Origin of the sequence: Halodesulfurarchaeum formicicum (genome assembly GCF_001886955.1) — an archaeon.
GTDB lineage: Archaea > Halobacteriota > Halobacteria > Halobacteriales > Halobacteriaceae > Halodesulfurarchaeum > Halodesulfurarchaeum formicicum.
The window spans coordinates 1604545-1718375 of the sequence record NZ_CP016804.1 but is presented as its reverse complement, the minus strand read 5'-3'; the positions used below and the strand labels follow the sequence as shown (position 1 = coordinate 1718375).

At 63.7% G+C, this 113831-nt stretch carries 110 protein-coding genes, 2 tRNA genes and 1 other RNA gene (2 of these 113 only partly in view); 67 read left to right on the top strand and 46 right to left on the bottom strand.

The window, feature by feature from the left end:
- From HSR6_RS08850 to nrfD, 5 genes are all read left to right on the top strand, one after another.
- On the top strand, nt 1–21 hold the 3' end of the coding sequence (locus HSR6_RS08850; RefSeq protein ID WP_070365532.1) for an IclR family transcriptional regulator. Its footprint begins 843 nt before the window's first position; 21 of the gene's 864 nt are visible here — the last part of the coding sequence; the start codon falls outside the window, past its left edge; it ends in the stop codon at nt 19–21.
- Nucleotides 22–223: 202 nt separating this feature from the next.
- The gene (locus HSR6_RS08845) at nt 224–445 is read left to right on the top strand and encodes a 4Fe-4S ferredoxin N-terminal domain-containing protein (protein WP_070365531.1); all 222 of its coding nucleotides are present in this window, start codon (nt 224–226) and stop codon (nt 443–445) included.
- Nucleotides 446–447: 2 nt separating this feature from the next.
- A complete protein-coding gene (locus HSR6_RS08840) occupies nt 448–2799 on the top strand; it encodes a molybdopterin-containing oxidoreductase family protein (RefSeq protein WP_083258905.1) in 2352 nt (783 codons plus the stop codon).
- Nucleotides 2799–3422, top strand: a complete 624-nt coding sequence (locus tag HSR6_RS08835; RefSeq protein WP_070365530.1) for a 4Fe-4S dicluster domain-containing protein — start codon at nt 2799–2801, stop codon at nt 3420–3422. The genes HSR6_RS08840 and HSR6_RS08835 overlap by 1 nt, the downstream gene beginning before the upstream one ends.
- Before the next feature lie 4 nt (nt 3423–3426).
- The gene (gene nrfD, locus HSR6_RS08830) at nt 3427–4509 is read left to right on the top strand and encodes an NrfD/PsrC family molybdoenzyme membrane anchor subunit (RefSeq protein WP_071933391.1); all 1083 of its coding nucleotides are present in this window, start codon (nt 3427–3429) and stop codon (nt 4507–4509) included.
- Nucleotides 4510–4542: 33 nt separating this feature from the next.
- Here the strand turns inward: nrfD and HSR6_RS08825 are convergent, their stop codons facing one another.
- Entirely contained in the window at nt 4543–4965 is a 423-nt protein-coding gene (locus HSR6_RS08825) for an HTH domain-containing protein (RefSeq protein WP_070365528.1), read from the bottom strand.
- 223 nt (nt 4966–5188) lie between these two features.
- Between HSR6_RS08825 and HSR6_RS08820 the strand changes: the two genes are divergently transcribed.
- Both HSR6_RS08820 and HSR6_RS08815 read left to right on the top strand, forming a co-directional pair.
- Nucleotides 5189–5536 (top strand): hypothetical protein, encoded by a 348-nt coding sequence (locus HSR6_RS08820; protein WP_071933390.1) that lies wholly within the window; start codon nt 5189–5191, stop codon nt 5534–5536.
- 4 nt (nt 5537–5540) lie between these two features.
- Nucleotides 5541–6041 carry a metal-dependent transcriptional regulator gene (locus HSR6_RS08815; RefSeq protein ID WP_071933389.1) on the top strand — a complete coding sequence of 167 codons (501 nt, stop codon included), beginning with the start codon at nt 5541–5543 and terminating at the stop codon, nt 6039–6041.
- A 735-nt stretch (nt 6042–6776) separates the two neighbouring features.
- Here HSR6_RS08815 and HSR6_RS08810 read toward each other — a convergent pair.
- Both HSR6_RS08810 and HSR6_RS08805 read right to left on the bottom strand, forming a co-directional pair.
- On the bottom strand, nt 6777–7538 hold the full coding sequence (locus tag HSR6_RS08810) for a hypothetical protein (protein ID WP_071933388.1): 762 nt from the start codon (nt 7536–7538) through the stop codon (nt 6777–6779).
- Nucleotides 7539–7616: 78 nt separating this feature from the next.
- A complete protein-coding gene (locus HSR6_RS08805) occupies nt 7617–8405 on the bottom strand; it encodes a Rossmann-like domain-containing protein (RefSeq protein WP_071933387.1) in 789 nt (262 codons plus the stop codon).
- 251 nt (nt 8406–8656) lie between these two features.
- Between HSR6_RS08805 and HSR6_RS08800 the strand changes: the two genes are divergently transcribed.
- Nucleotides 8657–13660: a surface glycoprotein gene (locus tag HSR6_RS08800; RefSeq protein WP_148661822.1), complete on the top strand. Its 5004-nt coding sequence runs from the start codon at nt 8657–8659 to the stop codon at nt 13658–13660.
- A gap of 90 nt (nt 13661–13750) precedes the next feature.
- Here HSR6_RS08800 and HSR6_RS11435 read toward each other — a convergent pair whose 3' ends face one another.
- On the bottom strand, nt 13751–13981 hold the full coding sequence (locus HSR6_RS11435) for an integrase (protein ID WP_083426124.1): 231 nt from the start codon (nt 13979–13981) through the stop codon (nt 13751–13753).
- 728 nt (nt 13982–14709) lie between these two features.
- On the opposite strand from HSR6_RS11435, the gene HSR6_RS11430 reads away from it, so the two are divergent.
- The 5 genes from HSR6_RS11430 to HSR6_RS08770 all read left to right on the top strand — a co-directional run bounded on the left by HSR6_RS11430 (nt 14710) and on the right by HSR6_RS08770 (nt 26083).
- Nucleotides 14710–14901, top strand: coding sequence for a surface glycoprotein (locus HSR6_RS11430; protein WP_071933384.1), 192 nt, complete (start codon nt 14710–14712; stop codon nt 14899–14901).
- On the top strand, nt 14898–23087 hold the full coding sequence (locus HSR6_RS08785; RefSeq protein WP_071933383.1) for a beta strand repeat-containing protein: 8190 nt from the start codon (nt 14898–14900) through the stop codon (nt 23085–23087). The genes HSR6_RS11430 and HSR6_RS08785 overlap by 4 nt, the downstream gene beginning before the upstream one ends.
- Nucleotides 23088–23131: 44 nt before the next feature.
- Nucleotides 23132–24238 (top strand): carboxypeptidase-like regulatory domain-containing protein, encoded by a 1107-nt coding sequence (locus HSR6_RS08780; RefSeq protein ID WP_071933382.1) that lies wholly within the window; start codon nt 23132–23134, stop codon nt 24236–24238.
- A 121-nt stretch (nt 24239–24359) separates the two neighbouring features.
- On the top strand, nt 24360–24641 hold the full coding sequence (locus tag HSR6_RS08775; RefSeq protein ID WP_071933381.1) for a nickel-binding protein: 282 nt from the start codon (nt 24360–24362) through the stop codon (nt 24639–24641).
- 149 nt (nt 24642–24790) lie between these two features.
- Nucleotides 24791–26083: an O-acetylhomoserine aminocarboxypropyltransferase/cysteine synthase family protein gene (locus HSR6_RS08770; protein ID WP_071933380.1), complete on the top strand. Its 1293-nt coding sequence runs from the start codon at nt 24791–24793 to the stop codon at nt 26081–26083.
- A gap of 14 nt (nt 26084–26097) precedes the next feature.
- On the opposite strand, the gene HSR6_RS08765 is transcribed toward HSR6_RS08770, so the two are convergent.
- Both HSR6_RS08765 and HSR6_RS08760 read right to left on the bottom strand, forming a co-directional pair.
- Complete coding sequence (locus HSR6_RS08765) at nt 26098–26571, bottom strand: hypothetical protein (protein ID WP_071933379.1); 474 nt, start codon at nt 26569–26571, stop codon at nt 26098–26100.
- 85 nt (nt 26572–26656) lie between these two features.
- Nucleotides 26657–30541 carry a PAS domain S-box protein gene (locus tag HSR6_RS08760; RefSeq protein WP_071933378.1) on the bottom strand — a complete coding sequence of 1295 codons (3885 nt, stop codon included), beginning with the start codon at nt 30539–30541 and terminating at the stop codon, nt 26657–26659.
- Nucleotides 30542–30635: 94 nt separating this feature from the next.
- On the opposite strand from HSR6_RS08760, the gene HSR6_RS08755 reads away from it, so the two are divergent.
- Nucleotides 30636–31421 carry an SDR family oxidoreductase gene (locus tag HSR6_RS08755; RefSeq protein WP_070365516.1) on the top strand — a complete coding sequence of 262 codons (786 nt, stop codon included), beginning with the start codon at nt 30636–30638 and terminating at the stop codon, nt 31419–31421.
- Nucleotides 31422–31468: 47 nt separating this feature from the next.
- Nucleotides 31469–31795, top strand: coding sequence for a DsrE family protein (locus HSR6_RS08750; protein ID WP_070365515.1), 327 nt, complete (start codon nt 31469–31471; stop codon nt 31793–31795).
- Here the strand turns inward: HSR6_RS08750 and HSR6_RS08745 are convergent, their stop codons facing one another.
- Nucleotides 31796–32035, bottom strand: coding sequence for a DUF7120 family protein (locus HSR6_RS08745; protein WP_070365514.1), 240 nt, complete (start codon nt 32033–32035; stop codon nt 31796–31798).
- 95 nt (nt 32036–32130) lie between these two features.
- Here HSR6_RS08745 and HSR6_RS08740 point away from each other — a divergent pair, with 95 nt between their 5' ends.
- The 6 genes from HSR6_RS08740 (at nt 32131) to HSR6_RS08715 (ending at nt 37935) form a co-directional block, all read left to right on the top strand.
- On the top strand, nt 32131–32400 hold the full coding sequence (locus HSR6_RS08740) for a hypothetical protein (RefSeq protein WP_070365954.1): 270 nt from the start codon (nt 32131–32133) through the stop codon (nt 32398–32400).
- Nucleotides 32397–33143, top strand: coding sequence for a lipoate--protein ligase family protein (locus tag HSR6_RS08735; protein WP_071933377.1), 747 nt, complete (start codon nt 32397–32399; stop codon nt 33141–33143). The genes HSR6_RS08740 and HSR6_RS08735 overlap by 4 nt, the downstream gene beginning before the upstream one ends.
- A gap of 117 nt (nt 33144–33260) precedes the next feature.
- The gene (locus HSR6_RS08730; protein WP_071933376.1) at nt 33261–34265 is read left to right on the top strand and encodes an AAA family ATPase; all 1005 of its coding nucleotides are present in this window, start codon (nt 33261–33263) and stop codon (nt 34263–34265) included.
- A gap of 1 nt (nt 34266) precedes the next feature.
- The gene (locus HSR6_RS08725) at nt 34267–36171 is read left to right on the top strand and encodes a VWA domain-containing protein (protein ID WP_071933375.1); all 1905 of its coding nucleotides are present in this window, start codon (nt 34267–34269) and stop codon (nt 36169–36171) included.
- Nucleotides 36168–36476: a hypothetical protein gene (locus tag HSR6_RS11025; protein ID WP_071933374.1), complete on the top strand. Its 309-nt coding sequence runs from the start codon at nt 36168–36170 to the stop codon at nt 36474–36476. Before HSR6_RS08725 ends, HSR6_RS11025 begins: the two co-directional genes overlap by 4 nt.
- Nucleotides 36477–36513: 37 nt before the next feature.
- Nucleotides 36514–37935, top strand: coding sequence for a trimethylamine methyltransferase family protein (locus HSR6_RS08715; protein ID WP_071933373.1), 1422 nt, complete (start codon nt 36514–36516; stop codon nt 37933–37935).
- Here HSR6_RS08715 and HSR6_RS08710 read toward each other — a convergent pair.
- Genes HSR6_RS08710 through acnA form a run of 4 tightly spaced genes read right to left on the bottom strand, consistent with a single transcriptional unit; the run spans nt 37932 to nt 43983 of the window.
- Entirely contained in the window at nt 37932–39215 is a 1284-nt protein-coding gene (locus tag HSR6_RS08710; RefSeq protein WP_449271676.1) for a heme ABC transporter ATP-binding protein, read from the bottom strand. The genes HSR6_RS08715 and HSR6_RS08710 overlap by 4 nt on opposite strands.
- 29 nt (nt 39216–39244) lie before the next feature.
- The gene (gene btuC / locus HSR6_RS08705) at nt 39245–40333 is read right to left on the bottom strand and encodes a vitamin B12 ABC transporter permease BtuC (protein ID WP_070365508.1); all 1089 of its coding nucleotides are present in this window, start codon (nt 40331–40333) and stop codon (nt 39245–39247) included.
- A gap of 40 nt (nt 40334–40373) precedes the next feature.
- Nucleotides 40374–41183 carry an aminoglycoside N(3)-acetyltransferase gene (locus HSR6_RS08700; RefSeq protein ID WP_071933372.1) on the bottom strand — a complete coding sequence of 270 codons (810 nt, stop codon included), beginning with the start codon at nt 41181–41183 and terminating at the stop codon, nt 40374–40376.
- A 37-nt stretch (nt 41184–41220) separates the two neighbouring features.
- Nucleotides 41221–43983: an aconitate hydratase AcnA gene (acnA, locus tag HSR6_RS08695; RefSeq protein WP_071933371.1), complete on the bottom strand. Its 2763-nt coding sequence runs from the start codon at nt 43981–43983 to the stop codon at nt 41221–41223.
- A gap of 127 nt (nt 43984–44110) precedes the next feature.
- On the opposite strand from acnA, the gene HSR6_RS08690 reads away from it, so the two are divergent.
- Nucleotides 44111–45046, top strand: a complete 936-nt coding sequence (locus tag HSR6_RS08690; RefSeq protein WP_071933370.1) for an NAD-dependent epimerase/dehydratase family protein — start codon at nt 44111–44113, stop codon at nt 45044–45046.
- A gap of 51 nt (nt 45047–45097) precedes the next feature.
- Here HSR6_RS08690 and HSR6_RS08685 read toward each other — a convergent pair whose 3' ends face one another.
- The 4 genes from HSR6_RS08685 to HSR6_RS08670 form a co-directional block, all read right to left on the bottom strand.
- Entirely contained in the window at nt 45098–45484 is a 387-nt protein-coding gene (locus tag HSR6_RS08685) for a hypothetical protein (protein WP_071933369.1), read from the bottom strand.
- Entirely contained in the window at nt 45477–45698 is a 222-nt protein-coding gene (locus tag HSR6_RS08680; protein ID WP_071933649.1) for a hypothetical protein, read from the bottom strand. Before HSR6_RS08680 ends, HSR6_RS08685 begins: the two co-directional genes overlap by 8 nt.
- Nucleotides 45699–45920: 222 nt before the next feature.
- Nucleotides 45921–47102, bottom strand: a complete 1182-nt coding sequence (locus HSR6_RS08675) for an aminotransferase class I/II-fold pyridoxal phosphate-dependent enzyme (RefSeq protein WP_071933368.1) — start codon at nt 47100–47102, stop codon at nt 45921–45923.
- A 61-nt stretch (nt 47103–47163) separates the two neighbouring features.
- The gene (locus HSR6_RS08670) at nt 47164–47688 is read right to left on the bottom strand and encodes a hypothetical protein (RefSeq protein ID WP_070365501.1); all 525 of its coding nucleotides are present in this window, start codon (nt 47686–47688) and stop codon (nt 47164–47166) included.
- Between the two features lie 137 nt (nt 47689–47825).
- On the opposite strand from HSR6_RS08670, the gene HSR6_RS08665 reads away from it, so the two are divergent.
- Nucleotides 47826–48197: a metal-sulfur cluster assembly factor gene (locus HSR6_RS08665; protein ID WP_070365500.1), complete on the top strand. Its 372-nt coding sequence runs from the start codon at nt 47826–47828 to the stop codon at nt 48195–48197.
- 34 nt (nt 48198–48231) lie between these two features.
- On the opposite strand, the gene HSR6_RS08660 is transcribed toward HSR6_RS08665, so the two are convergent.
- Nucleotides 48232–48789: a NifB/NifX family molybdenum-iron cluster-binding protein gene (locus HSR6_RS08660; RefSeq protein WP_071933367.1), complete on the bottom strand. Its 558-nt coding sequence runs from the start codon at nt 48787–48789 to the stop codon at nt 48232–48234.
- 88 nt (nt 48790–48877) lie between these two features.
- On the opposite strand from HSR6_RS08660, the gene mobA reads away from it, so the two are divergent.
- The 12 genes from mobA to HSR6_RS08605 all read left to right on the top strand — a co-directional run bounded on the left by mobA (nt 48878) and on the right by HSR6_RS08605 (nt 58788).
- Nucleotides 48878–49504 carry a molybdenum cofactor guanylyltransferase gene (gene mobA / locus HSR6_RS08655; RefSeq protein WP_070365498.1) on the top strand — a complete coding sequence of 209 codons (627 nt, stop codon included), beginning with the start codon at nt 48878–48880 and terminating at the stop codon, nt 49502–49504.
- 142 nt (nt 49505–49646) lie between these two features.
- A complete protein-coding gene (locus tag HSR6_RS08650; protein ID WP_070365497.1) occupies nt 49647–50258 on the top strand; it encodes a helix-turn-helix domain-containing protein in 612 nt (203 codons plus the stop codon).
- Between the two features lie 164 nt (nt 50259–50422).
- Nucleotides 50423–50650 (top strand): 4Fe-4S ferredoxin N-terminal domain-containing protein, encoded by a 228-nt coding sequence (locus HSR6_RS08645; protein ID WP_083426147.1) that lies wholly within the window; start codon nt 50423–50425, stop codon nt 50648–50650.
- 6 nt (nt 50651–50656) lie between these two features.
- Complete coding sequence (locus tag HSR6_RS08640) at nt 50657–52963, top strand: molybdopterin-containing oxidoreductase family protein (RefSeq protein ID WP_071933365.1); 2307 nt, start codon at nt 50657–50659, stop codon at nt 52961–52963.
- Nucleotides 52963–53565: a 4Fe-4S dicluster domain-containing protein gene (locus HSR6_RS08635; RefSeq protein ID WP_071933364.1), complete on the top strand. Its 603-nt coding sequence runs from the start codon at nt 52963–52965 to the stop codon at nt 53563–53565. Before HSR6_RS08640 ends, HSR6_RS08635 begins: the two co-directional genes overlap by 1 nt.
- 10 nt (nt 53566–53575) lie before the next feature.
- Nucleotides 53576–53893: a hypothetical protein gene (locus tag HSR6_RS08630; protein WP_071933363.1), complete on the top strand. Its 318-nt coding sequence runs from the start codon at nt 53576–53578 to the stop codon at nt 53891–53893.
- Nucleotides 53893–54843: a cytochrome b/b6 domain-containing protein gene (locus tag HSR6_RS08625; protein WP_070365492.1), complete on the top strand. Its 951-nt coding sequence runs from the start codon at nt 53893–53895 to the stop codon at nt 54841–54843. Before HSR6_RS08630 ends, HSR6_RS08625 begins: the two co-directional genes overlap by 1 nt.
- Before the next feature lie 114 nt (nt 54844–54957).
- The gene (locus tag HSR6_RS08620; RefSeq protein ID WP_070365491.1) at nt 54958–55647 is read left to right on the top strand and encodes a TorD/DmsD family molecular chaperone; all 690 of its coding nucleotides are present in this window, start codon (nt 54958–54960) and stop codon (nt 55645–55647) included.
- Between the two features lie 243 nt (nt 55648–55890).
- Nucleotides 55891–56061 (top strand): hypothetical protein, encoded by a 171-nt coding sequence (locus HSR6_RS11020; protein WP_157754400.1) that lies wholly within the window; start codon nt 55891–55893, stop codon nt 56059–56061.
- A gap of 48 nt (nt 56062–56109) precedes the next feature.
- Nucleotides 56110–56313 carry a hypothetical protein gene (locus tag HSR6_RS08615; protein WP_070365490.1) on the top strand — a complete coding sequence of 68 codons (204 nt, stop codon included), beginning with the start codon at nt 56110–56112 and terminating at the stop codon, nt 56311–56313.
- Between the two features lie 51 nt (nt 56314–56364).
- A complete protein-coding gene (locus HSR6_RS08610; protein WP_071933362.1) occupies nt 56365–57441 on the top strand; it encodes a sensor histidine kinase in 1077 nt (358 codons plus the stop codon).
- A 171-nt stretch (nt 57442–57612) separates the two neighbouring features.
- Entirely contained in the window at nt 57613–58788 is a 1176-nt protein-coding gene (locus HSR6_RS08605) for a Fic family protein (protein WP_070365488.1), read from the top strand.
- A gap of 384 nt (nt 58789–59172) precedes the next feature.
- Here HSR6_RS08605 and HSR6_RS08600 read toward each other — a convergent pair.
- Nucleotides 59173–59246: transfer RNA gene (locus tag HSR6_RS08600), tRNA-Lys, on the bottom strand.
- Nucleotides 59247–59299: 53 nt separating this feature from the next.
- Nucleotides 59300–60583, bottom strand: a complete 1284-nt coding sequence (locus HSR6_RS08595) for an MBL fold metallo-hydrolase (protein WP_071933361.1) — start codon at nt 60581–60583, stop codon at nt 59300–59302.
- 99 nt (nt 60584–60682) lie between these two features.
- Here HSR6_RS08595 and msrA point away from each other — a divergent pair, with 99 nt between their 5' ends.
- The 5 genes from msrA (at nt 60683) to HSR6_RS08570 (ending at nt 64121) form a co-directional block, all read left to right on the top strand.
- A complete protein-coding gene (msrA, locus tag HSR6_RS08590; protein ID WP_071933360.1) occupies nt 60683–61216 on the top strand; it encodes a peptide-methionine (S)-S-oxide reductase MsrA in 534 nt (177 codons plus the stop codon).
- 56 nt (nt 61217–61272) lie between these two features.
- Nucleotides 61273–61707, top strand: coding sequence for a 30S ribosomal protein S6e (locus HSR6_RS08585; RefSeq protein ID WP_070365486.1), 435 nt, complete (start codon nt 61273–61275; stop codon nt 61705–61707).
- Between the two features lie 64 nt (nt 61708–61771).
- Nucleotides 61772–62206 carry a DUF5807 family protein gene (locus HSR6_RS08580; protein WP_070365485.1) on the top strand — a complete coding sequence of 145 codons (435 nt, stop codon included), beginning with the start codon at nt 61772–61774 and terminating at the stop codon, nt 62204–62206.
- A 299-nt stretch (nt 62207–62505) separates the two neighbouring features.
- Nucleotides 62506–63651 (top strand): NAD(P)/FAD-dependent oxidoreductase, encoded by a 1146-nt coding sequence (locus HSR6_RS08575; protein WP_070365484.1) that lies wholly within the window; start codon nt 62506–62508, stop codon nt 63649–63651.
- A gap of 2 nt (nt 63652–63653) precedes the next feature.
- Nucleotides 63654–64121 (top strand): DUF1641 domain-containing protein, encoded by a 468-nt coding sequence (locus HSR6_RS08570; protein WP_071933359.1) that lies wholly within the window; start codon nt 63654–63656, stop codon nt 64119–64121.
- Here the strand turns inward: HSR6_RS08570 and HSR6_RS08565 are convergent, their stop codons facing one another.
- Genes HSR6_RS08565 through HSR6_RS08555 form a run of 3 tightly spaced genes read right to left on the bottom strand, consistent with a single transcriptional unit; the run spans nt 64122 to nt 66141 of the window.
- Nucleotides 64122–65201, bottom strand: a complete 1080-nt coding sequence (locus HSR6_RS08565) for a DHH family phosphoesterase (protein ID WP_071933358.1) — start codon at nt 65199–65201, stop codon at nt 64122–64124.
- Nucleotides 65202–65242: 41 nt separating this feature from the next.
- Nucleotides 65243–65776: a GNAT family N-acetyltransferase gene (locus HSR6_RS08560; protein ID WP_071933357.1), complete on the bottom strand. Its 534-nt coding sequence runs from the start codon at nt 65774–65776 to the stop codon at nt 65243–65245.
- Nucleotides 65773–66141: a universal stress protein gene (locus HSR6_RS08555; protein WP_070365480.1), complete on the bottom strand. Its 369-nt coding sequence runs from the start codon at nt 66139–66141 to the stop codon at nt 65773–65775. Before HSR6_RS08555 ends, HSR6_RS08560 begins: the two co-directional genes overlap by 4 nt.
- Before the next feature lie 77 nt (nt 66142–66218).
- On the opposite strand from HSR6_RS08555, the gene HSR6_RS08550 reads away from it, so the two are divergent.
- Nucleotides 66219–66851, top strand: coding sequence for a DUF5806 family protein (locus tag HSR6_RS08550; RefSeq protein ID WP_071933356.1), 633 nt, complete (start codon nt 66219–66221; stop codon nt 66849–66851).
- Here HSR6_RS08550 and HSR6_RS08545 read toward each other — a convergent pair.
- On the bottom strand, nt 66848–68134 hold the full coding sequence (locus tag HSR6_RS08545) for a dihydroorotase (RefSeq protein ID WP_071933355.1): 1287 nt from the start codon (nt 68132–68134) through the stop codon (nt 66848–66850). The genes HSR6_RS08550 and HSR6_RS08545 overlap by 4 nt on opposite strands.
- 92 nt (nt 68135–68226) lie before the next feature.
- On the opposite strand from HSR6_RS08545, the gene HSR6_RS08540 reads away from it, so the two are divergent.
- On the top strand, nt 68227–69048 hold the full coding sequence (locus HSR6_RS08540; protein ID WP_071933354.1) for a hypothetical protein: 822 nt from the start codon (nt 68227–68229) through the stop codon (nt 69046–69048).
- Nucleotides 69049–69096: 48 nt separating this feature from the next.
- Nucleotides 69097–70566, top strand: coding sequence for an Hvo_1808 family surface protein (locus tag HSR6_RS08535; RefSeq protein ID WP_071933353.1), 1470 nt, complete (start codon nt 69097–69099; stop codon nt 70564–70566).
- Here the strand turns inward: HSR6_RS08535 and HSR6_RS08530 are convergent.
- Both HSR6_RS08530 and HSR6_RS08525 read right to left on the bottom strand, forming a co-directional pair.
- Nucleotides 70563–71231, bottom strand: a complete 669-nt coding sequence (locus tag HSR6_RS08530; RefSeq protein ID WP_070365475.1) for a DUF7537 family lipoprotein — start codon at nt 71229–71231, stop codon at nt 70563–70565. The two genes, HSR6_RS08535 and HSR6_RS08530, sit on opposite strands and share 4 nt — an antisense overlap.
- Before the next feature lie 63 nt (nt 71232–71294).
- Entirely contained in the window at nt 71295–72506 is a 1212-nt protein-coding gene (locus HSR6_RS08525; RefSeq protein ID WP_070365474.1) for an MFS transporter, read from the bottom strand.
- 125 nt (nt 72507–72631) lie between these two features.
- Here HSR6_RS08525 and HSR6_RS08520 point away from each other — a divergent pair, with 125 nt between their 5' ends.
- Entirely contained in the window at nt 72632–73792 is a 1161-nt protein-coding gene (locus HSR6_RS08520; RefSeq protein ID WP_071933352.1) for a nicotinate phosphoribosyltransferase, read from the top strand.
- Here the strand turns inward: HSR6_RS08520 and HSR6_RS08515 are convergent.
- Genes HSR6_RS08515 through HSR6_RS08505 form a run of 3 tightly spaced genes read right to left on the bottom strand, consistent with a single transcriptional unit; the run spans nt 73773 to nt 76611 of the window.
- On the bottom strand, nt 73773–74810 hold the full coding sequence (locus HSR6_RS08515; RefSeq protein WP_071933351.1) for an ABC transporter ATP-binding protein: 1038 nt from the start codon (nt 74808–74810) through the stop codon (nt 73773–73775). The genes HSR6_RS08520 and HSR6_RS08515 overlap by 20 nt on opposite strands.
- Complete coding sequence (locus HSR6_RS08510) at nt 74807–75640, bottom strand: ABC transporter permease (protein ID WP_071933350.1); 834 nt, start codon at nt 75638–75640, stop codon at nt 74807–74809. Before HSR6_RS08510 ends, HSR6_RS08515 begins: the two co-directional genes overlap by 4 nt.
- Entirely contained in the window at nt 75637–76611 is a 975-nt protein-coding gene (locus tag HSR6_RS08505; protein ID WP_071933349.1) for an extracellular solute-binding protein, read from the bottom strand. The genes HSR6_RS08510 and HSR6_RS08505 overlap by 4 nt, the downstream gene beginning before the upstream one ends.
- A gap of 147 nt (nt 76612–76758) precedes the next feature.
- On the opposite strand from HSR6_RS08505, the gene rnpB reads away from it, so the two are divergent.
- Both rnpB and HSR6_RS08495 read left to right on the top strand, forming a co-directional pair.
- Nucleotides 76759–77092, top strand: an RNA gene (rnpB, locus tag HSR6_RS08500) — RNase P RNA component.
- Between the two features lie 76 nt (nt 77093–77168).
- Nucleotides 77169–78065: a DMT family transporter gene (locus tag HSR6_RS08495; RefSeq protein WP_070365470.1), complete on the top strand. Its 897-nt coding sequence runs from the start codon at nt 77169–77171 to the stop codon at nt 78063–78065.
- Here HSR6_RS08495 and HSR6_RS08490 read toward each other — a convergent pair whose 3' ends face one another.
- Complete coding sequence (locus HSR6_RS08490; protein WP_071933348.1) at nt 78066–80690, bottom strand: valine--tRNA ligase; 2625 nt, start codon at nt 80688–80690, stop codon at nt 78066–78068. It abuts the gene before it with no gap.
- A 191-nt stretch (nt 80691–80881) separates the two neighbouring features.
- On the opposite strand from HSR6_RS08490, the gene gnd reads away from it, so the two are divergent.
- Together gnd and HSR6_RS08480 are read left to right on the top strand one after the other, a co-directional pair.
- Nucleotides 80882–81775, top strand: coding sequence for a phosphogluconate dehydrogenase (NAD(+)-dependent, decarboxylating) (gnd, locus tag HSR6_RS08485; protein WP_071933347.1), 894 nt, complete (start codon nt 80882–80884; stop codon nt 81773–81775).
- Nucleotides 81776–81823: 48 nt separating this feature from the next.
- Entirely contained in the window at nt 81824–82477 is a 654-nt protein-coding gene (locus tag HSR6_RS08480) for a cob(I)yrinic acid a,c-diamide adenosyltransferase (RefSeq protein WP_070365467.1), read from the top strand.
- Here the strand turns inward: HSR6_RS08480 and HSR6_RS08475 are convergent, their stop codons facing one another.
- Together HSR6_RS08475 and HSR6_RS08470 are read right to left on the bottom strand one after the other, a co-directional pair.
- Nucleotides 82478–82837: a DUF5518 domain-containing protein gene (locus HSR6_RS08475; protein ID WP_070365466.1), complete on the bottom strand. Its 360-nt coding sequence runs from the start codon at nt 82835–82837 to the stop codon at nt 82478–82480.
- 45 nt (nt 82838–82882) lie between these two features.
- Nucleotides 82883–83626, bottom strand: coding sequence for an SIMPL domain-containing protein (locus HSR6_RS08470; protein ID WP_071933346.1), 744 nt, complete (start codon nt 83624–83626; stop codon nt 82883–82885).
- Nucleotides 83627–83734: 108 nt separating this feature from the next.
- On the opposite strand from HSR6_RS08470, the gene HSR6_RS08465 reads away from it, so the two are divergent.
- The 6 genes from HSR6_RS08465 (at nt 83735) to HSR6_RS08440 (ending at nt 87058) form a co-directional block, all read left to right on the top strand.
- Nucleotides 83735–83809, top strand: a tRNA-Arg gene (locus tag HSR6_RS08465).
- Nucleotides 83810–84452: 643 nt separating this feature from the next.
- A complete protein-coding gene (locus HSR6_RS08460; protein ID WP_071933345.1) occupies nt 84453–84722 on the top strand; it encodes a type II toxin-antitoxin system HicB family antitoxin in 270 nt (89 codons plus the stop codon).
- 1 nt (nt 84723) lies between these two features.
- Nucleotides 84724–84975, top strand: coding sequence for a type II toxin-antitoxin system HicA family toxin (locus HSR6_RS08455; protein ID WP_071933344.1), 252 nt, complete (start codon nt 84724–84726; stop codon nt 84973–84975).
- A gap of 389 nt (nt 84976–85364) precedes the next feature.
- Complete coding sequence (gene cysK / locus HSR6_RS08450; RefSeq protein ID WP_071933343.1) at nt 85365–86300, top strand: cysteine synthase A; 936 nt, start codon at nt 85365–85367, stop codon at nt 86298–86300.
- 133 nt (nt 86301–86433) lie between these two features.
- Complete coding sequence (locus tag HSR6_RS08445) at nt 86434–86673, top strand: thioredoxin family protein (protein WP_071933342.1); 240 nt, start codon at nt 86434–86436, stop codon at nt 86671–86673.
- Nucleotides 86674–86713: 40 nt separating this feature from the next.
- Complete coding sequence (locus tag HSR6_RS08440; protein WP_071933341.1) at nt 86714–87058, top strand: ArsR/SmtB family transcription factor; 345 nt, start codon at nt 86714–86716, stop codon at nt 87056–87058.
- A gap of 12 nt (nt 87059–87070) precedes the next feature.
- On the opposite strand, the gene yciH is transcribed toward HSR6_RS08440, so the two are convergent.
- Together yciH and HSR6_RS08430 are read right to left on the bottom strand one after the other, a co-directional pair.
- Nucleotides 87071–87364, bottom strand: a complete 294-nt coding sequence (gene yciH, locus HSR6_RS08435; RefSeq protein ID WP_070365461.1) for a stress response translation initiation inhibitor YciH — start codon at nt 87362–87364, stop codon at nt 87071–87073.
- A gap of 218 nt (nt 87365–87582) precedes the next feature.
- Complete coding sequence (locus HSR6_RS08430) at nt 87583–88434, bottom strand: coenzyme F420-0:L-glutamate ligase (RefSeq protein ID WP_071933340.1); 852 nt, start codon at nt 88432–88434, stop codon at nt 87583–87585.
- Here HSR6_RS08430 and HSR6_RS08425 point away from each other — a divergent pair.
- Complete coding sequence (locus tag HSR6_RS08425; protein ID WP_335589181.1) at nt 88433–89812, top strand: NUDIX domain-containing protein; 1380 nt, start codon at nt 88433–88435, stop codon at nt 89810–89812. The two genes, HSR6_RS08430 and HSR6_RS08425, sit on opposite strands and share 2 nt — an antisense overlap.
- Nucleotides 89813–89873: 61 nt before the next feature.
- Here HSR6_RS08425 and engB read toward each other — a convergent pair whose 3' ends face one another.
- Complete coding sequence (gene engB, locus HSR6_RS08420) at nt 89874–90494, bottom strand: GTP-binding protein EngB (RefSeq protein ID WP_071933339.1); 621 nt, start codon at nt 90492–90494, stop codon at nt 89874–89876.
- Nucleotides 90495–90580: 86 nt separating this feature from the next.
- On the opposite strand from engB, the gene HSR6_RS08415 reads away from it, so the two are divergent.
- The gene (locus tag HSR6_RS08415) at nt 90581–91876 is read left to right on the top strand and encodes a TIGR00341 family protein (RefSeq protein ID WP_071933338.1); all 1296 of its coding nucleotides are present in this window, start codon (nt 90581–90583) and stop codon (nt 91874–91876) included.
- Here the strand turns inward: HSR6_RS08415 and HSR6_RS08410 are convergent, their stop codons facing one another.
- Genes HSR6_RS08410 through HSR6_RS08395 form a run of 4 tightly spaced genes read right to left on the bottom strand, consistent with a single transcriptional unit; the run spans nt 91877 to nt 93842 of the window.
- A complete protein-coding gene (locus HSR6_RS08410; RefSeq protein ID WP_071933337.1) occupies nt 91877–92857 on the bottom strand; it encodes an NOG1 family protein in 981 nt (326 codons plus the stop codon). It lies immediately after the preceding gene.
- Nucleotides 92858–92903: 46 nt separating this feature from the next.
- Nucleotides 92904–93194 (bottom strand): phosphoribosyl-ATP diphosphatase, encoded by a 291-nt coding sequence (gene hisE / locus HSR6_RS08405; protein ID WP_070365455.1) that lies wholly within the window; start codon nt 93192–93194, stop codon nt 92904–92906.
- Entirely contained in the window at nt 93191–93637 is a 447-nt protein-coding gene (locus HSR6_RS08400; protein ID WP_070365454.1) for a bifunctional nuclease family protein, read from the bottom strand. The genes hisE and HSR6_RS08400 overlap by 4 nt, the downstream gene beginning before the upstream one ends.
- 40 nt (nt 93638–93677) lie before the next feature.
- A complete protein-coding gene (locus HSR6_RS08395; RefSeq protein ID WP_070365453.1) occupies nt 93678–93842 on the bottom strand; it encodes a preprotein translocase subunit Sec61beta in 165 nt (54 codons plus the stop codon).
- Between the two features lie 88 nt (nt 93843–93930).
- Here HSR6_RS08395 and HSR6_RS08390 point away from each other — a divergent pair, with 88 nt between their 5' ends.
- On the top strand, nt 93931–94203 hold the full coding sequence (locus HSR6_RS08390) for a thioredoxin family protein (protein WP_070365452.1): 273 nt from the start codon (nt 93931–93933) through the stop codon (nt 94201–94203).
- Here the strand turns inward: HSR6_RS08390 and npdG are convergent, their stop codons facing one another.
- Genes npdG through HSR6_RS08375 form a run of 3 tightly spaced genes read right to left on the bottom strand, consistent with a single transcriptional unit; the run spans nt 94204 to nt 96240 of the window.
- Nucleotides 94204–94860: an NADPH-dependent F420 reductase gene (npdG, locus tag HSR6_RS08385; protein ID WP_071933336.1), complete on the bottom strand. Its 657-nt coding sequence runs from the start codon at nt 94858–94860 to the stop codon at nt 94204–94206.
- Nucleotides 94861–94902: 42 nt separating this feature from the next.
- The gene (locus HSR6_RS08380) at nt 94903–95799 is read right to left on the bottom strand and encodes a TIGR01548 family HAD-type hydrolase (RefSeq protein ID WP_071933335.1); all 897 of its coding nucleotides are present in this window, start codon (nt 95797–95799) and stop codon (nt 94903–94905) included.
- A gap of 27 nt (nt 95800–95826) precedes the next feature.
- Nucleotides 95827–96240, bottom strand: a complete 414-nt coding sequence (locus HSR6_RS08375; protein ID WP_199399060.1) for a UPF0146 family protein — start codon at nt 96238–96240, stop codon at nt 95827–95829.
- Between the two features lie 39 nt (nt 96241–96279).
- Here HSR6_RS08375 and HSR6_RS08370 point away from each other — a divergent pair, with 39 nt between their 5' ends.
- Entirely contained in the window at nt 96280–96801 is a 522-nt protein-coding gene (locus HSR6_RS08370) for an archaemetzincin family Zn-dependent metalloprotease (RefSeq protein WP_071933333.1), read from the top strand.
- A 74-nt stretch (nt 96802–96875) separates the two neighbouring features.
- Nucleotides 96876–98873, top strand: coding sequence for an acetate--CoA ligase (gene acs / locus HSR6_RS08365; RefSeq protein WP_071933332.1), 1998 nt, complete (start codon nt 96876–96878; stop codon nt 98871–98873).
- A gap of 1 nt (nt 98874) precedes the next feature.
- Here acs and HSR6_RS08360 read toward each other — a convergent pair whose 3' ends face one another.
- Nucleotides 98875–100704: a ribosome biogenesis/translation initiation ATPase RLI gene (locus tag HSR6_RS08360; protein ID WP_070365446.1), complete on the bottom strand. Its 1830-nt coding sequence runs from the start codon at nt 100702–100704 to the stop codon at nt 98875–98877.
- 1 nt (nt 100705) lies between these two features.
- On the bottom strand, nt 100706–101005 hold the full coding sequence (locus tag HSR6_RS08355; RefSeq protein ID WP_070365445.1) for an EMC6-like membrane protein: 300 nt from the start codon (nt 101003–101005) through the stop codon (nt 100706–100708).
- A 101-nt stretch (nt 101006–101106) separates the two neighbouring features.
- Between HSR6_RS08355 and HSR6_RS08350 the strand changes: the two genes are divergently transcribed.
- Complete coding sequence (locus HSR6_RS08350) at nt 101107–101376, top strand: ArsR family transcriptional regulator (RefSeq protein ID WP_070365444.1); 270 nt, start codon at nt 101107–101109, stop codon at nt 101374–101376.
- On the opposite strand, the gene HSR6_RS08345 is transcribed toward HSR6_RS08350, so the two are convergent.
- The gene (locus HSR6_RS08345; RefSeq protein WP_071933331.1) at nt 101377–103200 is read right to left on the bottom strand and encodes a PINc/VapC family ATPase; all 1824 of its coding nucleotides are present in this window, start codon (nt 103198–103200) and stop codon (nt 101377–101379) included.
- 119 nt (nt 103201–103319) lie between these two features.
- On the opposite strand from HSR6_RS08345, the gene HSR6_RS11360 reads away from it, so the two are divergent.
- The 4 genes from HSR6_RS11360 (at nt 103320) to HSR6_RS08335 (ending at nt 106300) form a co-directional block, all read left to right on the top strand.
- On the top strand, nt 103320–103490 hold the full coding sequence (locus HSR6_RS11360; RefSeq protein WP_335589180.1) for an HVO_0416 family zinc finger protein: 171 nt from the start codon (nt 103320–103322) through the stop codon (nt 103488–103490).
- Nucleotides 103491–103610: 120 nt separating this feature from the next.
- Complete coding sequence (locus HSR6_RS11460) at nt 103611–103769, top strand: DUF7563 family protein (protein ID WP_449271672.1); 159 nt, start codon at nt 103611–103613, stop codon at nt 103767–103769.
- Nucleotides 103770–103819: 50 nt separating this feature from the next.
- Nucleotides 103820–105652 carry a UvrD-helicase domain-containing protein gene (locus tag HSR6_RS08340; RefSeq protein WP_071933330.1) on the top strand — a complete coding sequence of 611 codons (1833 nt, stop codon included), beginning with the start codon at nt 103820–103822 and terminating at the stop codon, nt 105650–105652.
- Between the two features lie 45 nt (nt 105653–105697).
- A complete protein-coding gene (locus HSR6_RS08335) occupies nt 105698–106300 on the top strand; it encodes a riboflavin synthase (protein WP_071933329.1) in 603 nt (200 codons plus the stop codon).
- Here the strand turns inward: HSR6_RS08335 and HSR6_RS08330 are convergent.
- Nucleotides 106282–107286 carry a PrsW family intramembrane metalloprotease gene (locus HSR6_RS08330; protein ID WP_071933328.1) on the bottom strand — a complete coding sequence of 335 codons (1005 nt, stop codon included), beginning with the start codon at nt 107284–107286 and terminating at the stop codon, nt 106282–106284. The genes HSR6_RS08335 and HSR6_RS08330 overlap by 19 nt on opposite strands.
- Before the next feature lie 78 nt (nt 107287–107364).
- Between HSR6_RS08330 and HSR6_RS08325 the strand changes: the two genes are divergently transcribed.
- On the top strand, nt 107365–108783 hold the full coding sequence (locus tag HSR6_RS08325; RefSeq protein ID WP_071933327.1) for a DUF402 domain-containing protein: 1419 nt from the start codon (nt 107365–107367) through the stop codon (nt 108781–108783).
- Here the strand turns inward: HSR6_RS08325 and HSR6_RS08320 are convergent, their stop codons facing one another.
- The gene (locus HSR6_RS08320) at nt 108784–109137 is read right to left on the bottom strand and encodes a NifU family protein (protein WP_070365439.1); all 354 of its coding nucleotides are present in this window, start codon (nt 109135–109137) and stop codon (nt 108784–108786) included.
- Between the two features lie 114 nt (nt 109138–109251).
- Here HSR6_RS08320 and HSR6_RS08315 point away from each other — a divergent pair, with 114 nt between their 5' ends.
- Entirely contained in the window at nt 109252–110148 is an 897-nt protein-coding gene (locus HSR6_RS08315) for a DMT family transporter (RefSeq protein ID WP_071933326.1), read from the top strand.
- Between the two features lie 23 nt (nt 110149–110171).
- On the opposite strand, the gene HSR6_RS08310 is transcribed toward HSR6_RS08315, so the two are convergent.
- Nucleotides 110172–111566: an aminomethyltransferase family protein gene (locus HSR6_RS08310; protein ID WP_071933325.1), complete on the bottom strand. Its 1395-nt coding sequence runs from the start codon at nt 111564–111566 to the stop codon at nt 110172–110174.
- Nucleotides 111567–111692: 126 nt separating this feature from the next.
- Here HSR6_RS08310 and uvrA point away from each other — a divergent pair, with 126 nt between their 5' ends.
- Nucleotides 111693–113831: the 5' portion of an excinuclease ABC subunit UvrA gene (gene uvrA, locus HSR6_RS08305; protein ID WP_071933324.1), read on the top strand. Its footprint extends 810 nt past the window's final position; only the first 2139 of its 2949 coding nucleotides appear in the window; it begins with the start codon at nt 111693–111695; the stop codon falls past the right edge of the window.

Here is a 113831-nt window from a genome sequence, read left to right as displayed (position 1 = left end):
ATCGGGATCAATATAGTGTAACTACTACACAAACGAACCGGGACTTCACCGCCGTTTCGAAGAACCAAACGCGGAAAACAGCCGTTTCAGGGCTGGAGAGTTGTGTTAACGAGTACCAACCGTTGGCGCGGTGTTGGGTGGATACTGAAAATGCTTACAAGATTCTTGGAACTCATCGTGGGTCTATGTGCCCGTAGGGGTAAGGCCATAGTGTAGACTCACAATGCCGGACGACGACCCAGGAGATCCCGATGGGGCTCCGCTCGCTGATATCGCCGACTCGGAGCAGGAGTTCGATCAGGAACTCGGGAAAGCAATGGGTGAAGCCGCGAAGAAACTGCGCACCGGTGAGATGACTGAAGCGGAGTTCTACGAGCAATTTCACGACCAGGTCGTCGAGGAGTTCGGATTCGACGATCGGCCGGTCGATCCAGACGAAGACTAATCATGTCGAAATCAACATCCGAAACCGAAAACACGCAGGGCGGGCTGACCCGACGGACCTTGCTCAAGACGTCGGCAGCCGGTGCCCTCGCAGCTGGTATCGGTGGCACAGCCGTACAGACGAGTGGCGCAGCGACCGACGAGCAGTCCGAGAACACGGCCTACGGGAACTGCTGGCAGTGTCACAAGCTGTGTGGCATGGAGGTCACCCTCGAGGAGAACAGCGAGGGGACGGAAGTCGCGACTGAAGTTCACGGTATCGATGGCCACCCGCGCGGGAGCGCGGGCGAGGGTACCAAGGGCACACTCTGTCCCAAGGGGCTCTCCCAGGTCGAGAAGGCGTACTCGCCCAAACGCATCAAGGAACCATATGTCCGCAAGGATGGCGAACTTACGGCCGTGAGCTGGGACGAGGCCTTCGAGTACGCCGCGGACAAACTCGAGACGTTCAAGGAGGAACACGGGGCCGAGAGCCTGGTCGAGTTCCACGGCTGGGGCACGGCCGGGACCTTCAGTACGCTCTTCGGGAACCTCTATGGCTGTCCGAACTCCGTCCCACACCCCACTCCGACCTGCTTCGGGTCGATGGCGGTCACGGGCACCCTGATGGGCCTGGGCGGTGGCAACATCCGCTGGGTCGACTACGAGAACACCGAGTACGTTCTGGTCTGGGGGCGTGACGTCCTGGAGACCTTCGCCGGCCAGTGGGAGGCCAAACAGCTCCTGAAGGCCCGCGAGCGCGGGGCGACGATCGTCACGATCGACCCCGTGTACACCGAGACCGCGAAGAAGTCCGACAAGTGGCTCCCGATCAAGCCCCGGACCGACGGCGCGCTGGCCCTGGCGATAGCCAACGTCATCATCGAGGAGGAGCTCTACGACGCGGAGTTCGTCGAGAACTACACCCACGGCTTCGACGCGTACAAGGAGGCCGTCGAGGGCAAGACCCCCGAATGGGCCGCAGAGAAGACCGGCCTCGACGCCGAGGTCATCCGCGAGGTCGCCCTGGGCTTCGGCCGCGCCGCCCCGAATGCGGGAATCACCTCCTGGACGGGGCTCGGACAGAGCGCCGATCACCAGAAGGGTGCCCAGAACCTCGTCGCGCTCACCGGGCTGGTGGGCAACATCGACCGGCCCGGCGGCCAGCGCTGGTTCGGGAGCGCCGGGCTCTCGAACCCGTTCGAGGTCGGCTGTGAGGCCGAACTGCCGAACAACGCCGAGGGCAACCAGTGTTACCTGACCGATCCGGAGGCTGGCTACGCGTCCCTGACGAAGAAGCCGGTCCAGAACAACGTCCCCGAGATGGTCGACAACGGGGACGTCAACGGGATGGTCTACTACTACCGGAACCCCGTCACGGACGGTGCGACCCAGGAGTGGCTCGGCACCGACGAGACGGATGGGGCCCTCGACAAGATGGACCTCGTCATCGGTATCGACGCCTTCTGGAGTGAAACGACCAAGAAAGCCGACGTCGTCTTCCCCGAGTCCTCCCAGCTGGAGAAGCCGATGCTCGGCTCCGGCGGGTACGGTGCCTACAACACCGAAGCGTGGGTCACCGGCTCGAAGGCGGCGATCGATCCCCAGTGGAACACCAAGCCTGGCTTCGACATCATCCAGGGGCTCGGTCGCGCGATGGGGTATGACGATTACTTCGTCTGGGACTCCAAGGAGGAGTACATCAACGATCAGCTCTCCGGGCTCGATCTCACCCTCGATGATCTCGAGGACGAGGACACCTACGTCCTCACCGGGGAGTACGGCTACGAGAAGTGGAAGAAAGGCGGCTTCGCCCAGGGCGCGGACACCTTCTGGTTCGACCTGGACAAGAAGCTCACCGGCGCGTACGAGAAGCTCAGCGAGCAGGCCGGCGCCGAGATCGGCACGGGCCCGCAGTGGGTGCCGCCGGGAACGATCGGCGACGAACTCAGCGAGGAGTACCCCCTGGAGATGCTCGACGCTCGCACAGTCGAGTTCTCCCACGGCGGGGACCAGGCCCTCACCAAGCCGCTCGAACAGCTGGCTGAATCCTACGACCACGAACACGCCGACTACCGCGGGAACTACCTCGTGATGCACACCGAGGACGCCGCCGCGCGAGATATCGAGGACGGTGACATGGTCACGATCAGCTCCGATCACGGCGAGGCGGAACTGATGGCCTTCGTCACCGAGGGTATTCGGCCGGGAGCCGTCAGCGTCGAGCCCTACGGGTTCGGCCGCGGCTCGATCCAGCCGGACGAGGACGGAGCCAACAACATGTTACTGAACAGTCCAGACCAGATCGATCCGATCTCCGGCGAAATCGACAGGCACATCGCTATCTCGGTCACCAAATCCGGAGGTGAGAACTGATGGGTGAGCAGTGGGGCTTTTACTTCGATCCCAACTCCTGTATGGGCTGTAACGCCTGTGCGATCGCCTGCAAGAACCGGCACGGAACCGAGGCCGGTCACGTCGACTGGCGACGGGTCGAGACCGTCTCGACCGGCGAGTTCCCCGACTACCAGGAGACCAACGTCTCGCTCTCCTGCATGCACTGTGAGGACCCGCCGTGTGTCGATGTCTGTCCGACCAACGCCATCGAGAAGCGCGAGAGTGACGGCATCGTCACCATCGATCGGGACGAGTGTATCGGCTGTCGGTACTGTGGCTGGGCCTGTCCGTACGGCGCGCCCCAGTACGGCGAGGAGGGCCTGATGCAGAAGTGCAACCTCTGTCTCGACAAAGGTCCGGGTGCCGGTGCGGACGCCGAGTCCAAGAACACACAGGACGACCCGCTCGAACCCGCCTGTGTCGATGAGTGTGTGGGCGAGGCGCTTCACGCCGGCCCGATCGGCGAACTGATGGATCTGGCCTCGGATGCGGCCGCCCGGAAGTTCGAACAGAACCCGACATCGGTCATCGTCGAACCGCAGACTGGCGAGGAGGGCCAGGCCGCGGCAAACGTCGAGACGCCGATTCCGTACCAGGGGTAAAACGATGCTCGCAGCTGAAAGTGGCGTCATCTGGGTGCCCCGCGTTCACTGGGGGTTGTTCATCGCCACCTACCTCTTCCTCGGGGGTGTGAGCGGTGGCTCCTACGTGACCTCGGTCTCGGCACAGTTGATCCGGGGCCGGGCGAGTAGTGACGTCGAATGGCAGTCTCGTGACGAGACCTCTCGCTGGGGGAGCCTGCTGTCCGTCGTGGCTATCGGTGTGGGGACCGGCGCGCTGCTCTATCACCTCGGTGCGCCGTTGCGGGCGTTGACCTTCGCCTGGAACTTCACGAACTACGGTTCCTGGCTCGTGATCGGGACCTGGCTCATCGTCATCTTCTCGACGCTGGCCACCCTGGACCTCGTCTGGAACTTCTTCGGGAGCGAGAAGCAGGGCCGGACCTCGGGAAGCTTCTTCGTCCGACGGATCCTCGGCTGGATCGCCATCGGCGGCGAACCGGTGGTTCTGAACCTCTTGGATCGGTTCTCGGACATCACGAAGCCGCCCCAGAAACTTCACACCGCGATCCGGGTGTTCGGGGCGTTCCTCGGAATGGGGGTCATCGTCTACACGTCGATGCTGCTCTCCGATCTCTGGACCTGCCCGCTCTGGAACCGGACCTACCTGCCGCCACTCTTCCTGATGAGTGGGATCTCGACCGGGCTCGCGGCCACGGTGGCCATGCCCGCGATCTTCGACGGCCTGACCGAGACCGTTCACCAGTACAGTCTGGCGGACGACGCACTGATCGTCGTCGAACTGGGGATCCTGCTGGCCTTCTACAACTTCCTGCAGGGCCGGACGGGCTGTATGGCGAGCCAGGCGACGGTGGACTCGTTGAACTCGGTGTTCTCCATGCCCTTCTGGGTCGGTGTCGTGGGCCTGGGACTGCTCACGCCCCTGGCGATGTCACTGGTGATGACGGGCGCGTCGGCGCTCTTCGATCTCGACGAGCGGAGCCACACCTGGCATCAGATCTTCCGGGCGGGGTATGTCCTCAAGTATAGCCTGGTGCTCGTCGGCGGCTTTTTCCTCCGCTATGTCATCATCTTCGCGGCGGTGAAACTCCCGCTGACGGTCGCCTGAGCAAAACCTCGCGTTCGCGGTTCGTTTTTTCCGCTACTCCGAAAGGAAGGTGCCGGCTCGATCCCACTCGGTCTCCTCACAGTCGGTCTCCAGGTCGGTGCCGGTCACCGCCTCGATGTTCTTGCGACACTTCTCGACTTTGAAGTCCACGTAATCGAACATGTGTTCGGCGATCACGGCTGGATCTTCGGCGGTGTACCCGGATTTGAGGTACTCGCCGTCGTACAGGCCCGTCTCGTGGACGAGGTTGTGAGTTTCCAGTGTGTCAATGTACCGATAGGCCGTCGAGAGCGAGCAGTCCATCCGCTCGGCGATCGTCTCGACGGAGAGGGGCTCCTCGGCGGTCAGGAGTGTCTCGTAGGTCTTGCGCTCCCGATGATTGAGGCCGTAGAAGGATTCGAAGACCTCCTCGGGGGAAACACTCGAGTAGACCATCTCCTTGATCGTTTGTGCCATGGATGTGTCGGGGGGGGGGAGTGGGCGCCTGTGTGCCGAACAGGGGCCACTACATTCGAATAGAAGTTGGAACTGAACCCGCAAAAGGGTTCCTGACTCTCGCTATTTGGCCGGTATCTTCGGATCGATCGCCGAATCCCGGCGCCGGCCCGTGGATCCCACTTGGTCCAGGCCACTTGGGAGGTCCAAAACGGTTAAGCCGACTCGTCCACTACGAATAGGTATGTCCAGGAAACAGAAGCATGGTGGCTCGACGACCGAACGGCCCGTTGACACGGGCGGTCGGGGCCGCGGCCGTGGTGGGGATCGACGCGGACGGGGAGACCGGTCGCGGCGACGGAACGACCGTGGCCAGTACGTCGAACAGATGACCGAGTCAGAAATCCTCGCCCTGCTCGACCGGATCCCGGGACCGGTGATCGCGACGACGGACGTGGCCGAGCACTTCGACAGCACCACCGAGGGGGCCCGCCGCAAACTCAACGATCTGTGTGATGCGGGTGTCCTCGACCGTCGCAAAGTCGGCGGCACCCGCGTGTACTGGCGCGCCGGGCCGGAGGATAAGCCCTAGACCGATGGCCCGAACTGACCAGCCGGACCCAGTTGCGGATCTGCCCAACCGGAACGCCGGCCGATACCTCCGGACCATCCTGGCCGCCGTTTCGGGCCCGGACGAGGAGGTCCGTCCCTCCCACATCGCCGATCGACTCGGTGTGACGCCGGCGAGCGTAACCGAGATGACCCGTCGACTGGCCGCAGACGGCTACGTCGACCACGAACCCTACGGCGGGATCTCGCTCACACGAAAAGGGGCGTTGATGGCCCGACACCTCCAGTGGCGACAGTGTGTGTTCACCCAGTTCTTCGAGGAGTCCCTCGACGTTTCGATCCCCGAGACGGCCAGTTACGAGGCGAGTTTCGCCCTCCCGGCCGCAGTGATCGACGAGGCCCGGGCCTACGTGGGCATCGACTGTGAGGACCGCTGTGACGAACGCATCTGGGAGACGCCCTGTGAGAACGTTCCCGGGCAGGCCATCGAGGGCTCCGGCCCGGCCGAGACGGCCGGCCAGTCCTGATCGGGTCGCCGGTCCCGTCGATCGAGTTCGTTATTCGTCGAAGTCCGTTCGTGGTCGTGAAACTGCCGCCAGGACCCCGACGTACCAGACGAGTGACTACAGTGACTCCCACTCGCTCGCTCGTCGTTCTGGCAGTTCGCTCGCTCAGTGTGTCGGGCACACGAACCGGCTTCGGTGACTGGACTGAGTCACACGATCCGCAGGTTCCGGTGTGTGCTGGCGCGTTTTGCTCGGTTCGGACGCCAGTTCGGCCCGGGCAGACGAGGCCGCGTTCGGTCCGACAGTCCACCCCGCGTTTCGGTCACTGTGTCCGCACAAACTGCGCGTTCATGTCATAATGTAACGATGCGGATTGGCGAAAATTCGTGTGAGTGCTCCCGAGACAATTTTGATTTCTTCGGCCCTCGTCTCAATAGTTCGAGCATTCGAATTCGGACCTCTGAATTTCTCGTTCACCAGTGATTCTGTTTTCCTTCGATCTACCTTTTGTATTCTGGCAGGTTAATCGGGTCGATCCGGATTCGATCGGAGGTGCTGTGTGAAACGCTATCGCTGGTTACTGGGAGCAGCCGTCTCCAGGCGTCTCGACGGCATCAGTGGCGGTATTGGGAAAATAGCCGCTCTCGAAACGTTCTCGACGATCGTCGAATCAGCGGATCATAATCCTGCCTGCTGTTCGACCCGGTCCCCGACTGTTGCCTGGCGGTGCGGTGTCTGCGAGCGAGTCGGTACCGTTCAGAGTGACTTGATCGTCGGAATCAGGTCGTCGCGGGAGGATTCGGCGACCTCACGGACGTGATCGAGTTCGTCCGCCGTGAACGGCACGTCTACGAACTCGGTTTCGAGGGGCACGCTCTCGGAGCGCTCCCCGCGAAGCCGCAGGGTGCCCTCGTCCATGTCCGTGAGCAAGACGGTGTCCGCGGCGTCCTCGACGCGACCGATCTGGTCCTCGTAGGCCGAGGAACTGACGGTGAACAGGGTGGTCACGTCCTCGCGGCCGGCGGTCTCGACGAACGCGTCGAGGATCGACTCGCGGTAGGTATCCGAGAAGAGCAGCAGGTTGAGCGCCGTCCCGAAGAGGAGCGTTCCGGGCCCCGAATCCGTGGTCTGCTCGAGGGCCAACTCGATCGTCTCTTTCCACACGTCGGCTGCGAGCAGGTTCCCCCGGATCACGCCGTCAGCGGTGGTCTCGATAGCCTCGACGGACGGCTCCATTTCGGGGTCGAACGAGACGAAGGAGACTCCCTCGTCGATGGTCTCCCGGTCGGTGTCATAGAGCAGCTCCATCGTCTCGTAGACGAACTCGGCGTCGGAGTTCGTCAGGAGGAAGACGACCTCGCCGCCGGCCGCGAGCCAGGCGTCGACGATCGCGAAGCCGATCAGCGGTTTGCCGGAGCCCCCGGGCCCCGAAATGACCGTGGAGGTCCGGGTCGGGATCCCTTCGGGAGCCACCGCGCTGAACCACTCGGCGTCGGGCGCGAACGTGTCGGTCGGCATCGTCTCTAATACAGCGATCTCCGGCTTTCAGTGTTTCTGCAGGCCGTTCGCGTTCCCACGCCTGTCACCAGTCCGTAATTACTCGAGTTGGAGTCCCGGCAGGTCGGTGGCCTGGGGATCGAGGACGGCCCACTTGTGCAGCCCGACGTCGTGCAGCTGAGCTTCCGAGCGCCCGGCCTCGATTTCGGTGTGGAGCCGGTCGATGTCGGCCACGCTGGCCCCGCCGACCAGATCGACCCCGGCCTCGAAGAGCGGGGCCGGCGTGAACGACGCGCTCGCGCCCACGATCACCACGGTCTGGTCGGGCCGCGCGGCGTCCAGATAGTTCTCGAGTCCGCCGTAGACCAGCGTCGAGCCGGTGACGAAGAGCACCTGCGATTCGGGGACGATTTCGCTCGCGCTCTCGGGCGCGTGCATCGCGACCTCGATGTCCGCCGGGAGGTCCTCGGGCAGGTCCATCGCGTCGGGATCGCGCTCGAAGACGTCCACGTGGCCCGCATCGAGGTGGTAGAGTACGGGGGCGAACAGCCCGACCATCGCCACCCGTTCAGTCGCGGGGTCGAGGCTGCGGAATGGGTCCAGTCCGGGGCGAACGTCCGCCGGGGCGTCGAGGGCGTTGAGCGCGGCGACCCCGAGCGCGCGCTCGCGTGGGTCCGTACTCTCGATGCCCCGTTTTGCGACGGCGCGTGCCGACTCGCCGGCGACCTCGGGGATGGTGCCCTCGGGGAGCATCGCGACGCCGGCCCGGTCGTCTTCGAGGACGACCATGGTGAGTTCGTCGCCGGTCGCGACGCCCGTGATGGGTGGGGCGTCCTGGATGGTGTCGAGGCGCGCGCGGAGGATGGCGTGAGGAGATGCGGAAGGCATGGGACGAAATATCGGGTGGAAAGTGAAGTATGGCTCGCTTGGCGGGGTGGAATGTGGCTCGTTCGTGAGTTCGATTGGGTGCTGGAAATGTTGGCAGGGCTACAAATATGTGGCCGGCTGGTGGTGCTGGATCCGCGGTTGTGGCGGTTAATACCGCATTAACAGCGGATTAAGCGGCTATTGAATTCCTGGACGGCGACCGTTACGCGAGCAATTAGCTTTAAGTTCGATCGCATATACCACTGGCATATGTGGACGCCGACAGACAACAGTACCTATCATCGACGGGTGGCGGTGGTGCTGTTTCGGCGTCTGCATTCAAACACAAACCAACCATGAACGAAGGCTATACAGACAAAGCCCGCGCAATCTTCCTCGCGGCGCTGATGGTCCTCTCGATCGCGGGAGGGTCAATCGCGTTTGCGGGAAGTGCGGCGGCGAACACAGCATCGATGTCCTTGAGCGATGACCTCGTTCAGGATGGCGATGATATCTACGTAAATGGCACAGTAAATGCAAATGGAACCGTTCACGCCTTCATCGACGAAGACGATGCAGGTAACTACAGTTCTGCTGAAGACACATCCGGGTTAGAGCACATAGATAATTATGAGGATGACAATTCCTACTCAATAACGCTCACAGCCCCGAGCGAAAGTGGCACGTATGATGTCTATGTGTTCCAAGACGAGAGTGACACGGAAACCGAAATAGACGAGGATGATGAAGGTGAGCGGTCAGCTTCACTGCAGGTTGATGCTGATAAGCCAACCATATCCGATAGTGAAGCCACTCCAACTGGTGAAGTCAATGACCCTAATCAAGAAATCGCCGTCCCTGTGAGTGATGAGACGACCGATGTCGAAACCATTCAGGTCGAACTCTACCACAATGGCGACCAGATGGGCGCTTACGACCTCACTCCGGACAATGAGCCGGATGGGCTCGCATATGCGGACGAGAACCTGACAATTAATCCTGGCAGTGGCAATATTCCTGCCCTCCAGGACGGCACGACGACCGTCTATGTGACGGCCACTGACACAGCGGGTAATAGCAAGGACGCCTCGTTCTCGTTTGAGGTAGAAACCGACTCGCTCGAAACTGAATTCGTCGCAGATAACGAGGATGGTTCGAATGCCGCTGAAGAAACATTCTCCCAGGGTGAGGATCGAAACCCATTCGATAGCTCAAACGAGCTCAATGTCTACGACGAAAACGAATACGCTGTCGACTTTGATGTGTCCTTGGAGGCGCCGGCCGCGAGTTTGATCAACGACGGCACCGCCGAACTGGTCATTGACGGACCTGGTGCAGACGGCGAAGTGACATTCGACAACGAAGCCGACGACGTTTACACTTCGGGTGGCACATTCAGCGTCAACACGGACGGTGACGACTACAACTTCAGTGCAGACGGCACGTACTCGGTGACGATCTCCGGTGAAGACACGGCTGGCAATTCGATCGAAGAGACTTACGATGTCAAGGTCGACACCACCTCGCCGACCGCAGAGAGCATCGAGCTCTCGGACACGACAATCACAGAAGCCGACTACGACGAACAGGATACGGTCACGGTGACGTTTGACGAGCCGGTCGATCCTGCAACCGTAGAAGTCGAATTGAGAGTCGATGGCGAAGTCAACACGACGGTTAGCAAAGGAATTGCGTCATTAGATTACACCGATGAAGTCGATATCGGGTTCACTCCTTCGGACACATCAGATCCGACAGTTCTCAATGACATTGAGAATGGGTCTGCTATAGCCAACGTCACCGCCGCTGAGGACGTTGCTAACAATGCACTGCAGACCGAAGGCCAGAACGAGACAACTTTCGAGGTCTACACCCAGACACCGAAGATTACAGTCGAGGCACCCAGCCCAACCCTAGATGACGACTTCAGTGGCGCGGTAAACTTCTCCACGTTCGTGACCGAGATGGATGATGACGTGGAGGCCACGTACCGAATTGAAGACACTGAGAATTCGAATTACATCGAGATCTCGGATTCCGTCGAGAATTACGACACGAACAACCTCCCCGACGGTACTTACAATTTCGTCGTCGACGTTGAGGATGAGTACGGCAATACTGCTTCGGACTCTGCGGAATTCACAATTGACAACGTTGTTGGAACGGTCGAAAAAGTAGACACTCCTAACACCCTATCCGATTGGGTGCACCTGACCGAAAGCACCGATGATAGCTCCGATGAACTGTTCGATTACGACGGGGACGGAGACACAAATGCTCTCGAGTCGGGTGAATCTTTCACCATTTCGGTGGCCGAGTACAACGAAACCACGGCTGAGTTCGGAAACTACCAAGAACTCAACGGTGAATGGATCGACACGACCAATTACGAAGACGGACTGATCAAGCTGAAGGCGACCGTCCACGGTGCTGAAGGCGGTAGTGACTCGGTCACGCAGGTGGTCGATGTCGATAATATCGATTCGGTGCAGTACGAATCCGGTCCTACCCCGGACCTTGGTACTGTCGCGTTGGAGAACGCCAACGCTGACAAAGAAGTCCTGCCCGTCATCGTATCGGATCACGAACTCGAGACGCTCGGCGCCACGGTGGCGAACCTCCACTACGATCAGGACAGCACGACGACCCTCTCCATCGACGACTTCACGGAAGTGAAGCAGTCGAACGGTGAGTACCGGTACACGGCACCTGTTCAGGTGGATTACGACGGTCAGTACGAACTGACTGTCACCGATGCCACGTATCTGGACGAACAGGGCGATTCTGAAGTGTGGAACGGTGAGGATCCGACAAGCACGACCCTCGTCGATACCGAGCAGCCCAAGCCAATCGAGGCAACGGTGGCCAATGGTTATGAAGACCAACTAACTATTGAAGTGCTGTTCAGCGAACCCCTGGACAAAAAACCCGAGACCGACGAGATCGGCGTTGAAGGGGTTTCCACTGATGTTCGAAGGGTCGACGCTCTGAACGACGAATCAAAATCTGGTGTTATCTTCGTCACCTTTGACGAGGAGTTCCAGACTGCCGACGCGCCGGATATCACTTTCGACGCTGGGAGTCTTTCCGACGCGTTCGGGAGCGAATACGAATCTAACAGCGACGAAGTGAAGACGCCGATTCGAACGGAAAGGTTCGATCTCTCCAGTGAGGGACTGAACGTCATCTCCGTGCCGGCCGAAACTGGCCGCCTCGACATCACTGAGACGGACTTCAACAGTGATGAGGTTGAGGCCGTGTGGGCGTACGCACCTGACGACCCCGATGCTGGCGAGAACGGATGGCTGGAATTCGCACCTGGTGCTGAGGAGAACTCCCTGGACTACCTGAAAGGTGGCGAGGGGTACATCGTCAGCACGGTAAGTGACACTCAGATTTCGGTTAACGCGCAGAACGCACCAGTCTCGGGCGACCGGACGCAGAAATCGCTCAACGCTGGCTGGAACCTGATCGGTCACTACCAGGAGGGTTACCAGAAGGTTGGCCAGGCACTGACGCCGCTCGGTGACCAGGTCTACCAGATCGAGAACGGCTACACTGGCGAGCAACTCACGACCGACCGTAACCTCAAGCCCGGCCAGGGCTACTGGCTGTTCACCAGCGAAGGTGGCCTACACGTGCCGGTGAATTACGGCGGCCCGACTAGCGAAAAGCCGGACGTGTATGCTGCATCTGGCGTCAATTTCATTGACTCCACCATCGAGAACGGCGAAGAGGTCACAATTAAGGTGGCCGTCGATAGTGACGCCGCACTGCGGAGTGTCACTGCTGACAACCACGATCTCGGTATCGACAATGGCGAGCTGAAAGCCGTCGATAGCAACCTGCAGGAAGCGACCCTCTACGAGGGAACCTTCGACGTTGATTACCAATCAGATTACGACGGAATTGAATCTGAATACATCAATATTCGGGCTGTCACCACCGACGGGAACGTTGGTGAATACGGTGAGAAAGTCGATCCGGCCGACCGTAGTGGTTCGGTTTCGGTGAATAGCAACGACCTCACACCTGACAGTACGGTCACGTTCGATGTGGAATACAACGACGGAGTCGTGGATCCGGCCCTCGTCATCGAGAAGCAGAACGGTGACAACCTCAAGACCGTCGACCTTTCCTCTGCTGGAGAAAAGACGGTCACGTTCAATCCCCAGAACCTTCCCGAGGACGACGCGGATCTGAATGCGAAGCTTGTCGACAACAGTGAGAGCGGCGAGTACGTGGTCTCTGACACCGACGCCGGCATGGCCTCGACCACTGTCTCCACCCCGGTCATGAAGGACATGGCCTACTACAGCACGGAGGGCGACTGGACGGTTGAGACCGGTGCGAGCGCTATCGCGAACGCAGAAGATTCCGCTAGTGCTGGAACAACCATCTACGTCGAAGAGAACTCTGAGGGCACGACTTATGATGGCTTCAGTGTCTCGAAGACTGACCTGACGCTCGAAGGCCCGAACGCTGGCGTCGCTGGTGATAGCGACCAGCGTGGCTCTGAAGCGACGATTACCAGCGGTGTATTCGTTGACGGAAACCCGAGTGACGTTGTTATTGACGGGTTCGCAATTGAACGGACCATCGGAGAAGCCGAAGGTGTCGTCCAAATCGGCTCGACGTCCAACCCCGGAGCGAACAACCTGACCATCAGGAACAACGTCATTACAGCGACTTCGGATGGACCAAGTAATCTTGGGACCATCCTCATCGAACATATTGATGGAGAGATTCAGATTGAGGATAACCTGCTGACCCAGACTGGTGACGGAACGGGTGAGGCACAGGTTCGCGGCCTCGTCGAAGCAGTTCAGCTTGAGAACACTGCAATTGTGGTCGACGGTAACACAATTGAAACTGACGTCGGTGTCAGGCCGTCCGGCTTCGACGGACCATCCCCCGAATACACAATCACGAACAACGAGTTCGTGGAGAACGACCGCGTCGGAGTGCAACTGGGCGGTAGCTACAACGGCGAAGTCGAGATATCGGGGAATACATTTGAGGACAGCAACATAGGAATAGACCATCAGACTGGCGCTACTACCGACATCACCATCGAATCTAATACCTTTACCGAGACTGAAGGTGCTGGTATAGTTGCATTCGTCTCTGACCGGCGAGGTGGAGACGGTAGCGTTGTTGGCCTTGACCGGGATGCTATTGAAGCGAATAATACCTTCAATCCGGGCTCCACACAGGTTGGTCCAATCGACTTCGGAGGTGAACAGCTATTCGACATTGCGCCAGATAACTCATAATAAATAGGCCACTCGCCTACCCCTTCGACGTGACCGCTCGCTAACTGACCGCGCTTTCCTTCATTCTTTCACGACTCGACAGCCACGGGACTATTCGAGCACCGTGATAGCCGCCTCATTGTAAATCCCTCTCAGCCGTTCCGGTGAGTAGTCGAGATAATGCTTCTCCAAGACGCTTGAGGGCGTCCGTCCAGCGAAAGCGTCGATATACGTCGCGTCGACACCACACCGACTCATTTCCGTGGCAAACCACCGACGGAGCTTCTGTACCGTCACCTTTACACCCGTATCCTCGGAGACGTGACGGAACTTTCGATTCAGGGGCTGCTTCGTCGTCTGGAACTCTCATTCCTCGCCGGCCTTTCGCACAGGTTTGAACGCCTCAAACGCGTCGGCCGCTTTCCCGTTGTAGAATGCGAGCTACGGTTGCTTTCCACTCGACTCCTTCTCTGAGGCGAGCATCTGTTTCTCTTCGCCAATACCTCCGTGGTCGTCTAATTAGCTCACTTGAGCGGAGGCCAAACTTGACGGCGGTCAGGCCAGATAATTCCCTTCCAAGGCTAATTGTGTCAACTAGTGAAGCTCTAATTCCAGACTGGTTTCGCCCGGAAATTACGTGATTAAGATAAATGATTTTGATACTAATCTCGGTCAACCGATGCTCCACGTAATCAGAGCTTAACGAATCAAATCCAACTCCGTGGCCGCGTGTTAATGAGTTATTAAATTGACCAAACGCCGAGGAACAGAACTAAGTAATCTCCCCACCCTGGATTTATCGAACGGTATTATGCCAAGCCAACATACCAAGACTATACGATCAGCAGCCTTCAGGATTCTCGTCGTCGCTGTCGTACTGGGGACCATCCTCGGCGGGGTCGCCCCTGGGTTAGCGGTCGCCCAGGACTCCCCGCCTGAACCCCCACACCGCGTCTACGGTGACGTGGTCTCCGAGAGCGGCGACGCGATCGAAGGGGTCACAGTCCAGGCTATCATCGACGGGTGGCGGTGGTGCTGTTTCGGCGTCTGCATTCAAACACAAACCAACCATGAACGAAGGCTATACAGACAAAGCCCGCGCAATCTTCCTCGCGGCGCTGATGGTCGTCTCCGTATTCGGGGCGACTGTCTCGCGTTCGCTGGGGCAGATTACGACGGGTACTAGTCCAGTATCACGGTCAGGTACTGGCTATGTGACAGTCGAATCGGGAACCATGATTCCCACGGAGGTGGGAGCATGAGTAGTAGACGGGAGAAGGCACGTGCGATCTTCCTTGCGCTGATTATGGTCACGTCCGTGATGGCCGCAGGTGTGGCTTTCACTGGCTCAGCGGTAGCGCAATCCGGCGATGAGATCACAGTGGATAATCTGACCGATTTCGAAACCAACGTCACTGGGGACGGTGATGCTGGCCCTGGTGACACTATTATTGTTGAGGAGGGTAATTACCCTGAAACCTCAACAATAACAGTCTCTGTAGATAACGTAACCATCCGTGCTGCGGATGGACAAAATCCAGAGATTAGTCTCTCCAGCAACGAGAGGCTCAGGATTGAATCTGATGACGTCACCGTCAATGGGTTAGACTTCAATCGGACTGAAAGCTCTTCGAATACTAACCCGGTTATAAACGTAGTTGCTGACTCGTCGACCATCATCAACAACGATGTTGATGGTGGCACGATTGGGGGTCAGATGTCGGGTGACTTCATTATCCGGAATAACACGTTAAGTGGAACGAACCCGAAAAACGATCACCCAATATTTACTTTTGGTGTCGACTCGGTCGGTGACGTCGTAATTGAAAATAACGACCTGTCCGGATATGACGACTCTACCGACTCAACCGGTGACGTATCCATTGATACGAATAATGGTGAAATCGGCTCGATAAACAGTTACACGAATCTGGAAGATGCTGCACTGTCGGTTCTCGAAGACAACACGGGAGTCGATAGGATTAATCTAGCGACTGTTGGAATTACAGCCACTGGCCCGGGTGACACGGTTCAGAATGCTGTCGATACGACAACAGAAGATGGCACGATTCTCGTTACTCCGGGCACCTACAAAGAGAGCGTGACCATCGATACGGCGAACGTCACGCTCGAATCGACGGCTGGTGCTGACGCGACGACCATCAATGCAACCGAAAGTGGGGATGCGGTCTCCATCAGTTCCCAAGGAGTGACAGTTTCCGGTTTTACGCTGGAAACCGACTCAACTGGCGTGGATGTTGGTGCTGACGCTGATGCGGGCACCGGAATCGTTGTCACCCAGAACAATATCGATGACGTAAGCAATGGAATCAACGCAACTGATGGATCTGGAACAGTAGACGCCGCCTATAACTGGTGGGGTGACAGAACAGGCCCAAGCGGCGAGGCCGATGGTGATGGCGCGTCCATCTCCGCAAACGTTGATTACGTTCCGTTCTACCTCGACAGCGATGGCAATCAATCGGCTAACGCCGTGTACACATCTGGAAGTCCGGTGATTCAGGAGGCTGAGATAACCGACACTAACAACAACGGCAACATCGACAACGTGACGATTACTGTCGATGAAGCCATTGACGACGAGAAACTTGACAAGACGGACTTCAGCATCGACGGGCAAAACCCCAGCGAGATCAAGACTGGAACGGCCTTTGACGAGACAATTGTTCTCGAATATGAGGGCGACAACGAACTCACAGGAACTGGAACTGGAGTACTGGACACCTTCTCGGCAACGATTTCGGACCTGAACAAGTCCGAAAGTGAATTTAGCGCGGGTGATCTGTCCAGGAAAATCACGGACAGTGCAGAACCGGTCGTCACTGACGTCTCGGCCGAGCCGTCTGTGATAAACAGTGGAAACGCACCAACGAGCCCAACAATCACCGTAACTTTCTCGGAATCGGTGAGCTCCGCCAACGGAGGGACCTTCCAAGTCACTCCCGATCTAACCCGCCAGTCCGATGACGGAAAGGTGTCGATTGACGGCTCCATCGATAACGACACTCTCTCCGGTACGACAGTTGCGGACCTTGGTGGTGATGTTGGGGTTGACTACTTCGGTGCGGTTGAAGTAACCGACGCTGTGGAAGACGATGCTGGTAACAGCAACATCGACTTCAACTCGGCCGATGACGGTCCGGAGCGTCTTCTGGACGTCGACCGTGTCCCGCCAGAACTGTCGGACAGTACGGTCACAACTCTGGACACGGACGAGGATGGGACCGTAGATCAGCTAAAGGTTGACTTCAACGACGACCTAAACGACAACTCGGTTCAGACTGACGACTTCGAAGTCACTGATCCGAATGCCACGATTACGTCTTGGGAGACCGGTGAGGTCGATAATGACAACATCATCTTCCTCGACATTGAGGGACTTCCCTCTGAAGACACGGCAGTGGCGCCGGAGCTGACGGTCAAACAGAATTCGTTGGAGGATACTGCTGGTAATACAGGGCCGACAGTGGAGGAGACACAGCGTGCGGTCGATGGCGCAAGTCCGATCGTCACCGACATCTCCCTCAATGAGTCGGTGATTAACAACTCCGATGTCCCGACTGATGTTGAAGTCAATGTCACCTTCAGCGAGGCACTAGAAACGGACTCAACCGTTACGCTCGCTGGACTTGGACAAGGAGAAATTGGCACCAACGAAGTTGAATCCGCGACAGACGCCAATCTGTCAGTTGTCACCGCTAGTGAGGTTACAGACAACGATGAAGACACCGAGGTCTTCGTCGATGTCTCTGATGGTATTGACAGTGCCGATAACGCCCAAGTTGCGTTCAACCAAACCTCATTCGACGATGAGACACTGTTAATCGTCGATACAGAGGAACCATCCGTTACGGTAAGTGATGACGCGCCCGTTGGAGAGATCGTGAACGGGACCCTTGACCTTAGCACCTACTTCGACGTGAGCGGTGCTGAGTCCGATAGTGGCTCCGTCACCTACTCGATCAACACGACTGGCGCTCAGGATGGTACGTTTACCGAGGTCTCTGAAAGCTTCGATTCCGAAAGTGTCGAAGATACGGACAGCCTCGTGATAAAGGCCGTCGGGACTGACGACGTTGGGAACAGTGTCAGTGCGACGACGGGATCGATCTCCGTCGACAATACTGCGCCCGACGTAACAGTCTCGAATCCGGCCGAAACGACCGCTGCACCGACTGACGGAACTCTGGAAATTGGGTTCACTGTCGATGAGTTGAACGTTGCTGGCGATGCAACTGTTGAGCTGACCGACGATGAGGGCAATATCGCCGAGTACCAGGTTGGTATAGACAACACTGGGGGAGAGACTGCCAATACTGCAACGTTGAGGCTGAACGTCTCGGAGGACGCGACTGCTGACGAGAACGAAGTTCTCCCGACTCAGGTTGATGAGAACTTCAGCTTCGACACCCAGACGCTGTACGACCTTTCGGTGACCGTTGAAGACGAGCCTGGACAGTCGACGACTGCTACCTTCGAGGACGCGCTGTTCCTCGACGACACCAGTCCGGAAGGATTCAGCCTCCTCTCGCCCACCGAGCCGAAGGAATACGAAGATAATGACGGCCTACCAATCTCGTACGGATACACTGAGAACAACACTGACGAAGTGACGGTGTCGCTGACGAACGAGTCCGGTGCGGTGGCGAACATGACCGTCGACGAGTCACTCTATGTCGACGACGGTGTTGTGAAAAGCTTCGAAGCTCAGCTCTTCGACTCCTTTAACACTGGATCGTTGGCCGACGGTCGGTACAACGTCTCCGTGACTGTGACTGACCTTGCGGGTAACGAGTACGTTGATTCGACCGACAATGGACCGGTCGCAATCAACAACAACGATGAGAGTGGTTCAGTCAACTTCGAGGAAGTGACTGCAACTGCCGATCTCAACGACACGAGTGAGGAAGTTACAGTCGATGTCACCTACAACGTCTCGGTAACCGAAGTCGAGGATCCCGGTGCACTTGATCCGAGTGCGGAGGACCTCAATGGCGTTACCATCGACTCAGCCGACGATCTGGTGACATACGACATCACGTACTATGACGACTCTGCTGAGACGTACGTGAACAACGAAGTCGGCAACATCACTGGTGGGAGCTTCGACAACATTCAGGTCGTCGACAATGAGACAATTACCGCCACCAAGACGGTTGGCGTAAACCTCAGTGACGACCTGACTGAAGATGCTGACCGTGTGCTCGACTACACAGTCAATGTCGACGACACAAAGGATGTCTCTGTCAAGGCTACATCCACCAGCGATGTTGCGACCCAAAGTGACACAGTGGATTCCGCCACTGCGACGTTGACCAGCCAGGAGCCGATCGTTCCGAGCATCGAACACGTCGAAGTTGATGACGTGGATACGCCGAGCAACTCGCTGACAATCACGTTCGACCGGCCGGTGACCGCGAACGTAGACATCTCGACTGATGACTTCGCGTACGAGAACGTGAGCGGTCAGACGAACTACGTCACCAGTGTCTCGGATGTGGATGGTGATCGGGACGTCTCAGTCACACTCGAAGACAATGTCCTTGAGGATGCTGTTGGAACTGACATCCTGAGTATTCAGCCGGATGTCTTCAAGAGTGTCCAGTCTGAAGACAAGGTCGTTCCGGCAGTGAACAGCACGTTCGACGAGACGGACGCACCCGCGTTTGACTCGGCGAACTACGATGTCGGTGAGAATGCATCGACCATCGATGTCGGCTTCGACCAGGAGGTCGTGGACGAGAACGGTGACGCACTGACGGCGGGCAACTTCACCTACTCGGGTGATGCGTCCGTCGTTAGCGTCGATCACACTGCTGAAACCAAAACCGCAACGGTGCACCTCGATGGTGAGGTCACCAGCGACGAAATCGACGACAGTGAGCAGATCAAAGCGACTGGCGTTTCCGACCGCTTCGATAACGTTCAGCAAGACACGGACGAACTCACTGCAGGGATCACTGACGACACCCAACCGGACGCTATAGAGGTCGTGGAGCCGTCCAATCGGGACATCAAGCAGTCGGACGACACGCTCCAGGTTGCGTACAAGTACACCGAGAACATCCCGGATGGCGTTGAGGATGTCACGGTCAAGCTCGTTAGTGATGACGATACCTACGAGTTCGATATCGACGACAGCCAGTACGCCAACGATGGGACGCTGAAGACGGTCACGCTGGACCTCGGCGATAAAGGTGGTCTGAAGGATAATCAGTACGCGGTCGAAGTTAGCGTGACTGACGCCGCCGAAAACCAGTACTCCTCCAACCCGACTGAGGAACTGGTGGTCATCAACGACGAAGCACCAGGTATTAGCAACGTCGAAGTTTCCCCACAGGACGACATTGCACCCGGTGACTCAGCAAATGTTGAATTCGATCTCTCTGATGCGACGGATGTCACCAACGTCGATATCATCCTTGTGCAGGAAGATACGGAGGAACGCGTCAAGACCGACTTGACGTACACGCCCACGGAAGATGGAGACACCTACACGGAATCCATCACCGTGCCCGAAACAATTGCTGACAACGAGGCTTACACCGTCGTCGTCACCGCGACTGACGAGAGTGGCTTCCAGAACTACGCCCTCTCAGAATTTGGCGCTCTGGACGTGAACGCGGAAGCGCCGTATATCGAATCCGTTGAAACGGACGCTGGGACTTCGACGGCGACGGTCACGTTCAGTGAGCCCGTTGAGGCTGCAGACGGCACTATCAGCGCTGACGACTTCGCGTACCAGGATGTCAGCGCTAGTGGCGCGAGCGCCATCGAAAGTGCCACTCAAACGGGCCCGGCAACTGTGGAGCTCGAACTGGACCAGGATGTCTCTGCTGACGGTCTGGAGGCAGATCTGGTGAGTGTCCGCAAGGGCGCTATCCACGATACGGCCGAAATTGATGTGGTTACTGCTCTAGAGGACGTTTCGAACGAATGGGTGCCTCTGGGCGGTTACAATTACGAAGAGGTCCAGGAGTTCGAACCGGGTCTCGGTCCCGTAGATAACTTCGACTTCATGGCCGGAACGGAAAGCCAGGTCGAAGTCACATTCACTGCGCCAGTTGAGGCTGCAGATGGTGAAGTTAGCGCCGATGACTTCTCCTACTGGGACCTCAGTGAGGGCGGAGCAAGTGGGATTGTTGCCGCAGAACAGACTTCACCAAATACCATCCTCCTGACTCTGAACGATGATCTTGCCTATGAGGATGTCAGGAGCGGGATGGACAGCACAGGAGATGCCATCAAAGTCAATTCCGGCGCGCTTCAGTTCCAAGAACCGATAGAAGAGCCTGACTACGCCGGACCGCGCGATGCGGCAAGCGATGAGACTGACGCACTCCAAGACACCACGCCACCGAGTGCATCGATCATCGAAGATCCGATCAACGCTGACAACGTCAAGGATTACGACCTGACCGTGGACACCGGCGACGAGAAGGTGTCCGAGGTCACGGTCACGTTGACCGGACCGAACGAGACCGAGGTCAACTCGACCGCGTCTGTTGAAGGCCCACACGACTTCAACTTCGACGCGAGTGAACTCGAAGATGGTAATGTCTCTGTCGCAGTCGACCTTGTTGATGCTGGTGAGAACGAAGCGTCCGAATCGACGACGGTGACCAAAGACACTGTGCGACCGGAGGTCACTGCCGCGTCGACGAACGCCGGCACGGACGAGATCGTCGTGGCCTTCGACGAATCGGTCAACGACGCCAATTCGAGTGAAAGCTACGAGCTGAGTAACCTCACGTTCGAGGACTCCGAATGGCTAGATGATAAGCGGGTCCGGCTTACGGTGCAGGATCCGATCGAACCGGACGATATCGGCAACGAAAACGTCACGGTGACGGCGACAGAAGACGTCGAGAACGATGTCGGATCTAGCGTCGAAGGGGCTGCAGTTACCCTCTCGGACGAGGAGTCGCCGAACGCTTACGGTATCTGGACGTCCAACGGCACCACGAGCTTCGAGGTGCGCTTCTCGGAGAACGTGTACAACGAGTCCGAAGAAGACCTCACCGTTGATGACTTCACGTACGTGAACGTCAGTGGCGAGGATCACGAGGTTGTTGATGTCACCTACGACGCCGGTGATGGCAGTGCGATGGTGACGATTGACTCGCCGCTCGTGGGAGCAGATCTCAACGAGGACAAAGTTGAGGTCTCCCTCTACGATTCGGAAGAGAACCATAACACGGACACTGTCACTGTCAAAGAGCAAATCGTGGATCTCTCGTCCTACGAGGTCACCAGCGACGACGGCTCGGTCGAGGTCAGCTTCACGACCAGTGAGGAACTCGAATCCTTCGAAATCGACTACTTCACTGACGGCGATCTCGTTGAGTTCGACGGTGACGACGAGATCACCGAACTCGATCAGTCGGACTTCGAGGTCTCCGAGACGGACGGGGCGTTCACGTACACGTTCGTTGACGAAGAGGTCCCGCGAGACGGCAGCTATGTGGCTGCTCTGAAGTCCGTGGAGACTGTCGGTGGACAGTCCTACGACGCCACTGAAAACGACGGGTACTACGTTGAAGACCGAGCGACGGTTGATCAGGAGGATCCCAACCCGGTCGATGCGGAGGTCGTCAATGCCGGAAGTGGGGCCACTGCGATTGCTGTTCAGTTCAACGAACCGGTTGACATAGTCTCTGATAACTGGGAGATTGAGATCGACGGCGTGGATCAGGTTGCCACTGTCCACTCGGACTACTCGACTACTGATCCGACGAAAACTGGTGAAGTGTTCTTCGAGATCAGTGACAATGTGGCTACTGGCGATGCGCCATCTCTCTCGTTCAGTGGAGACGGTCTGACCGAGTTCTATGGCGTCAACGATGCGACTCCAGTGAGTGCGGGTGCGTCTACCACCCTTAACACTCACGAGTATCACCTCTCGGAGGGTGTCAACTTCGTCTCCGTTCCGGCCGCCACTGGTAGCTTGTCCCTCTCCGACCTCTCGGATGAGGAGCTGGCAAACGTCGAGTCCATCATGACCTACGACCGCTCGGTCGAAGGCAACTGGGCTACGTGGACGCCGAACGAAGACCACGATGACGACTTCGAAGAACTCAAAGGCGGTGTCGGCTACATCGTGAAGGTTGACGGCGAAACCACCTGGGACGTGAACGTCTACAACACGCCCGATGGTGGTGACAGCGCTGCCTCCGCCACGCCGCAGCAGACCGAACTCCAGGAAGGCTGGAACCTCGTCGGTCACTGGCAGGAAGGCAATCAGAACGCTGAAATCGCTCTTGGATCGGTCCATGGATCTGTGAATAGTGCGTACGGCCAGCAGACAGATGGCGAGTGGTCGTACACTCTGGTCACCCCCGAGGACCGCTTCCAGCCCGGTGAAGCTTACTGGGTCTTCGTCACTGACGACGAAGTCTACGGCGAGACGCCGTTCGGAGACCGGTAAACCGCAACCACCAACTTTCCACCATCTTTGGGGGTAACACATAGATGACACACCAAACACGCTGGACACGCGGTGGATTGCGGACCCTCGCAGTCCTCGCCATGGCGATGCTCGTCATCGCCGGCACGGCCGCGGCGGTTCCGGTCGCACCCAACGAGGTGTACGGAACCGTCTCCGACCAGAATGGCGACGCCGTCGATGGCGTCACGGTCGAAGCGGTCCACGACGGCGAGGTCCTGGTCTCCACGACCACCGATAGCGACGGCTACTACGAATTGAAAGTCCCCGACCCGAACGATGAGGCGTCGGGCGAAACAGTGACGATCCGAACGACCGGCACCCAGAGCGACGACCAGGCCTCGATCACCTGGGAGTCGGCCGCGGTGGATAACCGCGACCTGGATGTCGAAATCCAGACCGATACCGGTGACGGTGGCGCTGACGACGGCGACACCGATGATGGCGACACCGACGATGGTGACACCGGTGGCGGTGGGGCACCGAGCGGTGGCGGTGGTGCTGACGATGGTACTGAGACCACCACGACCACCACAGCCCCGCCCAGCGAGCCTGTTGAAGAGGGTCTGAGCGGCACGGAAGCCGAAGTCGCCATCGAGGGTGACTCCCTCGTGGCTGTTGGCTTCCAGTCCCAGACCGAACTCAGCGGCTCGGTCTCGGTCCAGGCACTCCAGGACCCGCCGCAGCCGGTGCCCGAGGCACGCCAGTTCGTCTCGGCTGCCGAGATCACCTTCAGTGACGGCGACGGCGAAGGTGTTGACATGGTCCGGCTGTCGGTGTCCCAGTCCCGGCTGGACGAACTCGGTGTGACGCCGTCGGGCCTGGTCGTCGCCCACCTGGGTGACGACGAGTGGGAGGAACTCGACACCACCGTGGTCAGTACTGACGGCCCGGTGGTCGTCGAAGCCCCATCTGTGGGCTTCTCCACCTACGCGGTCCTCGCCCAGGAGGACGTGACGACCACGACGGCGACGGGCGACACGCCGACCGAGACGACGGAACCGCCAGCCGACACGACCACGGAGACGCCCACCGAGACGACCACCGAAACTGACACCCCCGGATTCGGGATCTCACTCTCGCTGGTCGCGCTCATCGGGGCGGCGCTCCTGGCACTTCGGCGACACGCCTAACCACGACTGACCGGCGAAACCGGTCCGAGCGAGCGGCTTATTTTTCGCGCCACGCGACCGGGTTGCCTCCGACAGAAACATTATGGTGCTCGCTACCCAACATGTTCCTGGTGAGTTACTAATGGCACGAATCATCACGATGCGGTATTCCGACGAAGGTCGACTCCCCGACGCAACCCAGGAGCAACTCGAAGAGCTCCAGGCCAACGTCGTCGAGACAGTATCGAACTACGACGACGTCGAGTTCAAGGGCACCTTCGCCAACGACGAGGGCATGGGCATCTGCGAGTGGGAGGCCCCCGACGTCGCGACCGTCGAGCAGATCTACGAGGAGTCCGGCGCGGCCGAGATGGCCCCGAGCGACGAGATCATCGAAGTGCAGCAGGTTCTCCCGCTCGAATAAGCCCGAGCAGACCGGTCGGGTCCCAGTTTTCCCCCGTTTTTTCACCCCCGTTCGAGCCGCCCGGCTGCATCCGGGCAATTACCCCCGGGCATTTTCTCCACCTGCTTCATTCGCAGAGTTTATGCCGGGGCCACCGTTTCCTCCCAGTGATGACCGACGACGAGCCGGGCCTGTACACCCGCGCGATCCACGCCGGGCAGGCCCCCGACGAGGCGACCCACTCGCGAGCGCCACCGATCTATCAGACGACCTCCTACACCTTCGAGGACAGCGCGGACGCCGCCGAACAGTTCGCGCTGGAGAAACCCGGCTACATCTACTCCCGGCTGGGCAACCCCACCGTCGAGAGCCTCCAGGAGCGGTTGGCCAGCCTCGAAGGCGGCGTGGGTGCGGTCGCGACCGGCTCCGGCATGGCCGCACTGGATCTGGTCACCTTCCTGCTGGCTCAGGCCGGTGACAACATCGTCGCCGCCTCCGCGCTCTACGGCGGGACCCACACCTATCTGAACCACACCGCGAGCCGGCGGGGGATCGAGACCCGCTTCGTCGACACGCTCTCGCCCGCCGCGTACCGCGAGGCCATCGACGAACACACCGCCTACGTCCTGATCGAGACCATCGGCAACCCGGCGCTGGTGACCCCGGACATCGAGCAGATTGCGGCGATCGCCCACGAGAACGACACGCCGCTGCTCGTGGACAACACCTTCGCGACCCCGTACCTCGCGAACCCCATCGAGTACGGCGCGGACCTGGTCTGGAACTCGACCACCAAGTGGCTCCACGGGGCCGGTTCGACCGTCGGCGGCGTGATCGTCGACGGCGGGTCGTTCCCCTGGGCCGAGCACGCCGAGACGTACCCCGAAATCGGCGGGGAGAACCCCGCCTACCACGGTGTGAACTTCGCCGAACGCTTCGGCGACGCGGCCTTCACCAACGCCGCCATCGCCCGCGGGCTGCGCGATCTGGGGAACCAGCAGGCCCCCTTCGACGCCTGGGTCACCCTCCAGAAACTGGAGACCTTCCCGCTGCGGATGGCCCGGCACTGCGAGAACGCGGCCATCGTCGCGGAGTACCTCGATGATCACCCGGCCGTCCAGTGGATCAACTACCCGGGACTGGAGACCCACGAGACGGCCGAAAACGCGGATCGCTATCTCGATGGCGGGTACGGCGGGATGATCACCTTCGGCATCGACGGGGGCTATGACGCGGCCCAGCGGGCGACCGAATCGACCGAACTGGCGAGCCTTCTCGCGAACGTCGGGGACGCGAAGACGCTGATCATTCACCCCGCCTCGACCACCCACCAGCAGCTTTCGGAGTCAGAACTGGCCGCTGCGGGGGTGAAACCCGACATGATCCGGCTCTCGGTCGGCCTGGAGGACCCCGCGGACATCATCGCGGATCTGGATCAGGCGATCGAGGCGGCGACCCGGTAGACCCCGATTTGAACCTACTTGGGATCGACCTGCACCGTCCAAGACGTCCCGCCGCCGTCGGCCGCGATCTCCCACTGGTCCTCCTCGACGACGCCGCTCGCGGCGGCCTCGTGCAGCACTGCCTTGAGTGCGGCCTCGAGTGTCTCTTCGTCCGTCGGTTTGACGACCCTGGCGTGCTGATCGGGCTCGGTGATGAACGTCTCGACCACGCCCTCGAATGTCTCCGCGCCGGTCGTGTACTCCTCGGCGAAAAGACGGAGGCGCTGGCCCGAACTCGGGGCGGAGTCGAGTTCGATTTCGACCTGTTCGCGGTCCGTGTCCTGCAGTCGGCTTACCTCCTCGCGTTCGGCCCGCTCGATCGCGTCCCGAAGGTCGGCCGGCGCGGTCCCGGACTGGGCCTGGTCCGTGGTGACCCAGTCCGTTTCGAGGACGTCGAGGTTCTCGTCGAGATACCGCCTGGCGACGACGGTGGGTTCGGCCTGATACATTGGTTTGGTCTACATGACTGCGGTATCGGCCTTCAAATCGATGGTTAACATGGAAACCAAAACAGCAGCTACCAAACTTAGTACGTTAACTGTGGAGGGTTGCACCGTCGTCGAACAGTGCCCGCAGGAGTTTACGTTGGGCCGCTTGCAGGTGTTTGTAGACGGCCGGACGCGAGATGTCGAAACTGGTCCCGAGCTCCTCGCCCGTGATCTGCTTTGGCGTCTCGTAGTACCCGCCGTAGTAGGCCGCCCGGAGGATCTCACGCTGTCGGTCGGTCAGCAGCTCACTCGTGCTGGTCAAAAGCCCCGCATCCTGGGGCGTTCGGGTTCGCCGGGCCGTCAGTTCGACGTCCGTGTACTGGGTGCTCACCCAGGCGATGACCGGCCGAACCGGCTGCTCCGCGGTCTGAACGAGGGTGACCGTCGCGCCTGTTGGGGTCCCGATGGCTTCGGCGAGCCGGCCGCCGTGGTCCCTGATCCCGTCCGCGAGCATCGGTTTGGCCATTTCGACGGTTAGCTGCCCGTGTTCCGGGGCGCCAAACCAGTCGGCCGAGACGATCTTCGTGTTCTCCTGAACTGCCTCGAAGACCGCCTCCGGGTCCCCGTCCAGGACCGTCCAGAGCTCCGTGACCGTTCCGTCGGTCGTCGCCAGGATCGTCTCGAACCGGATCTCGCTGTCGGTACGCTCGGCCACCCGGTAGAGTGGATACTGAGGGTCCTGGATCGAAAATTCCACCTCGACGGTATCTGACTCCGCGCCGGCGTTCCGGATGGTCACGGTGCGAATCGAGGTCGCCAGAAGCGACCCGACGTCCGCGAGCAGGGACTCGTACAGGTCACCGAAGGCCTCGGCCTGTCGGCTGAAGACGGTCAACACGCCGTAGAGGACGTCGTCTTGCTCCAGCGGGATGGAAAGCACCGACCGGAATCGCCCGGTCAGCGCCTGGGTCGCCCAGGGTTGTTCGGGCACGTTCCGCGGGATCTGTGAGACGTTTCGCAGCCGGTGGTCGTCGGCGGCCTGCTGGGCGGGACAGCGCGCCCCGTCGACGGTCGTGGTGTCGATCGCGTCCAGATAGCCCCGGTCCTCGCCGGCCCAGGCAGCGGGCGTGAGTTCGGCGTCGTTTGCCTCCGGCCGGCCGATCCACGCGAAGTCCACCGGGTCGGTCCTGACCACCTCCTCACAGACACTTGCCTCGAGTTCCTCGCGGGTGTCACTCTCGGCGAAGCGCCGCTGGACCGCCTCCACGGCGTTCAGCAGGTCGGTCAATTCGGCCGTGCGGGTCTGCTGGGTCTGGAGCTGTTCGTCGGCCTGTCGGCGCTTGTGTTCCTGCTCGATGCGTTCGAGGATGGCCGCGGCGTTGGTCGCGATGAGCTCCAGCCACTGTCGGTCGTCCGCAGACACGGTCGTGTCCGGCTCGATCCCGACCAGCAGGAGGCCGAAGGCCCCGATCGGGACGACGAGCAGGTCCTGCATATTGGTCCCCTCCGCCGGGGCCCAGGGTGTGTCCGTCATCGTGAGGCGGTCGGTCTCCTGTGCCCGGTAGCTCTCCCAGATCGAGTTCTGTCCGGGTTCGATCGGGGGCACGGCGTCGGCGGGGGTCTCCATTGCCGGCGAGACGGCCTGGGCCCGCAACACGCCAGCGGCCTCGTCGTAGCCAAGCACGGCAAAGCGGGCGACAGAGAGGGTTTCCCAGACCGCGTCGATGACCCCTTCGTAGAGGGCCGGTTTCGACTTCGCGGTCAACAGTTCGCGAGTCGCCCCCACTAACTCGTGCAGGCGCTGGCTGCGCCGTTCGAGCTCCTGCTCGCGTCGCTTCCGGTCGGTGATGTCGGTGATAAAGCCCTCCAGTTTCGGCTCCTGGGCCCCGATCTGGGTGACCGGCTGGCCTTGCTCCCAGAGCCACTTCTCCTCGCCATTGCGGGTGCGAATCCGATAGGTCACCGTGAAGGGCCGCCCGGCGTCGACGGCGGCGCTCGTCTGTTCTCTGACTCGCGCTCGATCTTCGGGATGGACGAGCGCTTCCTCCCAGTTGACCGCCCCCGAGACGAGTTCCTTCGCCGTGTAGCCGGTCAACTCTTTGGCCCGGCCGCGGACCAGCTCCATCGGCCAGCCCTGTTCGTTCTTACAGCGGTAGACGATCCCCGGCAGGTTGCTGATGAGGGTGTCCAGTTGGCGCTGTTGTTCCTTCTGGGCCGAGACGTCACGGCTCGTGACCACCAGCCCCTCGAAGTCGTGATCCTCGAGGAGGGCCTGCCCGCGGCTCTCCACCCAGGTCCAGGATCCGTCCGTGGTTCGAATCCGGTACTCCAGGGGCTCGACCGACTGGTCGCCGTGCAACCGCCGGGTAAACTCTTCTCTGACGAGTTCGCGGTCGGCCGGATGGATGAACTCGAAGGCGTCCGCACCGACCCGGCCGGAGGGATACTGCCCCACGATCGCCTCGATGCCGGGACTCTCGTACTGGAGGCGTCCCTCGGCGTCGATCACGGTCACGGCGTCCTGAATGCTCTCCAGGAAGAGCTCGTAGCGTTCGAGTTCGAGTTCCCGTTCCTTGCGGTCGGTGATGTCCTGGACGACTCCGATCGCCTCGACGGGCTCCGCGTGGCCGGGCTCGCTGAACGACTCGACTTTCTCGCGCATCCAGCGGATCTCCGCGCCCAACTTCACCCGATATTCGATGTCGTAGCTGCCCCCGGATTCGAGGACCCGCTCCCACTGCCCTTCGACGCGGTCGCGGTCGGCGGGGTGGACCTGGCCCATGAACTTCTCGCCGGTGAACCGCTCGTTGCCGGAGACGTCCCGCAGGTCGTAGTACCAGCTGGTGATGTTCGCGATCCGCTGGGCCTCACGCAGGTGGGTCTCGATCTGTCGTTCCCGGTTCTTGCGGTCGGTGATCTCCCGGGTCGAGCCCACGATGTACTGCACCTCGTCCTCGACGACGACCGGCGCCAGTCGGGTCCACCAGTGGGTCTGGCGGCCGTCCATCTCCAGGGTCTGTTCCACGTCGAGGGACTCCCGATTTTCCACACAGCGTCGATACCGATCGGCAATCTCCCCGCCCCGCTTCGCCCCGAAGATCTCCCGGGGGGTCTTCCCCTCGATGTCGGCGGCCGAAAGCGGGCTCGCCTCCTCGTAGGCCGGATTGACCCGTTCGATGGTGAACTCCTCGTCGACGTCGACGATGAAGGTGGCCTCCCGGTGGTCCTCGAACAGCGTCTCGGCCAGCTCACGGTTTCGAATCCGCTGTTTTTTGGCCTGCAGGTTCCGTGCGACACTCACGATGACCCGCTGGTCCGTACAGGAAAGCAGCGACGAGGTGATCTCGACGGGGACTTCTTCTCCACTCGCCGTGACGTAGGTGGCCTCGAACTGCACGGACTCCTCGCGTTCGAGTTCCGCCAGCCGGGGCCCGAGGTGGGACTCGGAGACCGCCGGATCGAACAGCGACGGATCGGCCCCCAGCAGTTCGTCCTCCGCGTAACCCAGCAGGTCGATCGCGGCCTGATTGACCGCTCGAAAACGGCCAGCCTCGTCGTGGACGAAGGCCGCGTCGCTGATCTGCTCGATCAAATCCTCCAGAATGTTCCATCGGACCGCAGACTCTCCCTCGTCGGGTTCTCCGTCGGGATGGACCTGCCCGGTCAGCACGATGTATTCATCCCGGTCGTGGGCGACTGGCCGACGGGTGAGTGTCACCGCTGGGGACTGAGCGCCGTCCGGATGCAGGCCCGTCGTCGTGAACTCGTGGCTGGCATCGGGGGCTGGCACTCGGGCGAGCATCGCTTCGAGGTCGGTGAACCCCGTCGCCGTGCTGACCGTCGACCCCAGGAGGTCCGCCTGTGACTGCCCGAGGACTTCGCTGGCCCGCTCGTTGGCCTCGACGATCTCCCCAGTGGCGGCGTCGATCCCGAGTATCAGCGCTCCGCTTGCCTCGAACAGCGCCGAGCGGAGCGTGGTTCCGTCATCCATGCCCGGATCCCATATCCCCTGCAATGACGGCCCCGGTCAAAAGTCTGGCCGGAAGTGGCTCAACGCTTTTGGCGATCGGTCGTCTCGAACGCTCATGGATCTCGACATCGAGGGCAACGCGGCACTGGTGACAGCCTCTTCAAGTGGGCTGGGAAAGGCCTCGGCGATCGCGCTCGCCCGCGAGGGCGTGGACGTCGCGATCAACGGCCGGGACCCCGACCGACTGGCCGCGGCCAGGGAGGACATCGAGGCCGCCGGCCCTGGGGCGGTGCACACGATCCAGGCCGATCTGACCGATCCGGACGCCGGACCCACGCTCGTCGACGAAACTGTCGCGGCCTTCGGTGGCCTGGATCACCTGGTAACGAGTGCCGGAGGGCCACCAGCCGGGCCCTTCCTGGAGACCGAGGACACGGACTGGGAGGCCGCCTTCGAACTCCTCCTTATGAGCGTGGTCAGGCTCGTTCGCCGAGCCGAACCCCACCTCCGGCAAGGCGAGGGCACCATCGTCACCATCACCTCCCGGAGCGTGAAGGAGGCCATTGACTCCCTCGTGCTCTCGAACTCGGTTCGCATGGGCGTGATCGGCCTGGAGAAGACACTCTCGAAGGAACTGGCCCCCGAAATCCGTTCGAACGCCGTCCTGCCCGGGCCACACGAGACGGCCCGCATCCGGGAACTGGTCGCGGACGCCGTCGAGCGTGGCGACGTGGAAGACTACGAGGCCGGGCTCGCGGAGTGGGCCGACAACCCCCTCGAACGGATCGGTGACCCCATCGAACTGGGGACTCTCGTGGCCTTCCTCAGTTCGCCCCGGTCGGGATTCGTAAACGGGGCCGCGATCCCCATCGACGGCGGGGCGACCCAGTCGAACCTGTGACTCGCCGGGAGCGCGGACTCCTTAACCCGGGCGCGTGAAGCCAGGCTATGCAGCTTGGACTCATCGTCGAGACGAACGATCCCGGCGCGATCTGGAACGGGTTCCGACTCGGGAACACGGCCCTCGCCGCCGGTCACGACGTGACGGCCTACCTCCTCGGAGACGGCGTGGAGGCCCCCGATCAGCCGGCGGGTGACGACGTCAACCCACACGGTGTCATGCGGAAGTTTCTGCTGGAGGGTGGGGAACTCCTCGCCTGTGACCGGTGTCTCGACCACCGGGATCTGGACGGCGACGAACTCCGGCCCCGGGCGGGGATGGACGAATTGCTGTCGCTCATCGAGGACGCGGACGAGACGGTGACGATCGGCTGATCAGTACATCCGGTCCGAACCGGGGTCGTCGTCCGCGATGGCCGGGTCCTGCTGGTCCTCCACCGCGCCGGTGAAGACCGACTCCTCGTCCAGGTTCTGCTCGTCGGACTGGTAGGCCGAGAGCCCGAGGGTCAAAAGCTCCTCGACGGCCTGGTCCCAGTTCAGGAACTCCCCCGACTCGACGAAACGATCGATGTCGCTCGTGACACGGTCCGGCAGCGTCACTTCCGATTCCGGCATACGCGGTCATGGGAGACACGATGGGATGAATCCACCGGTGCCGGGCGACCGCCGGAACCGGCGGGTACAAACCGCCGCCGCCCCATCAGACTGGTATGCAGGCGACCGAATCCGTCAAGGTACCCGACGGGAAACTGGTCCGGGTCGCGGTGACCTTCGAGGAGTCGATCGAGGACGTACAGATCACGGGCGATTTCTTCCTGCAACCGCCGGAGGCCCGCAGCGACCTCGAAGCGGCCATCGAGGGCCAGCCAGCCGACATCTCCGTCGCGGATTTGGCCGCCGAGATCGCCGCCGTCGACGCGGAGTGTATCGGCTTTGAGGCGTCCGATCTGGCCCAGGCCACCGTGGAGGCGATCCGATGACGATGCGCGTGATCGACGAGGGTGTGTATTCCGAACCGATGCATCACGCCCTCGATCAGGTGCTCCTGGACCGGCTGGATCGGGGCGAGATCGAGCCGACCGTCCGCTTCTGGTACCGGAAGAACCGGGCCGTGCCACTTGGCCGCTTCCAGGCCCACGACGACGAGGTCGCGGCCGACTACGTGACCGACCAGGGGATCGACGTGGTTCGTCGGATCACTGGCGGTGGCGCCATGTACGTCGAACCGGGCAACGTCATCACTTACTCGCTTTACCTCCCCGAGGAGGACGTGCCCGAGGATATCGAGGAGAGCTACGCGGTCCTCGACGAGTGGGTGCTCGAGGGACTGCGTGACATGGGGCTTGAAGCCCATCACGAGCCGCTCAACGACATCAGCCATCCCGAGGGGAAGATCGGCGGGTCCGCCCAGCTACGCTCCGGCTCGGCGGTGCTCCATCACACGACGATGAGCTACGCCCTCGACATCGAGTCGATGCTCAAGGTCCTCCGGATCGGCAAGGAGAAAGTCTCCGACAAGGCGGTCAAGTCCGCCGAGAAGCGGGTCGCCCGCATCGCGGACCACGTCGACGAACCGCGGGAGACGGTCATCGAATCGCTGAAGACGGCCATCGACACCCACTTCGGGGCGACATCGGGCTCGCTGGACGAAGCGACGGTCGAGGCTGCCAGGGACCTGGTCGAGACGAAGTTCCAGACCGACACCTGGAACCGCCGGCTCTGAAACGGCCAGACCTTTCTATCCGCCGCCGAAAGCTCCGGGTGATTCGATGGTCGATTCGAGGACTGCATATCCATCTCCGACCGCCTCCGGACCAACTGACCGACGGCGAGGGTCCACATGACGGGTGAGACCGACGCCGGCGAGTACCACGACCTCGCGGGCATCCGGGTGACACTCGATCCGACGGGCAACCTCGTGGGCCCGCCGACCGGCGAGACCTATCACGGATTGCCGGTCCGCGAGCCGGGGCCGGCCCAGGTGCCGGAGGTTCGGACCGCCTATCACCCCGCTTCGATGACCGCGGGACGGGATTCGGAGCAGATCATCGCCCGGGCGCTGGGCGAGATGGACAAGCCCGTCCTGCTGGAGGGCGAGGCCGGGACCGGGAAGAACACGGCCGTGCTGACCCTGGCGGGGCGAACCAACCGCCCGGTCACCCGGATGAACTTCGGCGCGGACACGACGATTTTCGACCTCGTCGGCGAGAAGGATCTGGTGGGCGGGGAAACCGTCTACGTGCTGGGGGAACTCGCGAAAGCCGCGCTGTTCGGCTGGGTCTTCGTGGGTGACGAGATCAACATGGCCGAGGGGGACATTACCTCCCATCTGCACGCCATCTGTGAGGAGGTTGGCCGGCGCCGTCTCACGCTCCGGGGAACGGGTCGGACGCTCACAGATCTGCCGCCGGGAGTCGAGTGGGACCCCGAAAAACACCTCGGCCGGTACATCCACCCGGCGTTTCGCTTCGTCGGGACCGCCAATCCACTCTCGTATGCCGGGACCAGCGAGATGAACGACGCCTTCCGCTCCCGATTCGTGGTCCTGCCGATCGAGTATCTCCCGCCGGAGGAGGAAGCCGAGTTGCTCGTCGAGGAGACCGGCGTCGACCCCGAGCGGGCCAGCGATCTCACGACCATGGCCGAACGGCTTCGTGAGGCCCACCGCCGGGACGAACTCGAGACGCCGATCAGTCATCGTGAACTGCTCAAGGTCGTCGAACTCGCCGGGCCCGAGGAACAGTTCATGTCCATCGGCGAGGCGGCCCGGCTGGTGCTGGTCGGGCACGCCACGCTCAAACTCGACAAGGCGACGATCCGGGACACCATCACGGCCGAACTCTGAGATGCGTCTCACGCCTGACTCGGACCCGGAGGCGGTGGCCGCCCGACTCGCAGGGAGCGAGCCACGCCGGCTGGGATCGGCACGCGCCGACCGGCTCCAGCGGGACGCTCGCATCCGAACGGGTCAGTGGGAGCTCTCAGTCCGGATCGAGCCCGATCACCCGCCAGCGACGGTCGAGTCGATTGAGCCGCCCACGATCGTCGTTTCCGGTGATCGGGTTCCCCAGCCAGTCACGAACTACCGGGCCGAGGAGTGGGACCTGCTCGTTCAGCGGGTCTGGATCGCCCACGTGATGGCCCACCTGGAGTACAGCGACGTGGCCGATCTGGGGGAGCGCCTCCAGAAGATCGAGTCGGGGGACAGACCGGTCGCCGGCGCGATCTGGAACGCCCTGGAGGACGCCGCGATCGAGGCCGCGATCCGGACGCAGTTCCCGAACTACGGGCCCTGGTTCGAGCAGGTCCGGACGAACCTGCTCGCGGGTGTCGGCCCGGGGATCCACGATCCTGCGGGTGGGCAGGTCTATCCGCTGGTGCACGCGGCCGTCCTCGCCATCCTGGACGGGACAGCCGTCGATTCGGGGGCGCTCACCCGCCTGCTCGACCCCGCGGATTCCGCTCATCACTTCTACACCGCAACCGACCGGCGGCGCTTCGTGACCGACGTGCTGCCGGTCGTGACTGAAACGGCCGAGTCCATCCCCACGATTTCGGACCCGGTCGAGCGAAACCGCCAGGCGATCGCGTGTTTCGAGGCGATTCGCCCGCCAATCGCCGCGGCCAGGGCCGACGGTCGCGCGCAGGTCGCTGCCCGTACGGATGCCTGGGGCATGCCGGACGACGCCGCTCGAAGCCAGCAGATCGGGTCGCCAGCGCCACTGCCGGCAGTGGATCCCAACGAGCACGACCAGGCTGGGGATGCCGTGCACGACCAATCGCCGGTCTCGTCACCGGGTGACGTGTCGCCGGCTTCTGAAGCCGACGCGGCCGACCGGGACGTCGAAATCGATCCCGAGGCCGACCCGGCGGACGTGGAGACCGTGACCGACGAGCAACTCGCCGACGACCTCGCGGCTGAAGTCGCCGCCGGGCGAGATCGGGAGGGACCAGCGGACCGCGCCGCGAACATCGAACACCTCCAGGACGCCGTCTCGGCGGCCGAGTCCGAACTGGAGAGCGCCGGGGTGGTCGTCCCGACCGACGACCCGACACCCCACGAGCCGACCGCCAGGGCCGCCCGCGAGGACGGGACCCGCCTCGCCCGCGTCTTGCGCAATCGCTTTCAGAAGGAGCGCAAGCGATCGACGCGGCGGAATCAGCGCCGGGGGCGGCTCGACCCGGCGGCGCTGCACCGAACTGCGACCGGCGACCGGCGGGTGAAACAGCGCCGCGAGCGCCCCGACGAGTCCGACCATCACTGCCTGTTCGTCCTGGACCGGTCCGGGAGCATGCGCCAGCACGTCCGGGTTGCCGAGCGGGCGATGGGCATGCTCGCGGTCGCGCTGGAGGCCGTGGACGTCGAGGTGTCGGTCCTCGAACTGCTCGACAAGGAGGTCCGGCTGGCAAAACCCGGCGATCGAACCGTCGAGCAGTCGACGGGCCGGCTGTATCACGGAGATGCAGGCGGCGGGACGCCGCTGACCGACACGCTACACATCGCCCGTGAACTCCTCAAGGCGGAGTCGGGAACCCGCTTCGTGATCGTGGTGACAGACGGACGACCGTCTGACCCGAACCGGTATCGGCAGGCCCTGAGCCGCTTTACCGTCCCGGTGCTGGGCGTCAATCTCACCACGGAAGCCGCTGCGGGCGAGAGCGAGTTCCACCGACAGGTGACTGTGGCCCCCGAAACACGGGACCTGCGGCGCGCACTCCGGCAACTCGTCCAGGAGGTGCTCTTCGAGTGAACTCTCCAGTCTATGAGTGTCCGGTCTGTGGGACCCGCCAGCCGGTGACCGACGTCGATCCGGACGACCCGCCGGCTCGGCTCGGGAACACCCAGTGCCAGGGGGCCTATGGGGGCTGTCATCGAACGACGACACTCGAACTCGTCCCCGAGGCCGACTGGGAGCCGGGCACCTGGGAACTCGGCTGCCCGCGCTGTGGCTACGAGACTGTCGCCTGGGGCGAGATGGGCTTTGGCCCCACGAACCGCTGGGCGTGTCCCGACTGCGGGAGTCGGATGCTGGTCGAGTCCGTCGAGCACCGCTGATCCCAGGTTACATACTCGCTCCCCGCGAGTCCGAAACGTGACCGAACGCCTCACCCCGTCGGCCCGAGAATCGATTCACGAGGCGGTCCTCGACGTGCTCGCCACCGCCGGCATGCGGGTCGAACACCCGGCGGCCCGTGAGACACTGATCGCGGCCGGGGGGACCGCAGACGGTGCCGTTGTCACCCTCCCGCCGGCAGTCGTCCGCGACGCGCTCGAATCCGCGCCAAGCAGCTTCGACTGGCGCGCCCGGGATCCGGACAAGAGCGTGACGGTGGGCGAGGGTGACCCGGTGATCGCGCCCACCCGCGGCCCACGGTACGTCAAACGCCCCGGAGAAACCCGCCATCGGGCCACGATGGCGGATTTCGAGCGCCTGGCGGAACTCGTCCATATGGAACCGACCATCGACGTGGTGGGGTATGACCTCTGTAGCCCCGAGGGCTACTCGCTCCCCGGCAATCCCGGCGGGTTCGAGCAGGCCGAGGTCGGCTATGAACTCCTGGAGACGCTTTTTCTCACGACCGACAAGCCGATCGTCGCGACCGCCCGGAGCGGGCCCGAGGCGGCGGCGTCCCTCGAAACGGCCCGCACGGCATTCGGGGCGGCAGAACTCACAGAACACGTCGTCCTGGGGATCCTCCACGCCCGGTCACCCCGGGTCTTCAACGAGCCGATGGTCGAGGGACTGATTCGTTTCGCCCGGGCGGGGCAACCGCTGGTCGTCGCCTCGGGGGCGATTCCAGGCGCCTCAGCACCCCACTCGCTGTCCGAAGCGGCGGTGCAAGTGATCGCCGAGACGGTTTTCGGCGCAGTGCTCGTACAGCAGCTTACTCCCGGCACCCCGGTGGTGCTGGGCCGCTCCGGAACGGTCTATGACCCACAGGCCGACGCGGTGGCCGCCGGGAGTCCTCGCGGTGCGGTGCTGCAAGATGTCGTGGTCGAGATGGCCGACTTCTATGATCTCCCCAGTCGGGGTAGCGGCGCGGGAACCGACGCCAAAGCGATCGACTATCAGAGTGGGGCCGAGTCGACCGCACACCTCGCTCAGGCACTCGATTCGGGCGCGGACCTCCTGTTGAACGCCACCGGTGGTCTCGACACCTACGCCACCGTCTCCCCCGAGAAGACGGTGCTGGACGCAGAGCGGATCAGAGCCCTCAGTCAGGGGGTTCGGGACGAGCAAGCACTTCTGGCAGCCGTCGAGTCGGGCCCCTCGATCGAGACGGTCCGGAACTCCCAGCCGGGCACTCCGTTTTTCGACGACCGGGACCCAGCAACCCTGCCCGACGCCACGACCTTCGAGGCGCCGATCGGCGACCGGGGCGACTACGAATCCTGGGTGGGCGCCGGATCGCCGACGCTCACGGAGCGAGCGACCGAGCGGGTCGAGACGCTTCGTGAGCGCTACGAGCGGCCACCGATCGACCCCGAAATCGAGGCGGCCCTCGAGGGCTAACTCGATTCGATCGCGGACTCCACTGCTTCGAGGACGTTTCGGGACTCGACGACAGTTCCCCGCTCCCGCAACGAATGATAGCGTTCTTCCCCTCGGACACCGGCGTAGTTGCGCTCCTCGAACGGGCGATCCTCGACGAGGATCAGGTTATCGGCGTGTGCCGCGGCCCGGAGGTTCGGGAGGTTGCCGTGCCCGATCGCGAGATCGGGGATGACGGTGACCGCCGCCGACTCGACTTCCTCTTTGACTTTTTCGGCCGAAGCCTCGTCGATCGGGGCATAGGGCTCGAGAGTCACAGCGTCGATCCCGAGCATGCGGGCAGTTTCGACGTCGGCGTCGCCCTCGTTGAGTGCGCCGGTGGTCACCTGGTAGCCGCTGGCCGCGAGCAGGTACAGCAGGCGTGCGGCGGCGCCGCCACCCCCGATGACGTGGACGTGGGGGCCGTCCCGGTCCCGGGCTCCATCCGGGAGCGCCATTACGTAGACCGAGCCGGTGACCGGGTTGTTCGTCACGACGGCGTCGGTGCCAAACGCCGCCTCCAGGTTTGATTCGGTCAACACCTCGTCCGGCGAGCCAAGCGCCGTGCGCTTTCCGTCCGCGAGCAGGAGCAACCGATCACAGTAGTGGGCCGCGAGGTTCAGGTCGTGGATCGGGGCCATGATCGTCTTGCCCGCCTCGACGAGTGACTTCACCAGTTCGAGGGTCCGGATCTGGTGGTTGATGTCGAGGCTCGCGGTCGGTTCGTCGAGCAGCAAGACTGGTGTGTCCTGGGCCAGCGCGCGGGCCAGCAGCACGCGCTGCCGTTCACCTCCGGAGACCTCGCCGATGGCCCGGTCGGCGAACCCGGCGGTCCGGGTCCGTTCGAGGGCTTGAGTGACCATCTCCTCGTCGGCGCTTGACTCCAGGGTCAGCCGATTGCGATACGGCGTGCGCCCCATCTCGACGACCTCTCGGACCGTGAAATCGAAGGCGAGACTCGTCTCCTGGGGCACGACGGCCACCAGCCGACTGCTCGCCTTCGAGGGCAGGTCGGTAATGTCCTGGCCGTCGACGGTGACTGTTCCGCCGGACGGTGTCAGCACGCCGCTGATCGTGCGCAAGAGGGTGGTCTTGCCCGCACCGTTCGGGCCGATGACGCCCAGGAATTCACCCTGTTCGACTTCTAAAGAGACCGAATCCAGGGCCTGGACCGAGCCCAGGGTGACCGACACGTCGGTCACGTCCACGATGGGCTCGCCCGGCGCCACCGAATCGAGTTCTCGCTCCGCGGTCCCCCGGATGGAATCGACCAGGCTCGGGAGCAGACTGCTCACAGGGAATGCACCTCCCGGCGACGGAGCAGGAAGAGGAAAAACGGCGCTCCCAGCGCGCTCGTGACGATGCCGACCGGGATCTCACCGGCCCCCGTTCGAGCGATGGTGTCGGTGGCCACGAGGAAGGCCGCGCCAGCGAGCGCACTCGTCGGGAGCAAGATCCGGTGGTCGGGCCCGACGATCAGCCGCATCATGTGCGGGACGATCAGGCCCACGAAACCGATCACGCCCGAGACCGCGACCGCCGCGGCGGTGATCAGACTCGACACACCCAGCAGGATGCGTTTGGTCTGCTCGACTTCGATCCCAAGGGTTGCCGCGTCCTCCTCACCCAGCAACAGCACGTTGAGATCGCGGCTGTACCAGGCTAGAATGACGAAGAGGATCGGAATCACGAGGGCAGCGAACCCGACCTCTTCCCAGGTCGCGTTGTGGAGATGGCCCATCATCCAGAACACCGCCTGTTCGAGGCTGTGCCCGCCCATGGTGAGCATGAAGGAGATGATCGCGGAGAGGAAGGTCTGGACGGCCACGCCGGCGAGCAACAGCGTCGCGACCGGGGTTCGGCCGTCCTCGGTCGCGATGAGATAGACGCCGAAGGCCGAGATGATCCCGGTGGTGAACGCGGCCCAGCGCAGGCCGATCGGAATCGGGAGGATGATCGCCGCCACCGCCCCGACGGCCGCGCCGGAGGAGACGCCGATGATGGAGGGGTCGGCCATCGGGTTCCGGAAGAAGCCCTGCATGACCGACCCGGCCACGGAGAGGGCAAAGCCGACGAGCGCCCCCAGAAGGATGCGAGGCATCCGAACGGTCCAGACGATCGTCCGGTAGGTCTGTGAGACCTCGAAAGCGAAGACATCGGTGTAGCCGAGCGCGGGCCACGGGATCGAGAGGCCGCCAAGCGAGAGCGCGGCGGGTTCCAGGGAAAGCGAGGTGGGGACGGCGAGCTGGTTCAAAAGCACCTTGAGAACCGCAAGCGGCGCGATCGAGACCGGACCGATCCCGGCGCTTGCGGTTACGGTCCCGAAGAGGACGATCGAGAGCACACCGATCCAGGTGATCGTCCGCGTCCGGAGATCCATGAGCACAACTCAGGTTGCACAAGACATGTATGTGTTGAACTCAGCCGCGATGGGTTTCGAGCCACTCGACCGCGAAATCGACCAGCGCTCGCTGCTCGATACGTTTGGTCTCGGCGGCGCCGACGGTGCCGGTGTCACACCCGACCGCGGCCTCGAAGGCCGCCCCCAGCTCGGCAAAATCCGACACGTCGAGTTCGATGTCCCGGAACTCGACTTCGACCCGCTTTCCCTCCTCCAGGACTGGCGCCCGGCGGGTTCGCTCCTGGGCGTCGATGGCCGCCAGGTACTCGGCCAGGTGGAGCGAGGTGTTCGTCCGATGGCCCGTCCCCAGACACAGGACGCTGCCGCCTCGCTCGTAGAGTCCGCCCAGTGGGGAGTCCGGGCCCAGGCCGTAGTCCAGCGCGTGGTCCTCGAGAATCCGTTCCGACTCGCTTCCCCAGGCCGAAAAGGAGTAAATCGGGTGTTCGCTGCGTGAGACCTCCGGAAACGTTCGGAAGGCCTCGGCAATCGTCCCCACGCCTCGGCTGGGGGTCGCCTCGGGGCGGAACGGGGGCTGTGTCTCCCTGATCGTCTCGACCCAGTCCCCGGGAACCGGTGGGTTCTCCCAGTCGGCGGGATCGGTGAACTGGCCCGTGTGGGCGGGCATGAGGAGCGTGCCGGACTCGGTGACGGTGGCCTGGAGGGCCTCGATGACGGCCTGTGGACCGCCGCTCACCCAGCCCAGGCCACTGAGCGAGGCGTGAACGAGCAGCGTGTCACCGGCTTCGACCCCCAGTTCGGAAAGCTCCGAGCGAATCCCCCTCGCGGTCACTGGCTTCTCGACCCGCTCGATCGCGTCCGCTTCGCTCATACCGTTCGGGGGTGTGGAGCCACCCTAACCGTTTCCCCTACTCCGTGAGGAGCTGGCGAAGGACGTAGTGCAGAATCCCACCGTGCTCGACGTAGTCCACGCCGGCCGGGGTCCCGACCTGGGCGGTGACGGGGAACTCGACGGTTGATCCGTCCGCCCGCTCGGCCTGCACCTGCAGTTCGGCGTTCACGTCCAGCCCGTCCTCCAGACCGGTGATCGTGAAGGATTCGCTGCCATCCAGGCCCAGGGACTCCCAGGAGTCCCCGTCCTGGAACTGCAGGGGCAACACACCCATGCCGATGAGGTTGTCCCGATAGATCCGCTCGTAGCTCTCCGCGATCGTCGCGCGGATGCCGAGCAGGTCAGTGCCTTTGGCCGCCCAGTCGCGACTGGAGCCGGTGCCGAACTCGGTGCCGGCCATCACCACGAGTGGGGTGTCGGCCTCACGATACCGCTCGCTGGCCTCGAAGACGGTGGTCTCCTCGCCTGTCGGGTGATGGATGGTGTACCCGCCCTCTTTGCCGTCGAGCATCTGGTTCTCGATGCGGACGTTCGCGAAGGTCCCCCGCATCATGACCTCGTGGTTCCCCCGTCGAGCGCCGTAGGTGTTGAAGTCCGCCGGATCCACGCCCTGGTCTGCCAGCCACTCCCCGGCCGGCACGTTGGTACTGAACGGCCCGGCGGGGCTGATGTGATCGGTGGTGACGGTATCTCCGAGGGTCATGAGACAGCGGGCGTCCTCGACGTTCTGGACGCCGGGTTTCTCAAGCGGGAAGTCCGTGAAGAAGGGCGGCTCGCGGATGTAGGTGGACTCCTCGTCCCAGTCGTACACGTCCCCGGTTGGCGCGTCCAGGGCCTTCCAGTTCTCATCGCCCTCGTGGACGTCGTCGTACTTCTCCTCGAACATCTCGCGGTGCACGCTGTCGGTCATGACCTCGTGGATCTCGTCCTGGTCGGGCCAGATGTCTTCGAGGTAGACCGGCTCCCCGTTGGGGTCATGGCCCAGCGGATCGGTCTCCAGGTCGATGTCCATCCGGCCAGCCAGGCCGTAGGCCACCACGAGTGGCGGGCTGCCGAGGTAGTTGGCCCGGATCTTCGGGTGGATGCGGGCCTCGAAGTTCCGGTTGCCCGAGAGCACGCTACTCGCCCAGAGGTCGTGCTCGTCGATGGCCTCCTCGACGGGATCGGGGAGCGGGCCCGCGTTCCCGATACAGGTCGTACAGCCGTAGCCGACGACGTGATAGCCAAGTGCCTCCAGGTCTTCGAGCAGGCCGGACTCCTCCAGGTACTCGGTGACGACCTGGCTGCCCGGCGCGAGACTCGTCTTGACGTGTGGCGGGACATCGATACCAGCCTCGACGGCGTTCCGGGCGAGCAGTCCGGCGGCGAGCATCACCGAGGGGTTCGAGGTGTTCGTACAGGAGGTGATGGCGCTGACCACGACGCTGCCGTGGCCGATCTCGGTTTTCCGGCCGTTCGGCATCTCGATCTCGTAGCGCTCGTTGAGATCGCCCAGCGGCAGGTCGTCAGCTTCCGTTGGCGGGGCCGCGCCGCCGTTCTCCAGCCAGCGTGAAAGGGCAGTTTCATCGACTTCGCCGTACTCGGTTTCGTCCTCGATCAGGCCCCGGAAGTGGGTCTTCATGTCGCCCATCGGGATGCGCTGATCCGGTTCGCTGGGGCCGGCCAAACTCGGTTCGACGGCTCCCAGGTCGATCTCGACGGTCTCGGTGTACTCGGGGTTCTGCTCGCCGAACAGGCCCTGTTCCTTGAGGTACCGCTCGATGAGATCGACGTGCTCGGGGTCCCGGCCCGTCAGTTCGAGGTACTCCAGGGTGGCCTCGTCGACGGGGAACATGCTGATGGTCGAGCCCTGTTCGGGGGCCATATTCGAGATGGTCGCCCGGTCGGCGACGGTCAACTCCGAGACGCCGGAACCGAAGAACTCGACGAAGCGATCGACCACACCGACCTCGCGTAGCTTCTCCGTGACCTGGAGTACCAGGTCGGTCGCCGTGGCCCCCTCCGGCATCTCACCCGTGAGTTCCACGCCGACGACCTCTGGCAGGGTCATCGTGATCGGCTGGCCTAGGAGTGCCGCCTCGGCCTCGATACCGCCGACGCCCCAGCCGACGACCCCGATGCCGCCGATCATCGGTGTGTGGCTGTCGGTGCCCACGAGGGTGTCGGGGAAGAGCCAGTCCTCGCCGTCCTCCTCGCGGTCGTGAACGACCTGGCCGAGATACTCCAGGTTGACCTGGTGCACGATGCCAGTTCCCGGCGGAACCACGCTGAAGTCCTCGAAGGCCTGGTTGGCCCACTTGATCGCGCGGTAGCGCTCCGCGTTGCGCTCGTACTCGATCTCGACGTTCTTCCCGAAGGCGCTCTGCGAGCCGTAGTAGTCGACCTGGACGCTGTGATCGATGACCAGGTCCGCGGGGATCTCCGGTTCGACGATGTTCGGGTCCCGTCCTTTCCGGTCCGCGGCCGACCGGAGTGCGGCCAGATCGACGACTGCCGGGACGCCCGTGAGGTCCTGAAGGACGACCCGCGAGGGTGTGAAGGGCACCTCTACGTCCGGGACGTCCGGTTCCCAGGAGGCCGCGTTCTCGACGTCCGCCTCGGTGATCGACTCGCCGTCCGCGTTCCGCACCACTGACTCCAGGAGAATCCGGATACTGACCGGCAACTCGTCCAACTCGCATAGCCCTGCCTCCTCCAGGGCCCCGAGATCCGCCATTTTGTACGTCTCACCGTCGTGTTCCAGTTCGCGTATCGCCCCGAAGGGGCCGGTATCCTGCATGGGGCGGCGTATGGGACGGGCCGACTTGAATGGTTAGACTGCGTCACTACTACCGGTGGGGTGACTGGGGAATGGCAACACGGGAAAAACACGCCAATTATTACCGATGTCCGCCAAATGACTACCCATGCAAAATGTCCTCGTGACTGGCGCGCGTGGTCAGATCGGTTCCGAACTCATTCCCGCACTCCGGGCCCGGGACGACGTGGAGACTGTCGTCGCGACCGACATCGAAGAACCCGATGACGACGGCGGCCCGACGGAGGAGATCGACGTCCGAGACGCCGAGGCCTTCGCGGCGGCGCTCTCGGAGTACGACGTGGATACGGTCTTTCACCTCGCGGCGATCCTCTCCGCGCGCGGCGAGGATCACCCACAACTGGCCTTCGAGGTGAACATCGAGGGATTCCACAACGTTCTCGAGGCCGGCCGGGAACACGGCCTCGATCGGCTCGTCGTTCCGAGTTCCATCGCGGTCTTCGGGCCCGAGACGCCCACGAACCCCGGCGAGATGACCACGCTCGCGCCGCGGACGATCTACGGCATCTCGAAGGTCTTCGGCGAGCACATGGGGAATTACTACAGCTGGAACTACGACCTGGACGTGCGTGGCGTGCGACTCCCGGGCATCATCAGCCACAAGACTCTCCCCGGCGGTGGCACCACCGACTACGCCGTCGAGGTCTTCTACGACGCTATCGAGGAAGGTGAGTACACCTACTTCGTGCGCGAGGACACCGAACTCCCGATGATGTACATGCAAGACGCCATCCGGGCGCTCATCGGAATCGCGACCGCCGACCGGGAGTCCCTGGAGTACCCCTGTTCGTACAACGTCGGCGCACTGAGTTTCACCGCCGGCGAACTGACCGCGGCCATCCAGGAGCACCTGCCCGATTTCGAGGCTCACTACGAACCCGACGAGCGCCAGGACATCGCCGACTCCTGGCCCGACGCAGTTGATGACTCCGCGGCCCGCGAGGACTGGGGCTGGGAGCACACCTATGACTTGGAGACGATGACCGCGGACATGCTGGAGCACCTGGAAGAAAAACTCGGATAGCGGACGACTCGATCCAACCGCAGCCGGACCGGTATCGATTCCCGCGCTGGGTTAATGAAGCAGGGTCCGGATCACTCGAATCCCGCTTTCGATCTCTTTGGCCACCACTGCGAGGAGCCCGAGCGCCCGAAGCTGTACCGGACTGGAGCCCACCCACCGAGACAGCGGACCGGCAGGTGCGCCCGGCTCGATGACGAAAATCGTTCGATCGCGAGCCCGGACCTCCATCGTCAGGTCAAACGCGGTGACCAGCCCAGATACGGCCTCGATTCCTGTCGGGGGTAACCCCCGCTTCGCCTCGGAGAGGGCCCGGAGCGACGGAAAGTTGAGGAACAGCCGATCACCTGTTGAGCGGACGTCTACCTGGGCGTCCCCGATCGAGAGATCGAGGTCCGTCTCGACGGTCAGCGAACCGCCTGGTCGGGGTGGTTTACTCACGCTCGCGAGTCGTGATGCTGACCGTGCCGTTCAGCTGCCAGGGGGTATGTTCTGCGTCGCTCCCGACTTTACTGGGTACCAGGATCTCCATGTCTTCGAACTCGTACACGATCTCCGCGTGTCGGCCCGTAAGCCTCTCATAGAGCCCCATCGCCAGGTCAGACCACTCGGTCGGTTCTTCAATTTGCTCCGTGTCCGCGCCTGTTTCGCTCATTTCAATCGTATATACGGTTCCCATACGGAAGAAGCCTTGGAATACTAATAATTCTGATTTCGTAATACGAACAGCTCTTCACATCCATTTTCAGACGAAAGCCGTCAGTCCCAGCTCTTCAGCACGCCACCGCTACCCAATCGCCCACAAGTCGAACCGTCGCTCCCCCTCGGCCATCCGAATTCCTCGTTTAGAGAGACCCGCCCGACGTTCACAACCCGCTCAGATCAGGTCCAGGTCACGGCCGACTTCCTCGTAGACACGCAGCGCCTCGTTCAGGTCCTCCTTGGAGTGGCCCGCGCTGAGCTGGTTGCGGATCCGGGCCTCGCCCCGGGGCACCATCGGGAAGACGATGGGGAGCGCGAAGACGCCGTTCTCGAAGAGTCGCTCGCCGAGCTCCTTGGCCTTGTTGCTGTCCCCGACCATCGCCGGGACGATCGGCGTCTCGCTGCGCCCCGTATCCCAGCCCATCGACTCCAGTTCGCTGGCGAAGTACTCGCGGTTCTCCCAGAGCTTCTCGACCCGCTCGGGCTCGTTCTCGATGATCTCCAGGGCCTTCATGTTGGCCGCCGCGACCGCCGGCGGATAGCCCGCGCTCAAAAGCCAGGTGCGGGCGGTGTTGTAGGCGTACTCCACCACGTGCTGGTCGCCGGCGAACATCCCGCCGAAGCCCCCGGCCGCCTTCGAGAAGGTGCCCATCTGGAAGTCGATCTCCTGCTCCAGGTCGAACTCCGTGCCGATGCCGTGGCCGCCGCCCAGGACCCCTTCACCGTGGGCGTCATCGACGTAGGTCATCGCGCCGTACTCGTTTGCCAGGGACTGGATCTCGTCCATCGGGGCGATGTCCCCGTCCATGGAGAACACGCCGTCGGTCACGACGATCATGCGGTTGTACTCGTCGTGGACCTCCCGGAGGGTGTCCTCCAGGTCGCCCATGTCGGTGTGCCCGTAGATCTTCACGTCCGCCGGGGAGAGCCGGACTCCGTCGATGATGCTCCCGTGGTTCAGTTCGTCAGAGAGGAAGACGTCTCCGTCCTCCAGGAGTTGGGGGAGGACCCCCGCGTTGACGGCGAAGCCGGTCTGGAAGGAGACCCCCGCCTCGGTGTTTTTGAAGTCCGCGATGGCCTCGTTGAGCTCGTCCTGGACCTCCATGTAGCCCGCGATCGACCAGTCCGAGCCCGCACCCATGCCGTACTCGTCGATGGCGTCCTTGGCGGCCTCCCGGACCCGCGAGTCGGCTGCCAGATCGAGGTAGTTGTTCGCCGCGAGCAGGATGGCCTCCTCGCCCTCCACGGTGACGGTGGGCTGTGAGGGGGTCTCGAGCTCCTTTAGCTCCCAGGTCTCCCCTCGCTCTCGCATCTGTTCCAGCTTCTCGGCCAGGTACTGTGTGTCCTCGCTACTCATCGTGTTCCAGGTGGTCCTTGGGGCCACCGGGGCAAAAGCGTACCCGCAAACTTCGCTCGAATCAGTGTAGTGTTCCGTCCCGGTTTGCGACATCCGCGGCGAACAGCGCGTAGCCGACCTCGGCTGCGGTATAGCCTCGCTCGTCGGCCAACTCTCGAATCGGCCCGATCATCTCGACGTAGTCGGCGGCGTCGAAGGACTCCTTGCGCCCGTCCAGGTACTCCAGCCGGTCCAGGCTGGCCCAGACCCGGGTGTCGACGACCGCGTGCCGCTCGGGAGCCAGTGCCGCGAGGACGGCCGAGGCCGTCGGGGCCTTGAAGCCCCGGAGCCCGGACAGCAGGTGGATCTTCGAGAAGTCGCCGTCGACGGCGAGCACGTTTTCGGTCACCTCGACACAGCGCTCGGCCGGGTTCTCCCGGACGTGATAGGCGCTGCGGGTCGAGGTCTCGTACGCCAGGTCGTACAGTTGCTCCCGGGTCAGGTGTCCTTGTTCCCGGTACCGTTCACCGAGCGCATCGAGTCGCTCCGGCAACACACCCTGGGTGTCCGCGTAGCGAGCGAGTTCCCGTTCCACGTCGAATTCCATTGGACTCCGGTTGGGCGGCCAGCCTGAAAGCGGTCGGTGTTCCGGCACGCCAGTTGTCTGGCGGGCACAGCATCGGACTGGGGAGAATTGGGCGGGTAGAACAATCCTTTTGACGCTCAACGGCCAAGTCCCGGTAGATGGCACTCAGCGAGGACATTCGGGACGCTCTCTCGGAGGTGTACGATCCGGAGATTCCCGTCAACATCGTGGACCTCGGATTGGTGTACACCATCGAGGTCGAGGAGGACACCGGTTCGGCACACATCGAGATGACGCTGACGAGCATGGGCTGTCCGATCGCGGACAGCATCAAACGGAACGTCACCGTGGCCGCCGAATCGGTCGAGGGGGTCTCGGACGTCGAGGTCGAACTCGTCTGGGAGCCACCGTGGGGCCCGGAGAAGGCGACCGAATCCGGCAAGGCCAAGCTCGAATCGATGGGGATCCGGGTCCCGAACTACGACGACGAGGGCGAAGAGGACCCGGCCGGCCCCGAGACACCGTTCTGAGTGTCGGCGCTATTTTTGACCGGCTACTGATCGATCAGTTCTCGTCGGAGTCGGTGCCCTGTCCGTGGCCGTGGTGCAGGCCGTGATTGTGTTCGTGCTCGTCTGATTCGTGTTCGTGTCCGTGCTCGTGGTCGCCATGGCCGTGTCCGTGTTCGTGGTCGCCATGGCCGTGTCCGTGTTCGTGGTCGCCATGGCCGTGTCCGTGTTCGTGGTCGCCATGGTCATGGTCGTGATCGCCGTGGTCGTGACCGTGAACGTCCCCGGGATCGACAGCCTCTAGCTCCCCTGCTTCCCACTGGGTGAGGGCTTCATCCACGGTTCCGTCGGCCCCGCGGAAGACCTCGATGCCGGCGTCCTGCAGACGTGAAACCGCCCCACGACCGATGTCGCCGGCGATGACGACATCCACGTTAGCGTTCGCGATCGTCACCGGGGGCGGACTCGAATCGTGGCCGTGACCGCCTTCGTGTTCCAGAAGTTCGATTTCGTCGGTCTCGGTGTTGATGACCGTGAAGACGGCTGTCCGGCCGAAGTGAGTCGCGACGGGGGCGCTCCGTTCGTCTCGGTTCGTCGACGGAAGTGCGACGCGCATGTGGGGGATAGGGTGCCAGCCGTTGTGAACGTTTTTCTCCCGGCTCGATCCAAGGACTCCTATAGCGTCGCGCTCCTACACTTGCCCAATGGGTGCGGGAGTACTCGTCTGTGGCGGGGGATCGACCCGGTTCGGGGACCGCGATAAGGTCTGTGCGGACCTCGCGGGTCGCCCGCTCGTGCGCCACGTGGCCGATCGGATCGAGCCGATCGTCGACGAACTCATCGTCAACTGCCGGGCGGCCCAGGCCGAGTGCCTCGACGCTGTCCTCTCGGGGTACTCCAGGCCGGTTCGGTTCGCCCTGGACGAGATCGAGGACGCCGGTCCGATGCACGGGATGGAGCAGGGGCTCGCCGCGACCGAGTCCGAGTACGCCGTCGTCGTGGCCTGTGATATGCCCTTCGTCGACCCCGACTTCGTGGCCTCGCTCTTCGAGATCGCGGCGGACCACGAAGCGGTGCTACCCCGACACGGAGAGGGCAACTGGTATCAACCACTGCAGGCGGTCTATCACGCTGACGCGATGGTCGCCTCGATCCGTGCGGCCGTCGAAAACGGGGTGGAGCGACCGATCAAACCGGCCCTCGACCTCGACGTAGTCACGGTCGAGGGCGAGCGGCTTCGGCGGCTGACAGCGGAGCGAACCTTTTTCAACGTGAACACGCAGGCGGACCTCGAACGGGCCGAACAGCTGCTCGAAACGGTCGAGCACTGATTCGATTGTGATGGGTCAACAATGGCCGTTCGTGACGGCTCAGCGCACGTGTAGCCAACCTTTTGAAGGAGAACCGCGTACATGACTGCTGAATGGCCGTGTCGCTGGGGCAATCTGAACCGGATCGGGAGGTGAGCGTCAGATGACCCGTTTCACACAAGTGCCCGAACCGGAGGAGCGTGAGCTCCGGGTCGTCATCCAGGTTCAGCCGGAGACTGGTTGTCCACTCGTCGAGTTCGAGGGCCGGTCGGAAACGCTCAAATCACAGCTTTCGGGGGACATCTGTCACTGCGAGGCGATCGTCGAGGACGCGGATACCCGGGTCGAACACACTACCAAGGACGTCTCCGATCCCTGTGTCTGTTCGGTGTTCCACGAAAACGCCTGTGTCGCGGACATCACTGACGCCGGCGAACGGGGGCTCACGATCACGACCTACGTGCGGGATCGGACGGTCCTAGAGGAGCTCATCGAAGACCTCAACAACGTGGGCGATTCGGTCCGCCTCGTCGAGATCACCTCGAACTACGACGGCAATATCGACAAGCGGGTCGAAGAGGTGGACCTCTCCTCGCTGACGGAGAAACAGCGCTCGGCGGCGAAGCTCGCGATCGAGATGGGCTACTATCAGCGGCCCCGTGAGACTTCTCTGGAGGAGATGGCCGCGGAACTCGACATTTCCCAGCAGGCGCTCTCACAGCGTCTCGGCGCTGTCGAGGAGAAGCTCATCACGCAACTCTTTACGGACGCCTGATCGTTCGATTTCCGGTCTCGCAGTGACGCCGCTATCGTGGGGTGTGTTCACACGACATTTGATTGTCACTTCCTCACGCTGGTATAAAAAGAGCTTGTCTCTGAAAGAATAGGTCTCTCCCCTGTCTGGCGGTTACGGATAACTGGATACTGGTGACCGTCCAGATGACAAATACAGATGGTGCGGGTGGGCAACGCCGCCCGCTCTCAGGGGACGAGATGGGGAACCTCGGCGGCCGGCAGGACTACGACGAGGACCTGGGTCGGCGGATGGCCCGCGACGCCAGGCGGGTCTCGGATGGGGAGCTGTCCGAGGCCGAGTTCCACGAGAAGTACCACGAGGAAGTACTCGAGGAGTTCGGACGTGACGATCGACCACTGGCTGTTGACTGACCACTCATGAGTAACTCTACATCGACCACGAACGAATCCGACGGTTCGCGAATCGAGCGCCGCACGTTCCTGAAAGGAAGTGCTGCGGCCGCACTATCGGCGGGTATCGGTGGTGCTGGGGTTTCCCAGGTTGTCCAGGGGAGTACCGAATCGGAGGCGGGGTCCGACGGTTGGGTCGCTTCCGGGACTTGCTGGGACTGCCACCAACTGTGTGGCCAGCGGGTGCGGATGAAAAACGGCACCGCCGTCGAACTCAAGGGCGTCGACGGACATCCCCGGGGGAGCCCGGGCGAGGGCCGCGAGGGTCGGCTCTGTTCGAAGGCCCACGCCCAGATCGAGAAGGCCTACGACCCACACCGGATCAAGGAGCCCTACGTCCGCAAGGACGGCGAACTACAGAAGGCCTCCTGGGAGGAGGCCTTCCAGGTCGCCGCCGACAAACTCGCGACCTTCAAGGACGAACACGGGCCGGAGAAACTCCTCATGGCGGAGGGGTATGATACCGATGACATGTGGAAACACCTTATCATGGACATCTACGGGAGTCCGAACAAGGTGGGCCATAAGACGATCTGTCACGGGCCGTGGTCCTACACGTGGGACTGGATGGGCGGTCGGGGGCGGCCCGCGCCGGACCACAAGAACAGCGAGTACATCATCAGCTGGGGTCGGAATCTGCTCGAGGCGTTCAACGGGCAGTGGGAACCGATGGGCATTCTGGATGCGATCGAGGAGAACGACGCGACCCTGGTGACCATCGATCCACGGTACACCAAGACGGCCCAGCACTCCGACGAGTGGCTCCCAATCGAGCCCCGGACGGATGGCGCACTCGCGCTGGCGATGGCCAATGTCATCATCGAGGAGGGGCTTTACGACGAGGACTTCGTCGAGAACTACACTTACGGGTTCAACGAATTGCGACAACAGGTCAGTGACAAAACGCCCGAGTGGGCAGCCGAGATCACTGACATCGACGCGACAAAGATCAGGAAGGTCGCCCGCGGGTTCGCCGAGGCCGCGCCGAACTGCTATGCGACGGTTTGGACTGGTATCACGAACCAGTCGAACGGACAGAAAAACGCGCAGAACATCCACGTGCTGAACGGCCTCGTTGGCAACCTGGACCGGCCCGGTGGACTCCGGTACTGGGAGTCACCGGTCGATCTGGCAGACCCATACGAGGTGCAGGGCGTCGAGTTCCCGTCCAACCAGGACGGACGTTCACAGCCTCTTTCGGACTATGAGGAGTACCCGTTCCACCACGTCCGCGGGCTTGCACACGCCCAGTTCCCGGAGGCCGTGGAAAACGGCGACGTCGCCGGGGCCTTCATGTACTGGTTCAGTCCGCTGAAAAACTCCAACACGCAGGACTGGATCGAGGCCCTGGAGGAGATGGACCTCTTGATCGCCATCGACGCCTACTGGAACGGAATGACGCGCCGAGCGGATGTCGTCTTCCCCGAATCCTCTCAGCTGGAGAAGCCGATGCTTGGCGCGGGCGGATCGGGATCTTACTCGACACAGGGCTGGGTCACCGGATCGAAGGCCGCGATCGAGCCCCAGTGGGACACCAAGCCCGGCTTTGACATCCTCAAGGGGCTTGCCGAGGCGATGGGCTACGGCGAGTACGTCCCGTGGGATTCCAAAGAGGAGAAGATCAACGACGCACTCTCCGGCATGGGGCTCACACTCGATGAGCTAGACGAGAAGAACTACGTCATCCAGGGCGAGTATGGCTATGAATCCTGGAAGGAAGACGGGTTCGACACGGCAACTGGCAAGTTCGAGTTCGTCCTGGACAACGTCGAGGATTATGCCGCCGCTGCCGAACAGGCCGGGATCTCGACGGCACCCGAGTACGTCCCACCAGAAAAGTTCGGCCAGATGCCGGACGAGGAGTATCCACTCGACTTTACTGACGCCTTCGTCGAACAGATCTCACGTGGCGGCGATCAGACGCTCGATCACTCCCGCCAACTCCTCGCCGAGCGATGGGGGCTCGATCACAAGGATTACCGGGGCAATTACCTGTTGCTCAACCCCGATGACGCCGAACCCCGGGGTATCGAGGATGGTGACATGGTAACCGTCGAATCGCCCGAGGGCTCGATTTCGCTGATGGCTCACGTGACCGAGGGCATCAAACCAGGATACACGGCGACGACCCTCGGCTGGGGGAAGGGCTCCATCACGCCCAACGAGGAAGGAGGGAACTCCATGATGTTACATAACGCCGATCAAATCGAACCGATCAGTGGGCAGGTGGCCCGGCACATCAAAGTCGAGGTTACGAAAGGAGGTGATGCCTGATGGGCGAACAGTGGGCCTTCTACTTCGACGCGAACAAGTGCATTGGCTGTCACGCCTGCACGGTCGCTTGCAAGAATCAGAACGACCTCGACCCCGAATCGGCCACCTGGCGACGGGTCGTGCAGTCCGGGCAGGGTGAGTTCCCCGATTACGAGGAGATCAGCGTGTCCATCTCCTGTATGCACTGTGAGGACCCACCCTGTGAAACGGTGTGTCCGACGGGGGCCATCGAGAAGCGCGACAGCGACGGTATCGTGACTGTCAATCGTGATAAGTGTATTGGCTGTCACTACTGCGCCTGGAGTTGCCCGTACGGCGCGCCGAAGTTCGACGGCGACAACAAGATGCAGAAGTGTCACATGTGTCTTGGCAAAGGTGCTGGCGAGGGATACGGCTCGCCCGCAAAAAAGCACGAAGACGACGGTGGCGAGAAGCCGGCTTGTGTCGATACGTGTGTCGGTGGGGCGCTCAAAGCCGGTCCGATGGACGAGTTGACGAAGGAAGCAACAGAGGACGCCGTCAATAGAGCCACCAAGCGAAAGGGCAACGTCATCATCGAGACTGGCGGACCCACGGTGACCTTCGAGAGCGAGTCAGACTAAGACGAATACCATGGCAGAAACTACACAGACAACTCAACGGAGCCTGTTCAAGCCCGAATACCGGGCAGCGATCGCCACGGTGGTCGCCATCGTGGTGACTTTCGGGATCTTCATCGGGGTAACGGGATACCATCCTCCGGTAACCGAGTGGGTTCCGAGCGCCGTCGGACTCGTCGGGCTCGAGGTCGCGTACTCGACGTACAACGACCTCTGGCTGCTGGTCCGTGTCCTGCTCGGGGCGTACATCACGTTCGTGCTGCTCGTGGTGGCCCTCCAGCTGATCGGGACCTGGCGTCGGCTCATCGTGGACGCCGGAGGTGAGTCCTGATGTCGACGATGACCGGCGAGAGCACGCTGACCCGGTTCACCGACGTGCAGGTCTACGCCCACGGCTTACTCGCCCTCTCGATCCTCCTCCTGTGGGTGACCGGCCTGCCGATCACGTTCCACGACCCCTTTGCGTGGCTCATGACTATCGTGGGGTATGACAACGTCGTGCTGGTTCACGTCGCCGCGGGGGCGGTGTTGATCCTCACGTCGGTGTTCTACCTCGTCTACGGGCTGCTGGGGATGGTCGGTGGCGTGACGACACTCTCGAACATCCTGCCCGGTCTGGGGGACATCCGCGAAGCGATCGAGCACATGAAGTACCTCGCCGGGCGTCGCGGGCAGCCCGCCTCGGGGAAGTATACTTTCCTCCAGAAGGCCGAAGTCTGGATCATCGTCGCCGAGACGACGGTCATGATCGCGACGGGCGTGATCCTGTACGCGGGCACGTTGAACGGTGCGTCGCCGGCCCCGGCCTTCCTCATCACCCGGGACATCCACGCCATCGTCGCCGTAACGATGCTGGTGGGGGTGACCTTCCACCTCTTCATGACCCACGCCAAGGAGTTCCCGCTCGACCGCTCGATGTTCACCGGGAACGTCACGCTGGGTCGGGCCTGCGATGAGTGGGAGGGCTGGGTCGAGACCTCCGTCGGGTACTTCGACGTGTCCTGCTCGGAAGAGACCCACACTACCGCACTCACCACGAGTGTCATCGTCGGGATGATCCTCTTCGGTGTCGTCTGGACGGGGATCATTCTGGAGTACGTTCTCTCCCCGGTTCCGACCGGCGGGCTGAGCGTCGCTCAGGACGTGGCACCGAACGCGATGCCCGGCGGGGTGCTGGGAACTATCTACGCGATCGGCCTCAACATCGCAATGTTGGTCGTCTTTGCGGCGATCGTGGCCCTGGCATACGGGTTCTACGATCGATGGACTGTTGCCGAATGAGCCGAATTTATACGTAATTATGTCCTACTCGTTTCGTTTCCGACACGAACCGCCCCCGGTACAGCCCACACGAGTGGATGTGCAGATGACCCGAGCGACGAGTGGGAGGAACGCATGACCGAACCGCTCGAGGATGTCGATCTCGGCCGGATTTACGGGCTGCTCTCGGAGTGTTTCAAACACCCGGACGAGCAGTTCTACGAGGACGTCGCCGCGGGCGCGCTGGAGGCCGAACTGGAGCCGGTGGCCGAGGCCCTCGATATCGAGTACGAGACCGGGGTCGATCCGGACCTCGTGCCCGAGTCGGCCGCGGCCTTCGACAACGAGTACATCTCGCTGTTCGAGGCCTTCGAGACGCCCTACGCCCCGGCGGTCGAATCACCGTACAAGGAGTGGCACGATGGGGTCGCCGGCGACGGGCTGTTGGATGGCCCGCCTGCCGATGACATGCGCGAGCGCTATGCCACACTCGACATCGAGATTCCCGACGCGTACATGCCGGATCATCTGGCACTCCTGCTTGAGTACGCCTCGCTCCTCGTCGAGGCCGGAACCGAGGAGCAACACCGGGTGTTCGTCGCGGACCATCTCGATTGGCTCCCGGCTTTCCGAAAGCTGGTCGCGGATGCCGCCGCTGATGCGCCGTTCCACCGCCGGTATGTTACAGTCACCGACGCCGTCGTCCGGGCGGTCCGCCAGGATCTCGGTATCGAGGAACCGGATACAGAAACCGTCCAGACGATGCTCAGTCGCGTCGAGGACGGCATAGAGGGCGTCCCGGAGGAGAAGACCTTCCGGCCGTAACTGGCCGTTTCGATCTCGCTTTCGAATCGACGGATAGAGTGTGGACTCTTCGGCTGTCGCGCAAGCAGGAAATGGGGGTGGATGGGTGCTCCCCGGGCGCTCGGTACGTTCCCTCGACGAGGGCATTTGATACTCGGAGGTAGGGGTATGAGTGTTTTGTGCTCGCCCCTCGATTCGACGGACCTAAATCGCTGGACGGCAGCGGAACAACGAAGGTTCTCGGCCCCGTAGTTCAAGTCGATCATGGCTTCAGATTCCACGGGACGGTACCACGACTGGCGGTCGTTTCTGCGCTGTCCGGACTGTGGACGGGACACGGTCACCCTGGAGCACTACGACGACGGGACGATGTTTCGGTGCGACCATTGCGGGGCCGAGGCGTGGGCCGCGAACGTGGTGTTCGAGACACAGTAGTCGGCCGGGACCGTCACCGTTAGATGGGTCCCGCTCACAGCCGGAGGTATGACACGGTATCAGGACCGACTGACGGTCGTCGGTTTGTTGGTGGGTGCGTTCGTCCTCGTCGTGGGACTGGGGACGCTTTTGGGTCAGCCCTGGCAGTACGCGGCTGGTGGCGCGCCGGTCATGGGTCTCCAATTACTCGGCGCGCTTGGGGCCCTCGTGATCGGCGGCTTTCTCGTGTCCCTCAGCCGAGTTGGGGCCTGACCGGGGGACCGACATAGCCTAAACCCGTGCCCACGAAGGATCTGCTAACTGATGGACCGTCCCAGTTCGGACTCACAACTCCTCGATCGCATCTTCGAGACGAGCCCGACCGGACTGGTGGTGTTGACTCCCGGGGGAGACATCACCCGGTGTAACGACCGGGCGGAGGAACTGCTTGGGCTCGAAGAGTCGGATATCGAGGGCAAGCGGTACGTCGAACCCGAGTGGCAATTCACCGACGAGGACGGGAGCCCGATTCTCGAATCCGAGCACCCGTTCGTTCGGGTCCGGGACTCCGGTGGGCCGATCTTCGGCCAGGTGTACCGGATAGAGCGCCCCCACGCCGATCCGATCGTGGTCTCGATTTCGGGTGCGCCGATCACTGCGGACGGAACGGTGGCCCGGATCGTCTTTGCCTTCGAGGATATCACCGAACGCCGGGAGCGCGAGCGCGAACTCGAAGTCATGACCCGGCAGCTGGAGGTGCTCAACCGGGTCGTGCGTCACGACATCCGCAACGAGATGGCGGTGGTGCTCGGCTCGATCGAGACCGCCGTGGATCAGGTGTCCGACCCGGACACCATGACGAACCTCGAACGCGCTCAGCAGGCCGGGGACCACGTGGTGTCGATCACGAAGACCGCCCGGGACCTCATGGAAGTCGTCACGGCGACCGAACCGCCCGAACTCGACCCGATCGAGGTCGCGCCGATTCTGGAAGAGGAGGTGGCGATGGTCCGGGAGGGCACCCCCGACGCGACGGTTCGAATCGAGGGCTCGATCCCCACCGTTTCGGTCCGTGGGACTGACCTCCTCGACTCAGTTTTCCGGAACCTCCTCTCCAACGCGATCGATCACTCCGACCAGGAGGCTCCGACAGTGACGGTTTCGGCCACGGTCCAGGATGACCGCCTCCGGGTCTCGGTCGCGGACGACGGCCCTGGGATTCCGGAGGCACAGAAGTGGTCGATCTTCGGGAAAGGCGATCGCGGGCTGGAGAGCGACGGGACCGGTATCGGGCTCTATCTCGTCGAGAACCTGGTGACGCAGTTCGGCGGGGACGTCTGGGTCGAGGACAACGAGCCCCGGGGTGCGGTGTTCGTAGTCGAGTTGGATATCGTCGAGTGATTCAGGGCCCAGTTCAACCGCCTGCCCCTGTGAGTTGTATTTGCCACCACCATCTCACCGCTTGAAATTCGTGCACGACGATTAAAATCATCTATGGGAAAATTCCACGTCTAGTATATTCATTCGCCGCCAATAGATTAATTTATAGAGAGCTCTACTGGTTGCGTATGCATGCAACAGTCCGAACTCGATTCTAACGCTCCTGGCGAACTCATCTCGTACGGCCAGCGGTCGTACTACGAGCCCGATCCGCTGCCGCCATCTCCGGATCTCGATCTCGGGGACGACTTCTGCGAGAGGCTTTCGGACGCGACGTTCTGGCTCGGGAAACTCAGTGGCGTGAGTCTCGAACTCGATTTCCCGCCAGTACTCTACACGTCACTTCTCCGGAAGGAAGCCATGGAATCAGCTGCAATCGAAGGCGCTGATGTCGACTACAACGCGCTTTACAGTCTCGAAACACGCTCGTTTGACGCCGGCGGAGACAAGATTCGCGGCGAATCCGCGCCGGACCAAACGAAGGACACACAGGAAGTTCTCAACTACGAAGCCGCTATCGAGGATGGTATCGAGGCACTCGACCGAGGCGAAGCCCTGACCGTCGAATGGGTACACCAACTCCACGAGACGCTTCTCACTGGCGTTCCAGACGACCGCGTCGATACCGATACTCTCGGTGCGTACAAGACGAAACCGAACCATATCGGTGACTTCCTGCCACCGGTTCCAGACAAGGTCGACGGCTTGATGGATGCGCTTTTCACTTACTACAGAACTGGCGGGAGCTACCACTCCCTCGTCGACATCGCGCTCTTCCATTATCAATTCGAGACCATCCATCCGTACGGCGACGGGAACGGTCGTCTCGGTCGGCTTCTCATCACGCTCCAGTTGTACGACGCTGGCTATCTCGAACGCCCGAATCTCTACCTCAGTGAATACTTCAATCGAAACAAGCCGACGTACGTCGATCGGTTGGAGGCCGTTCGATACGGTGGCGATTGGGAAGCGTGGGTTTCGTTCGTTATCGAGGGCATTGCTCGGCAGGCCCACGAGTCCGTCGACCGAACACGCTCGCTTGCCGACCTCAAGGGTCAGTACGACGCCGAATACGGGGGCAAGTCGTACACGAAAAACCAACTCGCATTGAAGCTCTTCGAACAGCCCTACGTCACGAGCAAGACTGTTCAACGGCTCTTCGATGTCAAGCAACCGACGGCGTCGCGAGTAATCAACGACCTCGTCGAGGAAGGGGTCCTTGAGGAAGTGACCGGGAAGGGACGCAACAAGGAATATCGAGCCAGCGAGATTTTCGAGATTCTGGAGCAACCACCCCAGACCTACTGACTCGTGTGGCGATTCCTACTGACCGTTCTGTCGTTCGAGAGCGCCTTGCTCCCCACGTTCGTTCGTCGCAGAAGCGGGCCGGGAGGGATTTGAACCACGGTCGGAGCAAAGCTCCTCCCTGATTCAAATCCTCCTGGCCGCTTCGCTCCTCACCTACGTTCGTCGCAGAAGCGGGCCGGGAGGGATTTGAACCAACGCAAACCTCGCTCGCATTCGCTCGCTCGGTTTCCTGGGTTCAAAACCGCAGCCGGTTTTCTGCTCACTTCGTTCGCAGGAAAACACGGGCCGGGAGGGATTTGAACAACGTGAAACGCTCGCTCCGCTCGCGTTTCTCTAGTTCAAATCCCTCGCCGTTCGTACTCCTCGCTTCGCTCGGAGATTTCACGGGCCGGGAGGGATTTGAACCCCCGTCCGTCTGGTTAAAAGCCAGACGCTCTGCCTACCTGAGCTACCGGCCCACACCTACACCGTCGTGACTGTCCGGTTAAACCCTTTCCCTCCGCGACGACCATCAGAACGCGACCGAGTCCCCGTTTCTCGGTGCCGTCGCCTCGAACCCTGCTTCCCGTAATTCCGCCGCAAAGCTCTCACATCGATCGCCGTGGTTCACCAACACCGGTGTGTCCCGATAGGAATCGAGGAAGGCCAGCAACCCATCGCGATCCGCGTGGGCTGAAAAGTCGTACTGCTCGACCTGGGCGCTGACCCGCATCCGCCGGTTGTCGATCTCGGCACTTCCGGTCTCCAGCAGGTCCCGGCCGGGCGTGTCCGCGACCTGATACCCGGTAAGCGCGATCTTGTTCGTCGGATCGCCCTTGATCGCCGGAATGTAGGTCATCGCCGGCCCGCCCGTGAGCATCCCGCTTGTCGTGACGATCGCAGTCGACTTCTCGGCGATCCGCCGCCGCTGGCCGTCCCGGCCGGTGACGAACCGGGCGTGTGATCGCGCCCGTCTGAGGGCCTCCGGATCCCGAACGAACTCCGGGTACTGCAGGAGCATGTCGGTCACCGCTTTCCCCATCCCGTCGACGTAACATGGGATGTCGTGGGCCGCACAGAGCAGGAGCATCTCCTGGGTCCGGCCGATCGCGAACGCGGGGATCACGACGGTTCCGCCCTCCCAGAGAGTCTGCTCGACACTCCGCACGAACCGCTCCTCGACGGTGCCCCGATCCTCGTGTTCGACATCAGAATACGTGCTCTCAACGACGAGGAGATCCGCCTCCGGACGGGCCGTCGTGCCGGCCACCAGGCGCTGGTCGTCCGTGTGGAAGTCCCCGGTGTAGAGCAGTCGCGTGTCGCCGTCGTCGACGAGCACGTGGGCGCTGCCCGGGATGTGACCGGCATCGAAGAAGGTGATTTCGTGACCCGCCGCCGTGAATGGCTCCCGATAGCCGTGACTCCGTGACTGCTGAGTCGTTCGCTTGACGTGGGTCTCGGTAAACGGGCAGTTGTAGGTACCGCCCAGTTCGCGGGGCTGGAATCGGCCCGTCGCCGCCCCGCTTTCCGGCACGCCGTGGAGCTTGAGCGTGTCGTGGGCGAGCGTTCGTGCTAACTCCCCGGTCGGTGGTGTCCAGTGGATTTCGGGCCAGTCATCGCCCCGCATGAGGGTCGGGACGTTCCCGACGTGGTCCAGGTGGCCGTGACTGGCGACGATCGCCTCGACGGTCGGGGTCTCCAGTGGAAATTGCAGTGGCTCCCCCGCCAGAATACCGAAATCGAGGAGGAGCCGGTCGTTGACGAGGAGGGCACTCCGGCCGACCTCGCGGGCCCCACCGAGGAAGCGTAGCTCCATCGAGTCTGCGTATTCGGGCCGCGGGTTTGCACTCGTCGGTTCGACTGCCTTGCCTGCCCCTGCCGGTGGCCTTTTGGCTCGATCGCCCGAACTGTGTGTATGCCAACCGATCCCGAACTGGCGACGTTCGCCGGCGGCTGCTTCTGGTGTACCGAAGCGGCCTTCAAGGAAGTCCCCGGTGTGCAGTCGGTGACCGCCGGCTACGCCGGTGGGGACGTGCCTGACCCGTCTTACGAGGAGGTTTCGACCGGCGAAACCGGCCACGCCGAGTGCGTACAGATCGAGTACGACCCCGATACCGTCTCCTATGTCGACCTTCTTGGGGTCTTCTTCCGCGTGCACGACCCGACCCAGTTGAATCGACAGGGGCCCGACGTGGGATCCCAGTATCGCTCCGCGATCTTCGCCCACGATACGACACAGCGGGAGACCGCCGCGGAGTTCATCGAGATCCTGCTCGCCGAGGACGCCTACGATGAGGAGATCGTCACCGAAATCGAGGATCTGGATGCCTTCTATCCGGCTGAAGCGTACCATCAGGACTACTACGAGGAGAACCCCGAAGATCGGTACTGCACGCTTTACGTCGAGCCGAAGGTCAAGAAGGTGCAGGCGGCCTTTTCCGAGGAGTAGTTCGACCGGCAGACGGGTTCGATGCCCTTTTGACGCCCGGAGCAGTCCACACGACTATGGCTACGTTCAGCGTCGTCGTCTCCGACCCGGAGACGGGGCGATCGTTCACGCGCGAAGTCGAGGGGCAGGACGCAAACCGATTCATGGGTCGCGAAATCGGCGACACCGTCGATGGAACCGCCGTCGGTCTCGACGGGTTCTCCGTCGAGATCACCGGTGGCTCCGACGACGCCGGCCGCCCGATGCGCGGCGATGTCAAAGGCCCGAATCTCTCCGAAATCCTGATGGAAGGCGGTGTCGGGTTCAACCCCGACCGGGACGGCGAGCGCCGTCGTGTCACCGTCCGTGGACGGGAGGTCTCCGAGGCCGTCGCCCAGCTGAACGTGCAGGTCACGGAAGGCGAGGGCTCGGTCGCCGTCGCGCTGGGCGAGGAAGAGCCCGAAGACGAAGCGGACGAGGACGACGAAGCGGACGAAGACGACGAGGAGTAAGTCTCCGGATTTGGGGTCTGTCTGACTCCGCCGACCTTTTCCCCGCGCTCGCCAAGTAGCGGGCATGAACACGGACATCGAGGCGTTTCTCTCGGGTGACCGACCCGATCACGTCGCCGCGTACCTCTCGAGGGACGCGACCGACGTCGATTCGCTCGCCGACCAGCCCTATGCGTCGCCAACCGACAATGGCGTCTTGCTGGTGGTTCCAGGGGATGCGGGTCGGAGTGCGTTCCAATCCGCGACTGGCACCGACCCGATGGCGTTCGCGAGCGAGGCGATGGCCACGGACGGGCACATCGACCGCTCGCTCACGGATGCAGACTGCCCGGACGAGGGTGACGGCGAGACACACGAACTGCGATTGCTCTTTGCCTTCGCCGAGGAACAGAACGAGGACGTCGATGGGCTCTACGCGGAAGGGGACGTGATTCACGCGTACGCCCAGTGCTCGTGTGGGTTGGCCTACGCCGATAAGTGGGTGGCCGACGGCCGATAGGGTGACGAAACGAAAACCAATATTTTGAGGGCACCATTTCGGATTTCCGCTTGACTGGCCGATAATCGCGGTTACTAATCTTTAGTTGCCCAAAATAACGTGGGGATAGTTGCGCTTAACTGTTGGTTCTTTAACTTATTTTGCGGAGTTTTTATATTGTTTGTGTGTGACACATAAACTGTGCGTACCAATACCAAGACTATCCCGACTGACGGTGAGCCGATGGCCGGGCCCAGCGGTGGGGCTGTACGCGTCCAGTGCGGGGAGCCAGCCCTGGCTGAAGGTGGGGTGAGAACGCGATGACGACAGAGATCGCCATCGTTGGCGGCGGCGTCGGTGGCACCGTCACGGCGAATCGGCTGTTGAAACGGCTCGAACGTGAGCTGGCGACGGGGGCGGTCGAGATCACGTTGATCTCGGACAATCCCAAACACATCTACAAGCCCACGTTCTTCTACGTCCCGTTCGGGGAGAAAGAACCCGAAGACGCGGAGCGACCGCTGGCCGACCTGGTCAACCGTCGGGTCGATCTGATCTACGACCGGGTCAATATGATCGATACGGACGCGAAGACACTCGATCTGGCCTCGAACGGCCAGTTCGGCTACGACTACCTGGTGGTCGCGACCGGTGCGATCCCGGATCTGGAGTCGACACCCGGGTTCGGCCCCGACGGCGACGCCCAGCACTTCTACGACGGGGCGGCCGCGACAGCGCTCCGCCGCGAACTCGCCGATTTCGACGAGGGGCATCTGGTGCTCTCGGTGATGGGCACGCCACACGTCTGTCCGGCCGCGCCGGTGGAGTTTACGATGCTCGCGGACGCCGAGTTCCGCGAACGGGGGATTCGGGACGACGTGACGATCACCTACACCTATCCGCTGCCGCGGCTTCACAGCGTCAGGCCAGTTGCCGACTGGGCCGAGCCGCGATTCGAGGAGCGGGATATCCAAACACAGACGTCGTTCAATCCAGAGACCGTCGACAACGATGCAAACGTCATCCACTCGTTGGAGGGGACCGACCTGGAGTACGACCTGCTCGTCGGGATTCCCGAGTTCCGTTCCGGGGACCTGATCCAGGCCGCGGGGCTGGGCGAGGAGTGGATGGAGGTCGACAAACATACTCTCGAATCCGACCATGCCGCGGACGTCTACGGACTGGGTGACGTCACGAACATCCCGACCAGCAAGGCCGGCAGTGTCGCTCACTACGCCGCCGGAACCGTCGTCGACCGGATCGCGGCCCGTGTCCGCGGCCACGAACCACGGGCCCGGTTCGCCGGCGACACCATCTGCTTTCTCGAGGCGGGAATGGAGGAGGGGTCACACATCAGCTTCGATTACGACACCGACCCCGTGGTTCGTGATCAGACCGAGTTCGTGCATTGGGCCAAGTTCGCCTATAACGAGATGTACTGGCTTACGGCACGGGGGCTCGCATAACCATGACCGACACAGACGAACCGATCGATCCGGAGGCAGAATCCGTTCAAAACGCGCTCGAAACGCTCGTGGAACTCGAGGAGACCGGAACCCTCGATGACCTCGCGGAGGCTGCCAATCTGGTCTCGTTGGCCGCCGAAGCGGTCGATGACGACATGGTCAAGTCGACGATGCGGGCCGCCGTGCGGGCTGGGGAACTGTTCGACACCGCCGCCGGCGAACCCGAAGCCCTCCGGAACCTGGAGGTCTTCACCGCGGCAATGACGGAGGCGGCCCCCGATCCCGCGGATCCGCCGGGGAAGGTCGGCCGGTTCGGTGCCATCGGGAAAATGGGTGACCCCAAAGTCCAGCGTGGGCTCGGGTTCACGTTCCGCCTGCTACACGAGATCGGCGATCAACTCGAACAGCGGGCCGACCGCTATGACTTCGAGTCGGAACTCGCCGCCCTAGACGATCTCGACGAGCGGTAGCTACTCCTCGGCCGGTTCCTCGGGGAGGTTCCAGAAGGCCTTCATGAGCAGTTGCTTGGCCGGAGCCCCCCGGGTCGTCCAGTGGTGGGCGTAATCCAGCATGTCCTCGTAGATGCGCGGCTTGCAGCCTGCGGCTCGGGGATGACCGCCACCGCCGACCTGTCGGGCGACCTCGTGGGCACGCTCGAAGTCCTCGCTCCCCCGGATCGAGGCGCTGCCGGCGGGCTTGACGATGACCGCCGCGTCCGCACCCTGTTCGCGAAGTGTCTCTGCGACCTCGTTTTGCGAACACCGGCCGTAGGTCACCCCGACCGTCCAGTCCCGGATCTCGTGCATTTCGGCCCGCGCGACGGCCCGTTCGATCCGATCTTCCTTCTCGACCCGTCGCTCGGCGAGGAATTCCCGAACCTCCTCGGGGAAGTCGACGCCGTGTTCCTCGATGACCTCCAGGTACTCCTCGGGTTCGCTCCAGTGGGAGAAATCGGCCAGGTCGTCCGAGCGGTCGTCCTCCTTGATCCAGAGGTCGTGATCGCGGGTGACTGCCGCGAGTTCTTCGAGGTGCGGGGAAATGTCCTCATCGAGTGAGCGGGCAGCGACGTCGGCGGTGCATTCGGTCTCCGAGTCCCCCACGACCAGTTCCACACCCGCATCTCGGACTGCTTCTTTGGCCGCATCGGTCCACTGGTGGTGATCGTACCAGGTAACTGAGCCGGCGTGCTCGGTGAGGCCCGCGAGCGCCTCGTTTATCTCCTCGGGATCGTCCGGGGCCAGATCACAGATGAAGACCTCGCCACCCGCCTCGCCGAACTCGGCGGCCTGTTCGATCCCGTCGGCGAGTTCGTGGGGGCTCGCGGGGATGAACGCCGCTTCGCCGAGGACATCCCGCAGGATCGCCACACAGCCCAGGCCGTCGGCGTCGGGATCGACGACAGCCAGCACCGACGCGCCGCTGACTCGGGACTCGATCTCCCGTTCTTTGACTTCGTCTTCGACCGTGTCGGGGATGAAAAACCCCTTGCCGGGTAACAGGGACTTCCGCTCGGGCGAGAGGTTCTGGTCGTCGATGACCCAATCTTGCATACTCGTGGGACGGCACCACGCGGTAAGAATGACCCGGTCCACTAGGCAGGATCGCCCAGTCGGATGCTCATCTCCCGCTCGAAGTCCTCCGCGCCCGTGCCCTCGAACCCGACCTTCCGGTAGAGCCGGATCGCCGGCTTGTTCCAGCGCTCGACGGTCAGCCAGACGTACTCGACCCCGTCAGCCGCGGCGTGACCCAGGAGGGCTTCGAGCAACGTGGTCCCGATGCCAGCGCCCTGGTAGTCCTGGTGGACGAAGATCGCCAGCTCGTAGGCCCCGTTCCCGTCCCCAACCAGGGTCGCGTGACCGACGATCCGGTCCTCGTGTTCGGCGATCACGTTGTAGCAGTTCTCACAGAGGAGGTGATCGAGCCAGTCCCGGATCGCGCTTTCGCCGACCGGGGGGATCCCCTGGGCGCGCTCGGCGGGATCGAAGTCGGCGTACATCTCCAGGAGCGCCGCCCGGTCCCCCTGGCAGACTTCGATCTCGATCGGCCGACCGTCCTCGTCCGTCCAGGTCTGGGGTGGAGTCGGGAACGGACCGGCCGGCGCGTCTGGATAACGGCGGTCGGTCATCTGAGCAAGGTCACGCTCACGTGGGAGTTGAGGAGGACGAACTCGGCGATGGACCCGATCCGGATCTTGCCCATCGGGCTCTGTTCGCCACCCCCCAGGACGATGCGATCGAAGTTCTCCGATTCGGCGAGTTCTACGAGTCGACTCCCCGGATGCCCCTCGACCCGGCGCAGGTCGATCGCCGGCAACTCCTCGGCGATCGCGTCGCGAACGGACTGTTCGAACTCGTCGATCGGGCCCTCGTCGTCGGGATGTTCGAGGACGGCGACGGTCAGTTCGTCGCCGACGTCGCGGGCTCGCTCGACGGTTCGGTGGAGCGCTTCGAGGGAGTCCGACCCGGTGCTGATCCCGAAGAGGACCTTCATAGCCGTTCATCGCCGCACCGTCTAAAATATATGTCGCTCCCCGTCACCCTTTTGCGGACCCACTCATAACGGGCGGTATGGACGAGGATCCGGTGGCGTCTGCGCCGCCGAATCGCCGGGTCGCCGCCGGGCCGGACGCGGTTCGATCGCTGCTCGCAGTCGAGCCGGCGGAGACAGCAGCCGTTCCGGACGACGTCGCGAAGTACGAGCGCTTCAAGAAAGTCGACGGGGCGACCTACGAGCGGGTCAACGAGTTTCTGCGCGATCGCACCTACATCACGGCCCGCGAGTGGGCGATCGCCCGGCTCTGTGCGGACTTCCGGACCGAGACCGGCGTCGAGATGACCAAGATCGGCGAGAACCTGCCCGAGCTGGTGCCGTTTATGACCGATACCTACTCGCCCCAGGCGGTCAACCAGGCCCGATCGGCCTTCGAGGAGAAGGTCCGGATGGCCGGGGCAACCTTCCTCTACGGGGCGATGAGCGGCTTTTTCACCGCCGACGAACTCGACGAGGTGATGTACGAGGCCACCGAGGTCGCGAAGTTCCTCCTCGAAGTCGAGGGCGTGGATCTGGCCGTCGAGGAGGAGTTAGCCGGCGAGGAACGCATCTCCTCGGTGATGAGGGAGGTCCGGGAGGCGAGTGAAAAACTCCGCGAGGAGGAACACACCTGCCCGAATTGTGGCCACAGCTTCGGTGGCGACGCCTAGTCGGTCCGGACGTTCTCACCGACAGGCGCACCGAACTCCCCCGCTGGCCCTGCTGGATCTTCGGTCTCCCAGACGACCTGCCCCCGCACCAGCGTGAGTTCCGGGAACACCGCGGATTTCCCCTCGAAGGGCGTCCAGTCGGTCTTTCCGTGCAGGTCCTCGCCCCGGATCTTCCGCGTCGCGTCGAAATCAACTAACACGAGGTCGGCGTCGGCCCCCGCCTCGATTCGTCCTTTTTCGGGCAGGTCGAAGATCCGGGCCGGGTTGCGAGCCGTGAGGTCCCGGACTCGCTTGGGATCCAGGCGATCGGCGGCGACTTCCCCCAGCAGGAGCGGCAAGGCCGTCTCGACGCCCGGCACGCCACTCGGGGCCGACCAGATGTCCGTGTCCTTCTGGGCGCGAGTGTGGGGGGCGTGATCGGTCGCGATCACGTCGACGGTTCCGTCCGCGACCCGCTCGAACACGTCCCGGCGAGTGGATTCCGCCCGGAGCGGCGGATTCATTCGCCCGAACGTGCCTAATTCGGGGAGGTCGTCCCGCGAGAGGAACAGGTGATGGGGCGTGACTTCAGTGGTCAGCCCGGCCTCGGCGGCCCGATCGATCCCCGCGGCCGTGCTGGTATGGGCGATGTGCACTGGCCCCCCGATCTCGACGGCCAGTTCTGCGGCCACGTCGATCGCCGCGATTTCGGCTTCCGGGGGGCGATAGTCGCTCCAGGCTGGGGCGTCCGTCCGGTCACGAACGCTCTCGTCGAACTTCGTGGCGTCCTCGGCGTGGACGGTGACGGTTGTCTCGGCCTCCTTGCCCCGCTTTAGTGCGTCCTCGAAGCGCGATCGATCGATTCCCATGTCCCCGGTCGAGTCGGCCAGAAAGACCTCGCCGAGTGCAAAGAGCGGGCGCTCGAACAGCGTCTCGGGGTCCCAGGACGGTGTCACGCCGCCGTTGATCCCCCAGTCGATCAGCGAGGCGGCGGCCAGCTCCGCCTTCCGGTCGAAACTCGGGCCGTCGATGGTCGGCGGGTCCGTGTTCGGCTGGTCGACGGCGGTCGTCACGCCCCCGGCTGCGGCCGCTTTACTCCCGGTCGCCCAGGTCTCCTTCTCGGGGAAGCCCGGTTCCCGGAAGTGCACGTGAACGTCGATCATGCCCGGGAACAGCCACTTCTCGCTCGCGTCGATGACCGTCTCGCCGTCCAGGTCGGTGCCCACCGCTTCGATTTTCTCCCCGTCGATGGCGACGTCCCGCTCCCGCCCGTCGGGTAAGGTCGCGTTGCGGAATACCTGCATACCGGTAACTCTCTCGGAACGGGCCTAAAGCTCCCGGGATCCCAGGTGGCCGCGACCGAAGGGGTGAATTTTGCGGCCCGCAAAGTCGCCCCATGGTCACGCTGGGGGCCGCCGCCCTGGAGCCGTTTCCGCGCGTCGCTCGCTACAACTCCCCGTATCGGGCCCATCGTGGGGGCCGGGCCATCGATCTCTATCCGGGGACCGCGGTGGCCCCGAGCCCGGTCGCCGGGACGGTCACGATGACCCGGCAGGCCGGGGCGCCCAGCCGGCCCTACGCCGCCGAACACGACTACTTGATCGTGATCGACACCGGCTCCGAACTCGCCCGGATCCTCCACGTCGATCCCGACGTCGAGGCAGGCGAGACTGTCGAGATCGGGGACCCCCTGGGAAGTCTCGTCCGATCGGGGTATTTCGCCCCCTGGGTCGACAACCACGTCCACCTCGGATTTCGCGAATACGGCACTGATCCCGTTCGCGCCAGTGGGTCACTCCCGGTCGAGCTTGGGGTCCCGGTCGCTGGCGTGGGCTGGGACGGGACCGGCACGATCCGGGAGGCCGGGGAGACCTATGCCATCCTGGATTCGCCACCCCATCCCACCCCCGGCGACCGGTTCGTGGGGCTCGCCGACGACACCGGCCAGTACGTCCTCGACGGCGGCCTGCCACACTACGAGACCGGCGGCGTCCATCCCGTCCATGGCCGGGAGGGAGACGGTGCAGCCAGCCTGCTCGGGACCGAACTCACTCCAGGGACTGGTACCGTCGAGTGGCCCGACCTGACGGTGCGGGTGAACGGCCAGCCGATCACCGGCCTCTCCTTGCTCCTCGGTCGTGACCGATTCGGTGCCAAACTCATCTGTCCGGACCTGGCCTGTTCGGTCGGCGAGTCGGTCACCGTCACCGTCTCCTGAGCCGCCGCGGGCGGCAGCATTTTACCCCTGGCTCACCGACCGGCAGCCATGCGTCGTCGACTCGGGGCGCTCGCGCTGGCCGTGTTGCTCGTCACGGCTGGCTGTGTCGGGGCCCCGACACCACAGCAGTTCGAACCCGGTGGCGAGGACCCGACCGCCACCGGACTCGACCCGACCCCGACCTCGAATCCGCCGCCGGATCCGGAGACCGACAGGCTCGGGTGGGAAGACGGCTACTGGCACAACGAGACCCTGGATGTCGATCCGAGCGACGGCCTCAACCGCTCGGAACTCGACGCTGTGGTCGCCCGGGGCATGGCCCGGGTCGAGGCGATCCGTGGCCTGGAGTTCGAGGAACCGGTCCCGGTCGAGATCATCGATCGGGCGACCTTCCGTAATCGGAGTCTCTCCGATTCCAATCACTCGACGGCCCAGCGGCTCCACCAGAACGTCAAGTTCGAGGCGACGTTCTTCCTCGGCGAGGACGAGAGCGCGATCCAGCAGCGCTCCGCGAACACCGCCTCGGCCGTGATGGGCTACTACGCCCCGGGAAATCACAGCATCACCATCGTCTCGGATAGCGGGCCACCGCTCCAGTTGAACGAGGTCACGCTGGCCCAGGAACTCTTCCACGCCGTCCAGGAGTCGACCTTCGAGGTCTCAAAACTCTCCGGTGACACCGAGGAGCGTCACAACGCGAAGTTGGGGATCATCGAAGGGGACGGCAACTACGTCGATTACCTCTACGAGAAACGCTACAGCGAGGCCCTGGTCATGCCCGACGGGAGCGGCGGCGGAGGCGGCGATTCGAGCACGCACCTGGGCATGCTCGCCCTGCGTCTCCAGCCCTACAGCGACGGGCCGGTCTTCGTCGAGTCGATCCGCCAGCAATCCGGCTGGGCCGGCGTGAACGCGGTCTACGACCGCCCGCCGGAGAGCACCGAGCAGACGATCCACCCCGAACGGTATCCGGACAACAAACCCCGACACGTCATCGTCCAGGACCGATCCGGACCGGACTGGTCAGTGCCAGACCAGGGCGAGGGCGCGATCGATTACGCCCAGTTCGGCGAGGGTGGTCTGTACGTCATGCTCTGGTATCCAAGCCACGTCGAGACTACCGAACGGAACGAGGTGACCGACGTGGTGGTCCCCTATCGCCATTTCTTCCGCACCGAGGACCCACTCGACATGTACAACTACTCTCACCCGGCGACGACTGGCTGGGCGGGTGAGCGGCTCGTCCCCTACGTGCGAAACGATTCGGCGGCCACCAACGAGACGGGCTACGTCTGGAAGATCGCCTGGGAATCGAACAGCGACGCCCGGGAGTTCCAGGCCGCCTACGAGGAGTTACTGGACTATCACGGTGCCAGTGCTGTCGAGGGTCGATCCGACACCTACCGGATCGACGAGGGGAAATTTGCCGACGCCTTCCGGGTCACTCGATCCGGAAGTACCGTGACCATCGTGAACGCGCCCACGGTCGAAGAACTGGACGCGGTACACGCGAGTTAATTCGAGAAGTCCTGACACTCCATATCAGGGGCGGTAATGGGCTCGACGTCGCCCCAGGAGTGAAAGTCCAGGCGGCCCCAGTCGGACTCGACCCGGCGCAGGTAGCCAGTCGCCTGGCTCACGTAGATCGTCAGAGTGCCGTCCACGTCCTCGCCGGTCACCTCGAAGACGTAGACGGTCTCGCCGTCGATGGTCGTGGTGCCCTTCGCGGTGAGGTCGGCGTCGGGCTTCTCGGCGTAGGTGTCTGCCTCTGTGTCGACGTCTGATTCCTCGGGTTCCACGCTCGGGCCGGGGTTCTTGATGCAGGTCTCGTCGTTGATCACGACGTAGTCGGTCCCGTCGACGTGATACAGCTCGTAGACGTCGCCGGTCGAGGAGTCTTCGATTCGCTGGTAGTAGTCATCCCCCTCGAACCTGGCTGTTGCCGATCCGGTGAGTCCACGCTCCGGGTCGTCGTACTGGATGTCGACCGCATAATCCGATTCGAGTTGATAGACCGCCCCGAACTGGACGGTTTCGTCCCCGTTTGACCCGTCCGCGGCGGTGGTCGTCGCCTGGGGCGTCGTGGTAGTCGTGCCGTTGCTGGGCTCCTGGTCGCTGCTACAGCCAGCGAGGAGGCTCAGGCCGACCGCCACGCTGGAGGCGATGAAACGGCGTCTTTCCATACATCATGTTAGGTTCTTCATTATAATAGTTCTATATGACTTTGAAATTACATGTTTGCCAGCTCAGGAGCGTGGCATCAGCGCGGTGAGCGCCACGACCAGCACCATCAGGCCGGCAAGGAGGAGATACCCCTCGTCGAAGTAGCCGTTATCGGCGACGACGCCGAAGAGTACTGGGCCCGCCGACCCCAGCGTGGCGGCCGTGGTTCGAACCACGCCCAGGCCGGTGCCACGGATTCGCTCGGGAATCGTATCCGCGAGATAGGACTGGGTAATCGCGCCGGACCCGAGCATGGTGCTGATAACGGCCGTCAACCCGACGAGCGTCCAGAGCCCTTCGACAGCCGGGAGCACCGCGAGGGCGAAGACCGGGCCGATCAGGACAGCCAGGAGCGACGCGCGCATCCCGTATCGGTCGTAGGCGGCCCCCGCGACTGGTTTGACCAGCACCCCGACCCCGAAGAACAGGGCAAACACCGTCCCGGCCACCCCCGGTGAGAGATCTTTCACGTTGACCAGGTATGTCGGGTAGAAGGCGGTGAAGGACTGCCAGACCAGCAGGTAGACGAAGAGCACGACGGTGGTGAGCACCATCGTTCGGGTTCGCAACTCTTCGATCACCGCCCGGGCACGCTCCAGGGAGATGGCACGCTCGCCGGCTTCCGTCCCGGCCGAGGGATCGCTGTCCGGAACGACCGCCCACACCAGCCCCGCGAGCAGGAGGAAGAGTGGCACGAGTATTCCAAAGCCCATCTGCCAGGCGATGGCCCCGGCGACGAAGCCGGCTGCGGGTGGAACCACCGTCTGGCCGGTATCTCCCGTCGCCATCGTCACCCCGAGGGCACTCCCGATGTTGTCGGGGTAAATGTCAGAGAGGACGGTGATGCGTGCGATCGGATACAGCGACAGGCCGATCCCGACCAGCCCGGTTCCGACGAAGACAGCGACGGGATTTCCGATCAGGGCCACGATCGCGAGTGCCACCGCCACGACCCCTAGCCCAGCGGTCATGACATAGCGCTCGTTGAACCGGTCGGCCAGGATCCCGCCGGGAAGCTGGCCGAGCGCGGAGCCCAGCCAGATGATCGTGACGAGCAGTCCGGCGACAGAAAGCGAGAGGTCGAAGCTCTGGCGAATGTAGGGAAGCAGGACGGGATAGCTCATCCGTGTCCCGACGAGGAGCCCCCAGCCCGACGCCACGGTGGCGAGGATTCGGCCCCGGCCCTCGCCTCGCAGGGCGGCGATCGAACGAGCGATAGACTGGAGTGGATTCATCGACGGTGGACAGTTCACACTGGGGTAGAGAAGACCGTTTCGTCCTCGGGGCGACCGGAGAGCGGTAGGGTTTTTCGCCCGGGCCGTGGTAGACCGATTATGCACACAGTTCGGAGGGTCACACGGTGACCGCCTTCGACATCATCCCGCCGGAAACGATCGCGTCGGGGAAGGCGACGGACGCCTACTTCGACCGCACGGTCGAGACACTCGAAGCGACCGACACGAATCCCCACGTCGTCGCGGAGGTGACGGCCGATCAGTTCTCCGACGGGGAGTTCGAACTCCTCGCCGGCGTCAAAGACGCCGTCGAACTCCTCTCGGGGCTGCCGATCGACGTGTGGACACTCCCCGAAGGGACGCTGTTCGACGGCGGACCGGTCATGCGAATCGAGGGGAACTACCTCGATTTCGCCCGCTACGAGACCTCGCTTTTGGGCTTTCTCTCACACGCCAGCGGAATCGCGACGAACGCGATGCGGGCGAGACAAGCGGCCCCGGAGACCACGGTCCTGAGCTTCGGGGCGCGACACGTCCACCCCTCGATCGCTGCCGTCGTCGAGCGCTCGGCGCTCGTCGGTGGCCTGGACGGCTTCTCCCACGTGGCTGCGGGCGAGGTGCTCGACCGCGAGGCCGGCGGAACGATGCCACACGCGCTGCTGATCTGTTTCGGCCGGGGCAACCAGGAGGCGGCCTGGCGAGCCTACGACGAGACGATGCCTTCGGCGGCCCCGCGGGTCGCGCTCTGTGACACCTATTCGGACGAGGTTGATGAGGTCCTCCGGGCCGCCGCGGAACTGGGCGAGGATCTGGATAGCGTGCGACTCGATACCACCTCCTCGCGACGGGGCGACTTCGAGCAGATCGTCCGTGAAGTTCGCTGGGAACTCGAAGCTCGAGGCCTGGACGACATCGACATCTTCGTCAGCGGTGGGCTGGGGCCGGCGGACCTCAGGCGGCTCCGCGAGCACGTCGACGGCTTCGGTGTGGGCGGGTTCGTGAGCAACGCCGACCCAGTTGACTTCGCTCTCGACATCGTCGAGGTCGAGGGCGAACCGGCGGCCAAGCGCGGGAAACTCTCCGGCACCAAGCAGGTCTATCGGACCCCTGACGGGGGCCACCACGTCGCCCTCGTCGACCGGGTGGGCCCCTCCGGCGGGACGCCACTCCTGGAACCGGTGATCGAGGACGGAACGGTCACCCGCGAGTTCGATCTGGACGCGACGATCGACCGGGCCGCTCGGGACATCGAGCGGGTCGATCCGGTCAGCGATCCCGACGCGTGAGGTGCACCGCATCGGGCGCAATCGACGCCCGGCAGGTGTCGCCCACCCGAAGCTGGCCCGCGATCTGCCTGTCCACGGTGGCTGTGAGATAGTCCGGACCGGGCCAGTCAAGCAGGACTGTGGCGTCGGTGTGCTGGGTGAGAACCCGCGAGACGGTGCAGTCCAGACTGTTCGAGTCGCCGGTGGTCCGTGACTGGCCGTTCAGGCTGATCGATTCCGGGTGTATCGCCACCGCCAGGTCGCCGTCCGGTGGCTCGCCCGCAGCCAGGAGTTCGGTCCCGTCGACCGCCACGACAGTCCCATTTCTGGATTCGGTACGCACCGTCGCCGGGTAGACGTTCTCGATTCCCAGGAACGCCGCGACGAAGGCACTCTCAGGTTGATCGAAGACTGATTCGACGGGCCCCTCCCGGACCAGCCGACCGTCCGCAAGGACTGCCAGCCGGTCGCCGACGACTGCGGCCTCCTCCTGGTCGTGAGTCACGTACACAACTGGAATGTCCAGGTCGGCGAGAATGTCGCGCAACTCCACCCGGAGCCGCCGGCGAATCGGGGCGTCGAGGCTACTGAGCGGTTCGTCGAGCAACAGTACCGAAGGGTCGGAGACGAGCGCCCGGGCCAACGCGACCCGTTGCGCTTCGCCACCCGAGAGGGTCTTCGGATCCCGGTCGAGGAGGGGTTCGATCTCCAATAGCTGGGCCGTCGAGTCGATCGACCCCGCTTTGACCGCACCGAACTCCAGGTTCTCCCGAACCGAGAGATGCGGGAAGAGCGCGTAGTTCTGAAAGACCATCCCGACCGACCGGTCCTCCGGGGGGCGCTGGTCGATCCCGGCGCCATCCACGGTGATAGTACCGCCATCAGGCGGCTCGAACCCGGCGACCAGCGAGAGCAGCGTTGACTTGCCGCTTCCCGACGGGCCGAGGACGGCAGTCACGCCCGGTTCGACCGTGAGATCGACCGGCCCGAAGGTGAAATCGTCGTACCGCCGTTCCAGGCGGGAACACTCCAGGGTCATCCGGTGAGGGTGATCCGCTTGCCGGCCAGTTGCAGTGCCAGGACGACCAGAAAGCCCAGCGTCAGGAGGACGATCACCAGCGGGGTCGTCGCTGCGATGCCCTCCGAGATGAACGTGACCCAGATCTGGGTGGGCATCGTGCTCGGGTGGTAGGCCGTCATCATCGTGGCTCCGAACTCGCCCATCGCCCGGGCGAAGGTCAGGACCACGCCAGCGAGGATGCTTCCCCGGGCGAGGGGCAAGGAGACGAGGCGGAAGGTCTCGATGGGGCCCTTACCGAGGCTTCGCGCGGCCTGCTCGATCTCGCGGTCGACCGACGCGAAGCCGGACCGGGCCGTGATGACAACGAACGGCGAGGAGACGAAGGTCTGGGCGAGGACGATTCCGAGGTAGCTGTCGGTGAGCGGGAGGCCGAGCGAGGCGGCGGCCGCCCCGATCGGGGTAAAACTGCCGAAGCCCGAGAGGAGCATTACGCCGCCGACGACCGGGGGCATCACGAGCGGGAGCACGACAAGCGCGTCGACGACGACCTTCCCGGGAAACGTGGTCCGGGCCAGCACGTATGCCAGGGGAACCCCGAAGACCGTCGCCAGTGCGGTCGAGACCGGCGCCGACAAAAGCGAGAACTTCACCGCCGAGACGACCTTGGGGTCGAAGAAGGCCCCCGTTCCCAGTCCCTGTCCCCACAGGAAAAAGGAGAGGAAGGGATAGAGGAGGTAGACGAAAAGCACCGCCCCCAGCAGCGCGAAGACGCCGTTTTCGTGGAGGATCCGGCTGCCAACGCCGTATTGACCACGGGAGAACCGTCGGACCGATTCGGCGTAGCTCATGGCACGATCTCCTCGGGTACCGGGCCATGGGGTCGTGGGAAGGCGTCGGTGACGACCAGGCCGTTCTCCGTCAGCATCTCCGGGTTCGAGAGCAGGAATTTGAGAAAGGCCCGCCCGGCTTCGGGGTTGGGGGCCGTGCTCGGGACGGTGGCGTTGTAGAGCACTGGCGCGCCCTCGACGGTAGTTCCGTCCTCGGTCGTGTAGGTCGCCTGCGCGTAGTAGTCGGCGTGTTCGGGGTTCGAGAAGTCCAGTTTCTCGGGGAGTTCGACGTAGGGCAGGCCGTGGTCCACGGCCATGTTCTTGTAGACGATCGCCGCGGCCCGCTCCTGGGCCTCGACGCGGGCCAGAATATGGGCCTCCTGTGGGTCGATCACCAGGTTCTCGGTGAGGGCTGGGGCTAGCCCGTCCCGGTCGTAGTACTGCTCCGCAAGATCGAACAGCTGGAGGGCCCGGTAACCCAGCGGATCCAGGTCGGGGTCCGAGCGGGCGATCTCCGCGTCGGCCTCGCTGAGGACCTCAAACCAGGGTTCCTCGCCCTCCAGCCGTTCACCGACCGCCGTGTCGGGCCCATAGGCAATCACGAGTGCGTTCGACCCGAAGACCACGTCCCAGGGGGCGATGTCCTCAGGCAAGCGCGTGCGGAGCAACTCGGCGTCCGCGCTGACGATCACGTCGGGCTGTTTCTGTTCGTCGAGGACCATCCGCATCACCGCGTTCGAACCGTGGAACTCGCCCCGGTACCCGTACTCGTGGGCGTCATCGAACGCCGGGCCGATGGTGTTCTCGAAGAGCGTCGCGAGACTCCCCGCTGAAAGCACCGAAACGTCGGAACGGCCGCCGAGACAGCCAGCGAGGGTGCCCAGGCCGGCCGCACCGGCGGCCCGGAGAAATCCGCGTCTCGAAAGTGTTCCACCGTCGTGGCCGGTTCCAGCCCACCTGCTCCGGACCGTATCCGATACCGGACTCGTCATGTTTGATGTAACGGACTTCGGTTTCTTATACCTTTTTAGAAACCGCCGAGGGTAACATTTTGTCCCACGCTCGGCCCAATACAACCAAAATCACTACCGCCCGGGGTGACCGAACCCCTTAGGTGGCCCCATCGGCTACACTCACTGGGTAGCGGCCGCCCGACCCCCGTGCCCCGAGTGGGCATGAGGAAAGTCCCCCCACCGCCGGACAGGCGATCGGGCACACGCCCGGGACGGGAGACCGTCGGGCCATGGAACAGAAACGACACGGCTTCGCTCGACCGATGAGGTGTGCGGATCCGGGGCGAAAAAGGATTCCCGAAAAAGCCCTGGAGCGACCCCACCGAGGGACGACGGCGAAGCAGCGATGGAACGGCCACCCCTCGCCGGTGCAAGTCCGCGTGAATGGTAGTCCGGCAGTCTGCGCGGACGCGTAGCCGAATGTCGGGTCGAAACAGAAGGGGGCTTACGAACCGCAACCCAGCGTTCGAACTCGAAGCGACGGCACTCTTCGTGGAGGCGCCACTTTAAGACGACCCCGCCAAAAGTCACCGACAATGCGAGAGGTCACTGTCGGCGGGCTGATGGTCCTGATCGCGGCGACGGGACTCGGGACGCTCGCCATCTTCGGGAAGTTCGCCGAAGCGACGGGGTTGAGTCGACCGACGCTGCTCTTCTTCCGGTTTAGCATCGGCGCGGCCATCGTCTGGGGCGTGCTCCTCGTCCGGAACGACCTAACCGTACTCTCGGGGCGACCGCTCTATGCGACGGTGGTGCTTGGGCTGCTCTATGCCGCGCTCACGCTGGCCTATTTCCGCGGGCTCGCCTTCATGACCGCGAGTCTCACGGCCATCGTCTTCTACACCTACCCGATCTTCGTCTTCGGGCTCTCGGTGCCGCTGCTCGAGGAACAGGTGACCCGAACCGCGCTGGGGGCGCTGGGGCTCGCGCTCGCTGGGGTCGTCATGGTCGTCGGACTCGACGCCAGTCAGGTCTCGCTTTTGGGGATCCTGCTGGTGACGAGTGCCGCGGCTGGTTACGGCATCTACAACGTCGCGGGCCGAATCCTGGTTGCCGATACCGATCCCACCCACCTGACCGCCCATGTGCTGGTGGTGACCGCCGCGACGATCGGGCTGGTCTGGGCCCGGGCCGGCTTCCACCCGCCCCAGGGACCGACCCACTGGGGGATCGTCCTGGGAATCGGGGTGCTCGGCACCGGCATGCCGTTGCTCTTGCTCTACGAGGGACTGACACGGATCGAAGCGACTCACGCTAGCATCCTCGGGACGGCCGAGCCAGTGGCGACGGTGCTTTTGGGTGTGACGATCCTGGGCGAATCACTCACCCTGCGAACGGTACTCGGGGCGGTTCTCATTCTCGGCGGGGTCACGCTCGTCCAGACGACCCGACGCCATCGTCGCTGGCTCCTCGCGAAAATCGGCCTGCACTGACTACGGGACGACGACGATCGTGCCGAACGTGGCTTCGAGCACAGCGACCTCCTCGCCGGCCTCGGTGCGGAACTCGGTCGGCACGGAAACCATTTCGGGATCGATCTCGGTCGGTTCGCCGTCGACGGTGACCTCGACCGGTCCGCCGGAGTCGAGTTGCGCCTTGATCGTGTCCGGATCCGCGTCCTCCAGGGCAGCCATCACGGCCCCGGCCTGATCACGGAAGGTCGGCCCGATCTGGGCCTCGTCGGGGTCGACGCCCGTGGCGACTTCCGCCAGGTCCGGCCGGCCGACGGCCGTCCTGATCGGGGCGGCGACGGTCTCGCTCAGGTCGTACGTGTCGACGCCGTGTTCGGGCTGTTCGTCGAAGTACAGTTCCACCCGTTCGAGGTCCTCGTTCAGGGCGATGCCCTGTTCGGACTTCCAGGCCCGGACTGTCCGGGCGGCTTCGGCGATAACCTCGCCGACGGCCCCCTCGTCGTCGGGCACGTCGATTGCTGGCCACGACGCCTGGTGGACGCTGCCCTCGGTTCCGGGCAGGTGCTGCCAGACCTCCTCCGCCATGAACGGGCTGAACGGGGCGAGCAGGCGCACGACCGCCGAGAGCACGTCGTAAAGTGCCGACCGGGCGGCGTCCCGTTCGCCGGGTCGGCCGTTGTACAGTCGGCCCTTGACCAGTTCGAGGTAGTCATCGGCGAGGTCCTCCCAGACGAACTCCCGAAGAGCCCGCACGGCGGTGTCGAAGCGTTCCTCGTCCATTGCCGTCTCCATCTCCTCGGAGACCGCCGCAAGGCGACCCAGGATCCACTTGTCGGTGTCCCGGTAGGCCGGGGCCGTGACCTCGGGGGTGTCCGCTTCGAGATGACTCTCGGCAAAGCGGAAGACGTTCCAGAGCTTGGTCAAAAATCGGGAGGCAGCGGTGACTTCCTTCCACTGGAACTGCACGTCGGCCCCCGGTCGCCCCCCGACGGCCATGGCCTGCCGGAAGGCGTCGGCGCTCTCCTCCTCGATCACCTCGTCCGGCGCGACGACGTTGCCCCGGGATTTGGACATCTTGTTGCCGTCCGGACCGAAGACCATGCCGTTGATCAGCGCCGTGTCCCACGGTCGCTCGTCCTCCAGCGCGGCCGTCCGGAGCAGGGTGTAGAAGGCCCAGGTCCGGATGATGTCGTGGCCCTGCTCGCGCAGCGCGACCGGCTCGAACTCCGCCTCGGGCCAGCCGGCGACGTGCATCGCGGAGATCGAGGAGTCCATCCAGGTGTCCATCACGTCGGTTTCGCCGGTCCACTCGGTGCCGCCACATTCCGGACAGGCCTCGATTTCGGGGCCAGTTTCGGTCGGTTCGACCGGGAGTTCCGCCTCGTCCGCGATCTCCCAGTGGCCACAGGATTCACACTGCCAGGCCGGGATCGGGGTCGCAAAGACCCGCTGGCGGGAGATGACCCAGTCCCAGTCCATCCCCTCGGTCCACTCCTCCAGGCGGGCGTACATGTGCTCGGGGATCCACTCGACCTCTTTTGCTTTCTCCAGGATCTCGTCCTGGCGGACCTCCACGAACCACTGATCCTTCGAGAGGATCTCGATCGGGGTGTCACACCGCCAGCAGACCCCCACCGACTGCTCGACGGGTTCGGTGTCGTTCAGGAGTCCCTGCTCTTCCAAGTCGGCCGGAATCCGGTCTTTGGCCTCCTCGACAGTGAGTCCCTCGTACTCCCCCGCGAGTTCGGTCAGCCGGCCGTCCTCGGTGAGCACGGGTCGCAGTTCCAGGTCATACTGGGCCCACCAGTCGACGTCCTGTTTGTCGCCGAAGGTCGAGATCATCACCGCGCCGGTCCCAAACTCGGGATCGACCTCCTCGTCGGCGAGCAACTCGACCTCCTGTCCGACCGGGGGCACCTCGAAGGTGTCCCCGACCCGGTCGGCGTACCGCTCGTCCTCGGGGTGGACCGCGACCGCGCCCGTGGCCGCCAGCAGTTCGGGCCGGGTCGTCGCGATCTCGATATCGTCGTTGTCGATCCCGGGGAAGGTGATGTAATAGAGGGTCCCCTCCCGATCCTCGGTCTCGACCTCGGCGTCGGCGATGGCCGTCTGACACCGGGGACACCAGTTGACCGGGTGCTCGTCCCGGTAGACGTACTCCTTCTCGGCCATCTCGACAAAGGAGCGCTGAGTCTTCCCCCAGTAGCTCGGGTCCATCGTCCGGAACTCGTGGTCCCAGTCCTGGGAGAAGCCCAGCTGGCGCATCTGGCTGCGCATCGCGTCGATCTGGTCCTCGGTGTGATCGATGCACATCTGCCGGAACTCGTCGCGAGGGACCTCCGTGCGGTGGATGCCCTCGTTTTCCTCGACTTTGACCTCCGTCGGGAGGCCATGGCAGTCCCAGCCCTGCGGGAAGAGGACGTCCTCGCCCTGCATCCGGTGATAGCGGGCCAAAAAGTCCATGTAACACCAGCCCAGGGCGTTCCCGATGTGGAGGTTCCCCGTCGGGTAGGGCGGCGGGGTGTCGATCACGTAGTCGGTGGCGTTCGTGTCTTCGTACTCGTAGACCGACTCCTCGAGCCAGTAGTCCGCCCACCTGGACTCGATTCGCTCGGGGTCGTAGTTCTCGGGAATGTCTGCTGTCATGGATCAGTATGGAGTCGTCGCTGTGGGTCCGAATCACGAGAAGGACACGAGTCGGGCCTGCTCGCGTGTCTACTCACGTACTACGGCGACGACGCGCATATGTGAGCCAGGCGTGTCTCGGTTGAAAAAGGTTGCTCTCCGCCCGGTCTCCGATCGAAATCGCTAACGGAGTGGCCCCCACACGGAGAGCCATGGAACTTGGGGTAATCGGACTCGGACGCATGGGGCAGATCGTCGTGGACCGGGTCCTCGACGCCGGACACGACGTGGTGGCCTTCGACATCGACGAGGTCGCTCGGGCGAGTGCCGCCGAGATGGGGGCCGAGACCGTCGACTCGATCCCGGCCGTGGCCGAGTCGCTGTCCCCGACGCGACACGTCTGGCTGATGGTCCCGGCCGGTGATCCGGTCGACGCCGCGCTTGCCGAACTCACGCCGCATCTCGACGCCGATGACGTGGTAATCGACGGTGGCAACTCGAACTTCAAAGACTCCGTCGACCGGGCCGAGCGCATCGAACCGACCTACCTCGATTGTGGCACCAGCGGCGGGCCGGCCGGGGCCGAACTCGGCTTCTCGCTCATGGTCGGCGGCGAAAAAGGGGCCTACGACGACCTCGAACCGGTCTTCGACGCGGTCGCGACGGGTCCGGAGGGCCACGAACTGATGGGGCCCTCGGGGGCCGGTCACTACGTGAAGATGGTCCACAACGGCATCGAGTACGCGCTCATGCAGGCTTACGGCGAGGGGTTCGAACTTCTGGCCGAGGGCCGCTACGATCTCGATCTGGAAGACATCGCCCGCACCTGGACCAACGGGGCGGTCGTGCGCTCCTGGCTGCTCGAACTGGCCGAAGAGTCCTTCCGCGAGGAGGGGTCGGATCTGGGTGACGTGGCCGACCACGTCGCCGGTGGCTCGACCGGCACCTGGACGGTCCAGGAGTCCCTGGAGCAGGAGGTCCCGTTGCCCCTGATCTACCAGGCGCTGGCCGAGCGATTCAACTCCCGCTCCGGGCCGCGGCTCTCCCGCCGGCTGGCCAATCGACTGCGCTACGGCTTCGGTCGACACGAGATCAAACGGCAGTGAGTGGTGGGATCGGAACCACCAAAGTAATCGCTGGTCTTCTATGGGGTAATGTCACAATCCGATTCGGATGGTGAGGCCCTGACCGCCAAGCCCATCGAGCCGAGTGCCCCCGAGGAGTTCGGGCTGGTGCAGGTCTGGTGGGGGAACGGCAAGGGTAAGACGACGGCGGCGATGGGGATGGGGATGCGGGCGGCCGGCCACGGCTATCGGGTCCATCTGCTGCAGTTCATGAAGGGCGGTACCCAGAGCGTCGAGGACATCCGCGGGGAGTACAACGCCATCGCGGCCCTGCCCGGCTACACGTACGAGAACCTGGGTCACTACGGCTGGCATCACGGCCAGTTGAACGACGATGAACACGCCGGGAAGGCCCAAGCAGGCTTGGAGCGAGCGAACGAGATCATCGATGGGGCCGCTGACGCGGATCTCTCGACGCCCTTCGATCCCGACAGCGATCCCGAATCGGGGGTCCACATGCTGATCCTGGACGAACTCATCTACGCGGCGAACCGGGAGCTACTCTCCCAGGACGCAGTGCTCGAACTCATCGAGACCAAACCGGACTCCCTCGAACTGGTACTCACCGGCGGTCACGAGTCACCGGACTTTCTCACCGAGCATGCCGACCTGATCAGCAACGTCTCGCTGGTGAAACACCCCTTCGACGAGGGGACGACCGGGCGAAAAGGAACCGAGTTCTGATCAGGCGAGGAGGCCGCCGATCGCGCCGCCGATCGCGCTGTCGATGGCGAGCAACAGGGCGATGCTGAGGGCCAGGATGAACACGCCCCCTCCAGCCAGCGGCCCAAGGATCCCGAAGCCGAGCGAGCCCACGACGGTCACCAGGGCCGCAGCGATTATGGCCAGGATGATTCCGCCGATCGCGCCGGCCAGCAGGCCGTGCCAGGCCCCACTCCAGGTGCCCGAGGCGGCGATGTACCCCGCCACGAAGCCACCGATCAGCCCCGCGCCGATGTGACCGATGCCCGGGAGGAGAAACCCGAAGATACCCAGCAGGAACTCGACGCCGAATCCGATGCCAACCGCACGCCAGTTCGTCATAATCGCCGTTGGGTTCCGAACGGGGAAAAGTTCGCGGGTGGCCGATCAGGCGGCCGTGTAGGTCACGGTCACCTGCGCGGAGACGCTGACCGGGCCGGCGTCGATTTCCGTGCCGCTGTCCGCAGCGGCGGCCGTCTGGAGGGTATAGGGAACCACCGGTCCCGAGTTCGCCTCGGTGGTGATCTTCTGGGTGCCCGTAACAGTCAGATTGGCACTCCCGGCGAGGGTCTCGGCTTGCACGCGAGCGTCGCTCATCGCGGCGTCGAGCGCGGTGTTCCGGAGCTCCGACCGGGTTTCGTCGCCGAGCGTGAACCGGACGTCCTGGATGTCTGTGGCCCCGGCCGCGACGGCCGCGTCGATGGTTTCGCCCACGGCCTCGGTGTCACTCAGGTGGACTTCGATGGTCTGCCTGGCGACGTAGGTCGGTGTCTCGCTTTCGCCGCCGTCAGTGGGGGGTCGCATGCGTTCACCGATCCGGTAATCGGTGGTGCGGACCTGGTCCTCGGGGATGCCCAACTCAGCAAGCCGGTCGGTGACAGCCGAGACGTTGCTTGCGACGGCGGCCCGGGCGGTGTTGGAGTCAGCGGCGGTTTTCTCGACGGCGAGTCGGAGGACTGCCTTGTCGGGAGCGGCCGACTCGCTGGCGCTCCCCGTGACGGTGATCGTTCGGTTCTGGTCGGTGTTGGTCTGTTCGGGTTGGTCCGAGACGGCCATGGCCAGGCCGGCGGTCCCGGCACCGGCGATTACGGCCATGGCGATTGCGATTGCGAGGATTGATCCACGATCCATAGTGGGCCTGTGGATGGGGATGGAGGTATAGCCGCCGAAGCCTCAAATCGCCCTTTGGTGGACCCGAGACAGAACGGTTAAACGGATCGGCGTGTGAGATTGTTCCGAGGGCCCGTAGCTCAGTTTGGATAGAGTACTTGGTTCCGGACCAAGATGTCAGGGGTTCAAATCCCCTCGGGTCCGCTTCTGCGACGAACGACGGTGAGGAGCGAAGCGGACGGGGATTTGAATCAGGGAGGAGCTTTGCTCCGACCGTGGTTCAAATCCCCTCGGGTCCGCTTCTACGGAACTCAGCGCGTGTGCCGGAAGGCACCGCGCTCGGCAGAGTGAACGGAGCAAGGGATTTGAATGAGACCGAGGTTCTGCGAAACGCAGGTTCTCGGGCGTGGTTCAAATTCTGTCAGTTCGTTCGCTCCGCTCACCTCCTGACAACCTCCCGCTCGCTGACTCACGTCGCTCCGCTCACCGTTCGTCCATTTCGAAGGCTCCCGCTGGTCGCCCTCGCCGCTCGCGGGAGTCCCCTCGGGTCCGCTCAGGTTCCGTCGGACACTTCGCGGCCCCGATTTCGTCCCGGTCTTCCTCCCGAGACTCCCCTCGGGGCCGCTTCTGCGATCCGTAGAACTAATTGAACTCTCCCCCGAGCAGCTCAGCCGCCATATGCTGCTCATCGAGTATCTGGAGACCGGCGGATCGGTCACAACTGAATCGCTTCCATCTGGGAAGAATTGCGGAATCTGGCAAATGAGACGTCGATTTGAAAATATCTCGATTGGGAAAAATTGCAGGGCCAAATGTTTATGCAGTCCTTCCCGTAATTACATGTGAGATGGCTAGTTCGAGTCGCAATGCCGACTCCCACAATGGCGAGATCCGCCTGTGGCGTGAAGAGGGGTGGTGGATTGCGAAAGATGTCGATACTGGAGTCTCTACTCAGGGAGAAACCCGGGAAGTAGCCCTCGCGAATCTCGATGATGCCGTGCAACTTTTCGAAGACGAAACTGGACATTCTCCAACAGAAACCGAATTGGAAGCGATGGGGATCGATCCAGCGGCGAACACGACCGGGGACCAGGAACCGCCGGACATCTTGAAGTAGAATGAGTCGACGGACGTTCTCGGGGCAAGCGGTCGTGAAGGTGTTAGTGAATGTTGGCGATTTCGAATGGCGTCGAACGACAGGAGACCACGCCCAACTCTACTATGAGCATCCCACGAACGAGAACGATCGGAGGCACGTCACTGTCCCTCTTCACGACGAATTACGGGTCGGAACTCTCCGCGAGATAGCGGATCAGGCGGGTGCCAATGATTTCGATACCTTTTGTGAATGGATCGATGAGAATCGGTAAATGAACGAACCGACGCGTCTCTCCCGTTCTGAGAACCGATCCAGATACTGCCGCCGCTGCTCCATCTTGTCCTTTTCCCGTCCGTCCGTCCGTCGGAATGAGTTTCTTATTCTCGCCACTCACCGCTGCCCGGTCGGTGACTATGTCCTGGGGGAGTTACTGGAGAAGTAGTGCGTGATTCCACCTCGGCGGAAGGTATGCGAGGCCTCACTCGAGGGGCATGTCGACGACCTTTCGAAGCACTTCGCGGCCCCGATGTCGTCCCGGTCTTTCTCCCTGGACTCTCCTTGGGACCGCTTCAGGGAACATCCAATACCGACCCACTAGTTCCCAGCATCCGATAACGGAATCGATAATTATGTACCGCCACGTTTTTGGGACATCCTAGAATGTCCGATTCAGAGCCCGCCGCCCGCATCGTCGAGTCCTCGACGGATCTCGTCGGAAACACGCCACTATTGCGTCTGGACTCATTTGCGCCCAATCTCCTCGCCAAGGTCGAGTCGTTTAACCCGCTCTCCTCGGTGAAGGACCGAGTCGCGGTTGCGATGCTGGAGGCCGCCGAGGAAGCGGGCGAACTCGAAGCCGGGACGACGATCATCGAACCGACTAGCGGGAACACGGGCATCGGGCTGGCCTACGCCGCCGCGGCGAAGGGGTATGACCTGGTGCTGACGATGCCCGAATCGATGAGCGAAGAGCGCCGCACGCTGCTGCGGGCCCTGGGCGCGGACCTCGAATTGACCCCCGCGGACGGGGGCATGACAGGTGCGATCGACCGGGCCACGGAACTCGCCGAAGCCAACGAGCCCGCGTTCGTCCCCCAGCAGTTCGAGAACCCGGCGAATCCGGGGGTGCACCGCGAGACGACCGGCCCGGAGATCGAGGCCGCCACCGACGGCGACGCGGACGTTTTTGTTGCGGGCGTGGGCACCGGCGGGACCGTCACCGGCGTCGCACAGTACTACAAGGAGGAGCTGGGTCGCGAGGATTTCGAGGTGGTCGCGGTCGAGCCGGCGGATTCGGCGGTGCTCTCGGGCGAGGAGTCGGGCAGCCACGGGATCCAGGGCATCGGCGCGGGATTCGTTCCGGACATCCTGGCGGTGGACCTGCTGGACGAGGTCCTCACCGTCACGACCGAGGAAGCAAAAGCCACAACCCGCGAACTGAGCCAGGAGACCGGGCTGCTGACCGGGATCTCCGGCGGTGCGGCACTCCACGCGGCGATCGAGGTTGCGAACCGTCCCGAGTACGCGGACCGGACCGTGGTGACCATCTTGCCGGACTCCGGCGAGCGGTATCTCTCGACTGACCTGTTCCAGTGAACCGTTTCCAGCAACTCATCGAGAGCCGGGCCCCGACCACCTGTTCTAAATACATTTGAAACCACCACGATTAAGCCGCCAGCCGTTCAAGGATAATTTGGAATGGCTCCACGTGGGCCACCCAAAGCCAGCCATGCACGTCGAAATCATCGGTCCGGGCTGTCCCCGGTGCAAGAAAGTCGAGCGGAACGTGAACCGTGCGGCCGACCAACTCGCGGCGGGTCCCGAGTCGATCTCGAAGGTCGAGGACGACATGGAGATCATCGATCGCGGGGTCATGCACACCCCAGCGGTCGCCATCGACGGCGAAATCGTGATCGAGGGGGAGGTCCCCGACGTCGAGGAGTTGACCGAACTGCTGGCCGCCGCCTGAGAAACACACTCTTTACGCTCTAACTCCTCTCCCCGATCGAATGGCCCAGGACGCCGACGCCTACCGGGTGGATTCGGACACGATGGCCCGCCTGCAGTCGATCGCGGCCGAGGAGGTCACCGAGTCAGTGACGATCTACAAGGCCCTCGCGGACGAGCGCCGGCTCCGGATCCTCCGGCTGCTCGTCGAGACTGAACTGTGTGTCTGTGATCTGGTCGAGATCTTCGATCTGGAGTACTCGAAGCTTTCCTATCACCTCAAGCAGCTCCGCGAGGCGGGGCTGGTCGCGACCGATCGTGAGGGGAATTACGTGACCTACGAGCTCACGCCCACGGGACAGATCGCGGCCGAGGGGCTCGCGGCGTTCGAAAGTGAAACCGCGTGACCCGGCCGAAAATCAGGCGACGTTGAATCCCCGGTCGAGCAGGAAGTCCTCGACGCGGTCGCGGTGATTGCCCTGGAGTTCGATCTCCCCGTCGTCGACGGTACCCCCGCAGGCCATCTTCGATTTCAGGTCCGAGGATAGCGAGTCGAGGTCGACGTCGGTGGGGTCGAATCCTTCGATGACGGTGACTTCCTTTCCGTAACGGCGCTCGTCGATGCGGATCGAGATCTCCTGGGACTCCTTGGCGACGTCCTCACAGACACAGAGTTCCTCGGGCAATCCGCACGTCGAGCAGACTTCCGACATTACGGCCACAGATACACAAGCGATATATTAAACCCTGTCGACGGGGAAATCGCCATCCCTGGGCGAGCCGGCAGTCGGGATCGAGGCCCGACGAGACGGGTGAGACTTAAGCACCGGCCCGATCAACGGAACGTATGGTCTGGCTCCTCGAGGATCTGCGTGCGGCCCTGGAGACCTTCGGGAATGTCGCCGCGACCGACCCCATCTCCGCCCTCCTGTTACTCGCCGCCGCGCTCGTGTTCGCCGTGATCGTCGGCGTCGGCGGTGTCCTTGGGTTCGGCGCCCTCTCGAACACCCTTTTCGGCTGGCCCTGATTGTCCGTACTCCCACGCTTCGAGGGCCTGCCTGACGTAATCCGTCTCCCGGTCACGGAACAGCTGCTCGGTCGTCCCGTGATCGCCGAACTCGAAGTCCCGGACCACGACCACGGGTTTCCCGCCAGCCCCCTCGCCGCTCACCAGGTTCGCCGCCGCGGCGAGTTCGTCCGCCACGTTCTCGACCGTCACGGCGAGTTCGGTGCCGTCCCGGTCCCGCTCCCCCCGCCAGTCCCGGCCCACGGGCACACCGTCCCAGCCGATCGCCACGCCACGCTGGCCCGTCCGGAAGGGCCGACCCGAGGTGTCGGTGACGATCACACCGGGTGATTCTGAGAGCCCCGCCCGGATCCGGGCGGCGGACTCGCTGGGGGCCTCCGGCAGGAGCAACACCCCTTGGCCGCCCGTGTTCGAGCGATCGATGCCGGCGTTGACACCAACGTGTCCGAATCGGGTAACGGCGAGCAAGAACGGGGCGTCGAGCACCAGTGACGTTGACTCCTCCAGCACGGCCTGGGCAAAGCGCGGGTCCTTGGTCGACCCGGTGATCGACGCCAGCCGCTCGGCGATCGAACGGGCCCGTTCGGTCGGCTCGAAGCGAGCGAGGGGCTGTCTCCGATCCTCCACCTTGGAGACGACCGTGCTCGCCACACAGACCACGTCATCGGGCCGCAGGTCGACCTGCGCCTCGATCGCCGCCGCGAGGTCGTCGCCGGGTTCGAACTCCGGCAACCCCGGCACGGCAAAGACCTCCATGGAGGGGCTCACTCTCGGGTCGGGTGAAAGCCTGCCGGTCCGAAACGAGTACCTGCTGGGGCCCGTAGCCCCGCCCATGGAGACGCGATCGGTCGTCACCGTCTTTCTAACGAACGGCGGGGAGGTGTTGCTCCTCCGGCGCAGCGAGGCAGTTGGCTCCTATCCGGGCCGCTGGGGTGGGGTCGCCGGTCACGTCGAACCCGGAGACACCCCGCTTTCGGCCGCGAAGCGAGAAATCCGCGAAGAGACGGGCCTCGATACCCAGGCCGTCACGCTCGTCTCCTCGGGCGAGCCATTCCCTGTCACCGACCCTGACCTCGACATGGAGTGGACGGTTCACCCGTTCCGATTCGAGACGGGGAGCCGGGACGTGCAGTCGAACTGGGAGACCACGGAGACCGCCTGGGTCCCGCCGCCGGCAATCTGTGACCGGGAGACGGTGCCCGACCTCTGGCGGTCCTGGGACCGGGTTCGTCCCACGGTCGAGCAGGTTCGTGCGGACTCCGAATCCGGATCGGCGACGCTTTCGAAACGCGCCCTCGAAGTCCTCCGGGACGAAGCGACGCTGATCGCGGCTGACGGCGGCGACTGGGACGACATCGCGCAGGTCGCCCTCGACCTCCGGACGGCTCGCGAGGCGATGGTTGTCCTGCAGGTGCGCGTCGATCAGGTCATGGCCGAGGCCAGGGACGATCGAACTCCGGACGCGGTCCGCGAGGCCGCGATCGAAGCGCTCTCCCAGGCGGAAGTTGCGGACCGGGCCGCCGCCGAACTGGCCGCGGAGCGAGTCGAGGGCCAGACCGTCCTCACACTCTCCCGGTCCGGGACGGTCGAGCAGGCCCTCGAACGCGGCTCCCCCGAGACCGTCTGGGTACCCGTCTCCCGTCCGGGTGGGGAAGGTCGGGAATTAGCGAGTGACCTGGCGGAGGCGGGCCTGGACGTTCGGCTCACGAGCGACGCCAACATCTCTGGAGCCGTCCACGAGGCAGACGTGGTGCTGCTCGGCGCGGACACCCTGCTCGCGAACGGCGATGTCATCAACAAGGTCGGGACGACGGCGGCCGCACTTGCTGGGAATCACTTCGATGTCCCTGTCTCTGTCATCGCCGCGACCGCGAAAATCAGCCCGTCAGAACACCCTCCCGACCTGTCGGACGGCGAGGCCGGCCACGAACAGTTGTCGGCCCCCGAGTCGGTCACCGTCGTCGATCCGGTCTTCGAGCGCACGTCGGCGGCCCTGGTCGACGGGTATCTTACTGAGGACGGTGTTCTCGATGCGGATGCCATCTCGGAGTACGCAGCGGATCACACACAGGCCGCCGCCTGGAAGCAATCGTTAACCGGCCCGAGTGCCAACGACGGGCCGGGGCGACAGTGACGAGGAGTTACCCCCTCCGAGCCCCTTGTGACGAGGCTTTTCACCCGAGTCGCCCCTCGATTTACGAGAAGAACTGTTTGAGCTCTTCCTGCTTTGCCGCCTCGAACTGTGCGTTCACGGCGTCCTGGAGGGCCTGAATCCGGCCCTGTTTCGCCGAGATCGGGGCGATGACGTCCTGCCACTGGGTCCAGGGGGGCATCATCCCAAGCCGGTCGGCGATCTCGTCCAGCCGCTGGTCCCGATCCTCGACCTTGTCGATCTTGTTCACCGCCACGACCGGCTGGATGCCGAGTTCCTCGAGCAGGGAGAAAAACTCTACGTCGTGTGGGAGTTCCTCTCGTTCCAGGTGGCGGTCGATGATGTCCACGGCGGCCTTCCCGTCGAGGACGAGTACGCCCACGAGGATCTTCTCGGCGTGGGCCTCCAGGTACCGGACCACGTCGGTTTTGATCTGCTCGCGGGTCTCCTCGGGCACGCCCGACATGAAGCCAAAACCCGGCAGGTCGGTGATGACGAAGTCCTCGCTCGCCCAGTCGTAGTGGTTGGGGCGGCGGGTGACCCCCGGGTTGCGGCCGGTGTCGAAGGTGTGGCCGGTTAGCTGCCGCATGAGTGTCGATTTCCCCACGTTGGACCGGCCCACGAGTACCACCTCCATCGAGCGGTCCGGTCGCGTCTCGAACATACCTCCGCTATCCGCTCGGGGGGTTTACGGGTTGTGGCCCGCTCATCGACTGAAGGCTTAAGCCCCCGACCGCCGATTTTGGGGGCGTGCGCCTGGTCCAGATCGCGGTGCCGACGGGGAAACGAGGGACGGTCCTCGAGACCCTCGACTCCCTCGACATCGAGTACGTCGTCTCCGAGGAGACCGGCTCCCGAAACATCGCCGCCGTCGTGGAATTCCCGCTCCCGGCGTCGGCCGTCGAGGACGTGCTCGACGAACTGCGCGAGGTAGGGGTGGACGAAGAGGCCATCACCGTGGTCATCGAGGCCCAGACCGTCATTTCTCGGAAGTTCGACGCGCTGAAGGACCGATACGAGGAGGCGAACAAGGAGGACCCGGCCAAGATCGCCCGCGAGGAACTCGTGGCCACGGTCGACGGACTTGCGCCCGACATTTCGACTTACGTGGTGATGTCGATTATCAGCGCCATCGTCGCCACCGCAGGGATCCTGCTCGACTCGCCGGCGGTGGTCGTCGGCTCGATGGTGATCGCCCCACTCATCGGTCCGGCGATGGCCACGAGCGTGGGTTCAGTCGTTGCGGACCGGGAGATCTTCGTCCGCGGGGTGACCCGCCAGGCGATCGGGTTCGGCGTCGCCATTCCCGCGGCCGCGCTGTTTGCGCTCTTTGCGAAGTCGGTCAACCTCGTCCCGCCAGGGATCGATCTGCTGGCGATCGAGCAGGTAAGCGGCCGGCTCTCGCCGGACTTCCTCTCGCTGGCGGTCGCACTGGGAGCAGGGGTGGCCGGGGCGTTGAGCCTCTCGACCGGCGTGTCGACGGCCCTGGTCGGTGTCATGATCGCCGCGGCGTTGATTCCCCCGACCGCGGTCATCGGGATCGGTATCGCCTGGGCGATGCCCCAGGCCGTCCTCGGGGCGTCGGTCCTGGTTCTGGTGAACGTCCTCTCGATCAACCTGGCTGCGCTTCTCGTGTTGTGGTACGAGGGGTACCAGCCGGAGGACTGGTTCCAGCTATCCGAAGCGCGGACGGCCACGCTCAAGCGGATCGCCGTCCTGGCCGTCGCGATCGCCGCCCTCTCGGTGTTCCTGGGCGCGACCACGCTGGCGACCTACCAGAACGCGACCTTCGAGGATCAGGTACAGACGGAAGTCGAGGGCACGCTCGCAGGAATCGAAGACGCGGAACTGCTCGAAGTCGAGTTCAAGCACCGACAGACGCTGCTCTACCGTGACGTCGACAGCGTCGTCGTCTCGGTCGGGGTCAGGGCAGGGGACTCCCCACCGGAAGGCCTTGCAGCGGAACTCTCCACCCGGATCGAAACGGAGACGGGCCAGTCGGTACCCATCGAAGTGCGATACCTGGCGATCGAACGGGCCGGCTGATCAGCGCTCGAAGGGCAACTCGATGTCCACGTCGAGTCGTTCGATCGCGGCCTCGAGGACTTCCATGGGTGTCTCGCCCACGGCCTCGCCCGCAGTCTCACTCGGGATCGTCAGGTAGTGATCGGCCTCGATTGCTTCTGAGAGGTCGGCCTTGCTACAGACAACGATCATCGGCGCGTCGACGGTCGCCTCGATCTCGGCCTGCAGCGCCTGCTGATCCTCCAGGGGATAGCCACAGGTCTCACTCGGGTCATAGAAGTAAAGCACCAGATCGGCGACGTGGGCGAGCGCGCTCGTGGCCTGGGACTCGATCTCGTTTCGCTCATTTTCCGGCCGGTCCAGGAGCCCCGGCGTATCGACGATCTGGTAGGTCAGGTGGTCCCGCTCGACGTGGCCGACGTTGATTCCCGTGGTGGTAAAGGGGTAGGCGGCGGTCTCGTTGTGGGCGCGGGTCACGCTGTTGACGAAGGCCGTCTTCCCGACGTTGGGGTAGCCTGCGACCGCGATGGTCGGGACCTCGGGGTCGATGTCGGGGAGTTTCGAGAGCGTGTTCCGGGCCTCACCGATGGCTTCGAGGTCCGCAGCGACCTCGTTCATGACCGAGCCCATTCGGGCGAAGGCCTGCTGCCGGATCTTCTTCGCGGCGTCGGCGTCCCCTTTGGGGAGCCGACCGATGTATTCGCGGCCGAGTTCGTGTGTCTTGCGCCCGGCCCAGGAGACCTCGGAGAGATGCTGGCGGAGCTCATCGACACCCACGAGCGCGTCGGCGAGCTCGTAGTAGAACGGATCGAGGGTCTCGAAGTCCGGCCAGTCCCGGACGACGTACTCGAGGTTGTCGCTGAGGACGTTCGAAGCCGTCTGCAACATCGACTGCTGGGCCTCGACGCCGTGCTTGGCCCGGCCGGCCCGGGCCGCCCGCGAGAACGCCGTGTCGAGGAGCTCCGAGGCGGTGGGCGTGGTCTGGAGGTCCTCGAAAATCATGTATCCGGGATAGCCGCCGGGCACGTATAAGCCCGTTTATTGCCCGTTACTCTCGGCGGGTTTCGAGCTCCGCGAGCAGGTCTGCAAGCTCCATGTCCTGCATGGCGAGCAACACGAGCAGGTGATAGACCAGGTCGGCGGACTCGTGGGCGATCTCCGTTTCGTCCTCGTCCTTGGCGGCCAGAATGAGTTCGGTGGTCTCCTCGCCCAGTTTCTCCAGCACCGCGTTCTCGCCCTTCTCGTGGGTGAAAAGCGACGCCGTGTAGGAGTCCTCGGGCAGGCGCGCTTTCCGGTCCTCGATGGTCTCGAAGAGGGCCTCGAGGATCGCGTCGCTCATATGTCCGTGACCTCCCGGATGTCCTCCAGGTCGTCGAACTCCTCGGGAGCCCGCCCGCCGGTCTCGAAGACCGATTCCGCGATGGCGATTGGCGCGTCGGTTCGGGCCGCAAGGGCCAGGGAGTCGCTCGGCCGGGCGTCGATGACCGCGTCTGCACGGGGCGTGTTCAGGTGCAGATCGGCGATGTAGGTTCCCTCCTCCAGGCCGGTGACGACTACCTTCTCGACCCGGCCACCGAGCTCCTCGATGATGTCGAGCGTGAGGTCGTGGGTCAGCGGCCGGCCGATGTCCCGGGCGTCCAGGCCGCGGGCGATGCTGACCGCTTCGTCGAAGCCGATGAAGATGGGGAGCACGTCGGTTTGGTCCTCGACTCCCAGCAGTACCACCGGAACCGGCCCCTCCGCCGTCCCGGCGACCCGCACCCCGTCGATATACGCATCCATGACAGCCCCTGGGAGTCCCAGGTAGAAATGATGCCCGTTCTCAGAGGGAGACGATGGTCAAAATCCGGACGAGAATGCCAAAGAGAGCGCCGAAGGCGACGATGGTCTTCGGGTCCATCGTGATCGCATTCGAACCCTCCGAGTCGAAGTACCGGACCAGGCCGGCACTGGACATCAGGCCGCCGGAGTTCTGTCCGCTGCTCATAGACAGAGAAAAGCGAGAGACGGGCCTAAAGCTTTCGGGCTGGGGGCGACGGCAACCCTTATGCGAGCGGCGGAGGTACCACGGATCGATGGCCGAGGTAACCCTGATCGACTTTCACGCCGACTGGTGTGGGCCCTGCAAGACCCAGGACCCGATCATCGAGGAGCTCGAAGCGGATTACGCCGATTCGGTGACCTTCGAGTTCGTCGACGTCGATGCGAATCCCGACATGGCAAACGAGTATCAGGTCCGCTCGATCCCCACGGTGGTCGTCACGGCTGGCGACGAGGTAATTGAACGCTTCGTCGGCGTGACCCAGCGCGAACCGATCGAGGAGGCCCTGCAGTCCGCCGGCGCGTAGCTACTGGATTTTCAGGCCGAGCCCGTGGGCGTCGTTTTCCGCACCCAGCGTGAGCAACAGCGGCGTGAGTGACTCCACCGCCGCGGCGTTCCCGAGCCCACCCGCTGTGAGCGTTCCCAGTCCGTCGATAGATTCGGCTACCTCCCTGACCTGTGCGACGGCGTCCGCACGATCACCGAAGACGAGCGTGTCGAAATCTAGGGTGGTATCCAGGTCGGCGAGTCGACCCGCCGGAAGCGTGTGGAAGGCCCCGACGACCGGGTTCGGGTCGGGCGTCCGCTCTCGAACGAGTGCGGCGACACTTCCCTGCGGTGGTGGTGCGTAGCTCATGCCGTCCTCGCCGCGTTCCATTCCGACCGCTGGGGTCACCACGATGGCCGTCTCGGAAAGCCGATCACCGATCGTCGAAAGGAGGTCGCCGAGATGATAGGGTGAGACGGCCAGGACGACGATGTCGGCCTGCGCGGCGGCGTCTCCGTTCTGGACGCCCGAGATCGAGGCGGTCCCATCGAGTCGGGCCGCGTAGTCACTCGCGGCCTCGCGAGCCTGGTCCGGGTCCCGGGACCCCACGAGCAGGTCGTGGTCCGTATCCCGACCCCACCGGAGGGCGAGTCCCGCACCGAGGTCACCAGTCCCACCGAGCAGCGCGATTTGCATGCTCCGACTCACTGGCCCACCGGCGAAAAGCGTGGCGGCGACTCAGACCGATTCCAGGATCGTCGGCAACTCGTTGACCGTCTCCACCACCGCCGCGGCCCCGACCGACTCGAAGGCTGCTCGCCCACTCTCGCCCGCGAGCCCGCCCGTGAGGACCCCGATTCCGTAGTACTCGCGTCGCTGATCGCGCTCGGTCGCGTTCACGGCCGTTCGCACGTCGTCCCGGGTGTCCCCGGCGAAGGCGAGTGTTTCGGCGCCCGTCCGTTCGGCGACCTGGATCAGTGCCGTGGGGTCGGGTTTGCCCGTCCAGTCCTCCATCGCGTAGAGCCGATCGGCGGGCACCGAGAGCCCCACCCTGTCGAGGGCCAGATGCGCCTCGGCCCGGGGGCGTCCCGTCACGACTCCGATCTCGAAGTCCGCTGTCAGGGACTCGATCGTCGCCGGTTCGATCAGAATCGGCTCGTCCGCCATGAACCCTGCCGGGGGTAGCTCCAGATCCTCCGTCGATCCTTCATAAAGGTCCGGCTCGCCGCCTTCCAGGTCGCGGTACCCCGACGGCCCGAGGTACAGTTGCTGGAACACGTCCCGGAGCCGATCCGGGTCCCACGCCTCGAACACCGCGGTCGCCGCGTCGCCGAGCGCGTCACGAACGACGCCCTTCGCGCCGTCGAGACCGCCGCCCTGCTCGGCGACGTGCTCAGTAAAGTCTTCCACGTCCTGGTCGAGGCCCCGATCCCGGGCCAGCACGAACAGCGCGACGGCGTCTGAAAGGACCCAGTCGTTGTTGAACCCGCCGGCGTCTTTGAACGATTGGACTGCGGCTCGGGGAATCGTCTCGCCCACCAGGATTTCGACACTCCGGACGATGGCCCGCCGATACGAGTTCGAGACGTCCACGAGGACCCCGTCGATGTCGAGGACGACCGCGTCGACCTGCATACCCGAGCCTGGCGGGGATGGCCGAAATCAGTTGTGGGTCCGGTCGCGTCGGGCCGACGTGTTGTGGACGTACACTGGCCCGGACTCGGTCTCCTGCATGCGAGCCGAGATGAGGACGGGATCGCCCCCGAGCGTGGTGAAATAGAGCGGGATCGAGGCGGCGTCGGCGAGATCGGCTGCCGGTCGCTGGAGTTCGGGCGGCAGTCGCAGGGCGTAGATCGCGTCCGCGTCGCCATACCCCGTCCAGGTCGGGTCGGTCACGTCGTCCTGGACGAAGTCCACGCCCGGCGGTACGTCCCGTCGAACTCGGTCGACGGCGGTCACGGCGACCCCGCGATCGACGAGTTCCGCCGCGACCGTGGTTCGGAAACCGATCCCCACCTCGACCAGCCGGTCATGACCGTCGAGCAATTTCAGCAGGCCGGTCGGCAATCGACTCACGGCGGGATGTTTATGGCCGATGGGGCGAAAACCCTTCCCATGCGCGTCGATCTGGTCCCGATCGGGGAGGTCCCCGCGCCGGTCAAGCGAGAGGCCTCCGCGGTTCTTCGCTCAGTCTACGATGCCTCCGTGTCTATCGCGACCGACCAGGACCTCCCCCGGGACGCCTACGACAGCGGGCGCGACCAGTACCGCGCCGAGGCGTTCATCGACCTGGCGGCCGACGCCGCTCCGGGGGACCGGGCCGTCGGGCTGACGACCGAGGACCTCTATTACCGTCGGCGGAACTACGTCTTCGGCCTGGCCTATCTGGACGGTCGAAGCTGTGTGGTCTCGACGAACCGGCTCGGAACGTCCTCGGACGGCGGCTTCTCCCAGCGATCGCCGGAGGCCGTGTTCGGTGACCGGGTCCGGAAGGAGGTCGTCCACGAGGTGGGCCACATGCTCGGGCTCGATCACTGTGACAACAACCGCTGTGCGATGAGTTTCTCGCCGACGGTCCAGGAGGTCGACCGGAAAGAAGAGACCCTCTGTGGCACCTGTCAGCGCGAACTCTTCTGAGTCGGTGCGAAAACTTGCCGCGATCCATGGAACAAGACCTAAGGGTCCCTCTCGAATGAGTGAGAACGATCAGCATGCCCGAAGACGAATCCGACGGCGCAATCGAAGCCCGTCTCGCCGAACAGGAGTACTTCCGGCCGCCGACCCGCTTTGTCGGCCAGGCAAACGAGACCGATCCGGCGGTCTATGACCGCTTCGAGGAGAATTACCCCGAGGCTTACGCCGAGTGGGCCGACCTGCTGGAGTGGGATTCACGGTGGGACACGGTCCTCGATGATTCGAATCCGCCCTTCTACGAGTGGTTCAAAGGCGGGACGCTCAACGCCTCGGTCAACGCCATCGACCGACACCTCCCCGAGCGAAAGGACCAGACGGCCCTGCTCTGGGAGGGTGAGCCGGGCGACACCGAACGCATCGCCTATCAGGACCTCTATCGCCGCGTCAACGAGATGGCGGCGGTCTATCAGGAGGTCGGCGTCCGCGAGGACGACATCGTCACGCTGCACCTGCCGATGGTTCCGGCCCTGCCGATCTCGATGCTCTCGGCGGCCCGCATCGGGGCCCCACACTCGGCGGTCTTCGGCGGGTTCTCCGCCCAGGCCCTGGCGGATCGGATCGACGACGCCGACTCTGACGTGGTCGTGACGATCGACGGCTACTACCGCCGCGGGGAGTTCCTGGATCATAAGGCGAAAGCCGACGAGGCCCTCGAACTCGCGGAGACCGACGTCGAGACGGTCCTGCTCTTCAAGCGGGAGGACGAACTCCACCCCGACGTCGAGATCACGAGTGACGATCCCTACGTCCTGGTCGATGAAGTGCTGGAGCAAAAGCAGGGTGCACGCGTGGATCCGGTCGAGCGGGACGCCGAGGACCCGCTGTTCCTGATGTACACCTCGGGGACGACCGGCCAGCCCAAGGGGACCCAGCACCGGACCGGCGGCTATCTGGCTCATGCCACCGCGACCTCGAAGTACGTCCTGGACATCGAACCCGAGGACACCTACTGGTGTTCGGCCGACATCGGGTGGATCACCGGGCACTCCTACATCGTCTACGGGCCGCTCTCGCTGGGAACGACCAGCGTGATGTACGAGGGCGCGCCGGACGCCCCGGACAAGGGCCGAATCTGGGAGATCGCCGAGAAGTACGACGTGGACATCTTCCACACCTCCCCGACCGCCGTGCGGATGTTCATGGAGTGGGGCGAGGAGATCCCCGCGCAGTATGACTTTGACTTCCGGCACATGACCACGGTCGGGGAGCCGATCCAGCCCGAGGCCTGGCTCTGGTACTACGAGCACATCGGCGGCGGGGACGCGGTCATCGTGGACACCTGGTGGCAGACCGAGACCGGCGGCCACCTCATCACGAACCTGCCCGCGCTCAAGGACATGAAACCCGGCTCGGCCGGCCATCCCGTCCCGGGTATCAAGCCCGCGGTCTACGACGACCAGGGCCACCCGATCGAGAAGGGCTCGGCGCGGGCCGGCAACCTCGTCATCGAGCGGCCCTGGCCGGGCATGCTCCAGACGGTCTATGGCAACGACGAGCGGTTCATCGACGAGTACTGGCGGGAGTTCTCCGAGACGGACAGTGATGACCCCGCGGACTGGGTCTACAAGGCCGGTGACGGGGCTGTACAGGCCGACGACGGGTACTTCCGTATCCTCGGGCGGCTGGACGACGTGATGAACGTCGCCGGCCACCGACTCGGGACGATGGAGCTAGAGAGTGCGGTCGCGGAGGTCGAGGCCGTGGCCAACGCTGCGGTCGCGGGCCGTGAGGACCCACAGAAAGGCACCGTCCCGGACGTATATGTCACGCTGCGGGACGGGTACGAGGAGAGCGAGGCGGTACGTGCGGAAATCGTCGCGTCGATCGAGGATCAGATCGGGAAGTTCGCCCGCCCGGCCAACGTCTGGCTGGTCGAGGAACTCCCCCAGACCCGCTCGGGGAAGATCATGCGGCGGCTCCTGGAGGACATCTCGAACGACGAGGAACTGGGCAACACGACGACCCTGCGGGACCCGAGTGTCCCCGAACGGATCCGGGAACACATCGACCACTGACTCACCCGGTGTAGTAGTACTCGCCGTCCCGGCGCTGCTGCCGGTCGAGTTGACTGCCCGGCTTGTTGATCCGTGGCCGGCCCATCCGCTCGTCGCGACGGAAGGTGACCGAGAGGTTTTCGAGGAACGTGTTCATCCCCTCGCGCATGTTCATTGCCGGGCTGGCGTGCCCCCGTTCGGCGGGCTCGCCGTCGAAGACGAGCAGGCGATCCGCCAGCAGGTCGATCACGTAGATGTCGTGGTCGATGACCATGACCGTCGTCTCGTGGTTCTCCGCGTAGCGGCGGATCGCCCTGGTCGCGAGCACTCGCTGTTCGACGTCGAGGTGCGCGGACGGCTCGTCGAGCAGGTAGAGGTCGGCGTCCCGGGAGAGCGTGGCCGCGATCGCGACCCGCTGGCGTTCCCCGCCGGAGAGATCGACCAGTAGCTGATCCATGATGTCCCCGAGACTGAGCGGGTCGCCGATCTCGGTCTGCCAGTAGGAGCTGCCCACGTCCGTGGAGATGTCCCGGAGGAACGTCTCGACGGGAATGTGCTGGTTGGCCTCGACGTACTGGGGCTTATAGGCGATGTCCAGATCCAGGTCCACGCTCCCGGAATCGGGTTCGAGTCGGCCCGCGAGGAGCTTCGCGAAGGTCGACTTCCCGATGCCGTTCGGGCCCACGATGCCAAGCACCTCGTTCTGGTGGACGACCCCGCCATCGACCGAGAGGGAGAACTCCCCGTCGCCGTAGGACTTCTCCAGGTCCGGGTACTCCACGAGCACGTCGGCGTTCGAGACCGGCCGAGGAGCGTGAGACTCGAACTCGATGGCCTCCGGCCGGACCCGCATGTTCTCGTTCTCCAGGTAGCCGTCGAGGTACTCGTTGATGCCGTTGCGAACCGGTTTGGGGGGCGTAATGACCCCGAAGACCGACGGTTCACCGTAGGCCACGTGGAGGTTGTCAGCCAGGAGATCGAGGACCGCCAGGTCGTGTTCGACCACCAGGACCGCCCGGTCTTCCTCCTCGGCGAGTTCCCGAACCAGCCGAGCCACGGCGATCCGCTGGGTGATGTCGAGGTACGGGGTGATCTCGTCGAGGAAGTAGAAATCGGCATCGCGCAACAGCGCGGCCGCGATGGCCACGCGCTGGAGTTCGCCGCCGGAGAGACTCTCAACCGCCTGGTCGAGGACCGGGGTGACCGAGAGCCGGTCGGCGATCGATTCCAGTTCGCCCCGTTCGTCGGTCGCCGCGAGCAGCTCCCGGGCGGTCCCCGAGAACTGATCGGGGATGCGGTCGATGTACTGGGGCTTGCGCGAGACGGTCACGTCGCCGTCCCGGACGGCGACGAGGTAGTCCTGGAGTGCCGTCCCCCGGTACTCGTCGATCACGGCCTCCCAGTCCGGCGGGTCGCCGATCCGCCCCAGGTTGGGCGTGATCTCGCCGGCCAGGGCCTTGACCGCGGTGGACTTCCCGATCCCGTTCGGCCCCAGCAGCCCGGTCACTGTACCGCTTTCGGGCATCGGCAGCCCGTACAGGGCAAAGGCGTTGTCGCCGTAGCGGTGGGTTGGTTCCTCGTCGAGTTCCTGTGGCAGATTGAGGATCTCGATCGCGTCGAAGGGACACTTCTGTACGCAGATCCCACAGGTCTCGCCCAGACAGATCTCCTCGGAGATCCAGACCTGATCCGGTTCGCCGTCGAAGGGCTCGTCCTCGTCGTAGCGCTCCGAACGGGCCAGAATACAGTCCTTGCCGGTGCGGTTCGGGGGGCAGTAATCGATGCACTCGTAGTTACACCGATCGGGCTGACACCGCTCGAGGTCGACGGTGGCGATACTGTCACTCGCCATGCTAGAGTGTGACGCCGGTCGTCAGGAAGACCCCCCAGGTCACGAACCACAGCGAGAAGGTCATGAAGGCGTTGAACAGGTGGTCTTTCGCGCCGAACTCGCTCACGTCGATGCCGAGCAGCCGCAACACGCCGATGTTGGCGATCAGCGCCCCCACCATGATCGCCAGGCCGAGCTGATCGGTCGCACTCGTCGCGAGGGCCGCCGATGCCACGCCGGCGAGGACCCCGCCGAGTGCGGTCTCGGTCGTGATGACGACCGACCGGAGGTGGCCGGTCATCCCCGCATTCTCGGTACTCATGTCTGTGTACTCGGTGTGCCGGCCCAAAAGCCGTTCGTTCCCGCTTTCCACCATATCAATTGGGCCCGTTTCTTATTCGCTTCTCACTGCTTTGTTCATCTATGACAGACCAACCCTGCCTCGACGAACTGCCCCCCAGTGCCAAGCTGGTCTACAAGGTCCTGGAGTACGACGGCCCGCTGACCCAGAAGCGCATCGTCGAGGAATCGATGCTTTCGGCCCGGACGGTCCGGTACGCGCTCGACCGCCTCGATGACTGCCAGCAGATCGAGGAGCAGGTGTACTTCCAGGACGCCAGACAGAGCCTCTATCAGTTGCGATCCCCGGCCGAACGGACCGAGGAGTCCAGTGCCGAGGCCGAACTGGCCTGATCACTGCACGGTGATCATCTCTTCCCGATCGATCGCCCGTTCGAGTTCCTCCGCGATGGCACTCCCCCGGGAGACCTGAATCTCGCCGCCACGCCCGACTGTCGCCGTGAAGAGATATTCGCCGTTGGCCTGAACCTCCACCGTCTCCCCGGACCCGCGCTCCTCCACCGGCACGATGATGTGCTGGGTGGTGATCTCCGGGGTAACGATCTCGCCCTGAGTTTTCGATTCGGATTCGGTACTCGGCTGGTCCTCGAAGGTTCGCACGTCGATGTCGATCCCCAGGCGGTTCTCGATCTCCCGAATGCGCTTTCCGTCCCGGCCGATGACGTGTGAGATGTCGTTCGTATCGACGTAGACGATCGCCGAGTTCGGGCTCTGTACGTCGACCTCGACCGGGCCCTCGGCGGCCGCGCGGATCTCCCGTTCGATCTCGCCCTCGGCCAGCTGATCCACGCCCGATTTCGACGCCTCAGCGCCATCAAGCGGGACGGTGACGACCTGCCGGTTGAAGGTGTAGATCTCGTAGGCCGGCGTCCCGGTCTCGAAGTCCCGGATGACGATGACCGGCCTGGCGAGGTCCTCCTCCATCAGCCCCGACGGGACCTTGACCTCGGTCGTCACGTCATAGACCGTTTCGACCGCCCCGGCCTCGATGAAGACGACCGTGTCGACGACCTGCGGGATCATCCCGAGTTCGACCCGGCCGACCAGCCGCTGGAGGGCGTCGATGGCCCGCGTGGCGTGGACGACGCCGATCATGCCCACGCCCGCCAGTCGCATGTCGGCAAAGACCTCGAAGTCCTCGGTCTTGCGCACCTCGTCGTAGATGGTGTAATCCGGCCGCACCATCAACAGGGAGTCCGCCGTCGCGGCCATATCGCCATCGAGGGCCGTGTACTGGGTGATCTCGGGGCCAACCTGGAGGTCGCGGGGTCGCTCCATGGTCTTGACGGCGTTGTCGTTCTCGACGAGGAACTCCGCGACCGCCTGGGCGAAGGTCGACTTTCCGGCCCCGGGCGAGCCGGCGACGAGTACGCCCCGCTGGCGTTCCAGCAGTCGCGATCGAAGCTCCTCGGCGTGATCGTAGTCGGCGAGATCGGTCTTCGCGATCGGTCGGACCGCGGTGATCTCCCAGCCATCCGCAAAGGGCGGGCGGGCGAGGGCGATCCGGTAGTCCCGGAACTGGACGATCTTCATCCCCACCTCGTCGATCTCGATGAATCCGTCGGGGCTCGCGCGGGCGGTCTCCTCGATGTCGTGGCTCCACTCCTTGAGGTCGTCCTCGGTCGAGACGGTCTCGTCGATGATCTCGTAGTGCATCTCGCCGATGGCCCCGCGTTTGGCCATCGGTCGCGTGCCGGCCTTGAGGTGGACCGACATCGTCTCCTCGTCGAAGAAGGACTCGATCTGCAGGGACTCGGTGTCCCGGCCCTTCGGCTCGACGTACTCCGCGTCGATGCCTTTGGCCTCGGCGACCTCGGCCTGGACGATGTCGGAGGTGAACAGGGTCGCGCCCCGCTCCTGGGCGACGTCACGAATCAGGGCGTCTATCGCGCCCGCGGCGGCCCGCTCGATCTCGCTTTTCTCGGCCCGCTCGCCGACGTACTCGACCTCGATCTCGCCGTCCGCTTCGAGTTCGATCAGGGTCTGGAGCTCTTCGAGGCCGTCCCAGCCGGTGTCCCGGCCGGCGTTGGCCTGATATTCGAGTTCGCCGACGACCGCCTCGGGGACGACGATCGTCGCCCCGGCGTACGTGCCGGCTCGCACCCGCTCCGAAACCCGGCCGTCGATGATGACACTCGTGTCCGGGACGATTTCCATACCGGGAGATAGCGTCGGCGCGTTGAAAAGGATGTTCAACCGCAAAATTGGGATCGAGACGGCAAGCTATCCAACTGGTCGATACAGTTAAGTGGGTGGTATGCCATAACACACCTTGTATGTCGAGTGCAGAGGCTCCCGACGACGGTCTCATCGACCAGTTCCTCGAATCCAGAGGTCACGACACGGCATCGTGGGACCAGAACTATAACAAAAAGCAGTGCCCGAAATGTGGGGGCCTCCATGAGGTAGCGGCGACACAGTGCTCGGTCTGTGGCTGGGCACCGTAGCAAACTGACACGACGCCGGTTTTTGGAATTGGCGGGTAGGGATAGCCGCATCTTAGCCCCCGGAAAAATTCGGGTAGTCGGCACATCTAAGTTAGATGACTCACAACAATCCAGTGAACGATGCCGGAGTGCCAAAACTGTGGATCCTTCGTAACCGAGGCGTACGTCCGGGTGTTCACCCCTGACGGAGTGGCGCAACCACGTGTCTGCCCGAACTGCGAGGACAAGATACGGGACGGCGCGGAGGTGCGTGAGGCCCGCTCGACCCGCAGATCGTGACCGGCACCGAGACACGGCACTTATAGGCCCCTGGGCCCTGTTACTGTGTGATGACCGACACGGAGCCGGTGGTCACCCGTCTCTTCGGGGGCCCCGGGAGCGGCAAGACGACGGCACTCCTCGATCGCGTCGAGGACTTACTCGACCGGGACGGCGTGACGATGCGGGACGTTCTGGTCGTCTCGTACACGCGAGCGGCCGCCGCGGAGGTTCGCGAGCGGCTGGCCGAACGTCTCGACAAGAATCCTCGGGCGTTGAAGGGCAACGTCTCGACGATGCACGCGAAAGCCTATGACCTCCTCAACCTCTCGCGAGGGGACGTCGTGGGCGAATCCGAGAAGGAGGAGTTCTGTGAGGAGTATGGCATTCCCTACGAGGACGAGTACGCCTCGGGCTCCCGGCGGACGGCCCGCTCGACCACGCTTGGCAACAAGATCATCGCGACCAGCCAGTGGCTCCAGCGAACTCAGCGGGACGTTGCCGACTGGTATGACATTCCCTTCCAGTGGAACGACGAGGAGGTTCGTCTCCCGCCCGACATCGACCCCAACGCGCAGGTCGGCAACAAGTACACTCCGACCTGGCCCAGTTCCGATGACCGCGTAGACATCCCGGAAGCGATCCGTGCCTGGCGGGCCTACAAGGGCGAGCACGGCCTGGTCGGCTTCGCCGACATGCTCGAACGGGTCGCCGAGCGCTCGCTTTTGCCCAACGTGGACCACCTGGTGATCGACGAATTTCAGGACATCACCCAGCTCCAGTATGCGGTTTATGACGAGTGGAAACCCCACATGGACACCGTCTTCATCGCCGGCGACGACGACCAGGTCGTCTACGCCTGGCAGGGCGCGGACCCGAAACTCCTCCTCGAAGAGGAGGGCGAGGACGTCATTCTGGAGAACTCCTACCGGCTTCCCTCGAACGTGCTGGAAGTCGTGCAACAGGAGATCGAACACATCGACGAGCGCCAGGAGAAGGACCTGAACCCCCGGACCGAGGGCGGCTCGGTCGAGGCCGTGGAGAGTCCCTCCGTGCTCGATCTGGTTCGGAACGTTCGCCGCACGGTCGAGACGGGCGAGGACGAGACGGTGATGGTCCTCTTCCGGGCCCGCTACCAGCTCTTTGACTTCGTCGAGGAGTTTATCGACGAGGGCATCCCCTTCCGGGCGCTCACCGACCAGCGGCTCTGGACCGACCGACTCACCGACTACGTCCGGGCCATCGAGGCCCTGGACCGCGACGAACCTGTCGATGGCCTGCAGGCTCGCCGACTGGTGGATATGCTGCAGGCCTCGGCGTTTGGCACCGGCGACCGCAACGACATGCGTGACGAACTCGACGAGCGTGAGGAGGCCGCCGATGTCGAGGACATCCGGAAATTAGAGATCGAACCGGACGTGGTGCGAGACTACGCGCCCTTCGTTCCGGCCCCGGCCGCCGCGGCGGACATGCTGCGGAAAGTCACCCGCTATCAGCGTCAGTCCATCGACGCGTACTTCCGCGGCGATTACGGTGGGGCCGACCCCAACCAGGTCCGGGTCGGCACGATTCACAGCGCCAAGGGCCGCGAGGCCGATCACGTCTTCGTGGCGACCGACCTCACCGAGAAAGTCGTCGAACAGATGGCCGCCTCTGTCGGCGATGACCTCCCGGAGGGCCTGGAATTCCCCAAGCGTGGCGGCACCGTCCCGTATCTCACGGACAACGAGCGCCGGGTGTTCTACGTCGGGATGAGTCGGGCCCGAAACCGACTGGTCCTCCTTCAGAACCTGATCGACGGGGCCCCGACCCTCCCGATCGACGTCCTGCTCCACGGCGAGCCAACGGGCGAAACCCTGGCGGACTCAGTCGAGGCCAAGAGCCAGGTCTCGCTGATCCAGTAGGTCGGAAGGGACAGGGCTTTGGCCCCGACAGCCCGAGCAAGTCCCATGTTTACCGGGATCGTCACGGGGACCGGCACGGTCACCGACGTGACCTCAGATGCGGACGGCCGGCGGCTCACCATCGAGGCCGAGGGTTTTGGCCCCTTCGAGCACGGCGAGAGCATCGCGGTCAACGGCGTCTGTCTCACCGTCGAGGAGTACGGTTCGGACTGGTTTTCGGTCTTCACGGCGAGTGAAACCCTGGACAAGACGACCTTCGAGCAGGTCAGCACGGGCTGGACGGTCAACCTCGAACGGCCGCTCGCCGCGGACGGCCGGTTCGACGGCCACGTCGTGCAGGGCCACGTGGACACCACCACGACCGTCGAGGAAATCGAGCAGGTCGGGGAGGACTGGACGTTTACCTTCGCCCAGCCGGCCGGCTACGAGGGCTACATCGCCTCGAAGGGCTCTGTCACCATCGATGGCGTGAGCCTCACGGTCGCGGACATCGACGACACGGCGGGGACCTTCGACATCGCGATCATTCCGACAACCTACGCGGAGACTCGCTTTGGCGAGTACGCCGTCGGAGATCGGGTCAACCTGGAGGTCGACGTGATCGCGAAGTACGTAAAGCGGCTCGCGAGTCAGGGCGACCTGTCGTAAAAGGCCCCCGCGCCGACCGACTCGAAGGTCCGGCGATACCGGCTCAGTTTCCCGTAGAGGATCGCAAAGAAGAGTCCGTCGTAGGCGATGACGAAGGCCACGAACCCGAGCGTGGGCGGGAGGCCACCGAGAATCGGGACCAGATTTAGCACTCCTTCCAGGTTCGACACCAGGATGTTGTACGTCGCGTGGATGCCCGTCGCCACGAGCAGTCCCTTGATCACGAGCGGGCCGCGGTGGGCCGGGTTGAACTTCGCCAGGCCGAGGTAGTACCCCGCAAAAGCCGAGTAGATCACGTGGCCTGGCCCGGCGAAACTCCGTACCGCGGCAGTCTGGGCAGTCGGCGCGAATAGCCCGCCGGCCCCGGTTGCAGCCACTTGCATGTAGCCCTGGGTGATGTAGAGGACGTTCTCGATGGCCGCAAACCCGAGGCCAGCGACCGCGCCGTAGATCGCGCCGTCGATGACCGCATCGAAGTTTTCGCTTCGGTAGGCGTGGAGTCGAACTGCGAGTAGCTTGACGGTCTCCTCGATCGGTCCGACCACGAGCAGGAAGTAAAACACCATCCCGATGGCCCCAAAGCCGACGAACAGCCCCCGGAAACTGGAGTTGAACACGGCCGCGAACCCGGCGAACAGAAAGCCCAGGAGGAAGGTCACCGAGAGGGTTTCGATCGGTTCGAAGGCCACCACGTCCGAACGCCAGATGAGGACGACCAGTCCCAGCGCCGGCACGATCGAGAGCGCGAAGTAGACCGCGAGGATCGGATCTTCGAGGGTCACCGCGACCGTGATGGCGAACTGCCCGGCGACGATCGCGAGTGCGAGCCCGATGATGGCCGCCCGCCCGCCGGACAGGAGCAACCGGTGCACCACCGTTGCAAGGCCGTCGAGTGTCGTCCGTGGCTCCCAGGTCGCGATCTCCTGGAGGTCCCGGTCCTCGTCGGCCGCCCACTGGATGGGGTCCTCGGCGTCCTTCCGGCCCATAGCGGCCCTTCTCGGGGCGGCCCCATGACGGTTCCGGCGGATCCGGGGAGTGAAATCCCTCGACGCCCAACGAAGCCTATGACAGACGGCGAGGACACCCCGGCCGTTCGCGTGCGGGGGATCTACGCGACGGCCCTGACCGAACTGCTCCGCGAGTCGGGAGCCGCCCAGGTGGTCGACCCCTCCCCGGCGATCGCGGCGCGGTTCGACGGCGGGTTCCCGGCGGCAGCTCCCGTGGCGACCGTGGACATGACCGAGGACCGGCTCGGGGTCTCGATTTCGGGTGCCCCGACCGCCACTGAAACAGTTGCCGACCAGCTCGCTGCGGTCGCGATCGACACCTTCGACTGGACAGACCCGGCTCCAGCAAGCGCGATTTTCGAGGGCGAGGTCACGGAGACGGCCGGTCGGGGGCTGATCGTCGATCTCGATGGAACTGAGGGTTATCTCCCAAATCGGGCGACGAACGACGACCTCGACGTGGGCGAGTCGGTCCGCGTCCAGGTACAGGAGCCGGCCCCGCCCTGGCGGGACTCGCGGCCCCGGCTTGGAACGACGCTGCGCTCCCCTGGTGGGCTCGCGACCTTGGTCAGGGGCGTTGACGCGCTGGTGGCCGATACCCCCGATGGCAGCGCGGATCACGAACTCGCCCGGACGACCGAGCTGCTACCGGTCTCGATCCCCGAGAACTGGGGCGTCGAATGGGCCTCCGGAGCGGCCGAGGCCGAGATGGCGACGCTCGAAGCCGCCCTCCAGCGAGCGGTCGAGCACGCCCGCGAGATCGAATCTGCGCTGGATGGTGCCACAGGTCCGATCGCCCGGCCCCAGGCCACGAATTGGCTGCGGTTCGGTCGGGAAACGCGGTTCGCACTTGACGAGTACCGCTCGGCGGTGACCGAGACGATCCCGGGCCACCACCGCATCAAGGCCGGCGGTGAGGACGCCGGAACGGCAGTCGACTTCGTCGAGTCCCTCGGCCAGGCAATCGAGACCTTCCCCTTCGGGCCCGTGACCGACGCGCTCGGACCGGCGGTCGAGGAGTCCGTTCGAATCGTTCACAGCAAGCCAGACGGGCAGGAGTTCGCGCTCGGCCGGGGGACCGTGACCGACCGCTCGACCGAGAAAGAACGGGTCACCGTCGAACGGGAGCTGACGAGTGCCGGCACGTATGACGCGCTTGGAACCGCTCGCGAACCGGGAGACACGGCGACCACCCGCTTTGCCGAGGGGCGGTGGTGGTATCCAACCGTCTACCGAGGCACGGACGGGACGCCGAAAGGCACCTACGTGAACATCGCGACGCCGGTCGAGGTGTTCCCCGACGCCGTCCGGTACGTGGACCTGTACATCGACGTGATCAAGAAGCCGGACGGCACTGTCGAGATCGTGGACGCCGCGGAACTCGAAGCGGCGGTCCAGAACGGCCACGTCCCGGAAGCGGTTGCCGAACGGGCGACGGACGTCGCCGAACGCGTGAAAACGGTTCTCTCCGGGTAGTCAGAAGAAGTCACTCGCGGGGCGGCTCTTCCCCTGCCCGCCTCGGCCGCCCTGGGTCCGGTCGATGCCCATGTAGTTCTCCGGCTGGTCGACCGCCCAGTCGTCCCCGCCGCCGTATTCGACGGTGACCGTACTGATCGCCTCGAAGTGACTCGTGAGCTCTTCTTGCAGGGTCTCCTCGGTGGTGTGACTGATGCCACAGCCGTCACAGGCCCCACCGAGTTCGACCACGACCGTTCCCGTCTCGGCGTCGACCGAGCGGATCGCGCTGGTGCCGCCGTGGGACTGGATCATCGGCATGTTTACGGACAGCCAGGATTCGATCCGGTCCGCGAGGGCCGTCTCCTCGGTCATTGCCCTCCTTTGGGGAGCGGGGTATGGAAAGGTTGTGCTCACGGCGGATCCATCGGTGGCTGTCCCAGGCGACAATGGAAACTCGTTTTGCTCACCCGTCGTGAGAACCAGGTGATGCAATCGGCGACTCGTGGGGTGGTTCTGGCGTTGATCTCCGCACTCGGATTCGGCACACTCGCCATTTTCGGCCGGCTCTCGGAGCTTGTCGGACTCTCTCTTTCCTCGCTACTTGCCTTCCGTTTCGCGCTTGCGACCCCGCTCGTGTGGCTCCCACTGCTCTATCAGGGCCGGCTCGAACGGCTGCGGGGGCGGGACCTGGGCATTGCCGTCCTGCTCGGGGCCGGTGGCTACGCGGCGATGAGTTTCCTCTTTCTCACCGGCGTGAACATAATCGGGGCCGGACTGGGGGCGATCGTCCTCTACATCTACCCGGCCCTCGTGGTGGTCCTGGCTGCACTCTTCCTCGACGAACGAGTGACGAAGCTCATCGTGGCTGCGGTCGCCATCGCCGTCGCCGGTGTCGGCCTCGTCGTGACCGGGCAGCCCGCCAATGTCGATTTCCTCGGGATCGGGACCGTCCTCCTGGCGGCGGCGGTCTATGCCGGCTACATCACGCTCAGCGGGACCATCCTCGATCGGGTGTCGGCGACGGTCCTGACGGCTCACGTCATCCCGGCGGCCAGCGTGACGTTCATCGTCCACGGCCTGCTCACCGGGTCGGCCCAGGTGCCGGCCACGCTCGACCAATGGGGCGTGGTGCTCGGCATCGCGCTGTTCGCCACGGCGATCCCGATTCTCACCTTCTTCGCCGCGGTCACGGACATCGGTGCCAGCCGGACCAGCATCGTGAGCACGCTCGAACCCGTGTTCACGGTCTTCCTGGGTGCACTCCTGCTCGGCGAAACCCTCTCTCCGATTTCGATTATCGGTGGCCTCGCGGTCCTCTCGGGGGTGTTCCTCGTTCAGTACGAACGGGCCCGGGTGACCGAACCGGCCGAATCAAGCCGGTGACTACCCTCAGTGGGCCGAAAAAATTACTCGCTTTGCATGTCCGACTTCGCGTTCAGTTTGGCCTGTTCTCGGGCACTCGGGTTGACCGAGGGCTGGAAGGGCACTTCCGAGACTGTCGCGTAGACGGGTTCACCCGGCTCCTCGGCGTACTCGTCGGGGAGGTGGACGGCGAACTCGATGTCCGTATCTTCCTCGTAGACCCGGTCGTCGAGTGGCACGTCTAGCTCCTCGAGCTTCGCTGCGGGCACGTGGGCCAGCGCGATGTTCGTCTCCAGCTCCTCGTTCCACCAGGGCGAGGTGACGTAGCCGACTTCCTCGCCCGTCTCGGGGTCCGAGACCAACCAGAAGTCCGGTGCGTAATCCGTAATGGGCTCGCCGGCCATCTTCAGCCCGACCAGCTTGTGGGTGAACGGATACTCGCCGTTCTCGATCAGTTCCTTCTGGCGTTCGAGTTCCTCCTTCCCGACGTAGTCGCCCTCTTTGTCGTCGGGGACGTGATAGCCCAGGTTGACCTGGAACGGGGAGGTCTCGTGGTCCATGTCCTGGCCCCACGAGAGGATCCCCGCGGCGATCCGACGCTGGTGGCCGACCGCGATCTGTCGACCCCCGTGGGCCTCGACAGTTTCCAGGACCGGGTCCCAGACCCGCTCGGCGTTCTTCGAGGCCTCCTTCACGTAGACCTCAAAGCCCTTCTCGCCGGAGAAGCCGGTCTGGCTCACCAGGACGTCCTGGCCGTTGATCTCGGTCTCCAGCAGGCCATAATAGGGCATCTCCGTGACTTCCTCGCCCACGAGGTCCACGAGCACGTCCTCCGAGCGCGGGCCCTGGATCTGCATCGGGGCGACGTCGATCTCGTCGACCTCGGCGTCGAACTCCATGCCGACGTTCACGCCCTGGATCCACTGCATCAGATCCGAGTCCGGGATGGAGAACCAGAACTCGTCCTCGCCGAGTCGGAGTAGCACGGGGTCGTTGAGGATCCCGCCGTCCTCGTTGCAGGCAATGACGTATTTCCCCTTCATCGGCTCGATTTCGGTGGCGTCACGCGTGACGACGTAATCCACCAGATCCTCCGCTTCCGGGCCCTGCACGCGAATCTGGCGCTGGACCGCGACGTCCCAGAGCGTGACCGTATTGACGAGGGTCTCGTGTTCCGACGTCGGGCCGCCGTCCTCGAGATCATCGAACCCTCGCGGGTGATACATCCGGTTGTACGTGGTCGCACGCCAGGCCTCCTCCTCGTTGAAGGACTTGTGGAAAAACGGCGACTTGCGGATGCGCGTCGAGACGAGCATTTCGATATCCGGGGCCCCGGTCTGTCGGAGGTTTCGGGGCAGGACTCGGTCGGACTGGTCTACTTGCGGGTGGTTTGGGTGGGCCGCTTCGCCTGCGTCGCGTGCGCTGTCGTCAGAAGACACACTGTCCCTATTCGCGGGACCGTATTAAAGGAGCGGGAAGGGGTAACCCACGGTGGGCCAGTTTTCCGAATGGGTCCATCTCCGCGACCGACAGACCTACCCCCCATCGTCCGCTATCCGGTTTCGATGAGTGAGGAGACAATCGAGGTCCGCGGGGCCGAGGCGCACAACCTGAAGGACCTCGACGTTTCCATTCCGCGCGAGACGTTGACCGTCGTGACGGGACTGTCGGGTTCCGGGAAGTCCTCGCTGGCCTTCGATACGGTGTATGCCGAGGGCCAGCGCCGGTACATCGAGTCCCTCTCCGCGTACGCCCGAAACTTCCTCGGGCAGATGGACAAGCCACAGGTCGAGTCGGTCGATGGCCTCTCCCCGGCCATCTCGATCGACCAGAAGAACGCCGCGAACAACCCCCGATCGACGGTCGGGACCGTGACCGAACTCCACGATTATCTCCGCCTGCTGTATGCCCGGGTCGGGGTCCCGCACTGTCCGGAGTGTGGTCGCGAGGTCGGCGAGCAGAGCCCCCAGCAGATGGTCCGTCGCATCCTCGAATTTCCCGAAGGCACCCGGGCGAAGATCGCCGCGCCGATCGTCCGGGACCAGAAGGGCGCCTTCGAGGACCTGTTCGACGACCTCCTGGGCGAGGGCTACGCCCGCGTGGAGGTCGACGGTGAACCCTCCGACCTGGCCACCGAGACGCCCGACCTCGACGAGAACTACGATCACACGATCGACGTGATCGTCGACCGGGTGAAAGTGAGCGAGGACGCCCGCTCGCGGATCACCGACTCGGTCGAAACCGCCCTTGAGGAGGCCGATGGCGTGCTCAAGGTCATTCTCCCCGACCCGCCAGCGGACGTGGACGTGGGATCGACGGCCCGATCCACGGGCGATCTGGCGGCCGAGGAAGAGGATGAATCGCTCGCGGTGGAGTTCTCCGAGGAGTTGGCCTGTGTCCACTGTGGCATCGACCTTCCCGAGATCGAGACCCGATCATTCTCCTTCAACAGCCCACACGGGGCCTGTCCGGCCTGTGAGGGACTGGGCGAGACCAAGGAGGTGAGCGAGGACCTCGTGGTGACCGACCCCGAAAAGCCCCTGCGTTCGGTTTTCGAGCCCTGGAGTTACGACCGCTCGTACTACCGCAATCTGCTGGACAACGTGGCCGAGCACTTCGACGTGAGCGTCGAGACCCCCTTCGAAGAACTCTCCTCGGCCGTTCAGGAGGCTTTCCTCTGGGGGACCCAGGAGGACGTCCACTTCGAGCGCCGGACCAAAAACGGCGTCCGGCACAAGGACGAGCCCTTCGAGGGTGTCATTCCGAACCTGGAGCGCCGCTACGAGGAGACGGATTCGGACCGGGTGCGCGATCACATCGAGGACTACATGTCGGTCACCACCTGCCCGGTCTGTGAGGGGTCCCGTCTAAAGGCCGAGAGCCGGGCGGTCCTCGTCGACGGCACCTCGATCACCGAGGTCAATCGAATGAGCGTCGCGGAGGCCCACGAGCACTTCGCGGGCATGGAGTCGAACCTCTCCGAGCGGGACCGAACGATCGCCGAGGAGATCCTCAAGGAGATCCGGGCCCGCCTGGGCTTCATGCAGGAGGTCGGCCTTGACTATCTCACCCTCGATCGGGAGGCCAGCACGCTCTCGGGCGGGGAGAGCCAGCGCATTCGGCTGGCGACCCAGATCGGGTCCGGGCTGGTCGGCGTCCTCTATGTCCTCGACGAGCCCTCGATCGGGCTCCACCAGCGGGACAACGACCGCCTCCTGAACACCCTGGCGGAGCTTCGGGACCTGGGGAACACGCTGGTCGTCGTCGAACACGACGAGGAGACGATGTGGCGGGCCGACGAGATAATCGATTTGGGTCCCGGCCCCGGCCGACATGGCGGCCAGGTCGTCGCACAGGGCGACCCGGAGGACCTGATGGCCGCTTCAGACTCGCTCACGGGGGACTATCTCGCGGGGCGAAAGCAGATTCCGGTCCCGGAAACTCGTCGGGAGCCCGACGGTCATCTCACAGTGCAAGGAGCCCGTCAGCACAACCTCGCTGACCTGGACGTGGAGATTCCGCTCTCGGTGTTCACGGCGATCACCGGGGTCTCGGGGTCGGGAAAATCCACGCTCATGCACGACGTGCTCTACAAGGGCCTGGCCCGCGAGATGAACGACAACACCTCGGTCGTGCCGGGTGAGCACGACGACATCGAGGGGCTCGATGCGATCGAATCGGTGCGGCTGATCGACCAGTCCCCG

Coding starts and splice junctions, on each gene's coding strand:
- HSR6_RS08845 (WP_070365531.1), top strand. CDS start 224: ATGCCGGACGACGACCCAGGAGATCCCGATGGGGCTCCGCTCGCTGAT.
- HSR6_RS08840 (WP_083258905.1), top strand. CDS start 448: ATGTCGAAATCAACATCCGAAACCGAAAACACGCAGGGCGGGCTGACC.
- HSR6_RS08835 (WP_070365530.1), top strand. CDS start 2,799: ATGGGTGAGCAGTGGGGCTTTTACTTCGATCCCAACTCCTGTATGGGC.
- nrfD (WP_071933391.1), top strand. CDS start 3,427: ATGCTCGCAGCTGAAAGTGGCGTCATCTGGGTGCCCCGCGTTCACTGG.
- HSR6_RS08825 (WP_070365528.1), bottom strand. CDS start 4,965: ATGGCACAAACGATCAAGGAGATGGTCTACTCGAGTGTTTCCCCCGAG.
- HSR6_RS08820 (WP_071933390.1), top strand. CDS start 5,189: ATGTCCAGGAAACAGAAGCATGGTGGCTCGACGACCGAACGGCCCGTT.
- HSR6_RS08815 (WP_071933389.1), top strand. CDS start 5,541: ATGGCCCGAACTGACCAGCCGGACCCAGTTGCGGATCTGCCCAACCGG.
- HSR6_RS08810 (WP_071933388.1), bottom strand. CDS start 7,538: ATGCCGACCGACACGTTCGCGCCCGACGCCGAGTGGTTCAGCGCGGTG.
- HSR6_RS08805 (WP_071933387.1), bottom strand. CDS start 8,405: ATGCCTTCCGCATCTCCTCACGCCATCCTCCGCGCGCGCCTCGACACC.
- HSR6_RS11430 (WP_071933384.1), top strand. CDS start 14,710: ATGAACGAAGGCTATACAGACAAAGCCCGCGCAATCTTCCTCGCGGCG.
- HSR6_RS08785 (WP_071933383.1), top strand. CDS start 14,898: ATGAGTAGTAGACGGGAGAAGGCACGTGCGATCTTCCTTGCGCTGATT.
- HSR6_RS08780 (WP_071933382.1), top strand. CDS start 23,132: ATGACACACCAAACACGCTGGACACGCGGTGGATTGCGGACCCTCGCA.
- HSR6_RS08775 (WP_071933381.1), top strand. CDS start 24,360: ATGGCACGAATCATCACGATGCGGTATTCCGACGAAGGTCGACTCCCC.
- HSR6_RS08770 (WP_071933380.1), top strand. CDS start 24,791: ATGACCGACGACGAGCCGGGCCTGTACACCCGCGCGATCCACGCCGGG.
- HSR6_RS08765 (WP_071933379.1), bottom strand. CDS start 26,571: ATGTATCAGGCCGAACCCACCGTCGTCGCCAGGCGGTATCTCGACGAG.
- HSR6_RS08760 (WP_071933378.1), bottom strand. CDS start 30,541: ATGGATGACGGAACCACGCTCCGCTCGGCGCTGTTCGAGGCAAGCGGA.
- HSR6_RS08755 (WP_070365516.1), top strand. CDS start 30,636: ATGGATCTCGACATCGAGGGCAACGCGGCACTGGTGACAGCCTCTTCA.
- HSR6_RS08750 (WP_070365515.1), top strand. CDS start 31,469: ATGCAGCTTGGACTCATCGTCGAGACGAACGATCCCGGCGCGATCTGG.
- HSR6_RS08745 (WP_070365514.1), bottom strand. CDS start 32,035: ATGCCGGAATCGGAAGTGACGCTGCCGGACCGTGTCACGAGCGACATC.
- HSR6_RS08740 (WP_070365954.1), top strand. CDS start 32,131: ATGCAGGCGACCGAATCCGTCAAGGTACCCGACGGGAAACTGGTCCGG.
- HSR6_RS08735 (WP_071933377.1), top strand. CDS start 32,397: ATGACGATGCGCGTGATCGACGAGGGTGTGTATTCCGAACCGATGCAT.
- HSR6_RS08730 (WP_071933376.1), top strand. CDS start 33,261: ATGACGGGTGAGACCGACGCCGGCGAGTACCACGACCTCGCGGGCATC.
- HSR6_RS08725 (WP_071933375.1), top strand. CDS start 34,267: ATGCGTCTCACGCCTGACTCGGACCCGGAGGCGGTGGCCGCCCGACTC.
- btuC (WP_070365508.1), bottom strand. CDS start 40,333: ATGGATCTCCGGACGCGGACGATCACCTGGATCGGTGTGCTCTCGATC.
- HSR6_RS08700 (WP_071933372.1), bottom strand. CDS start 41,183: ATGAGCGAAGCGGACGCGATCGAGCGGGTCGAGAAGCCAGTGACCGCG.
- acnA (WP_071933371.1), bottom strand. CDS start 43,983: ATGCAGGATACCGGCCCCTTCGGGGCGATACGCGAACTGGAACACGAC.
- HSR6_RS08690 (WP_071933370.1), top strand. CDS start 44,111: ATGCAAAATGTCCTCGTGACTGGCGCGCGTGGTCAGATCGGTTCCGAA.
- HSR6_RS08680 (WP_071933649.1), bottom strand. CDS start 45,698: ATGAGCGAAACAGGCGCGGACACGGAGCAAATTGAAGAACCGACCGAG.
- HSR6_RS08675 (WP_071933368.1), bottom strand. CDS start 47,102: ATGAGTAGCGAGGACACACAGTACCTGGCCGAGAAGCTGGAACAGATG.
- HSR6_RS08670 (WP_070365501.1), bottom strand. CDS start 47,688: ATGGAATTCGACGTGGAACGGGAACTCGCTCGCTACGCGGACACCCAG.
- HSR6_RS08665 (WP_070365500.1), top strand. CDS start 47,826: ATGGCACTCAGCGAGGACATTCGGGACGCTCTCTCGGAGGTGTACGAT.
- HSR6_RS08660 (WP_071933367.1), bottom strand. CDS start 48,789: ATGCGCGTCGCACTTCCGTCGACGAACCGAGACGAACGGAGCGCCCCC.
- mobA (WP_070365498.1), top strand. CDS start 48,878: ATGGGTGCGGGAGTACTCGTCTGTGGCGGGGGATCGACCCGGTTCGGG.
- HSR6_RS08650 (WP_070365497.1), top strand. CDS start 49,647: ATGACCCGTTTCACACAAGTGCCCGAACCGGAGGAGCGTGAGCTCCGG.
- HSR6_RS08645 (WP_083426147.1), top strand. CDS start 50,423: ATGACAAATACAGATGGTGCGGGTGGGCAACGCCGCCCGCTCTCAGGG.
- HSR6_RS08640 (WP_071933365.1), top strand. CDS start 50,657: ATGAGTAACTCTACATCGACCACGAACGAATCCGACGGTTCGCGAATC.
- HSR6_RS08635 (WP_071933364.1), top strand. CDS start 52,963: ATGGGCGAACAGTGGGCCTTCTACTTCGACGCGAACAAGTGCATTGGC.
- HSR6_RS08630 (WP_071933363.1), top strand. CDS start 53,576: ATGGCAGAAACTACACAGACAACTCAACGGAGCCTGTTCAAGCCCGAA.
- HSR6_RS08625 (WP_070365492.1), top strand. CDS start 53,893: ATGTCGACGATGACCGGCGAGAGCACGCTGACCCGGTTCACCGACGTG.
- HSR6_RS08620 (WP_070365491.1), top strand. CDS start 54,958: ATGACCGAACCGCTCGAGGATGTCGATCTCGGCCGGATTTACGGGCTG.
- HSR6_RS11020 (WP_157754400.1), top strand. CDS start 55,891: ATGGCTTCAGATTCCACGGGACGGTACCACGACTGGCGGTCGTTTCTG.
- HSR6_RS08615 (WP_070365490.1), top strand. CDS start 56,110: ATGACACGGTATCAGGACCGACTGACGGTCGTCGGTTTGTTGGTGGGT.
- HSR6_RS08610 (WP_071933362.1), top strand. CDS start 56,365: ATGGACCGTCCCAGTTCGGACTCACAACTCCTCGATCGCATCTTCGAG.
- HSR6_RS08605 (WP_070365488.1), top strand. CDS start 57,613: ATGCAACAGTCCGAACTCGATTCTAACGCTCCTGGCGAACTCATCTCG.
- HSR6_RS08595 (WP_071933361.1), bottom strand. CDS start 60,583: ATGGAGCTACGCTTCCTCGGTGGGGCCCGCGAGGTCGGCCGGAGTGCC.
- msrA (WP_071933360.1), top strand. CDS start 60,683: ATGCCAACCGATCCCGAACTGGCGACGTTCGCCGGCGGCTGCTTCTGG.
- HSR6_RS08585 (WP_070365486.1), top strand. CDS start 61,273: ATGGCTACGTTCAGCGTCGTCGTCTCCGACCCGGAGACGGGGCGATCG.
- HSR6_RS08580 (WP_070365485.1), top strand. CDS start 61,772: ATGAACACGGACATCGAGGCGTTTCTCTCGGGTGACCGACCCGATCAC.
- HSR6_RS08575 (WP_070365484.1), top strand. CDS start 62,506: ATGACGACAGAGATCGCCATCGTTGGCGGCGGCGTCGGTGGCACCGTC.
- HSR6_RS08570 (WP_071933359.1), top strand. CDS start 63,654: ATGACCGACACAGACGAACCGATCGATCCGGAGGCAGAATCCGTTCAA.
- HSR6_RS08565 (WP_071933358.1), bottom strand. CDS start 65,201: ATGCAAGATTGGGTCATCGACGACCAGAACCTCTCGCCCGAGCGGAAG.
- HSR6_RS08560 (WP_071933357.1), bottom strand. CDS start 65,776: ATGACCGACCGCCGTTATCCAGACGCGCCGGCCGGTCCGTTCCCGACT.
- HSR6_RS08555 (WP_070365480.1), bottom strand. CDS start 66,141: ATGAAGGTCCTCTTCGGGATCAGCACCGGGTCGGACTCCCTCGAAGCG.
- HSR6_RS08550 (WP_071933356.1), top strand. CDS start 66,219: ATGGACGAGGATCCGGTGGCGTCTGCGCCGCCGAATCGCCGGGTCGCC.
- HSR6_RS08545 (WP_071933355.1), bottom strand. CDS start 68,134: ATGCAGGTATTCCGCAACGCGACCTTACCCGACGGGCGGGAGCGGGAC.
- HSR6_RS08540 (WP_071933354.1), top strand. CDS start 68,227: ATGGTCACGCTGGGGGCCGCCGCCCTGGAGCCGTTTCCGCGCGTCGCT.
- HSR6_RS08535 (WP_071933353.1), top strand. CDS start 69,097: ATGCGTCGTCGACTCGGGGCGCTCGCGCTGGCCGTGTTGCTCGTCACG.
- HSR6_RS08530 (WP_070365475.1), bottom strand. CDS start 71,231: ATGGAAAGACGCCGTTTCATCGCCTCCAGCGTGGCGGTCGGCCTGAGC.
- HSR6_RS08525 (WP_070365474.1), bottom strand. CDS start 72,506: ATGAATCCACTCCAGTCTATCGCTCGTTCGATCGCCGCCCTGCGAGGC.
- HSR6_RS08515 (WP_071933351.1), bottom strand. CDS start 74,810: ATGACCCTGGAGTGTTCCCGCCTGGAACGGCGGTACGACGATTTCACC.
- HSR6_RS08510 (WP_071933350.1), bottom strand. CDS start 75,640: ATGAGCTACGCCGAATCGGTCCGACGGTTCTCCCGTGGTCAATACGGC.
- HSR6_RS08505 (WP_071933349.1), bottom strand. CDS start 76,611: ATGACGAGTCCGGTATCGGATACGGTCCGGAGCAGGTGGGCTGGAACC.
- HSR6_RS08495 (WP_070365470.1), top strand. CDS start 77,169: ATGCGAGAGGTCACTGTCGGCGGGCTGATGGTCCTGATCGCGGCGACG.
- HSR6_RS08490 (WP_071933348.1), bottom strand. CDS start 80,690: ATGACAGCAGACATTCCCGAGAACTACGACCCCGAGCGAATCGAGTCC.
- gnd (WP_071933347.1), top strand. CDS start 80,882: ATGGAACTTGGGGTAATCGGACTCGGACGCATGGGGCAGATCGTCGTG.
- HSR6_RS08480 (WP_070365467.1), top strand. CDS start 81,824: ATGTCACAATCCGATTCGGATGGTGAGGCCCTGACCGCCAAGCCCATC.
- HSR6_RS08475 (WP_070365466.1), bottom strand. CDS start 82,837: ATGACGAACTGGCGTGCGGTTGGCATCGGATTCGGCGTCGAGTTCCTG.
- HSR6_RS08470 (WP_071933346.1), bottom strand. CDS start 83,626: ATGGATCGTGGATCAATCCTCGCAATCGCAATCGCCATGGCCGTAATC.
- HSR6_RS08460 (WP_071933345.1), top strand. CDS start 84,453: ATGGCTAGTTCGAGTCGCAATGCCGACTCCCACAATGGCGAGATCCGC.
- HSR6_RS08455 (WP_071933344.1), top strand. CDS start 84,724: ATGAGTCGACGGACGTTCTCGGGGCAAGCGGTCGTGAAGGTGTTAGTG.
- cysK (WP_071933343.1), top strand. CDS start 85,365: ATGTCCGATTCAGAGCCCGCCGCCCGCATCGTCGAGTCCTCGACGGAT.
- HSR6_RS08445 (WP_071933342.1), top strand. CDS start 86,434: ATGCACGTCGAAATCATCGGTCCGGGCTGTCCCCGGTGCAAGAAAGTC.
- HSR6_RS08440 (WP_071933341.1), top strand. CDS start 86,714: ATGGCCCAGGACGCCGACGCCTACCGGGTGGATTCGGACACGATGGCC.
- yciH (WP_070365461.1), bottom strand. CDS start 87,364: ATGTCGGAAGTCTGCTCGACGTGCGGATTGCCCGAGGAACTCTGTGTC.
- HSR6_RS08425 (WP_335589181.1), top strand. CDS start 88,433: ATGGAGGGGCTCACTCTCGGGTCGGGTGAAAGCCTGCCGGTCCGAAAC.
- HSR6_RS08430 (WP_071933340.1), bottom strand. CDS start 88,434: ATGGAGGTCTTTGCCGTGCCGGGGTTGCCGGAGTTCGAACCCGGCGAC.
- engB (WP_071933339.1), bottom strand. CDS start 90,494: ATGTTCGAGACGCGACCGGACCGCTCGATGGAGGTGGTACTCGTGGGC.
- HSR6_RS08410 (WP_071933337.1), bottom strand. CDS start 92,857: ATGATTTTCGAGGACCTCCAGACCACGCCCACCGCCTCGGAGCTCCTC.
- hisE (WP_070365455.1), bottom strand. CDS start 93,194: ATGAGCGACGCGATCCTCGAGGCCCTCTTCGAGACCATCGAGGACCGG.
- HSR6_RS08400 (WP_070365454.1), bottom strand. CDS start 93,637: ATGGATGCGTATATCGACGGGGTGCGGGTCGCCGGGACGGCGGAGGGG.
- HSR6_RS08395 (WP_070365453.1), bottom strand. CDS start 93,842: ATGAGCAGCGGACAGAACTCCGGCGGCCTGATGTCCAGTGCCGGCCTG.
- HSR6_RS08390 (WP_070365452.1), top strand. CDS start 93,931: ATGGCCGAGGTAACCCTGATCGACTTTCACGCCGACTGGTGTGGGCCC.
- npdG (WP_071933336.1), bottom strand. CDS start 94,860: ATGCAAATCGCGCTGCTCGGTGGGACTGGTGACCTCGGTGCGGGACTC.
- HSR6_RS08380 (WP_071933335.1), bottom strand. CDS start 95,799: ATGCAGGTCGACGCGGTCGTCCTCGACATCGACGGGGTCCTCGTGGAC.
- HSR6_RS08370 (WP_071933333.1), top strand. CDS start 96,280: ATGCGCGTCGATCTGGTCCCGATCGGGGAGGTCCCCGCGCCGGTCAAG.
- acs (WP_071933332.1), top strand. CDS start 96,876: ATGCCCGAAGACGAATCCGACGGCGCAATCGAAGCCCGTCTCGCCGAA.
- HSR6_RS08360 (WP_070365446.1), bottom strand. CDS start 100,704: ATGGCGAGTGACAGTATCGCCACCGTCGACCTCGAGCGGTGTCAGCCC.
- HSR6_RS08355 (WP_070365445.1), bottom strand. CDS start 101,005: ATGAGTACCGAGAATGCGGGGATGACCGGCCACCTCCGGTCGGTCGTC.
- HSR6_RS08350 (WP_070365444.1), top strand. CDS start 101,107: ATGACAGACCAACCCTGCCTCGACGAACTGCCCCCCAGTGCCAAGCTG.
- HSR6_RS08345 (WP_071933331.1), bottom strand. CDS start 103,200: ATGGAAATCGTCCCGGACACGAGTGTCATCATCGACGGCCGGGTTTCG.
- HSR6_RS11360 (WP_335589180.1), top strand. CDS start 103,320: ATGTCGAGTGCAGAGGCTCCCGACGACGGTCTCATCGACCAGTTCCTC.
- HSR6_RS11460 (WP_449271672.1), top strand. CDS start 103,611: ATGCCGGAGTGCCAAAACTGTGGATCCTTCGTAACCGAGGCGTACGTC.
- HSR6_RS08340 (WP_071933330.1), top strand. CDS start 103,820: ATGACCGACACGGAGCCGGTGGTCACCCGTCTCTTCGGGGGCCCCGGG.
- HSR6_RS08335 (WP_071933329.1), top strand. CDS start 105,698: ATGTTTACCGGGATCGTCACGGGGACCGGCACGGTCACCGACGTGACC.
- HSR6_RS08330 (WP_071933328.1), bottom strand. CDS start 107,286: ATGGGCCGGAAGGACGCCGAGGACCCCATCCAGTGGGCGGCCGACGAG.
- HSR6_RS08325 (WP_071933327.1), top strand. CDS start 107,365: ATGACAGACGGCGAGGACACCCCGGCCGTTCGCGTGCGGGGGATCTAC.
- HSR6_RS08320 (WP_070365439.1), bottom strand. CDS start 109,137: ATGACCGAGGAGACGGCCCTCGCGGACCGGATCGAATCCTGGCTGTCC.
- HSR6_RS08315 (WP_071933326.1), top strand. CDS start 109,252: ATGCAATCGGCGACTCGTGGGGTGGTTCTGGCGTTGATCTCCGCACTC.